111 protein-coding genes and 3 tRNA genes (2 of these 114 only partly in view) are annotated in these 115343 nt (G+C 33.8%); 72 read left to right on the plus strand and 42 right to left on the minus strand.

Going from position 1 to position 115343, the window contains the following annotated elements; genetic code table 11:
* The 6 genes from FJR48_RS03010 to FJR48_RS03035 form a co-directional block, all read left to right on the plus strand.
* On the plus strand, positions 1-279 hold the final stretch of the coding sequence (locus tag FJR48_RS03010) for a zinc ribbon domain-containing protein (protein ID WP_152306687.1). It extends 435 nt beyond the left edge of the window; the window shows 279 of its 714 coding nt (coding positions 436-714); its start codon lies beyond the left edge, outside the window; it ends in the stop codon at positions 277-279.
* A complete protein-coding gene (gene waaA, locus FJR48_RS03015) occupies positions 257-1444 on the plus strand; it encodes a lipid IV(A) 3-deoxy-D-manno-octulosonic acid transferase (RefSeq protein ID WP_152306688.1) in 1188 nt (395 codons plus the stop codon). The genes FJR48_RS03010 and waaA overlap by 23 nt, the downstream gene beginning before the upstream one ends.
* Positions 1445-1532: 88 nt before the next feature.
* Positions 1533-2264, plus strand: coding sequence for a pseudouridine synthase family protein (locus FJR48_RS03020; protein ID WP_241856103.1), 732 nt, complete (start codon positions 1533-1535; stop codon positions 2262-2264).
* Positions 2257-3213 carry a DUF429 domain-containing protein gene (locus tag FJR48_RS12265; RefSeq protein WP_152306689.1) on the plus strand — a complete coding sequence of 319 codons (957 nt, stop codon included), beginning with the start codon at positions 2257-2259 and terminating at the stop codon, positions 3211-3213. Before FJR48_RS03020 ends, FJR48_RS12265 begins: the two co-directional genes overlap by 8 nt.
* The gene (locus FJR48_RS03030) at positions 3206-3658 is read left to right on the plus strand and encodes a YaiI/YqxD family protein (RefSeq protein ID WP_152306690.1); all 453 of its coding nucleotides are present in this window, start codon (positions 3206-3208) and stop codon (positions 3656-3658) included. Before FJR48_RS12265 ends, FJR48_RS03030 begins: the two co-directional genes overlap by 8 nt.
* Entirely contained in the window at positions 3655-4170 is a 516-nt protein-coding gene (locus tag FJR48_RS03035) for a YgjP-like metallopeptidase domain-containing protein (RefSeq protein WP_152306691.1), read from the plus strand. Before FJR48_RS03030 ends, FJR48_RS03035 begins: the two co-directional genes overlap by 4 nt.
* Before the next feature lies 1 nt (position 4171).
* Here FJR48_RS03035 and FJR48_RS03040 read toward each other — a convergent pair whose 3' ends face one another.
* Positions 4172-4429 (minus strand): hypothetical protein, encoded by a 258-nt coding sequence (locus tag FJR48_RS03040; protein WP_152306692.1) that lies wholly within the window; start codon positions 4427-4429, stop codon positions 4172-4174.
* A gap of 151 nt (positions 4430-4580) precedes the next feature.
* Between FJR48_RS03040 and ffh the strand changes: the two genes are divergently transcribed.
* From ffh to FJR48_RS03065, 5 genes are all read left to right on the plus strand, one after another.
* Positions 4581-5948: a signal recognition particle protein gene (ffh, locus tag FJR48_RS03045; protein WP_152306693.1), complete on the plus strand. Its 1368-nt coding sequence runs from the start codon at positions 4581-4583 to the stop codon at positions 5946-5948.
* Between the two features lie 63 nt (positions 5949-6011).
* Positions 6012-7379: an oxygen-independent coproporphyrinogen III oxidase gene (hemN, locus tag FJR48_RS03050; RefSeq protein WP_152306694.1), complete on the plus strand. Its 1368-nt coding sequence runs from the start codon at positions 6012-6014 to the stop codon at positions 7377-7379.
* A gap of 1 nt (position 7380) precedes the next feature.
* The gene (locus tag FJR48_RS03055) at positions 7381-8667 is read left to right on the plus strand and encodes a (Fe-S)-binding protein (RefSeq protein WP_152306695.1); all 1287 of its coding nucleotides are present in this window, start codon (positions 7381-7383) and stop codon (positions 8665-8667) included.
* Positions 8667-9491, plus strand: a complete 825-nt coding sequence (gene lgt / locus FJR48_RS03060) for a prolipoprotein diacylglyceryl transferase (RefSeq protein ID WP_152306696.1) — start codon at positions 8667-8669, stop codon at positions 9489-9491. The genes FJR48_RS03055 and lgt overlap by 1 nt, the downstream gene beginning before the upstream one ends.
* A 2-nt stretch (positions 9492-9493) precedes the next feature.
* Entirely contained in the window at positions 9494-10060 is a 567-nt protein-coding gene (locus FJR48_RS03065) for an HPP family protein (RefSeq protein WP_241856105.1), read from the plus strand.
* Here FJR48_RS03065 and FJR48_RS03070 read toward each other — a convergent pair.
* Complete coding sequence (locus FJR48_RS03070; protein ID WP_152306697.1) at positions 10057-10551, minus strand: DUF2062 domain-containing protein; 495 nt, start codon at positions 10549-10551, stop codon at positions 10057-10059. The two genes, FJR48_RS03065 and FJR48_RS03070, sit on opposite strands and share 4 nt — an antisense overlap.
* A gap of 115 nt (positions 10552-10666) precedes the next feature.
* Between FJR48_RS03070 and FJR48_RS03075 the strand changes: the two genes are divergently transcribed.
* A complete protein-coding gene (locus FJR48_RS03075; protein WP_152306698.1) occupies positions 10667-11926 on the plus strand; it encodes a DEAD/DEAH box helicase in 1260 nt (419 codons plus the stop codon).
* Here FJR48_RS03075 and FJR48_RS03080 read toward each other — a convergent pair.
* Complete coding sequence (locus tag FJR48_RS03080) at positions 11923-12663, minus strand: DUF4395 domain-containing protein (RefSeq protein WP_152306699.1); 741 nt, start codon at positions 12661-12663, stop codon at positions 11923-11925. The two genes, FJR48_RS03075 and FJR48_RS03080, sit on opposite strands and share 4 nt — an antisense overlap.
* A 78-nt stretch (positions 12664-12741) precedes the next feature.
* On the opposite strand from FJR48_RS03080, the gene truC reads away from it, so the two are divergent.
* The 3 genes from truC to FJR48_RS03095 all read left to right on the plus strand — a co-directional run bounded on the left by truC (position 12742) and on the right by FJR48_RS03095 (position 15541).
* Complete coding sequence (gene truC / locus FJR48_RS03085) at positions 12742-13467, plus strand: tRNA pseudouridine(65) synthase TruC (RefSeq protein ID WP_152306700.1); 726 nt, start codon at positions 12742-12744, stop codon at positions 13465-13467.
* A 99-nt stretch (positions 13468-13566) separates the two neighbouring features.
* The gene (locus FJR48_RS03090; RefSeq protein WP_152306701.1) at positions 13567-13884 is read left to right on the plus strand and encodes an Hpt domain-containing protein; all 318 of its coding nucleotides are present in this window, start codon (positions 13567-13569) and stop codon (positions 13882-13884) included.
* 34 nt (positions 13885-13918) lie between these two features.
* A complete protein-coding gene (locus FJR48_RS03095; RefSeq protein ID WP_152306702.1) occupies positions 13919-15541 on the plus strand; it encodes an EAL domain-containing response regulator in 1623 nt (540 codons plus the stop codon).
* On the opposite strand, the gene amrB is transcribed toward FJR48_RS03095, so the two are convergent.
* The 3 genes from amrB to FJR48_RS03110 form a co-directional block, all read right to left on the minus strand.
* On the minus strand, positions 15534-16310 hold the full coding sequence (gene amrB / locus FJR48_RS03100; RefSeq protein WP_152306703.1) for an AmmeMemoRadiSam system protein B: 777 nt from the start codon (positions 16308-16310) through the stop codon (positions 15534-15536). The two genes, FJR48_RS03095 and amrB, sit on opposite strands and share 8 nt — an antisense overlap.
* Before the next feature lie 17 nt (positions 16311-16327).
* Entirely contained in the window at positions 16328-18946 is a 2619-nt protein-coding gene (locus FJR48_RS03105; protein ID WP_152306704.1) for an ABC transporter substrate-binding protein, read from the minus strand.
* Positions 18947-19185: 239 nt separating this feature from the next.
* Positions 19186-22218, minus strand: a complete 3033-nt coding sequence (locus FJR48_RS03110; protein ID WP_152306705.1) for an AAA family ATPase — start codon at positions 22216-22218, stop codon at positions 19186-19188.
* A 277-nt stretch (positions 22219-22495) separates the two neighbouring features.
* Here FJR48_RS03110 and FJR48_RS03115 point away from each other — a divergent pair, with 277 nt between their 5' ends.
* The gene (locus FJR48_RS03115; RefSeq protein ID WP_188108610.1) at positions 22496-22750 is read left to right on the plus strand and encodes a tyrosine-type recombinase/integrase; all 255 of its coding nucleotides are present in this window, start codon (positions 22496-22498) and stop codon (positions 22748-22750) included.
* 92 nt (positions 22751-22842) lie between these two features.
* Here FJR48_RS03115 and FJR48_RS03120 read toward each other — a convergent pair.
* A tRNA-Met gene (locus FJR48_RS03120) sits at positions 22843-22919 on the minus strand.
* 206 nt (positions 22920-23125) lie between these two features.
* Here FJR48_RS03120 and groES point away from each other — a divergent pair.
* Both groES and groL read left to right on the plus strand, forming a co-directional pair.
* Positions 23126-23386, plus strand: a complete 261-nt coding sequence (gene groES / locus FJR48_RS03125; protein ID WP_152306707.1) for a co-chaperone GroES — start codon at positions 23126-23128, stop codon at positions 23384-23386.
* 11 nt (positions 23387-23397) lie between these two features.
* Complete coding sequence (gene groL, locus FJR48_RS03130; protein ID WP_152306708.1) at positions 23398-25038, plus strand: chaperonin GroEL; 1641 nt, start codon at positions 23398-23400, stop codon at positions 25036-25038.
* Positions 25039-25070: 32 nt separating this feature from the next.
* Here the strand turns inward: groL and FJR48_RS03135 are convergent, their stop codons facing one another.
* Both FJR48_RS03135 and FJR48_RS12540 read right to left on the minus strand, forming a co-directional pair.
* A complete protein-coding gene (locus FJR48_RS03135) occupies positions 25071-25748 on the minus strand; it encodes a class I SAM-dependent methyltransferase (RefSeq protein ID WP_152306709.1) in 678 nt (225 codons plus the stop codon).
* A gap of 44 nt (positions 25749-25792) precedes the next feature.
* Entirely contained in the window at positions 25793-27208 is a 1416-nt protein-coding gene (locus FJR48_RS12540; RefSeq protein WP_152306710.1) for an HD-GYP domain-containing protein, read from the minus strand.
* A gap of 77 nt (positions 27209-27285) precedes the next feature.
* Here FJR48_RS12540 and FJR48_RS03145 point away from each other — a divergent pair, with 77 nt between their 5' ends.
* Both FJR48_RS03145 and FJR48_RS03150 read left to right on the plus strand, forming a co-directional pair.
* A complete protein-coding gene (locus FJR48_RS03145) occupies positions 27286-27534 on the plus strand; it encodes a hypothetical protein (RefSeq protein WP_188108611.1) in 249 nt (82 codons plus the stop codon).
* A gap of 8 nt (positions 27535-27542) precedes the next feature.
* Positions 27543-28391: a patatin-like phospholipase family protein gene (locus FJR48_RS03150; protein ID WP_152306711.1), complete on the plus strand. Its 849-nt coding sequence runs from the start codon at positions 27543-27545 to the stop codon at positions 28389-28391.
* Here the strand turns inward: FJR48_RS03150 and exbD are convergent, their stop codons facing one another.
* From exbD to pyrC, 5 genes are read right to left on the minus strand one after another with little or no spacing between them, the layout of a single operon-like run.
* The gene (gene exbD, locus FJR48_RS03155) at positions 28392-28784 is read right to left on the minus strand and encodes a TonB system transport protein ExbD (RefSeq protein ID WP_152306712.1); all 393 of its coding nucleotides are present in this window, start codon (positions 28782-28784) and stop codon (positions 28392-28394) included.
* Positions 28771-29217, minus strand: a complete 447-nt coding sequence (exbB, locus tag FJR48_RS03160; protein ID WP_152306713.1) for a TonB-system energizer ExbB — start codon at positions 29215-29217, stop codon at positions 28771-28773. The genes exbD and exbB overlap by 14 nt, the downstream gene beginning before the upstream one ends.
* Positions 29218-29230: 13 nt before the next feature.
* Positions 29231-30055 carry a sensor histidine kinase gene (locus FJR48_RS03165; RefSeq protein WP_152306714.1) on the minus strand — a complete coding sequence of 275 codons (825 nt, stop codon included), beginning with the start codon at positions 30053-30055 and terminating at the stop codon, positions 29231-29233.
* Entirely contained in the window at positions 30045-30698 is a 654-nt protein-coding gene (locus FJR48_RS03170) for a response regulator transcription factor (protein ID WP_152306715.1), read from the minus strand. The genes FJR48_RS03165 and FJR48_RS03170 overlap by 11 nt, the downstream gene beginning before the upstream one ends.
* Positions 30691-31698, minus strand: a complete 1008-nt coding sequence (gene pyrC / locus FJR48_RS03175) for a dihydroorotase (protein ID WP_152306716.1) — start codon at positions 31696-31698, stop codon at positions 30691-30693. The genes FJR48_RS03170 and pyrC overlap by 8 nt, the downstream gene beginning before the upstream one ends.
* A gap of 98 nt (positions 31699-31796) precedes the next feature.
* On the opposite strand from pyrC, the gene FJR48_RS03180 reads away from it, so the two are divergent.
* The 6 genes from FJR48_RS03180 to FJR48_RS03200 all read left to right on the plus strand — a co-directional run bounded on the left by FJR48_RS03180 (position 31797) and on the right by FJR48_RS03200 (position 41169).
* Positions 31797-33566 (plus strand): sensor domain-containing diguanylate cyclase, encoded by a 1770-nt coding sequence (locus tag FJR48_RS03180; RefSeq protein ID WP_152306717.1) that lies wholly within the window; start codon positions 31797-31799, stop codon positions 33564-33566.
* A 38-nt stretch (positions 33567-33604) separates the two neighbouring features.
* Positions 33605-36166, plus strand: a complete 2562-nt coding sequence (gene pepN, locus FJR48_RS03185; RefSeq protein WP_152306718.1) for an aminopeptidase N — start codon at positions 33605-33607, stop codon at positions 36164-36166.
* Between the two features lie 155 nt (positions 36167-36321).
* Positions 36322-37791, plus strand: a complete 1470-nt coding sequence (locus FJR48_RS03190; RefSeq protein ID WP_152306719.1) for an NAD(P)/FAD-dependent oxidoreductase — start codon at positions 36322-36324, stop codon at positions 37789-37791.
* A gap of 39 nt (positions 37792-37830) precedes the next feature.
* The gene (locus FJR48_RS12155; protein ID WP_188108612.1) at positions 37831-38004 is read left to right on the plus strand and encodes a hypothetical protein; all 174 of its coding nucleotides are present in this window, start codon (positions 37831-37833) and stop codon (positions 38002-38004) included.
* 64 nt (positions 38005-38068) lie between these two features.
* Complete coding sequence (locus FJR48_RS03195) at positions 38069-38869, plus strand: peptide deformylase (protein WP_152306720.1); 801 nt, start codon at positions 38069-38071, stop codon at positions 38867-38869.
* 8 nt (positions 38870-38877) lie between these two features.
* The gene (locus FJR48_RS03200) at positions 38878-41169 is read left to right on the plus strand and encodes an ATP-binding protein (protein WP_152306721.1); all 2292 of its coding nucleotides are present in this window, start codon (positions 38878-38880) and stop codon (positions 41167-41169) included.
* Positions 41170-41171: 2 nt separating this feature from the next.
* Here FJR48_RS03200 and FJR48_RS03205 read toward each other — a convergent pair whose 3' ends face one another.
* Complete coding sequence (locus tag FJR48_RS03205) at positions 41172-41921, minus strand: response regulator transcription factor (protein WP_152306722.1); 750 nt, start codon at positions 41919-41921, stop codon at positions 41172-41174.
* Between the two features lie 299 nt (positions 41922-42220).
* Between FJR48_RS03205 and FJR48_RS03210 the strand changes: the two genes are divergently transcribed.
* The 13 genes from FJR48_RS03210 to FJR48_RS03270 all read left to right on the plus strand — a co-directional run bounded on the left by FJR48_RS03210 (position 42221) and on the right by FJR48_RS03270 (position 51426).
* The gene (locus FJR48_RS03210; RefSeq protein WP_152306723.1) at positions 42221-43525 is read left to right on the plus strand and encodes an ammonium transporter; all 1305 of its coding nucleotides are present in this window, start codon (positions 42221-42223) and stop codon (positions 43523-43525) included.
* A 44-nt stretch (positions 43526-43569) separates the two neighbouring features.
* Positions 43570-43908 carry a P-II family nitrogen regulator gene (locus FJR48_RS03215; RefSeq protein ID WP_152306724.1) on the plus strand — a complete coding sequence of 113 codons (339 nt, stop codon included), beginning with the start codon at positions 43570-43572 and terminating at the stop codon, positions 43906-43908.
* A gap of 100 nt (positions 43909-44008) precedes the next feature.
* Entirely contained in the window at positions 44009-45436 is a 1428-nt protein-coding gene (gene glnA / locus FJR48_RS03220; RefSeq protein ID WP_152306725.1) for a type I glutamate--ammonia ligase, read from the plus strand.
* 122 nt (positions 45437-45558) lie between these two features.
* The gene (nifN, locus tag FJR48_RS03225) at positions 45559-46836 is read left to right on the plus strand and encodes a nitrogenase iron-molybdenum cofactor biosynthesis protein NifN (protein ID WP_152306726.1); all 1278 of its coding nucleotides are present in this window, start codon (positions 45559-45561) and stop codon (positions 46834-46836) included.
* Positions 46833-47225, plus strand: a complete 393-nt coding sequence (locus FJR48_RS03230; RefSeq protein WP_152306727.1) for a bacteriohemerythrin — start codon at positions 46833-46835, stop codon at positions 47223-47225. Before nifN ends, FJR48_RS03230 begins: the two co-directional genes overlap by 4 nt.
* Positions 47226-47282: 57 nt before the next feature.
* Positions 47283-47678 (plus strand): nitrogen fixation protein NifX, encoded by a 396-nt coding sequence (nifX, locus tag FJR48_RS03235; RefSeq protein ID WP_152306728.1) that lies wholly within the window; start codon positions 47283-47285, stop codon positions 47676-47678.
* Positions 47679-47680: 2 nt separating this feature from the next.
* A complete protein-coding gene (locus FJR48_RS03240) occupies positions 47681-48103 on the plus strand; it encodes a NifX-associated nitrogen fixation protein (RefSeq protein ID WP_241856107.1) in 423 nt (140 codons plus the stop codon).
* Positions 48100-48624, plus strand: a complete 525-nt coding sequence (locus FJR48_RS03245; protein WP_152306730.1) for a flavodoxin domain-containing protein — start codon at positions 48100-48102, stop codon at positions 48622-48624. The genes FJR48_RS03240 and FJR48_RS03245 overlap by 4 nt, the downstream gene beginning before the upstream one ends.
* A gap of 1 nt (position 48625) precedes the next feature.
* Positions 48626-49027 (plus strand): P-II family nitrogen regulator, encoded by a 402-nt coding sequence (locus FJR48_RS03250; protein ID WP_152306731.1) that lies wholly within the window; start codon positions 48626-48628, stop codon positions 49025-49027.
* An 11-nt stretch (positions 49028-49038) separates the two neighbouring features.
* A complete protein-coding gene (locus FJR48_RS03255; protein ID WP_152306732.1) occupies positions 49039-49380 on the plus strand; it encodes a nitrogenase-stabilizing/protective protein NifW in 342 nt (113 codons plus the stop codon).
* Positions 49370-49789: a nitrogen fixation protein NifZ gene (locus FJR48_RS03260; RefSeq protein ID WP_241856109.1), complete on the plus strand. Its 420-nt coding sequence runs from the start codon at positions 49370-49372 to the stop codon at positions 49787-49789. Before FJR48_RS03255 ends, FJR48_RS03260 begins: the two co-directional genes overlap by 11 nt.
* A gap of 56 nt (positions 49790-49845) precedes the next feature.
* Complete coding sequence (locus FJR48_RS03265) at positions 49846-50142, plus strand: 2Fe-2S iron-sulfur cluster-binding protein (protein WP_152306733.1); 297 nt, start codon at positions 49846-49848, stop codon at positions 50140-50142.
* A 66-nt stretch (positions 50143-50208) separates the two neighbouring features.
* A complete protein-coding gene (locus tag FJR48_RS03270) occupies positions 50209-51426 on the plus strand; it encodes an RNA polymerase factor sigma-54 (protein WP_152306734.1) in 1218 nt (405 codons plus the stop codon).
* Here the strand turns inward: FJR48_RS03270 and FJR48_RS03275 are convergent.
* A complete protein-coding gene (locus tag FJR48_RS03275; protein WP_152306735.1) occupies positions 51423-51761 on the minus strand; it encodes a MerR family transcriptional regulator in 339 nt (112 codons plus the stop codon). The genes FJR48_RS03270 and FJR48_RS03275 overlap by 4 nt on opposite strands.
* 222 nt (positions 51762-51983) lie before the next feature.
* Here FJR48_RS03275 and FJR48_RS03280 point away from each other — a divergent pair, with 222 nt between their 5' ends.
* Genes FJR48_RS03280 through FJR48_RS03295 form a run of 4 tightly spaced genes read left to right on the plus strand, consistent with a single transcriptional unit; the run spans position 51984 to position 58665 of the window.
* Entirely contained in the window at positions 51984-55568 is a 3585-nt protein-coding gene (locus tag FJR48_RS03280; RefSeq protein WP_152306736.1) for a proline dehydrogenase family protein, read from the plus strand.
* Positions 55568-57037 carry a sodium/proline symporter PutP gene (gene putP, locus FJR48_RS03285; RefSeq protein ID WP_152306737.1) on the plus strand — a complete coding sequence of 490 codons (1470 nt, stop codon included), beginning with the start codon at positions 55568-55570 and terminating at the stop codon, positions 57035-57037. The genes FJR48_RS03280 and putP overlap by 1 nt, the downstream gene beginning before the upstream one ends.
* Positions 57038-57048: 11 nt before the next feature.
* The gene (proB, locus tag FJR48_RS03290) at positions 57049-57816 is read left to right on the plus strand and encodes a glutamate 5-kinase (protein ID WP_152306738.1); all 768 of its coding nucleotides are present in this window, start codon (positions 57049-57051) and stop codon (positions 57814-57816) included.
* A 12-nt stretch (positions 57817-57828) separates the two neighbouring features.
* Positions 57829-58665: a tetratricopeptide repeat protein gene (locus tag FJR48_RS03295; protein WP_152306739.1), complete on the plus strand. Its 837-nt coding sequence runs from the start codon at positions 57829-57831 to the stop codon at positions 58663-58665.
* Between the two features lie 5 nt (positions 58666-58670).
* Here the strand turns inward: FJR48_RS03295 and FJR48_RS03300 are convergent, their stop codons facing one another.
* Positions 58671-59546: an AraC family transcriptional regulator gene (locus FJR48_RS03300; RefSeq protein ID WP_152306740.1), complete on the minus strand. Its 876-nt coding sequence runs from the start codon at positions 59544-59546 to the stop codon at positions 58671-58673.
* A 152-nt stretch (positions 59547-59698) separates the two neighbouring features.
* Between FJR48_RS03300 and FJR48_RS03305 the strand changes: the two genes are divergently transcribed.
* Complete coding sequence (locus tag FJR48_RS03305; RefSeq protein WP_152306741.1) at positions 59699-61168, plus strand: acetyl-CoA carboxylase biotin carboxylase subunit; 1470 nt, start codon at positions 59699-59701, stop codon at positions 61166-61168.
* A 2-nt stretch (positions 61169-61170) separates the two neighbouring features.
* On the opposite strand, the gene nifE is transcribed toward FJR48_RS03305, so the two are convergent.
* Positions 61171-62511, minus strand: coding sequence for a nitrogenase iron-molybdenum cofactor biosynthesis protein NifE (nifE, locus tag FJR48_RS03310; RefSeq protein ID WP_152306742.1), 1341 nt, complete (start codon positions 62509-62511; stop codon positions 61171-61173).
* A 113-nt stretch (positions 62512-62624) separates the two neighbouring features.
* On the opposite strand from nifE, the gene cowN reads away from it, so the two are divergent.
* The 6 genes from cowN (at position 62625) to FJR48_RS03340 (ending at position 66717) form a co-directional block, all read left to right on the plus strand.
* Entirely contained in the window at positions 62625-62927 is a 303-nt protein-coding gene (gene cowN / locus FJR48_RS03315) for a N(2)-fixation sustaining protein CowN (protein WP_152306743.1), read from the plus strand.
* A gap of 21 nt (positions 62928-62948) precedes the next feature.
* Positions 62949-63686: a NifU family protein gene (locus FJR48_RS03320; protein WP_152306744.1), complete on the plus strand. Its 738-nt coding sequence runs from the start codon at positions 62949-62951 to the stop codon at positions 63684-63686.
* Positions 63683-64048 (plus strand): NifB/NifX family molybdenum-iron cluster-binding protein, encoded by a 366-nt coding sequence (locus FJR48_RS03325; RefSeq protein WP_241856111.1) that lies wholly within the window; start codon positions 63683-63685, stop codon positions 64046-64048. Before FJR48_RS03320 ends, FJR48_RS03325 begins: the two co-directional genes overlap by 4 nt.
* Entirely contained in the window at positions 64045-64362 is a 318-nt protein-coding gene (locus tag FJR48_RS03330; protein WP_152306745.1) for a nitrogen fixation protein NifQ, read from the plus strand. Before FJR48_RS03325 ends, FJR48_RS03330 begins: the two co-directional genes overlap by 4 nt.
* A 140-nt stretch (positions 64363-64502) precedes the next feature.
* Positions 64503-65699, plus strand: coding sequence for a NifS family cysteine desulfurase (locus tag FJR48_RS03335; protein WP_152306746.1), 1197 nt, complete (start codon positions 64503-64505; stop codon positions 65697-65699).
* Between the two features lie 37 nt (positions 65700-65736).
* Positions 65737-66717 carry an iron-sulfur cluster assembly scaffold protein gene (locus FJR48_RS03340; protein WP_152306747.1) on the plus strand — a complete coding sequence of 327 codons (981 nt, stop codon included), beginning with the start codon at positions 65737-65739 and terminating at the stop codon, positions 66715-66717.
* 3 nt (positions 66718-66720) lie between these two features.
* Here FJR48_RS03340 and FJR48_RS03345 read toward each other — a convergent pair whose 3' ends face one another.
* Positions 66721-67293, minus strand: a complete 573-nt coding sequence (locus FJR48_RS03345; protein WP_152306748.1) for a cytochrome b/b6 domain-containing protein — start codon at positions 67291-67293, stop codon at positions 66721-66723.
* A 147-nt stretch (positions 67294-67440) separates the two neighbouring features.
* Between FJR48_RS03345 and katG the strand changes: the two genes are divergently transcribed.
* The 5 genes from katG (at position 67441) to nifK (ending at position 74356) form a co-directional block, all read left to right on the plus strand.
* Positions 67441-69621: a catalase/peroxidase HPI gene (gene katG, locus FJR48_RS03350; RefSeq protein ID WP_152306749.1), complete on the plus strand. Its 2181-nt coding sequence runs from the start codon at positions 67441-67443 to the stop codon at positions 69619-69621.
* Between the two features lie 247 nt (positions 69622-69868).
* A complete protein-coding gene (gene nifH / locus FJR48_RS03355; protein WP_152306750.1) occupies positions 69869-70777 on the plus strand; it encodes a nitrogenase iron protein in 909 nt (302 codons plus the stop codon).
* 61 nt (positions 70778-70838) lie between these two features.
* The gene (locus FJR48_RS03360; RefSeq protein ID WP_152306751.1) at positions 70839-71192 is read left to right on the plus strand and encodes a hypothetical protein; all 354 of its coding nucleotides are present in this window, start codon (positions 70839-70841) and stop codon (positions 71190-71192) included.
* 148 nt (positions 71193-71340) lie between these two features.
* On the plus strand, positions 71341-72807 hold the full coding sequence (gene nifD, locus FJR48_RS03365) for a nitrogenase molybdenum-iron protein alpha chain (protein WP_152306752.1): 1467 nt from the start codon (positions 71341-71343) through the stop codon (positions 72805-72807).
* 1 nt (position 72808) lies between these two features.
* Complete coding sequence (gene nifK, locus FJR48_RS03370; protein WP_152306753.1) at positions 72809-74356, plus strand: nitrogenase molybdenum-iron protein subunit beta; 1548 nt, start codon at positions 72809-72811, stop codon at positions 74354-74356.
* 390 nt (positions 74357-74746) lie between these two features.
* Here the strand turns inward: nifK and FJR48_RS03375 are convergent, their stop codons facing one another.
* The 8 genes from FJR48_RS03375 to FJR48_RS03410 all read right to left on the minus strand — a co-directional run bounded on the left by FJR48_RS03375 (position 74747) and on the right by FJR48_RS03410 (position 85647).
* Positions 74747-75016: a hypothetical protein gene (locus tag FJR48_RS03375; protein ID WP_152306754.1), complete on the minus strand. Its 270-nt coding sequence runs from the start codon at positions 75014-75016 to the stop codon at positions 74747-74749.
* A complete protein-coding gene (locus tag FJR48_RS03380) occupies positions 75006-75593 on the minus strand; it encodes an RHS repeat domain-containing protein (protein WP_152306755.1) in 588 nt (195 codons plus the stop codon). Before FJR48_RS03380 ends, FJR48_RS03375 begins: the two co-directional genes overlap by 11 nt.
* 418 nt (positions 75594-76011) lie before the next feature.
* On the minus strand, positions 76012-76419 hold the full coding sequence (locus FJR48_RS03385; protein ID WP_152306756.1) for an RHS repeat-associated core domain-containing protein: 408 nt from the start codon (positions 76417-76419) through the stop codon (positions 76012-76014).
* Positions 76420-76441: 22 nt separating this feature from the next.
* Complete coding sequence (locus tag FJR48_RS03390; RefSeq protein ID WP_152306757.1) at positions 76442-76780, minus strand: hypothetical protein; 339 nt, start codon at positions 76778-76780, stop codon at positions 76442-76444.
* Positions 76780-77694, minus strand: coding sequence for an RHS repeat-associated core domain-containing protein (locus tag FJR48_RS03395; protein WP_152306758.1), 915 nt, complete (start codon positions 77692-77694; stop codon positions 76780-76782). The genes FJR48_RS03390 and FJR48_RS03395 overlap by 1 nt, the downstream gene beginning before the upstream one ends.
* A 315-nt stretch (positions 77695-78009) precedes the next feature.
* Entirely contained in the window at positions 78010-79158 is a 1149-nt protein-coding gene (locus FJR48_RS03400; RefSeq protein WP_188108613.1) for an RHS repeat-associated core domain-containing protein, read from the minus strand.
* A gap of 160 nt (positions 79159-79318) precedes the next feature.
* Entirely contained in the window at positions 79319-79708 is a 390-nt protein-coding gene (locus FJR48_RS03405; RefSeq protein ID WP_152306760.1) for a hypothetical protein, read from the minus strand.
* Positions 79699-85647 carry an RHS repeat-associated core domain-containing protein gene (locus FJR48_RS03410; protein WP_152306761.1) on the minus strand — a complete coding sequence of 1983 codons (5949 nt, stop codon included), beginning with the start codon at positions 85645-85647 and terminating at the stop codon, positions 79699-79701. The genes FJR48_RS03405 and FJR48_RS03410 overlap by 10 nt, the downstream gene beginning before the upstream one ends.
* A gap of 221 nt (positions 85648-85868) precedes the next feature.
* On the opposite strand from FJR48_RS03410, the gene FJR48_RS03415 reads away from it, so the two are divergent.
* The 8 genes from FJR48_RS03415 (at position 85869) to FJR48_RS03450 (ending at position 94275) form a co-directional block, all read left to right on the plus strand.
* Complete coding sequence (locus FJR48_RS03415; protein WP_152306762.1) at positions 85869-86651, plus strand: TOBE domain-containing protein; 783 nt, start codon at positions 85869-85871, stop codon at positions 86649-86651.
* A gap of 144 nt (positions 86652-86795) precedes the next feature.
* Entirely contained in the window at positions 86796-88253 is a 1458-nt protein-coding gene (locus FJR48_RS03420) for an OprD family outer membrane porin (RefSeq protein ID WP_152306763.1), read from the plus strand.
* Between the two features lie 13 nt (positions 88254-88266).
* Positions 88267-89013, plus strand: a complete 747-nt coding sequence (gene modA / locus FJR48_RS03425) for a molybdate ABC transporter substrate-binding protein (protein ID WP_152308371.1) — start codon at positions 88267-88269, stop codon at positions 89011-89013.
* A 162-nt stretch (positions 89014-89175) separates the two neighbouring features.
* A complete protein-coding gene (locus FJR48_RS03430; RefSeq protein ID WP_152306764.1) occupies positions 89176-90276 on the plus strand; it encodes an aldo/keto reductase in 1101 nt (366 codons plus the stop codon).
* A 3-nt stretch (positions 90277-90279) separates the two neighbouring features.
* Positions 90280-91923 carry an L-aspartate oxidase gene (locus tag FJR48_RS03435; protein ID WP_152306765.1) on the plus strand — a complete coding sequence of 548 codons (1644 nt, stop codon included), beginning with the start codon at positions 90280-90282 and terminating at the stop codon, positions 91921-91923.
* Between the two features lie 11 nt (positions 91924-91934).
* Complete coding sequence (gene nifT, locus FJR48_RS03440) at positions 91935-92144, plus strand: putative nitrogen fixation protein NifT (RefSeq protein WP_152306766.1); 210 nt, start codon at positions 91935-91937, stop codon at positions 92142-92144.
* Positions 92145-92222: 78 nt separating this feature from the next.
* A complete protein-coding gene (locus FJR48_RS12435; protein ID WP_152306767.1) occupies positions 92223-93746 on the plus strand; it encodes a sigma-54-dependent Fis family transcriptional regulator in 1524 nt (507 codons plus the stop codon).
* On the plus strand, positions 93736-94275 hold the full coding sequence (locus FJR48_RS03450) for a redoxin family protein (RefSeq protein ID WP_152306768.1): 540 nt from the start codon (positions 93736-93738) through the stop codon (positions 94273-94275). The genes FJR48_RS12435 and FJR48_RS03450 overlap by 11 nt, the downstream gene beginning before the upstream one ends.
* An 11-nt stretch (positions 94276-94286) precedes the next feature.
* Here the strand turns inward: FJR48_RS03450 and FJR48_RS03455 are convergent, their stop codons facing one another.
* Positions 94287-95069 carry an alpha/beta fold hydrolase gene (locus FJR48_RS03455; RefSeq protein WP_152306769.1) on the minus strand — a complete coding sequence of 261 codons (783 nt, stop codon included), beginning with the start codon at positions 95067-95069 and terminating at the stop codon, positions 94287-94289.
* 116 nt (positions 95070-95185) lie between these two features.
* Between FJR48_RS03455 and FJR48_RS03460 the strand changes: the two genes are divergently transcribed.
* The 3 genes from FJR48_RS03460 to FJR48_RS03470 are packed head-to-tail and all read left to right on the plus strand — an operon-like array spanning position 95186 to position 97583.
* Complete coding sequence (locus tag FJR48_RS03460; RefSeq protein WP_152306770.1) at positions 95186-96010, plus strand: SIR2 family protein; 825 nt, start codon at positions 95186-95188, stop codon at positions 96008-96010.
* On the plus strand, positions 96007-97230 hold the full coding sequence (gene clpX / locus FJR48_RS03465) for an ATP-dependent Clp protease ATP-binding subunit ClpX (RefSeq protein WP_152306771.1): 1224 nt from the start codon (positions 96007-96009) through the stop codon (positions 97228-97230). The genes FJR48_RS03460 and clpX overlap by 4 nt, the downstream gene beginning before the upstream one ends.
* A complete protein-coding gene (locus FJR48_RS03470) occupies positions 97230-97583 on the plus strand; it encodes a hypothetical protein (protein WP_152306772.1) in 354 nt (117 codons plus the stop codon). The genes clpX and FJR48_RS03470 overlap by 1 nt, the downstream gene beginning before the upstream one ends.
* On the opposite strand, the gene FJR48_RS03475 is transcribed toward FJR48_RS03470, so the two are convergent.
* Genes FJR48_RS03475 through nifB form a run of 7 tightly spaced genes read right to left on the minus strand, consistent with a single transcriptional unit; the run spans position 97580 to position 103249 of the window.
* Positions 97580-98368, minus strand: coding sequence for an ABC transporter ATP-binding protein (locus FJR48_RS03475; protein ID WP_152306773.1), 789 nt, complete (start codon positions 98366-98368; stop codon positions 97580-97582). The genes FJR48_RS03470 and FJR48_RS03475 overlap by 4 nt on opposite strands.
* A gap of 16 nt (positions 98369-98384) precedes the next feature.
* Positions 98385-99380, minus strand: coding sequence for a leucine-rich repeat domain-containing protein (locus FJR48_RS03480; protein WP_152306774.1), 996 nt, complete (start codon positions 99378-99380; stop codon positions 98385-98387).
* Positions 99381-99384: 4 nt separating this feature from the next.
* Positions 99385-99618 carry a hypothetical protein gene (locus FJR48_RS03485; protein ID WP_152306775.1) on the minus strand — a complete coding sequence of 78 codons (234 nt, stop codon included), beginning with the start codon at positions 99616-99618 and terminating at the stop codon, positions 99385-99387.
* Positions 99619-99630: 12 nt separating this feature from the next.
* Positions 99631-99837, minus strand: coding sequence for a CCE_0567 family metalloprotein (locus tag FJR48_RS03490; protein WP_152306776.1), 207 nt, complete (start codon positions 99835-99837; stop codon positions 99631-99633).
* 22 nt (positions 99838-99859) lie between these two features.
* Positions 99860-100675 carry a hypothetical protein gene (locus FJR48_RS03495; protein WP_152306777.1) on the minus strand — a complete coding sequence of 272 codons (816 nt, stop codon included), beginning with the start codon at positions 100673-100675 and terminating at the stop codon, positions 99860-99862.
* Positions 100666-101772 carry a homocitrate synthase gene (gene nifV / locus FJR48_RS03500; RefSeq protein ID WP_152306778.1) on the minus strand — a complete coding sequence of 369 codons (1107 nt, stop codon included), beginning with the start codon at positions 101770-101772 and terminating at the stop codon, positions 100666-100668. Before nifV ends, FJR48_RS03495 begins: the two co-directional genes overlap by 10 nt.
* A 19-nt stretch (positions 101773-101791) precedes the next feature.
* Positions 101792-103249, minus strand: a complete 1458-nt coding sequence (gene nifB / locus FJR48_RS03505; RefSeq protein ID WP_152306779.1) for a nitrogenase cofactor biosynthesis protein NifB — start codon at positions 103247-103249, stop codon at positions 101792-101794.
* A gap of 99 nt (positions 103250-103348) precedes the next feature.
* On the opposite strand from nifB, the gene FJR48_RS03510 reads away from it, so the two are divergent.
* Positions 103349-104236, plus strand: a complete 888-nt coding sequence (locus FJR48_RS03510) for a DMT family transporter (protein ID WP_152306780.1) — start codon at positions 103349-103351, stop codon at positions 104234-104236.
* Positions 104237-104245: 9 nt separating this feature from the next.
* Here the strand turns inward: FJR48_RS03510 and FJR48_RS03515 are convergent, their stop codons facing one another.
* Positions 104246-104626 (minus strand): 4Fe-4S dicluster domain-containing protein, encoded by a 381-nt coding sequence (locus FJR48_RS03515; RefSeq protein WP_152306781.1) that lies wholly within the window; start codon positions 104624-104626, stop codon positions 104246-104248.
* Positions 104627-104629: 3 nt separating this feature from the next.
* Positions 104630-105019 carry a 4Fe-4S dicluster domain-containing protein gene (locus FJR48_RS03520; protein ID WP_152306782.1) on the minus strand — a complete coding sequence of 130 codons (390 nt, stop codon included), beginning with the start codon at positions 105017-105019 and terminating at the stop codon, positions 104630-104632.
* A gap of 104 nt (positions 105020-105123) precedes the next feature.
* On the opposite strand from FJR48_RS03520, the gene FJR48_RS03525 reads away from it, so the two are divergent.
* Positions 105124-105558, plus strand: a complete 435-nt coding sequence (locus FJR48_RS03525) for a GNAT family N-acetyltransferase (protein WP_152306783.1) — start codon at positions 105124-105126, stop codon at positions 105556-105558.
* Between the two features lie 78 nt (positions 105559-105636).
* On the opposite strand, the gene FJR48_RS03530 is transcribed toward FJR48_RS03525, so the two are convergent.
* Complete coding sequence (locus FJR48_RS03530; protein ID WP_152306784.1) at positions 105637-106302, minus strand: hypothetical protein; 666 nt, start codon at positions 106300-106302, stop codon at positions 105637-105639.
* A gap of 177 nt (positions 106303-106479) precedes the next feature.
* On the opposite strand from FJR48_RS03530, the gene FJR48_RS03535 reads away from it, so the two are divergent.
* From FJR48_RS03535 to FJR48_RS03550, 4 genes are all read left to right on the plus strand, one after another.
* Positions 106480-106977: a rubrerythrin family protein gene (locus FJR48_RS03535; RefSeq protein ID WP_152306785.1), complete on the plus strand. Its 498-nt coding sequence runs from the start codon at positions 106480-106482 to the stop codon at positions 106975-106977.
* 120 nt (positions 106978-107097) lie between these two features.
* Entirely contained in the window at positions 107098-109122 is a 2025-nt protein-coding gene (locus tag FJR48_RS03540; protein WP_152306786.1) for a bifunctional diguanylate cyclase/phosphodiesterase, read from the plus strand.
* 41 nt (positions 109123-109163) lie between these two features.
* On the plus strand, positions 109164-109727 hold the full coding sequence (locus tag FJR48_RS03545) for a hypothetical protein (RefSeq protein ID WP_188108614.1): 564 nt from the start codon (positions 109164-109166) through the stop codon (positions 109725-109727).
* A 76-nt stretch (positions 109728-109803) separates the two neighbouring features.
* Positions 109804-111357 (plus strand): SulP family inorganic anion transporter, encoded by a 1554-nt coding sequence (locus tag FJR48_RS03550; protein ID WP_152306787.1) that lies wholly within the window; start codon positions 109804-109806, stop codon positions 111355-111357.
* On the opposite strand, the gene FJR48_RS03555 is transcribed toward FJR48_RS03550, so the two are convergent.
* From FJR48_RS03555 to FJR48_RS03570, 4 genes are all read right to left on the minus strand, one after another.
* Positions 111331-114195 carry a CHASE domain-containing protein gene (locus tag FJR48_RS03555; RefSeq protein WP_152306788.1) on the minus strand — a complete coding sequence of 955 codons (2865 nt, stop codon included), beginning with the start codon at positions 114193-114195 and terminating at the stop codon, positions 111331-111333. The genes FJR48_RS03550 and FJR48_RS03555 overlap by 27 nt on opposite strands.
* Before the next feature lie 119 nt (positions 114196-114314).
* A tRNA-Asn gene (locus FJR48_RS03560) sits at positions 114315-114389 on the minus strand.
* 23 nt (positions 114390-114412) lie between these two features.
* Positions 114413-114487 (minus strand) — tRNA-Asn (locus tag FJR48_RS03565).
* A gap of 55 nt (positions 114488-114542) precedes the next feature.
* On the minus strand, positions 114543-115343 hold the 3' portion of the coding sequence (locus FJR48_RS03570; RefSeq protein ID WP_347402087.1) for a radical SAM protein. It continues 144 nt past the right edge of the window; the window shows 801 of its 945 coding nt (coding positions 145-945); the start codon falls outside the window, past its right edge; the stop codon is at positions 114543-114545.

Genomic DNA, 115343 nt, shown 5'->3' on the forward strand with positions numbered 1-115343 from the left:
GTTGACGAAAAACTAAAAGTTATCAATGAAGAGAGACAAAAAGTATTTGTTGAAAAAGAGAAACTTTTAAGTACGGTAAATCAAAAAGGTTTAGCGTTCTACCAAAAAATTCGTCGCTGGGCTAAAAATACAACGGTTGTAAAGGTTGAAGAACAAGCTTGTATGGGTTGTAATATGTTAATCAGTGATAAAGTTTACGCTGATGTAATCAAAGGTGAAGATATCACTAACTGTCCACACTGTGGTCGTATCCTTTATGTGGAAACTGCAGAGCAATAAGGCATTGCCTTTCAGTGTTTTTTACTTTATCCTAAGTGTCGTGCTATATATTGTAGCACTTCCGCTTTTGATATTGTTATCCCTCAAACCAAAGTATAAACAATCAATTCCGGCAAGATTTTTTCTATATAAAAATAAAAGATTTTCAAGTGAAGATGGCATCTGGTTTCATGTATGTTCACTCGGTGAAGCAAGAGCATTAAAACCGATTATAGATTGCTTAGACGGTGAAGATATAAAAATAACTACCATAACTCATACAGGTCAGGCTGAAGCTAAAAAATATGATGCTGAAGTTAGATACCTGCCTTACGAGATGTTTCTACCTTTTTGGGCAAAGAAACAGCGAGTAGTAGTAGTTTTGGAAGCAGAATTTTGGTATATGCTTTTTGCAGTGGCTGCATCTATGGGAAGTCGTGTTATTTTACTAAATGCCCGTATATCTGAACGTAGTGCACAAAGATATCTGCAGTTTGCATGGTTTTATGAGAAACTACTCTCAAACGTTGAGATGATATATGCTCAAAGTGAAGCCGATAAAAACCGTTTTTTAGCTTTAGGTGCTAGAAATATTGAGGTGGTTGGAAACATAAAACTTGCAGCCGAGATTAAAAAAACAAAAGACTTCGATAAACCTCACGAAGAAGTTATCGTAGCGGGAAGTACGCATCTAGGTGAAGAACAGTCTATCTTGGATTCATATGTTAGCTATAAAGAAACAAATGACTCAAAGTTGATAGTCGTTCCAAGACATCCTGAGCGTTTTGAGAGTGTATATCTTTTGATGGAAGCTTATGCAAAAGAATATAATTTAAGTTTGTCTCGTTTTAGCGAGGAGAAGAACTTTTTTGCTGATATGATACTCGTAGATGCAATGGGTGAGTTAAATAACATTTACAATATAAGTGATGTAGTTATATTAGGTGGTGCATTTCGCGAAGACGTAGGGGGACATAATCCACTAGAGCCTGCTTTTTTTGGATGCAAGATAATTACGGGAAAACATTTCTTTCATCAAAAAGAGTTGTTTAAGTATGTACATCATGTCCAGTATGTTGATGCAGACGGGATAAAAGAAGCATTGGACAATGCGAAAGAGCTACCTCCTTCAATAGTAGAAGAGAAGATAGATTTAGACAGGGTTATTGATAAACTAAAAAAATAATAAAATATAAAGTTCTTCTCGCCGACAGGCGTAGCTTTAGTGAGAGGAATTTTACAAGGAATTTACTTCCTTGGAAAAGGAGATAAAAGTGAAAGAGAAAGCGTATAAACTTTTAGCGGCTCAAGAGGGTGTGTCTAACAGTGTCGCAAAGTCTATGATAGACCGCGGGCTTGTTTATGTCGGAAATAAAAAGGTTATGATAGCTCGCGGCGAGATAGATGACAAAACTATGTTTCGCGTGACAAAAGTCGAGAAACCGAATATCATCTTTGAAAATGACGATATCTTGGTAGTAGATAAACCACCGTATGTAAACTCTGACGAGATTGAACGCCAGTTTAAAGGTGTTCAGCTTTTACACAGACTCGATCGTGAAACGAGCGGTGTTTTGATGCTTGTAAAAAATGAAGAGTTTCGTCAAAAGGCTATTAAAGAGTTCAAAAAAGACAATGTTTACAAAGAGTATATTGCATGGGTTGAAGGAATCATGAGTGAGCCTATCGAAGTGGATAAGCCTATATTTACTACAAAGAAAAACAACCGTGCACAATCAAACGTATCGTCCAAAGGAAAACCGGCACGCAGTGAGTTCTTTCCTGACATTGTAAGTGCTAAAAAAACAAAGGTAAAATGTATAATTCATCACGGACGTACACACCAAATCCGTACACACCTTCGCTATGTTGACCATCCGATAATCGGTGATGAACAATACGGAGGAAGACGTTCAAAACGTGTGATGCTTCACGCTTATAAAGTAAGACTTTTGGGTATGGAATTTACCGCACCTGAGCCAAAGGCATTTGTGCATTTTGAGTAAAAAAAAAGATAGTCTCTATATAGGCATCGACTTAGCTTGGGGTGAGAAAAACCCAAGCGGATTTTGTGTTGCCAAACCCTCCAAGAACAAACTTAAAATACTAGATGTAAAACTCCTTAACTCCATAGATGAAATCTTAGACGAGATTTTAAAATACAAAGATTATAAAGTACATGTAGGCGTAGATGCACCTCTTGTAGTTCCCAATGATAGCGGAAACAGAGATATAGAAAAAGAGTTTAACAAAGACTTTGCAAAGTACAAGATATCAATGCTTCCCGCAAATAAAAAACTGCTTACAAAATATTCCCCGACAATTAGAAGCGTAGGCTTGTTTGATAAACTCAATGAACTTGGTTTTAAACGTGATTACAAGCACGATAAAGTGATTTTTGAGGTTTATACACACTCGACTGTTGCTATGCTTTGGAACAATCACGAGATACTCCCATACAAAAGAAAAAAAGGTCGAAATACTGAGTTTATAAAAACCCAGTTAGATATCTATAAAAAATACCTTTTAAAAGAGTTTTATTCTCATAAAATTCTAAAAGAGGACCTGAGTACCTTAAAGGGGAAAAAACTAAAAGATTATGAGGATATGTTAGATGCTCTGACATCTGCATATAGCATCTACTACTGTAAAAAGGGCGATGCAAAGTTCTATCAAGTAGATGGTTTAGATACTTTTGTAACGCCAATAAGCAAGTGGAAGGTATATGTACTAAAATGTGCCGATGATACTCTCTACACTGGTGTAGCTACAGATTTGGACAGACGTTTGGATGAGCATAACAGCTCCACTAAAGGTGCTAAATATACAAGAGTAAGACGTCCCGTAGAGCTTGTGTACTATGAGAACTGTGCCGACAGAGTCGATGCAAGTAGACGTGAGTATGAGATAAAACAGCTTAGTAGGAAAGAGAAGTTGGAGTTAATCAATGTTTAAAATGTATGTAGATGGTGATGCTTTTCCAAACCTACTTAAGCCTATACTTGTAAAACAGATAGAGCGTTTAAAAATAAAAACCATAGTAGTTTCAAATAAAAAGATAAATATAGGCAAATCTGACTTTGTTGAGTACATGATAGTAGATGCAGGTGCAGATGAGGCTGATAACAAAATAGTAGAGATGCTAGAAGAGGGTGACTTGGTAATCACTGCAGATATTCCGCTGGCTGATAGGACTATAACAAAAAATGCACACGCAATTGATCACAGGGGTGAGCTTTACAGTGTAGATAACATAAAACAGTATCTGGCAATGAGAAACTTGATGGAGAAGATACGTGAGAGCGGTGAGATAACAAAAGGTCCTAAACCATTTTCAAGTAAAGATGCAGAACTTTTTGCAAATCAGATAAACGCCTTTTTAACAAAACATACAAAATGAAAAAACTAAAATATTTAAGCCATTATCCCCCTTCTGTTCAAAAACAAGTACAAGCCCTTATAGATGCTGATAAACTTGAGAATTATCTACTGGGTAAGTATCCAAAGCCACATTCATATAAAAACGATAAAGCACTCTTTTCATATGTGCAGGATATAAAAAACGAGTATATGAAAAAAACAGCCCCTCTTAGCAAAGTTGTGTATGATGGAAAGATAAACGTTATACATAATGCTTTGGGGACTCACCATTTTGTCTCACGTGTTCAAGGCTCAAAACTAAAAGCAAAAAATGAGATAAGAGTTGCGCCTATGTTTAAAAATACACCAGAAGAATTTTTGCAGATGATAGTCGTACATGAACTTGCACACTTTAAAGAAAAAGAGCACAACAAGGCATTTTATAAGCTTTGTGAACATATGTTCTGTGATTATCATCAGGTAGAGTTTGACCTTCGTTTATATCTTACTCATATGGATATAAAAGTTAAAATACAAGTATGGAATAACTAGTCTATAAATTATCGGGAGTTAAGCCTACTTCTTCAAGGAAGTGACGAAGTTTAACGACTGCATCTTTAGATAATTCATTTCTATGTGAGAGAGCTATAGAGTGTTCCTTAGCTTCAAAATGCAAAAGCGCACGATGCTTTTTAGTCATATCTACTTCAATTCCATAATGCTCTAACGCATGTACAAGCCTGCTTGCATCAATATTTCCAGAGATTGGATGCTCAAAAATCTTTGCTATTTTGTCTTTGTGTTTACTCATATAATCTCCTGTCTTTTTAGCTATATATTAATTATCGTCTTATAAAGATTAAAAGAGTGTTAAAAACACGCAAAAAATTTGATTAAAAAGATATAAAGCACCACTTAGATATAATCCTCAAAAATTATACAGATATTTAGAAGGTATTTTTATGTTTGATACACTAACATCCTCGTTTACGACAGCGATGAAAAAAATCCGTACATTTGATGATGACAAGGCACTTAAAAAAGCACTTGATGAGCTTAAAAAGTCTTTACTAAAAGCAGATGTAAACCATAAAGTCGTAAAAGAGTTAATAACTAACGTTCAAACAAGGACAAAAGAAAAAGGTATAGGAAAAGACCAGTTTCTAGAAGCACTTAGAATCACGCTAAACGAGCTTTTAGAAGTAGGGGGGAACAAAGGTTTTGTATTTGCTCCAAATCCACCTACTGTTATACTTATGACAGGTCTTCAGGGTTCTGGTAAGACGACAACTACCGGTAAACTAGCGACTTATTTAAAAAACAAACAGAAAAAAGTTCTTATAGTTGCAGCCGACCTGCAACGTTTGGCAGCGGTTGAACAGCTTCGCCAAATAACTACACAGATAGAAGTTGAACTTTACGAAGATGAAGCTACTAAAAATCCTGTAGAGGTTGTAAAAGCGGCGCTAGAGTATGCAAACTCTAAAATCTACGACGTAGTTCTAATAGATACGGCGGGTCGTTTAGCAATAGATGATGAACTTATGCAAGAACTTCATGCTGTAAAAGACGTAGCAAAACCAAGCGAGATTTTTTATGTTGCAGATTCACTGACCGGTCAAGATGCAGTAAGAACGGCAACTACTTTTAAAGAAAAAATAGGAATAGACGGTGTAATCCTTTCAAAATACGACGGTGATGCAAAAGGCGGCGTAGCTCTTGGTTTATCTAGTCAAGTTGAAGTTCCATTACGTTTCATCGGTAGCGGTGAAAAGATGGAAGACTTGGAAATCTTTATGCCCGAACGCATCGTAAACCGTCTTATGGGCTTTGGAGACGTTGAAGGTTTAGCTGAAAAGACTGTCGGTGTTATTGATGAGAAACAAGCTAAAAAACTGACTCAGAAAATTAAAAAAGGTAAGTTCAACTTTAATGACTTTTTAGAGCAGATGGAATCTATGAAAAAGATGGGTTCTATGAAATCACTTCTAGGTATGATGCCAGGTATGGGTAACATGAGCAAAGCTTTAAAAGATTTTGATTTAGAAAACTCTGGAGAACTTAAAAATATAAAAGCTATGGTTTCATCTATGACGCAAAAAGAAAGAGAAGATCCGGATCTGCTTAACAACTCCCGTAAAGAGCGTATAGCAAGAGGATGTGGACTTACTCAGGTTGAGATTAACCGTATGATAAAGCAGTTTAAAAATGCAGGAAAAATGGCTAAAAAATTCTCAGGCAAAAACGGTATGAAACAACTCCAAGATATGATGGGTCAAATGGGTGGAGCAGGCGGTATGGGCGGTTTCCCTGGTGGACTTCCAAGATAAAGCTTTTATCCATTCGTTAATAAAGTTTGGAGATAATCGCGTAATTAATAAGAGGCAAATAAGATGTTAGACTTTTCAAAATTTTTAAAATATTCAAAACCGGGACCAAGATATACAAGTTATCCGACGGCACTAGAGTTTAGTGATTCGTATGCGTATGACGAGTATATAAAAAAGATAGAATCGCAAGATCCTTCACGTCCCTTAAGCCTTTATTTTCACCTTCCGTTTTGTAGAAACGCTTGTTATTTTTGTGGATGTAACGTTGTATTTACGTCTAAAGAAGATAAGATGATGCGTTACGTAGATTACCTAAAACGTGAACTTCAAATCTTAGCTAAGCATCTAGACACTTCTCGTGACGTGCTTCAGATGCACTTTGGCGGCGGTACTCCTACATTTTTTTCTGCGCCTCAGTTAAAAGAGGTGATAGATGAAATCAAAAAAGTATTTCCAAATTTTAGAAGTGATGCAGAGATAAGCTGTGAAATAGATCCACGTCATATTACGGAAGACCAGATGAAGGTTCTCTCAGATGCAGGTTTTAACCGTGTAAGTTTTGGTATTCAAGATTTTAACGAAAAAGTTCAAGTAGCAGTTCACCGTGTTCAGCCGTATGAGATAACAAAAAAAGCTATGGATTTGGCAAGAAAATATAATATGGTTTCAGTTAACGTTGACTTGATTTACGGACTTCCTTTTCAGTCACTGGAGACTTTTAAAGAGACTCTTCGTCTTTCACTAACACTTGACCCTGATAGATTTGCAGTATTTAACTACGCACACGTTCCTTGGATGAAAAAAACTATGCGTAAGATTGACGAGACTACACTTCCACGTCCGGATGAGAAGTTAGAGATTATGAAATATACTATCGATTATCTGACATCAAATGGTTATAAAATGGTTGGAATGGATCACTTTGCAAAACCTGAAGATGAGCTTTTTAAGGCTATCGAAAAAGGTGAGCTTCACAGAAATTTCCAAGGTTATACCACAAAAGGCGGAGCCGACTTGATAGGTGTAGGACTTACTTCTATCGGTGAAGGAGTTGATAGCTACAACCAAAACTTCAAAGATATGAAAGAGTACGAAGCGGCTATAGAAGAGGGCAAACTTCCGTTTGAACGCGGTATAGTTCTAAATGAAGATGACCTAATCCGCCAATACGTGATTATGGAGTTAATGAGTAATTTTAAACTAGATATAGACAGATTTAACAAAAAATTCGATGTTGATTTTAATACATATTTTGCAGATGCACTTGAAGCTTTAAAGCCGTTTCAAGAGGAAGATTTGTTAAGTATCAGTGAAAATAAAATAGAGTGTAGCCAAACGGGTACTTTACTAATTAGAAACATCTGTATGCCATTTGATGCATATATGAAAAAACACGCAGCTAATAAAAAGACTTTCTCAAAAACGGTATAAAATGGATAAAAAAACAGAAGATATTTTTAACTTTACCGCTGTCAGTGATGAGTGTGTAAAATGCGGTAAATGTATCCCGGTATGTACTATACATAACGTTAATGCCGACGAGGTTACAAGTCCTCGTGGTTTTATCGATTTGCTTGGTGCATATAAACGTGGTCAGTTAGAACTTGATAAAAATGCAAAAGATATCTTTGAGTCTTGTTTTTTATGTACAGCTTGTACGGAAGTATGTCCAAAATCACTCCCTACGGATATGGTAATTGAGCAAGCTCGTGCAGATATAGCACAAAAATTCGGTATAGCTTGGTATAAAAAACTTTTCTTTTTACTTCTTCGCCACCGCTGGTTAAACGACTTGGCTTTTAAACTGGGTTACGTTTTTCAAACTTGCGGATTTAAAATAAAAGCCGAAATAGACTCTATGAGTCCGCGCTCTTTTGTCCCTATGATAAAAGCAGATCGTTTGCTGCCGTCTTTAATGAAGACTTCGTTTTTAAACTCTCACGAAGAAAATATAGATAATGGCGGAAAAAGAAAAGTAGCAGTATTTATCGGTTGTTTGGGAAACTATAACTATAAAAAAGTCGGGGAGTCTCTTTTAGAGATTTTAGAGACTTTGGAGATAGATGCTTTCCTCGCAAAAGATCAAAAGTGTTGTGCGGCTCCTGCATATTTTACGGGTGATTTTGATACGGTTGATCATAATGCAAAGTTCAATATTGAATATTTTGAGAAATTTGGTGATGATATCGAAGCTATCATAGTTCCTGAAGCTACTTGTAGTGCTATGCTGAAGATTGATTATGAACACTTTTTTCATGACCAGCCTGAGTGGTTAGAGAGAGCAAAAAAAATAAAAGATAAAATATTTATGGCTACAGAGTGGCTTCAGCATCATACCCAGTTAGAACAACTGTTGGCATCTAAAAAAAGTATGCCAAACATCGTTACTTATCATGATCCTTGTCATGCTAAGAAGATGCAAGGCATCTACAATGAACCAAGAAACCTGATAAGACAAAACTATAAAATAGTCGAGATGAGTGATCCAAATCTTTGTTGTGGATTTGGCGGTGTAACTATGCAGACTGAGAAGTACCACTTTGCAGAAGCTGCAGGTAAACCTAAAGCTGCTATGATAGAAAAAAGCGGTGCGGAAATTGTAAGTGCTGAATGTTCAGCGTGTCGTATGCAGATAAACAACTCCATGAATGTAAGCGGCGTTGAGAATGTCGAGTTTAAAAACCCTATAGAACTTATAGCAGAGGCTTTAAGAAAATAATGCCAAATAGCAGTTGGAATCATATATACGATAACTTTGATCCAATAGCGTTTCATATTTTTTCTTTTCCTATTCACTGGTATGGGATGATGTATGTACTGGCTTTAGTTAGTGCTTTATATATCGGAAAATATTTTATAAAAAGAGATAACCTAGAGTTTAAAGAAGGACATTTGGATATCTATTTTATATATATTGAGATAGGTATAATCTTAGGTGCAAGGCTTGGTTTTATCCTTTTTTACGATTCTCATACATCTTATTATTTAACTCATCCTTGGCAGATATTTAACCCTTTTGATGCAAACGGTGATTTTGTAGGTATTCGAGGTATGAGTTATCACGGTGCTATTATAGGTTTTTTTATCGGCTCATACCTTTTTACCAAAAAGTACAAGTCTCCATTTGGAAAAATAATGGATTTGGTCGCAATATCCGTACCTCTTGCTTTTACGTTTGGTCGTATAGGAAACTTTTTAAATAAAGAACTTATTGGCAGGGAAACGGATGTAAGCTGGGGCATCTATGTCGATGGCGTACTTCGTCATCCATCACAACTGTATGAAGCCTTTTTAGAAGGAATTTTAGTTTTTTTAGTTGTTTACAGCTATAGAAAATACCAAAAATTCTCAGGAGAACTAATACTCGTATATGGGATGAGTTACGGGATATTTCGTGCAATCGCCGAGATTTGGCGTGCCCCTGATGCTCAAATAGGTTATATATGTTGTAATTTTATAACCCAAGGTCAAGTCATGAGCCTTGGAATGGCTAGTATTGGAGTTATATTTTGGATTTATTTTTATAAAAAAAGCAGAATTTAAAATTGAACAGACCAAATAAGCTAAAAAACTATATGTTAAAAATGAAAGGCTTTGAGAAGTGTCCTCCAAGAAAACCGTTTTCTAAAATACTTTGGTCGTGGTTGGGTGCTTTTTTAGGTATATATACAATATCTATATTAAATGAAAAAATACATCTAAATGCTACCGATACTTTGTTTTTAGTAGGCTCATTCGGTGCATCCGCAGTTTTAATATTTGCGGCTCCTCAGGCGGATTTTTCACAACCGAGAAATTTTTTAGGCGGTCATGTTATATCTGCACTCGTTGGCATAACGATTTATAAGTTTTTGCATTTTGATATAGAAGTTTTAAGTGCAATCGCCGTTTCCGTAGCAATTATAGTGATGCACTTTACACGGACAATTCATCCTCCCGGCGGAGCAACTGCTTTGGTAGCTATAGTGGGTAGTGAGCAAACGCATCAACTTGGTTATCTTTTTGCTTTTATGCCGATACTGTTAAACTCTTTTGTGATGTTTGTTATAGCTCTTGTAATTAACAACCTCTCAAATAATCCAAAAAGACATTATCCGCGTTACTGGTTTTAATTTTTTCTATCGTCTCGATGTAGTTTTCTGTCTCTATGCACCGAGCCTTTCCAAAAGTGATTTACTATCCAAAAAGCAAGTGATGAACCGACTATAGAATAAAAAGCAGTCCCTGTGTATAAGGGAATAAAAATATTGTCCAGATTATTGCTAAACCACTCCAGTGTCATCTCGACGGGTTCCGGTTTTATGCCTAGAAAAAAACTGCCTGTTAAATATTCCATGTAGTACATAGGCGGCATTGTAAAAGGGTTTGATAGCCAGCACATAGCAAGTCCTAGCGGGACGTTGAACTTAAAAAAAGGCATAAAAGCTAGTATGGCAGCCATCTGCATAGGCATAGGTATAAAAGCTATAAATATACCCAAAGTAACTCCGCGAGATACCATTTTTCTATTTGTAGAAAGGTATTCATGAGGGACTTTATATTTTTTTATAAACTCTTTTATCTTTTGGCTTTTTGATATTTTTTTTAAATTTTTTCTGACCATCTGATTTGCTTTGTTTAAAGTTGTGATTTTCTCATATATTAATTTTGGAAGATTATATCTTTAATATGCTAAAATTTCATATAAATTTACAAGTATAAAAGAAAAGAGAAAATATATGTCATTTGAAAAATTGGGTGTGATGAAGCCTTTACTCTCAGCTATAAAAGAGTTAGGGTATAAAAATCCTACAACTATACAAACAAGAGCTATTCCGCTTGTTTTAGCAAAAGAGGATGTATTTGCAACGGCTCAAACGGGTACGGGAAAAACAGCAGCTTTTGGTTTACCAATGCTTCAAAGACTGCGTAACACGAGTGCAGATGAAAACAGAACTCTGCGCGGTGTTATTTTATCTCCTACGCGTGAGCTTAGCATCCAGATATATGAAGATTTAAACAACTATGCAAAAAATATGAAATTAAATATAGCCGTACTTGTCGGCGGTAAAGATATAGAATCTCAGCAAAGAATTTTAAATAAGGGTGTAGATATAGTTATAGCTACACCAGGGCGTTTGATAGAACATGTGGATAAGGGTTTAAAACTTAACGATGTAGAGATATTTGTACTTGATGAAGCTGACAGGATGCTTGACATGGGTTTTGTAAAAGAGATAAAAAAAACTCATCCATTACTTCCAAAAAGACATCAAACACTTCTTTTTTCGGCTACATACTCCGATAAGGTCAGAAAACTCTCAAAACTCATCCTTACAAAACCGCAGTTTATAGAATCAGCTAAAAAGAACTCAACGGTAGATACTATAAATCAAGTTGCATATATGGTCGATACCGATAAAAAAGCAGCCTTGTGTGCATATCTTATAGGTTCACGCAACTTTAGACAGGTGCTTGTATTTACAAAAACTAAAGTAAGTGCGGATGAGCTTGTTGAAGAGCTTAAAAAAGACGGACTAAAAGCTGATGTGATTCACGGCGATAAGACGCAGGCAAAACGTCTTAAAACTCTTAATATGTTTAAAGAGGAAAAAATACGCGTACTTGTAGCTACGGATATTGCATCCAGAGGTTTGGATATAGAAGAGTTGCCATATGTAATAAACTATGAACTTCCAAGCGTACCTGAAGATTATGTGCATCGTGTAGGGCGTACGGGTCGTGCAGGGCGTGAGGGAGAAGCTATAACACTTTTAGATATATACGAGAAGTTTGATATAAAAGAAATTGAGCGTTTAATAGGTCAAAAAATACCAAAAGAGACGGTTGAGGGTTTTGAGCCAGATCCGACTATAAGACGTAAAGACGTTGAAGAGACTAAACTAAAGTCCGAGCATAAAAAAGAGATTAAAAAACCTCGTAAAAAACATTATAAAAAAACTACCAACAAACACAGAAAGGTGACGAAGAGAGGTTAATCTTCATCATCCCCAAACTCATTTTCTAGCTGTTTTTGGTATGCTTCATCTTTTTCTTTTTGAAGCTGTGCATCTGTTAAAATTGCTTCATGAAGAAATTCACCAAAGAATGTTTTAGGTTCTTGGGTTGCTAAAAACAGATACGTTCCCACAATTAGTCCAATCATAGATATTGCCGTTATTGTTTTTTGAATTGGGTTAAAGGTCTGTATAGGCTCTTTTTGACGTACCTCACATACACCTCCGGGGCAGTGTTTTGCTTCCTCTTTAGTTATAGCTTGGTAAATTATACAACCTATACATATTGAAAATGCACTCTCAAGAAAGGTAAGTAAAAGACAAAGTACGCAAAGTAGGACTTTATAAAAAGATATATCCCAATTTATTACAAACCACCACATAATCGGAATAAAAATAATCCAACCAAGCGTCCATGCAAATCTTTTTTGCAAAGCACCGACATATTCGGGTTTTTGATTTTGGACAAAGAATCTTCCCATAAGTAAAGAAGGAACGTAGTTTGTACTTATCATTCTCATAGTAAAATCAAAAAACATAAATGCAAGATATACTCTTGCAACTATTGTGTGATTGAAACCAATAGCGACAAACACGACAATCATCCCAAGTGTTCCAAGGATTCCTGCCGCCGCTCTTGCTTCTCTTTCATTGATAACTCTTATATCGTATCCCGGAACTTTTGCTCCGTATTCCCATAAAAAACTGTGTAAGCTCAAAAAAAATCCTTGAATTACTTTTTATTATATAGAATTATATCAAATTTATATCACAAAAATTAAATGATACAATTTCATATGAATGAAAATGAAGAATTAGAGATTTTATATAAAGACGAATATTATATAGCCATTAACAAACCAAGCGGTTTACTGGTGCATCGTTCGCCTATAGACAGGCATGAAACCCGCTTTGCGATCCAGATGCTACGTGATCAGATAGGTCGCTATGTATATCCACTGCATCGTTTAGACAAGCCTACTTCGGGAGTATTGTTTTTTGCACTTGATAAAGAGAGTGCGAACCTAGCATCCGAGCAATTTAAAAACCATAGCATTGAAAAAACTTACTTGGCAGTTGTACGCGGACATACCGAAGATGAAGGTATTATAGACTATGCTCTAAAAGAAAAACTTGACAAGATAGCCGATAAAGATTCCCGTAACGACAAAGAAGCTCAAGATGCAGTGACACATTACAAGACTTTGGCTAAAACAGAACTTGACTACGCAGTCGGGCGTTATGATAAAGTTAGATATTCCTTAGTTGAACTAAAACCAAAAACAGGTAGAAAACATCAAATACGCCGTCATATGAAACATATATCACACCATCTTTTAGGAGATACCAAATACGGAAGAGGGGAGCATAACAAACTGATACGTGCAGAGTTTGATTGTCATAGAATGCTTTTACATGCAAGTAAGTTAAAACTTTACCATCCATACCTGAAAAAAGAGATTTGTATAAAAGCAAAACTTGATAATACTTTCTCCTCGATATGCAAATTTTTTTTTGAGTAATTTACCTATAAGATAATTTTACTATAATATTCGTATAGAAATTATTTCATATAAAACAGTTTTAAATAAGATACTCACTTAAGTACAAGAGGATGGTAGATGGCTTACAGCATTGATTTAGAAGCAATAGCAAAAGAATTGGATTTTGATTTGGAAGATGTTGAGATGTTAGTTGATGTTTTTTTAGACAGTGCCGAGGAAGGTCTTGTTGAACTAAAAGATGCAATAGCTCAAAATGATTTAGAATCAATATTCGCTTCATCGCATGCTATCAAAGGAAGTGCCGCAAATATAAAACTTGACGAGATATCTTCTCTTGCAAGAAATATAGAAAATAGTGCAAGAAATAATAATACAATGGACTATGAAAAGGAATATAATAAATTAAAAGAATTGGTAGAATCAATAAGAGTATGATAAGATTTACAAAATAGCAGGAGGATTATGATAAGTGAGAGCTGAACTTAGTATCTTGATTGTAGATGACTTATTAGATAATCGACTTGCAATAAAAATTGCATTAAAAAAAGAGGGATATAAACTTTATGAAGCGGCCAACGGTGAAGAGGCTTTACAAAAGTGTATAGAGTTAACGCCTGATGTAATCTTAATGGATGGTATGATGCCTGTTATGGACGGGTATGAAGCTACAAAAGCAATTAGAAATTTAGAAGAATTTAAAAGAACACCGATTCTCATGATTACGGCATTAAGTGAGAAAGACGATAAAATAAAAGCTCTTAATTTTGGAGTTAACGATTTTATCTCCAAACCTTTTGATAAACATGAACTAATAGCCAGATGCAAATCTTATGCAAATCTCTCAAAAATAAATAAACAATATATACTTGCTTCTAAAAACCGCTTTACAAATCTTCCTAACAAATCTGCTTTGATGGATGATATTAATTTATGTCAAAATCCTGTGTTGGTATTATTTAAAATAAAAGACTATGAGCTTCTTGAAGAGTTTTATTCAGAAGAAGTCGTAAACAGAATCGAGTCAAAATTTGCCAAAATAATTCCGGATATCATACCTGCAAAATGTAAAAACTCAACTTTATATCATACCTCAGACGGCGAGTTTGCACTTCTAAACGATAAAAAAGATGAAGTAATCGTAGTGGATGATATGTATGAAACATGTACAGAATTTCAAAGTAATATCAGAGACGTCAAAATCCTTTTAGATAACTATGAGTATGAAGTAGCTGTTGACATAAGTTTTTCATATAATACAAAACAATTGTTTGAATATTCAAGAATAGGTTTAAGTCATGTAATGAAGGGAAAAAGAAATATTATTTTTTCCAATGAGATAGTAGAACATGTTCATAAAGAAGCGGAAAAAAATATAAAAATGATTAAAACGATTAAAAATGCATTGGATAATAAAAAAATCGTATCTTATTATCAGCCGCTTTTTAACAATAAAACAAAACAGATAGAAAAGTATGAGTCTCTTGTTCGAATTATTGACGAAGACTATAAAGTAGTATCTCCGTTTTTTTTCCTCGATATTGCAAAAAAAGGTAGATATTATACAAGTATCACGAAGTGTGTCTTAGATAATAGCTTTAAAGCATTAAAAATGACGCAAAACGAAATCTCTATAAATTTATCTGCTTTAGATATTGAAGACAGAGCTTTATCTTCAAGAATATTAGAGTTTTTAAAAAATAATAAAGATTGTGCAAAAAGGGTTATTTTTGAGCTTTTGGAAGATGAATTGTTTTATGATTTTGAGAGAGTTAAAAATTTTATTACAGAAGTTAAAAAATACGGTGTGAAAATCGCTATAGACGACTTTGGAGCAGGTTATTCAAACTTTGAAAGATTAATTGATTTTCAACCGGATATAATTAAAATAGACGGTAGCTTGATTAAAAATATACATGAAAATACTTTTAACAGAAACGTAGTGGAAACAATACAAAGTTTTGCTACCAAAATTAATGTTAAAACAGTTGCGGAGTTTGTATCAAACGAAGAGATATTTAATATAATAAACGAGATTGGAATCGACTTTTCCCAAGGTTATTATATAGATGAACCAAAAGAACTTTTTAGTTAAAACATGCGCTTAGATATCCTACTACGTTAGAGTTGTCACCGCTTGCATCTGCACTCGTTCTATAATCGAGTATTTTTGATTTTAAGTTTAACTCATTGGCACTTAAGAGCATCGCTTCTATACCTATAATACCGCAAGCCTCGCAACCTTTATGAAGAGAGTTTACATCCATATTTTTTACGGCATCTATACATATTGCATCTAGAGAATTTGCATCTTCTAAATTATAAAAGTGGCTTAAATCAGTCGATATAACTACGCCCCAGTCTTTTTTTTCATATATATATTTTATTAATTTTGAGAGTTCTTTTGGATCTTCTTTAGAATAGACTAATTCTATAATACTTGCGTCTTGTATATAGTGCTTTATAAATGGAAACTGTACCTCGGTAGAGTGCTCACGATGCGCTTCATAATATGAAGATATATTAAACTTTGATTTTAGTTCGTCAAATATATCGTTATCCCCTTTTATCTCTCCAAAAGGTGTATCATAAGCCTCAAAATTACATATACTGCTTCTTTGAAATCCAATCCTGTGAGAAGGACCTATGATTAAAAAGTTTTTAACCGAGCTGTTTTTTAAAACTTTATATGCAATGTTTGCCGTAAAGCCTGAATAGATATAACCTGCGTGTGGTACTATTATAGCTTTTGAAGACGGTAAGGAAATCTCTTCTATTAAGGAAGAAAAATGCTCAAAATATTTTAAAATCTCTTTTTCCTGACTCGGGTAAAAAGTTCCGGATACGCTCATATTTCTAGTCATATAATATCTCCTTTTGTTTAGTTAAGATATTCGCTTAAAACTTGTCGTAACATATTTTTATCTACCGGTTTTGTTAAATAATAATCCATCCCTGCAGATAAGAATTTTTTCTTATCGCCTTTTAAAGCATTTGCCGTTAGAGCTATAATAGGGGTATGTTTTAGTTTATTTTTCTTTTCTATCTCTATAATTTTAGAAGTTGTTTCAATCCCGCTCATATTAGGCATATTTTCATCCATAAGTATTACATCGTATTTATTGTTTTTAAAATATTCTATTGCTTCAAAACCGTCGTTTGCTATATCGTAAGTTACTTTTTCTTTTTTGAAGATGACTTTTATAAACATTTGATTTGCTTTATTGTCTTCTACCAACAAAATATTTCCTTCTAACTCTTTTTTTATGTCACTAAGTTTTGGTTTTTCATCCTCTTGCTCATCACTGGTTTCAAGAGGGATAGAAAAGTAAAATTCACTACCTTTGTTCAGTTCACTTTTTACATCAAGTTTACCTCCCATCATCTTAATAAGGTTATAAGAAATAGATAAACCTAAGCCTGTACCTCCATACTTTCTGGTGGTTGAATTGTCCTCTTGCGAAAATGGCTCAAAAATCCTTTTTTGATATTCTTTTGAAATACCGATACCCTCATCCTTTACTCTTACTCGCAGTTGAGATTTGTAGTACATGATATCTACAAAAATATTTTTACCTTCCGCCGTAAACTTAATGGCGTTTCCTATAAGGTTATTTAATACTTGCTTGATTCTTAATACATCTCCTTTTAAGATTTTCGGGAGTTCATTTATGGTCAAATACAGTATTATGTTTTTTTCGTTTGCTCTAGCTTCAAAAAGTTTTTTTGTTGTTAAAAACTCATTTTTTGGATTAAAATTTATCGAGTCTATAGTTATATTTCCACTCTCAATTTTGCTAAAATCAAGTATATCGTTGATTATATTCAACAAATCATTACTTGCACTATTTATTACGCCTAAATACTTTAAGCTTTCACTATCTCGTTCTTTTTCTTTTAAAAGGTCTATAAAACCCATTATGGCGTTTAGCGGCGTCCTTATTTCATGACTCATATTAGCTAAAAATTCCGATTTGGCTATGTTTGATTCCATAGCTTTTTTTGTTTGTTCTTTTAGCTCTTTTTCGTGAAGGATAGTTTTTGTTATATCATATATAGTACCTATACTTTTTACTAGATTGCCTTTAGCATTAAAACTGTGGATGATGTTTTCTTGTACATATCGTATATCGCCGTCGTCTCTTAGTATTTTGTACTCGATATTGCATTGCTGTTTGTCCGTCATACTTTTTTTACGGGCTTTTTGTACATGCTTAAAATCATCAGGGTGTACATAAGAAAGAAGAGTATTTTCATTTGGTTTAAATGATTGTGGTTGAAAGCCTATTATTCTAAAAATTTCATCGCTCCAATCCAGCTTTTTTTGTTTTACGTCATAGTTCCATGAACCTAGATGGGCAATACTTTGTACCTCTTTTAAAATATTGTTCTTTTCGTTAATCTCTTTTGTTCTTAAATCCACGGTATCTTTTAGTTTTTTACTAAATAATAAAAGTGAAAAAATTATAATTATGACTACTATTACAAAAATCAAAAGTATGTTTAAATATTTTTCATAATTCGGTTTATCCGTATTTGGATTCCAAACTAACTCTTTTAGAGCTTGTTTTAATGAATCTTTATCGGATTTGTCCATCTTTTCAAATGCTTGGGCGGCTTTATAAAATCTGTCTGAATTTGTATAACCTATATCTACCAACTTTCTAACCATAAGTTTTTCATACAGATTTGCTTCATATAAAAGGGCATCAAGAGTTGATTTGCTTCCGTATTCATCAATGAGGGTTTTTGCACTTAACTCTTTATTGTCCATAGCATAGTTCCATCCTTTTATAGATGCCGCAAGAAATTTTTTTGAACGTTCTGGATTGTTTTTCAGTTCTTTTTCTCTACTAAAGAGTATGCCGTCATATAAATCAACACCGTAGTTTACGGGATTAATTATATTAAAATCGACATCTTCATCCAGTAAGTCAAATATAATACGACCGGAATGTCCGGATATTACATCTATCTTTCCTTCTAAAAAATCTTTATAATCATTTTTAAAAGGTATGTATGTATAGTCTGATTTTTTAAGACCAGAAGAACTTAGCAATACACTTACTGCAGCATTATCCGTAGCTTCAGGGTAAGAAATGATTTTATTATTCATTTCCAAAGGACTGAAAATCATAGTATTTTCAGCTGATATGAGTACAAGTGGAGAGTGTTGAAATATAGATGCCATAACTTGTACGGGATGACCGTATGAGCGGTAAAGTAAAATGTTTGAATCCGAGATGCTATATGTAGCTTCGCCGTTTATAACTTGGTCTATATTATTTTTGTTAAAATTTCTCTCTAATATTTTTACATCAAGCCCCGCTTCTTTATAGTAGCCGTTCTTTAAAGCCATATAGTAACCTGCAAATTCAAATGTACTTAGACCGTTAAGTTGAAGAGATACTTTTTCTAAGTTATTATTGTTTGCATTTAAACAAGATACGTAAAATAGTAAAAATAATATGGTTTGAAGGAAATTTATTTTTAAAAACATAAGATGATTTTAGCATAAATATACTCTAGAAAGAAAAAAATTATAAATAGTTTTTTTGAAGATGGTGTCAAGAGAGAGATAGCCAAAATAGAAATATAAAAAGCTATAAATGCCTATGAATAGGCACTTTCTAATTTCATAAAACTTTAAAAATGGAACAATTGGAGTCATTTATGGAACAGTAATTTATGATTCAACAGTTCAAAAAATACTTTTTAATTATTAACAAATATTGTTTTTTAGTTTTCTTTTAAACTAAACTTACTAAAAATTTTATTAAATAGTTTGTTGTATTTTGTATTCTGCTTAGGCTTATTTTTATAGTAGTTATCAAGTTTTTTTCTAAAAGTTCCTTTTTTATCTTCATCTAATAATAACTCAAATGCTTCATATTGTTTTAATGCATGAATATATATATCAAGATAAGGAGCGTAACTAGAGCCATTAAATAAATTATTACTTAGACCTATGATATTTTTAAACTCATAACCTATTTGAATATATTTCCCAAAATGTTGATAGTAAATAATAGTTTCTACAGAATTAATTATATTAATCAATGCACTTTCTGAAAATAATAACCTTAATTCATCTAAATTATTCAATTTTAATGCAACATATATAGTAAAATAAAATTCATTAATATCTGCAGTATTATTAACTACGTTTCTAGAATTAATAATATTAGTAACTTTTTCTAAATCATCTTGTTTAAAAGTCTTCATAGAAATAAACATTATTTCTAAAATTAGATGTAATTTATATTGTGATCCAGAGGTAAGCGTCTGTATATTATTTAAAAGGTCATCAATTGAAAATTTTATTGGTATTTCGTGATTGATAATATTGTGTAATATATTTAAATTATTTGAAAGCTTTATAAAATACTTATTTAATAAATAAATAAAACTTTCATTATTAAAGTTCTTTGACATATAATCATTTATAATGTGAGAATCATTATTAGAAAACTTTTCTTGTTCAAATAATTTAAGGAGTTCAGCATCTAACTCTGAAAAATCAATTGACTTTTCCTTATCTATAAGTTTTGTTCTTCCTTTTTCAATGTCCAATGTTTCTTTTAAATCTTCTTTATTATTTGAGGACAACTTTATTTTCTCTTGATTACTTATATCTTCTTTTGCTTCTTTATTATCTTTGGATAACTTTATTTCATTTTTATTACTTATAGTTTTTTCTACTTTTTCTTTAGTCTCAATAGGTTCTTCTATAGTTTTTTTAGTATCTATGACTTGCTTCCTGCCTAAAGCTTTTGTACCTTCTTGTTTAACATCTATAGATGGTATATCACAACTGTCTAGTTCTAGTAATTCAACAATATCTAAAATCCATGATGGAATAAACTCTGAATTGTATTTAGAAACATAATAATTACAAATTTGTTGTTTTGTACTTGTTTTCTCTAAAAAGCTAATAACTTCTGAAAATTGATTAACATGTTCTATTAAACCATTAGCTTCATCAAATTTTAATAAAACAGCTTCTCCATTATTTGATGGTATTCTAGATATCTTACAATTATTATTTTGTTTATATGAGTTTAAAATTTGCTCAATATCAGTGCCAATAGCAATATGTTTTATTGTATCAAAATATTTTTTAGGTTCTAAACAATCTTCGACTTCAGTTTGGGAATATCTTTGTGTATTTTGAGCAATTTTATCTAATTTTATTATGTCTTTATGAATTTGAATTCTTCTAATGTAAATCGTATTATCTTTGTCAGATAGAATATTGTTATCCAAACCAAATTGTCTTAAATCAGTATCTACAAGACAAAGTATTTTTCCATGTATTTTAACTCTATCTTTCTGACTTAATGAAGCATAGAGTAAATGGTATAGCTTTTTTACATTACCACATCCACTTACTGGTATGATTCTAAGATTAGAATTTTTTTGATTAAATTTTAAATAATATTCTAAGTATTTTTTATCATCACTTCCTTCACATATTATCCATTTATTAAATCTTGTTGTTGATTTAATTGAAGTTATGATTGATGTAACTAATTCAAAAAAACTTTTCATTTCAATATCATCTGGAAATAAATCTTGTTGTTCAAAAAGATTATAAAAATCTAAGTTTTTAATTTTTATATCATTGTCTTCTAGTGCAATATGATTTAAGTTGCCATAATCACTAATAGGTAAAAAGCCATACCAATGTGTTGTACCTATAAATTGTACATTATGTTCTAAAACTAAACTTTCTAGTTGTTTAAACTGATCGAAAACATTTTTCATATGCATGGATGTTTCAGGTTCATCTACCGCTAATATAACTTCTTTTGCTCTTTTTGAACTTTGTTTTAAAAATGCTGTTGCTATATCAATAAGAGCTTTTCTTTTTTCACCAGAACTTAATTGAACAATATCTTTTCCATTTTTACTTAAACTTCTAATTGAAAAATATGCTTTAAAAATTTGTTCTCTAATATCTTTTGGAGTTAAATATTTTTTAAATTGTCTATCTGCTGTATAAGCGTAACTGTTATCTATATTAGAAATAATATCATTAACTTCATACATAAATATATCAAGCTTATTATTAATTGAATCTACAATTGATATTTTTTTACCATCTATTGAAGCTTTTGATGATAACATCTTTTCAGTATATTCTAAAATGTCCTCACTTAATAACATTTGCATTTCTGTTGTTTCCATTTTTAATATTTCGTCCACAGGTGTTTCAACAGGTACATATATGTATGAATATATATTTTTTATTTTTTCTATTAAGTTTTTAACATCTCCTATGTCAAATTCCATTTGATTAGTAATGAATTTTTCAAAAGAGAAAAAATAATCATTAACTTGCTTACTTACATGAAGAGGTGTTAATAAAAGATAATAGTCATTTAAATTATTCATTTCTTTTACTTCTTGTAAAAAGTAAAAAAAGTTTAGAACATGTTGATTTGATTTTAAATAGTTAGTATCATTGATATCCCAACTTAAAAATAAATCATTAATAGTGGAAATTATCTTTAATTCATTATTCGTTAAATTTAAAGATTCTTTTTTTATAAGGAAAACTGGACATATAAATGCGTCATGTTTTTTGGAATTTCTATTTATATTCCATTCTCTATTATTAAAAAAAATATCAAGTGCTTCTAAAATAGAACTTTTACCTACTCCATTTTCACCAATATAAAAAGTGAATGGCTTGTTATTTTTAACAGTAGGGATATAAAAAGTTTTTTCATAGCTTTTTATATTCCTTACAAATAGACCAATTAGCATATGTTATAACCCTTTTTTTTTAAAACTTTGTCAAAAAATCTGTATTACACATATTTATAAAATACATATTGATATTATTAGAAACAACTAAACAATTACAGATTAAAACTATATTAATAACCTATGTTTATAATTATTAATAAAGATTTTAGAAAATTGTATAGAGTTTATTATTTGTCTAAACTTAATGCAAATTAATTTATATAAATTTTTTAAATGATTTTTGTTAAAATCTAAATAGACCAATAATATAAATTAACTGGAACTAAAAACTCTTTTGTGTTTCTTATATAGTAATAAGGTAAGAGATTACTCTTGGAAAGACAGATTAAAAAGAGCAAATTTAGAATATAGAACAATCTACAACATTAGACACTCGTTTGCAAGTTTAATGATAAGTAAGGGTGAAGATATACTTTGGGTCTCTCATATGTTAGGTCACAGTTCAACTGAAATGACTTTACGAAAATATGTTAAATACATTAAAAATGAGAGAAAACAAAGAGCAGTTTTTTTACATAATGAAATCTAGTTTTGGCACACTAGAACAGAATTGGCACAATTTTGGCATAATTTAAAAATTTGATTCTCTGAAAGTTCGTATTTTAGGAGTTTAATTGAAGATGGTGTCAAGAGAGAGACTTGAACTCTCGACCTCCGGCTTATGAGACCAGCGCTCTAACCAGCTGAGCTACCTTGACATCCGTTTAAGAGGGTGGAATTATACTACCTAAAAACTTTAAAAAACCTTTTATTTATAGAAAAATAAATTATAATATAATAAACTCAATATACTTTAGCTTTAACTATATATAAATATTGAGTCTTATAGACTAAGAGTGTTGACTTTGTTACTAATTTTTAGTAATATTCGCATATTAATTTAGACTGTTTATAAGGAGTTAAAATGAATTTTACACCGTTAGGTAAAAGAGTATTAGTAAAAAGATTAGAAGAGGCAAGTACAACTGCTTCGGGAATCATTATTCCGGATAATGCTGCTGAAAAACCTTCACAAGGTGAAGTTGTGGCAATAAGCAGTGAGGTAAGCGAACTTAAAAACGGAAATAACGTTTTATTTGGTAAGTTTGCAGGCAATGAAGTTTCACTTGATGGTGAAAAGTATTTAGTTTTAGATGTTGAAGATATTTTTGGAATCATAGGTTAAGGAGAATTAAGATGGCAAAAGAGATAATTTTTTCAGATGATGCAAGAAATAAACTTGCACGTGGTGTAGCACAACTTTGTGATGCAGTTAAAGTTACTATGGGACCACGCGGTCGCAATGTTCTAATCCAAAAAAGCTATGGTGCTCCTATTATCACAAAAGACGGTGTGTCTGTTGCACGTGAGATAGAACTGAGCGATAAGCTAGAAGATATGGGTGCTCAACTTGTTAAAGAAGTAGCATCTAACACTGCAGATGAAGCAGGTGACGGTACTACTACTGCTACTGTTTTGGCTAATGCTATATTTAGTGAGGGTCTAAGAAACATAACAGCGGGTGCAAATCCTGTTGAAGTTAAACGTGGTATGGACAAAGCTTGTGAAGCTATTTTACAAAATCTAAAAGCTGCTTCAAAAACTATCAAAGATAAAAACGAGATAGCTCAAGTTGCTACTATCTCTGCAAACTCTGACAAAGAGATAGGTGATATGATAGCAGAAGCTATGGAGAAAGTTGGTCAAGACGGTGTTATCACAGTTGAAGAAGCTAAAGGTATCTCTGATGAGTTAGATGTAGTTGAGGGTATGCAGTTTGACCGCGGTTATTTAAGTCCGTATTTCATTACAAATACTGATAAAATGATAGCAGAGATTGAAAATCCTTACATTCTTTTAGCAGACAGTAAAATCAACTCGCTAAAAGATTTACTTCCTGTTTTAGAGCAAGTTCAAAAAACTAACCGTCCGCTTCTAATCATTGCGGAAGATGTAGAAGGTGAAGCACTTTCAACTTTAGTTGTGAATAAACTTCGCGGTGTGTTAAATATCTCTGCTGTTAAAGCTCCGGGTTTTGGTGACAGACGTAAAGCTATGCTTCAAGATATAGCTATTTTAACAGCAGGTACTGTAATCAGCGAAGAAACAGGACACACGCTAGAGGGTGCAAACATTCAGATGCTAGGTCAAGCTGCACGTGTTGTAATAGATAAAGACAACACTGTAATCGTTGATGGTGCAGGTGATGAAGCACAAGTTAAACAAAGAATCTCTGAAATTCGTACACAGATAGATGCAACTTCAAGCGAGTATGACAAAGAGAAACTTCAAGAGCGTCTTGCAAAATTATCAGGCGGTGTAGCGGTTATCAAAGTGGGTGCCGCAACCGAGACTGAGATGAAAGAGAAAAAAGACAGAGTTGACGATGCACTAAGTGCTACAAAAGCCGCTGTTGAAGAGGGTATAGTTATAGGTGGTGGAGCTGCACTTGTTCGTGCTGCTGCGAAAGTTAATTTAGAACTTGAAGAACACGACCAAAAAATCGGTTGTGAGATTATTTTACGTGCAGTAAAAGCTCCTATAAAACAAATAGCTCAAAATGCAGGTTACGATACAGGTGTTGTAGTAAATGCAATCGAAAATGCTGATAACGAGAACTTAGGTTTCAATGCTGCTACGGGTGAATATGTAGATATGTTTGAAGCAGGGATTATAGATCCTCTAAAAGTTGAGCGTGTAGCACTTACAAATGCTACTTCAGTTGCATCTTTACTCTTAACTACGGAAGCAGCTGTATTTGAAATCCCAAAAGATGAGCCGGCTGATATGGGTGGTGGCGGTATGCCTCCGCAAATGGGAATGCCTGGTATGATGTAAAAAAGCTTTTAGCTTTTTTACTTACAAAAGAATTATTTTATAATCCTTAACATCTCATCCGCACATTTTTGAAACTCATAATTGGTTTTTACTATCTTAAACTTATAACCTTTATTTTCTAAAACTTCTAATACATCTTTTAGATGGATAGATTTTTCATTTTTTAAATTTAAAATAGGAAAAATTCTAACTTCATTTTTTGAAACTCTTATCATTTCAAGTATAGAATCTATATGAAACTGTAGATTAAAATGCTCACTATATAGGAATAAAAAGTGTGAACACAAAACCAAATCAAAACTATTATCATTAAAAGATAATTTTGGTAATTCTTCAAAAATATATCTATTTTCTGATTTTCCGATTTCATAGTCTTTTAAAAAATTATTCATGGCGTTTAGTCTTATTTCTATTAGTTCATCTACACAAGAGATATTTCTCCAAACAAAATCATCTTTATTTTCCGTTAATTGATTGATAATTATTGATGATGTTTCATCTATCCTTTGTCTTATTTTTTTTTGCGAAAACTGATAAATAGGGTCAATTGATATAACATTTCCATTTTGTTTTGTTAGTTCATAGTTAAAACTTGACGGACCGTCTCCGCATCCTAAAATATTAGAGGTAATGTTTTCTTCATTTAGTAAAAACATCTCTTTATATTCTTTTAAATTTCTACCCCACGGTACCACTTGTTCTAAGTTCAAAATTATTCTCCGTTTGTTAATAGTTTTTTTGTTAATAATCAGTTTTATATACTATCTTTTAGACTATTTCTTATTTTTAAAATCTCATCTATATTTTCGAAAAACAATTTTACTAAACGTGGGTCAAAATGTTTTCCGCTTTCCTCTTTAAAAAGCTCAAAAATTTTATCATCATCCCAAGCTTTTTTATATACCCTATCAGAACCCAATGCATCAAATACATCTGCAACAGCCGTAATACGACCGTATATATGTATATCTTTACCGCTTAAGCCTCTTGGATATCCACTACCATCATACTTTTCATGATGTTCATATGCAACTATTGCAGCAGCTTTTAAAATCTCTCTACTAGAATTTTTTAGTATGTCATAACCAAGGTTTGCATGTGTCTTCATAATCTCAAACTCTTCTTTTGTGTGGCGTCCCGGTTTATTTAATATACTGTCGGGTATTCCTATTTTTCCAATATCGTGCATTGGGGATGCTTGTTTTAAAAGTTTTGCTTCATTTGCATCCATACCGTATTTTAAGGCTAAAAGCTCTGAGTAAAGTGCCACTCGTTTTACATGGTTTCCTGTCTCTTTGCTTCTCGTTTCTGCAATTTCCCCCATAGTATTTACAATTTCTGTTTGAGTTGAGACTATCTCTTGATTTAGGTTGCCAATCTCATGAGCCATAGATTCTATAGCTTGAGATATCTCACCTATCTCATCAGCCCTTGCAATATTATGGGTTATATTGTAGTTTGAGTGTTTTATCTCATGTATATTCTCAAGCACTTTTTTTGTGTCTTCTTTTAGCATCTTTCCAAAATAGTATGCACATATAATAGCTACCGATATAAACAAAACTATAACATAGGCTATCTCTTCTAGTATGTGAGAGCCTTGAAGCGTTTCATTTCTATAACGTGCAAGTATTAATATAATGGTTATGGAAGGGGCAGCACTCAGTATAAGAAAACTCTCAAAAATTCTGCGTGATATATTTTCGTTAAACTCTTTTATGTATAAAACATCAACTATCTGTTTATATCTTTGCTCAAATATTATATATTCAAGCTGGGCAAGAAGTCCTGCACCAAGCACCCAGTAACTGCTCAGAAGTTTTAAATGGCTTCCTATTGGAAAATAGGGATATAAATAGTTATGCAAAAGAAATGCTCCTATACCAGCAATCATCCAAGAGATAATAGATAGGTAGTACAGAAAACGAGGCAGAGTTAAACCTGATGGGGTTTTGTCGAAAAAATAGTATAGAAGTTCTCTGATCATAATATGAAAAATAAATATAATAAAAAGATTAAAGGTAAGGGTATTATAAGAAAGCTCATCAATAAATGGACATACGTTTATACAATAGTTTTGTGAAAAAATCATTGTTGAGAGTGAAGACAGATATAAAAAAAGACGTACTTTTGTAGAGATAATATTTGAGGGTTTAAGTCCACTTTTCATATGTTTTCTCAGTGTTAATATGATATTATTATTGCATTATATTATAAAATATAGATTAAGTTTAAAAAGGTTATATATTGAAAATCGAAAACCCGTTTGAGAGTGGACATATAAAAAATTATCTTTTAGCTTATGCATCCGTAGTTGTAATAATGGTATTGTTCTTTTTGGCTACATCACTCTTTCACGATGTAGAAGAGATTGAAAAAAAAGAATTTAGTACAAAAAAAGTTGTTCAAACATCAAAAGCAGATTTGAAAAAAGACACTAAAGAAGATAAATCTACGTGGAAAAGTGACTTAAAACTTATGGATAAGACTTATTAGGAAACGGTATGAAAAAAAGAGTTTCATTAGTTCTTGGGAGTGGTGGAGCAAGAGGTTTGGCACATATCGGTGTTATACGTTGGCTTGAAGAAAACGGTTATAAAATCGATTCTATTTCAGGATGCTCTATGGGAGCTTTAATAGGTGCTTTTTATGCCGTCGGTAAACTAGACGCTTATGTAGAATGGTTAGATGATATAGATACATTGGATATGCTTAAACTTTTAGATTTCAAAGGTGACGGCGGTTTGGTTTTAGGTGATAAACTCATGTCAAAACTTCAAGATATAGCCGGAGAGCATAACATAGAAGATTTGCCTATAAACTTTACAGCTGTTGCGACGGATATAAATGCAGAGAAAGAAATCTGGATAAAAAAAGGCTCGTTAATGGATGCGATAAGGGCATCTATTTCACTTCCGTTATTTTTTTCACCTTACCGTTATAAGGACAAGCTTTTGGTAGATGGAGGTGTTTTAAACCCCGTTCCGATAGCTCCTACGTTTAATGACGATACGGATATTACAATAGCTGTAAATTTAGGAGCCGAGCCAAGTTCTGATGTGATATCTGATGATAATAAAGAAGAACCTAAAGATATTAAATCCAAAATAAAAGAGTATATGAGTAAGATAACTATGCCTGACTCTGTCTTCTCGGAGAATGGAATGCATATGGTGGCTAACAAGTCTTTTGATACGATGCAGGGAAGTATTGCCAATATGAAACTTGCGGCTTATCCACCGGATATAGAGATAAAAATACCAAGAAATATATGTGGAATTTTTGATTTTAAGCTTTCAAGAAAGATTATTGATTATGGATATAACAAGTGTAAAGAGAGTTTTGAAAAATAGCTACTCTTTAGTAACTATATAAAGTTGTTCATGCTTCAATTCTTTTAAAATATCCATAACGCTTACAAAATCCTGAAAACGTGATTCTTTATCGCTTCTAAGTACTACCGTTTGCTCTTTGGAGATAGTCTCAAGTTTGGTTCTTAATTCTTTTAAATCGACCTTTTCTTTTTCAAAAAATAGCTCACCTTTAGCATTCACATAGATGTTGAGCTCTTTTTTTACATCTTGTTTGTCTGCTTTTTTGGCTTTTGGCAAATCTACGGGGATTACTCCCTGTTTTATAAAAGTGGCAGTAGTTAAAACCATAACTAAGAGTACAAGCATAATATCGATAAACGGTATGACGTTTATCTCATCAAATCTTTTTGGAGCTTTTTTACATTTTGCCATTTTGTACGTCAAACTTTGTAAGGATTCTTTCTATCTTTCTTAAAGATATAGTATAAAATATAATAGAGGGAATTGCTACTACAAGACCCATTGCCGTAGCTTTAAGTGCAAGTGCCAGACCTATCATAATTTTCTTTGCATCTACCGCCCCCGCATCTCCGAGGGTATAAAAGGTAATCATGATTCCAAGGACTGTTCCAAGAAGTCCTACATAGGGAGCGTTTGAACCTATAGCACTGATAACGCTAATGTTGTCCGTTAAATCCATTTCTAAATTGTCTCTATGGTCGTAATCATCTATGCGTACACTTTTGTAAAACATCATTCTCTCTATAAAAAGCCATAAAGTAACTATACTCATAAGAATAAGAACACCCATCACACCGTAGTCAACGGCTTGTTCGGCATATGCTAAAAAATTTATATCTTCCATATTGTTAAATCCCTTATTTAAACATTAGAGTTATTTTTGTACCATAATTCGGTTTTGAATCTATGGATAATTTTATATTTTGTTTATCGCAAAATCTTTTTACCAGACTAAGTCCGATACCAAAACCTTTTGCACCTGTATCGCCTTGATAGTATTTGTCAAAAACTTTTAGCAGTTCACTTTCATCCATACCCTGACCATAGTCTTGTATAGTTAAATATTTGTTTTTTAAATAAATATCTATAATATCACTGTTTTTACTGTATTTTATACCGTTATCGATTATATTATCAATAACTTTTCCAAGTCCAATTTTATCGTTAAATATGTTTACTCTCTCAAGTTTTAGTTTGAATGTTTTGTTGGGATAGATGCCTTGTAAAAAATCTATACGTTCTTTTACAAGTTCATCTAAAAAAAAATCTTCATTAATCTCTTTTGTAGTGTGGGTTTTAATCATATAATCTAGTTCGTTGTAACGTTGTTCAAGCATATTTGATGCACTAAGAATTCTTGAAATTCTTTTTAGATCTTTTTCATTATTCATATTTTTTGAAAGCATCTGTGTATTTGTTTTTATCGTAGCTATAGGAAGGTTTAACTCATGCAGTGTCTCTTTGGATAAATGTTCTATGTTGTTTAAGTGCTCTTGAAACGGTTCAATTGCCAATTTTGAGATAAATACACCGGAAAATATCGCAAGAGTTGCTAAAATGGCCAAAAGTAAGTAAACGTCGCCAAACTCTAAAACTTCTAAAAAGTAATACAAGACAAACAAAAAACCGAGTGTAGTGAAAAAGTAATATATAAAAATATTTAAACGTAAATTATGAAACAAGTTTATACCCTACGGCTCTTACGTTTTGAATATTTATTTCGGGAAGAAGATGTTTAAGACGGTTTATATAAACTCTTAATGCTCCATCGCTTCCACCTTCACTAAGATTCCATAACTCATCCAAAATAAGCTCTTTTGGTACGGTTGAATTCACGTGTCGCATAAGCAGTAGTAAAAGTTTATACTCTTTTTGAGATAAGTCCAGCTCATGAGATTTGTAAAGGATTCTTTTGTGGGTTGCATCGTGACATAACTCTCCGACACAATCTGAATTATTTGTTTTGGTTCTTTTAAAAATAGAAGCTATTCTAACAAGAAGTTCATCATTGTCAAAAGGTTTTTTTATAAAGTCGTCACATCCGTTGTTAAAGCCTTCAAGAAGTTTATCTTTTTCTTGATGGGAGGTAAGATATATGGCAGGTGTATTGTCACTTGCATCTCTTAACTCTTTTAGTAGAGTTAGACCGTCTATTTGAGGAACGTTTATATCCAAAAGATACAAATCAAACTTATTCTCAAATGTTGCATCCAAAGCATCTTGACCGTTTGGAAAATGAGATACGGCATAGCCTTCATCTTCAAGTAAATCTATCAGAGTTTCCCCAAGTAGTATATCGTCTTCTAAAAGTAGTATTTTATTCAACGCTTTGAATTGCCCAACCAATTTCTTTACCTGCATATAAAGGTACTACATCTGAGTAACTAGCCGGTACTTCAAAAGGGCGTTTTTCTAAAACGACTTCTTTAAATTCGGGACATATACCGTAGATGCTTTGTGCATTGTCGCTTACAAATGCTTGTAAGTTATCGAGTTTATCGTACTGTTCAAATATCTCACAAAGAAGCTGAAGAGCGATAGGTGCTGTAAATACACCGGCTGCACAGCCACATGATTCTTTTTTATTTTTGGGATGCGGAGCAGAGTCTGAACCGAACATAACTTTAGGATGAGCTTCTAGTGCAACACTCAGCAGTGCATCCAAATCCTCAGGACGTTTTGCTATTGGTTTGCAAAAGTGGTGTGGCATCATCATACCGCCCACTACGTCATCTAGTGTTAAAAGCAGGTGATGAACAGTTATAGTCGCATAAAGATTATCGTACTTGTCTAACATATCTACTGCGGCTTTAGTTGTGATATGTTCCATAATGATTTTTAGATTTGGAAAGTTTTTAGCTAAAAGCTCATAGATACTCATAAACTCGGCTTCTCTGTCCATAACAAAACCTGCTGTTTCGCCGTGTACACATAAAGGAATGTCAAGTTCACTCATCGCTTCTAAAGTTTCACGCATCTCTTCTATGTCAAAACTGCTAACTCCACCGTCCGAATTTGTAGTCGCACCGTCAGGGTATAGCTTTATTGCAGTTATATTATCAACAACACTCTCAAGAAATGCTTTATCGTAGTTTTTGTAAAAAAGTGTCATATACGGCTCAAAATAATCGTTTGGAACTGTTGCCATAATACGTTTTTTATATTTTTTTACATCATCTAGTGTAGTTACCGGCGGAACCAAGTTTGGCATAATTATAGCACCTGAAAAACTGTAAGCACTAAGAGGTGCAATGTTTTCAAGCATCACACCGTCACGAAGGTGTAAGTGCATATCTAGTGGCATCAAAAGTGTATGGGTTTTCATAAAAATCCTTAAAATATTTCTTATGTATTATAGCAAAATAAGTTATATGTAAGGTTAAGTTAAGAATAAATCATATATTACATAGATATAATATTGATATGAGCAGTAAAAAACAGCAAAATACAAATATTATAAACGAAAACAATATAGGTACTATTTTAACATTTGGACCTTTTATATTTATCCCTTTAACGGTATTGCTATTTAGTTTATTAATTATAAATACAAGCAATGAAAGCTTTAAGAAAAATGTAGAAAAAGTAGAACAAAATCTTCATCATACCCATAGAAAAACTATAAAAGCTCAAGTTGAATCTATGGTCAATCACATAGTTTACCATAAAAGCATCACAAAACAAGATATGAAAAAGCGTATAAAAAGCAGGGTAAACAATGCTATAAAAATCGCAAAAGCAATAGAGACAAAATATAGGGACACTAAATCAAAAAAAGAGATACAAGAGATAATTATAGAAGCACTTCGTCCGATGCTGTGGAACAATGGTGAGAGTTTTATATGGATATTGGATTTTAAAGGAGTTTTTTATTTGTCTCCAAAATATTTAAAGCATCTTGAGGGAAGTTCTATAATAGATTTTAAAGATGCCAACGGCAAGGAGATAATAAAAGATGAGATTAAACTTTGTAAAAATGAAGGGGAAGGTTTCTTATGGGATACTTTTACAAGACCCGGTTTTGATAAAACAAAACAGTTTAAACAACTTGCTTTTGTAAAAAGTGTAGGTTTTTACGACTGGTATATGGGAAGTTCGGAGTATCTTGATAGTGCTACTAAAAGTGCAGACAAAATTTTACTCACAAGTATATCAAAAATAGATGCTATGAACTCGAATTACTTTTATATTGTAAAAAGAGACGGGACTATGCTTTTGCATTCAGCCATGAATGAAATGGTCGGTAAAAATATTAAGTCGTATAAAGAGGGAATAGCAAAAAATATTTATAAAATGATATATGATATTTTTAGAGACAATAATTCAGGTTATATTACATATGATTGGGATAATCCAAAAACAAAAAAAGATGAGAAAAAATATACATATATACAAGCAGTGCCGAATTCTGACTGGATAGTTGCTACGGGTTATTACGAATCTACGGTAAAAGATGAAGTCGCAAAACAAAGCAGAGAATTGTATGAAGCTCATAACATGAAGCTTACAAACTTAGTTTTTGGAAGTATTATCCTTCTTATAGTGTCTTTATTTATATCATATTTTGTATCACGTTTTATAAAAAAATCGTTTGAAAATTATCAAGAAGAGATTACGGCAAAAGCCAAAGAGTTAAAAGTTTTAAATAATTCTCTTGAATCAAAAGTTAAGGAGAGAACTAAAGAGCTGATGCAAGCCACAAAAGATTTGGAAAAAATTGCAAAAACCGATTATTTGACAAAAGCTCACAGTCGGTACTCTATTATGGAAGTATTAAAGCATGAAATTCATCGTTGTAACCGTCATAAAACTATACTTAGTTTAGCAATGGTTGATATAGATTTTTTTAAAAGAATTAATGATATATACGGCCATGACAAGGGTGATTTTGTATTGGTTGAACTTGTTAAACTTTTAAAGTTAAATTTAAGAGATATAGACTATATTGGCAGATACGGCGGAGAAGAATTTTTGCTTCTGATGCCTGATACGAAAATAGCCGGTGCAAAGAGCACTATTGAGAGAATGATGAAAAGTATTTCTGAATATGACTTTGGGTTAGATAAACCTTTGACGATAAGTGTAGGTTTGGTGGAATATGAAGAAAATGAGTCTATAGATATATTTTTAAAAAGAGCAGATACTTTACTGTATGAGTCAAAAGAAAATGGTAGAAATTTAGTAACTATTTAAGTAAAATATAGAAATTTAAAAGGATAAGAGCAGATTTTATGAGTGAAATAAAAGAGATATATTTAAAAGATTATAAACAACCAGAATTTAAAGTAAGCAAATGTGATTTGTGTTTTGAACTTTATGATGATTATACGATAGTAACAAATACGATGAATATAGAGAGTTCAAAAAAAGATAATCAGCTATATACTCTTAAGTTAAACAGTATAGATTTAGAACTGATTGAATTATATTTAAATGACTTAAAACTCTCGGATGCAAGGTACAGCTATAAAGATGAGGTATTGAGTGTTTACAATACGCCAAACAAATTTTCTCTAAAGATAAAAAATAAAATATACCCCCAAAATAACACGGAATTAGAAGGCTTATATAAATCAGGTTCAATTTTTTGTACACAAAACGAACCTGAAGGTTTTCGTCGTATAACACCTTATATAGACAGACCCGACGTTATGGCTGTATATACTACTACAATAATTGCTGATAAAAAAAAGTATCCGGTATTACTCTCAAACGGAAATAAGCAAAGTGAAAATCAGTATGGTGACAAGCACAGTGTTACTTGGTTTGATCCGCATCCCAAACCCTCATACCTTTTTGCATTGGTAGCAGGTGATTTGGGTGTTATAAACGACAGCTTTAGAACAATGAGCGGTAATGATATCGAGTTAAATATCTATTGTGATTTAGGAAATGAATCTAAATGTTTTCATGCTATGAGGTCTTTAAAAGATGCAATGCTTTGGGATGAGGAAAAATACGGTCGAGAGTATGACTTGGATATTTACAACATAGTAGCCGTTGACAGCTTTAATATGGGTGCTATGGAGAATAAGGGCTTAAACATATTTAACTCACATTATGTGCTGGCAAACGAAGAGTTGGCAACCGACAGAGATTTTATGGGTATTCAAAGTGTAATAGCACATGAGTATTTTCATAACTGGACCGGGAATAGGATTACGTGTCGCGATTGGTTCCAGCTTACTTTAAAAGAGGGGCTTACCGTTTTTCGCGACCAGTGCTTTTCAGCCGATTTAAACTCTAAAGAGGTTGCTCGCATCGAAGATGTTAAAGCTTTAAGAGAGCGTCAGTTTGTAGAAGATGCATCTCCGACCTCACATCCTATTCAACCCGAATCGTACATATCTATGAATAACTTCTACACGGCGACCGTTTATGAAAAAGGTGCTGAAGTCATAAGAATGATACACACGCTTTTAGGGGAAGAAAAATACAGAAAAGCTACTGATCTGTACTTTGAGAGTTTTGACGGGCAAGCCGTGACTACAAAAGATTTTTTATGGGCTATGAGTGAAGCGGGTAAAGTTGATTTAACACAGTTTGAGAGATGGTATCATCAAAACGGTACACCTAGACTGCTTGTCAGTGAAAAATATGAGAATAATAAATATATACTTCGTCTTACTCAGGTTATTCCAAATACACTTGAAGGTCAGAGACAAAGAGTTTATTTCTTTCCGCTAAAAATAGCACTCTTAAATGAAGAAGGAAAAGAGATACTTGAAGAGACTCTAACAATCTCAAAAGAGTTTGAAGAGTTTTCATGGGAAACGGATTCAAAACCGATTCTCTCTATAAACCGTGATTTCTCGGCTCCTATTATTATTAAACAAGAACAAAATGATTATCAGTTTTTAAGCAGACACGATTCAAACTCTTTTGTAAGGTACGAGTCGATGCACTCATTCGGTGTCGATACACTTGAGAAGATAATACATAACGACGAGATTGATAGAGAGTTTGTAGATACATACGGATATATTCTGGATGCAGACCTAAATTTGTCGTTTAAAGCTCTTTTGCTTGAACTTCCTTCAGTCTCTACTCTGATGCAAAGACAGGAAGTAGTTGATTTTGAACCTATATATGAAGCCAACGAGAAGCTTCAAAAGCATCTGGCATCCGTATATAAAGACAAACTGTTATCGATTTATAAGAATAATCATTTACCTAAAGACGATTCTATAGAATCACTTAGTATGGATAGACGAGCTATTAAAAACAGGGTTTTAAAACTCTTAAGTATGCTTGGAGATGAGGACATTATTGATTTGGTAAAAAATCAATACGATAACTCATCTACTATGACGGATAAAATAGCAGCTTTGGATATCTTGGAAAATACGACTCAAAAAGAAGGTGCTGTTTCATTGAGCGATTTTTATCAAAGATATAAAAACGATACCTTGGTTATGAATAAATATTTTGCAATACTTGCCGCATCTGAGAGAGAAGGTACCTTAGATAGGGTAATGGCACTTCAAAATGATGATGTATATGATGAAAAAATTCCAAACCTTGTTCGCTCTTTGATAGGAGTGTTTGCACGTAACTATAAACATTTTCATTCAAAAGACGGACTCGGATATAAATTTGTAGCCGATAAAATAATTGAAATAGATAAAATCAATGCACAAATGGCATCAGCGCTGGCGGGGGCATTTAAAATTTACGAGAAAATGAATGAAACAAATAAAAAACTTATGAAAGCAGAATTAAAACGTGTAGTTTCTACACACTCACTTTCAAAAAATTGTTATGAAATTGTAAACAAAATTTTAACAAAATAGTTTAAAATAGAATTTAAAAATCTCTTTAAGCCCTATAACAAGAACTTATATATGTGGTTTATAATTTGTATATAATATGGTTATGTAAAATTGTGATATAAATTTGATAAAAATTTGATACAGTATTCTTTGAACAACAATTTTAAGGAAGATATATGGCAAGATTAGTTGTATTAGGTGGTGGTGTTTCAGGCCACACAGCTGCTACGTTTGCAGCAAAATGGTTAGGTTCAGCTCACGAAGTTGTAGTTGTAACTCCAAATAGTAAATGGAACTGGATTCCATCAAATATTTGGGTCGGTGTAGGTCAAATGACGGCAGAAGACGTTACGTTTGATTTAGCTCCGGTATATGCTAAAGCCGGTATTAATTACAAGCAGGCAAAAGCCGTTTCTATAAATCCAGAGGGAAAAGAATCAAGTGATAAACCTTTTGTTACTATTGAATATACTCAATCAGGTAAAGAGGGTGAGAGTGAAGAGGTAGAATATGATTATCTAATTAATGCTACTGGTCCAAAACTAAATTTCGGTGCTACGCCGGGTCTTGGTGAGGGAAGCCAGCTTGGTGAGCATACCGTGTCTGTTTGTACGGCAGATCATGCGGCTCATGCTAGTGATGAATTAGATAAATGTATTGAAAAAATGAAAGCCGGCGAGCGTCAAAAATTCTTAATCGGTACGGGTCACGGTATGTGTACGTGTCAAGGTGCTGCTTTTGAGTATATTTTTAATATTGAACATGAACTTAAAAAAGCCGGTGTGCGTGATATGGCTGACATCAAGTGGATATCAAACGAGTCTTTCTTAGGTGACTTCGGTGTTGGTGGACTACACATGAAAGCTATGGGCTTTGCCGTAAGTTCTAAAATCTTTGCAGAATCTTTATTTACAGAGCGTAATGTTGATTGGATTATAGGTGCACACGTATCTAAAGTTGAGTCAGGAAAAGTTGAGTATGAGTTACTCGACGGTTCTACGGGTGAGGAAGAATTTGATTTTTCAATGTTAATTCCGCCGTTTGCAGGTGTAGGTATAAAAGCTTTCGGTAAAGACGGCTCTGATATTACGGATACTATGTTTGCTCCAAACGGTTTCTTAAAAGTTGATGCTAACTACGCTGCAGGTGCATATGAGAACTGGAAAGCATCTGACTGGCCTCGTACTTATCAAAATCCTACATACGGTAATGTATTTGCTTGTGGTATTGCCTTTGCTCCTCCACATCCGATTTCAAAACCTATGAAATCTCCAAACGGGACTATGATTGGACCTACTCCTCCAAGAACAGGTATGCCTTCAGGTATTATGGGAAAAACTGTTGCTCATAGTATTTGTGATAGAATACTAAAAGGTGAAAACGCTCCATTACATGAAGCTTCTATGGCAGAGATGGGTGCGGCTTGTGTTGCATCTGCAGGTAAAGGTGTATTCAGCGGTACTGCTGCTGCTATGACTATTTATCCTGTTGTTCCTGATTTTGAAAAATATCCTGGAACAGGGCGTGATACGGATTATACATTCGGTGAGATAGGTCTTGCCGGACACTGGATTAAACATATATTACATCACTTGTTTATGTATAAAGCTAAGCTTAATCCGGGTTGGACTATGATTCCTGAATAGGGATTATTTATAAAAAAATAATATAAGGAGACTATAGATATGGCACACGAACATAAACACGGCGAAGAAAATATTAAAGCTTATGGAAACAACTTTACGACGATGACACCCGGACCGTTTGCAAAATGGTTACGTACATGTGTTATTTGGCAGTTTATAAGATTTGTAATCATAAATCTTAAAATGATAACAGTGGTTAAAAAAAGCCACTAACAATATCCCCATCTTTGGGGATAAAACTCATAATCCTATTTTTTAATAATTAAGGCAATTTATAATGGTAAAAGATATTATTACTTACCCTACACCTCCAAGTGTAAATTACTCCACTGATGTAAGAGTAGTAAATGAAGAGATAGAAAATTTGATACAGGATATTAAAGATACTATAGATGCAAACAATCTTGACGGATTAGCTGCTTTTCAGATAGGGAGTATGTATAATATAGTAGTTATTAAAAAAGAGGACGGTAGTTTTTTAGAGTTAATAAACCCAAGAGTTATAGGTGCTTCGGCGGAAAAAATTACAACGGTTGAAACAACCGCATATTTTCCTGGTTTAAGTGCAAAAGTTACAAGGGATGCAAACATATCTATAGTATATGAAGATAGAAATTTACAACAGCACTCTTTAAAAGCTGAGGGTGATGACGCTATTCTTTTACAAAGAAAGATTGACTACACTTTTGGTTCGTCTTTTATAAATAAACTAAGTTCTGACGAGAAAAAAAGGTTTGAGACTAAACTTGAATTTGGAAGTGATATAGCGATATCTGAGACTTGTCCAACAACTTTTAACAGGGATAAAATATTAAAAGTCATAAATATTGCTATGGTGGCAATGGTAATAATGTTAATATCTTCGTTTTTCTCGGATAACGATAAACTATGGGATTACCAACTATATACATCTTTTGGAGTACTTGGATTAAATATAGTATACTTCTTTTACGCACAGTATGAAGGGAAAAAATATACATCATGTACATCTTGTCAAATAGGAAATATTATAGGTACGACCATAATATCATTATCAAAACTCACTTTGATAATGATAGCTTCATATTTCTTAATGTAGATTAGTTTATGAATATAAGAGCTCCACAGTTAACTAAACATCAGCATCTGTTTATAAATTCAAAAAACAGTATATTAGCCAACTGGATATCTTATGATTTACCCAAAGAGATTCTACTGCAGCACTCTATTGAACCAAAGCTTTTTATAGATACATACGGTTCCGGTGTATTTGATTATTTTATGGGTGTTATCAGCGGAGAAACCGAAATAGGAAACTGTCCTGTTATGCAAGGGCTTTTAAGTTACCTCAAAGATCGAGAGATAAGTGCGGATGAACTGTTTGAGATATGCAGTCATTTTAGACGCTCAATGGTTGATTTTTCATATGATGCAAAAATTAATTCTAAAGAGATTTTTGATGAAATATCTTATATCTTTGATCAAAATTTTCGTGGAATTTTACGTTATTATACGGATACGATTTTTCAAAAACTGATAGATGCAAGAGCTAAGGCAGAAAAAGCTACATTGGCAAAAGACCACTTTTTATCAAATATGTCGCATGAGATACGTACACCCTTAAATGCTATTTTGGGCTTTGTTAATCTGCTTATTGATGAAGACTTGTCCGATAAACACAGAAACTATTTAGATATTATTCATACAAGCGGTGAAACACTGCTTAGTATAATTAACGATATATTGGACTTTTCAAAACTTAGAAGCGGTGAGTTTACCATAGAACCAAAACAGTTCTCAATACATGAAGAGTTAAGTCATACATTAGAGTTATTTGTTGCATCGGCAAGTAGTAAAAATATAACTATTATATCTTTTATCGACCCGCAGATACCCCAAGAGATATATGCAGACCCACTTAGAATAAAACAAATAGTATCAAATTTTTTAAGTAATGCAATTAAATTTACTCCAAATAACGGAAAGATAAGTTTAGAAGCAAAGTGTGTAAACAAGATATTAACCATAAGTGTAAAAGACAGCGGTGTTGGAATTGATGAGAAAGACCAAAAAAATATTTTTTCGGCTTTTACCCAAGCTTATGATAAAACGATTGATTCTATCAGCGGAACGGGACTTGGATTATCCATATCTAAGCAATTAGCGGAGTTAATGGATGGAAAAGTTTACGTAGAGTCAAAACTTGGACGAGGCAGTACATTTTATGTAGATGTACCTGTAAAAGTAGATAACAAGTCTTGTAATATTTTAGACAGTATGTCTGAGCTAACCGATAAAAAAATAGTCTTTTATTTTAATAATGAAGAGAGTAGATATAAATTAGATTCACTAATACGCTATCTGAATGTATTTAAAGTGTATGTTGATGTCGTAAATGATTTAAATACGGATTTTGATGTAGCTTTATATATAAATGAAGATATGAACGACACGGCTTTAAAAAATCATATACTTAATGATACAAATCAAAACTATATAGCACTTATGAGTAAAGAGACCGATGAATATAAAAATTATTCGCATATCTCTTCTATGACGTATCCTTTGTATTGTTCAAAGTTAAAAAACAAATTTTTAGAGATTTTACATCCAAATATAAAACATAAAATACATCAAAACAGTGCTAAAAGTTATATTGGAAATATATTGGTTGCAGAAGATAATGAAGCAAATCAAGAATTAATTAAAATTTTACTCCAAAAATACGGCTTAAACTTTGATATTGTTAACAACGGTTTAGAAGCGTATGATTTATACCGACAAAATAATAACTACGACCTTATTTTAATGGATGAGCAGATGCCTGTAATGGACGGGAATAAATCCGTAACCAAGATATTAAACTATGAAAAAAATATGGGTTTAAAACATACACCGGTCTCAGCCTTAACCGCAAATGTAATCAAAGGTGCGAAGGAAAGAGGATTAAAAAGCGGGTTTGATTCATTTTTGGGAAAACCGATAGTTTTAAAAGAGCTTGAAAAAGTTTTTAATCTTTATTTAAAACAAGGCAGTAAAAAACCGCTAGAACAAAATTATAAAACAGAAAATAAAACACTAAAAGGTTTAGAGATAGATAGATTAATGGAAGAGTTGCAGCTAAATAGAGATGAACTTAGTATGTTACTTGATTTGTATCTAAAGAAGATGTCTAAAATGTTGCCTGAATTAAAAGTTGCAATAAAAGATAAAAACTATAAAGATATCTCTCTTTTAGCACATAGCATAAAAGGTTCAAGTGCCAACTTTAGAATTGATTTTTTGCAGACTTTAGCATACGATATGGAAAAAAATGCAAAATCAGAAAAAGAAAATTATAATTACGATGAAGTTTTTGATGAAATATCTAAATATCTTCAAGAGATAGAGGTCGATTAGTTTTATTCTTCAATAAAATAACCGATTCCCGAAGCATTTTTAATAATGTCGGTCTCAAGCTTGTTTCTAAGTCTCCAAACCAATGTTCTAACACTATTCTCAGTAGCTCCGTTTTCGTCCCATACATAGTTTGTAGCTTGCTCGAAACTTACAACTTGACCGAGTTGTGCTACAAGCAGACGTAAAAAAGCATTCTCTTTTTTAGTCAGCTTTATTTTTTTACCCTTGTAAAATGTTTCGCAAATGGATATATCCAAGTGATAGTTGTCTCCAAAAGGTACAATAGGCTCATCTGAAGCTCTTTTGGAATATAGAAGTTTTTCAAGGTTTAGTTTATCGATTTTTAAAGAACTCAAATCATTTTTTCTGGAGTTTTCTACATTAAACTTAAATAAAGCCATCTGTATAGTAGCATGAAGTGAACTTGGATCAAAAGGTTTTACGATATAACCGTAGGGTTCGGTTACTTTGGCTAAAGATATTATGTCGTCATCACTATGTGAAGTTAAATAGATAAAAGGTATGTTGTATTGTTGTTTTATAAATTTAGCCAGTTCAATACCGTCTGAAGTATCTTGAAGTGAAATATCTACAATTACCAAATTTGGTATGTGTGAAGCTATTTTACTTTTTGCATCGATAACATTACTACAAATTTCAACTATATTGTAGTCGTGTTTTTGCAAAGACATACTTAAGTTTAGTGCAGTAATCTCATCGTCTTCTACTATAATAATATCTACTTTACTCATTTTCTTCCTTGAATCAAAAAAATGTAATTACTTTGTGATAAATTTGTCATCTATTATAATATAATTTTATGCATATTACAAAATATAAGCAAGAAATAAATATTATCTCGTAAAAGAAGTAACATTTTGAAATGCTTAAGTATATTATTTAAATTATATTTATAAAAAAAAATAAAAAATTAAATTTTTTATTTTTTTTAAATAATCATCAACTGTATAAAAAATAATCAATAATTTGTTCAATAAATATTTTTAGACTGTTATAATTCTGGTATATTAAAAATAATATAGGAGATAAGATGAAGAGATGGTTAAAGATAGCGGTGCTGCTGTTACCGAGTTTGGCATTAGCTGAGGAAGCACCGACACTAGATAGCGGTGATACGGCATGGATGATGATGAGTGCGGCATTAGTATTATTAATGACACCGGCAGGTTTAGCACTGTTTTATGCAGGTATGACAAGAAGTAAGAACGTACTAAATACATATGCGATGGTATTAGGTGCATTTGCAGTAGCATTTATAGCATGGATAGCAGCCGGATATTCAATGGCGTTTGGAGATGGAGGAAGCCTGCAGTCATATATAGGCGGATTTGGTAATATGTTTCTAAGTGGAATTAACTGGAACGACTTAAGCGGAACGTATCCAACATATGTATTTGTAGTATTCCAAGGTACATTTGCAGCTATCACGGTAGCTATTGCTTCAGGATCAGTAATTGAGCGTATCAAGTTCTCAACTTGGTTAGTATTTGTTGCAATCTGGACAATCGTAGTATATGCTCCAATCACACACATGGTATGGGGTGGTGATGGTGCACTACTATTTGACGCAGGTGCATTAGACTTTGCAGGTGGTACGGTTGTACACATGAACGGTGGTTTAGCAGGTTTAGTATTAGCATACTTAGTAGGTAAACGTAACGGTTATCCAAAAACAGCAATGAAACCAATGTCTGTAATGTTAACAGCTCTTGGTGCAGCACTGTTATGGTTTGGTTGGTACGGATTCAACGGTGGATCTGCATTTGGTGCAAACGCAATCGCTGGTTTAGCTTACCTTACAACAACTCTTGCAACGGCAGTAGCAGCTATCACTTGGATAGTAATAGAGTGGTTAGTATTTAAAAAACCTACACTACTAGGTGCAGCTTCAGGTGTAGTAGCAGGTCTGGTAGCAATTACTCCGGCAGCAGGGTTTGTAGATGTAACAGGAGCAATCATAGTCGGTTCAGTAGGTTCAATAGTAGCATTTTACGGTGTAGCTGTACTTAAAAAGAAACTTGGATACGATGATTCACTAGATGCATTCGGTATTCACTTTCTAGCAGGTCTATGGGGTGCATTGGCAACCGGACTACTAGCACTAAAAGATAATAACTTACTATGGGATGGACCACTAAAAGCAAGTGGAGACAGAATGGGTCAATTCCTAGTTCAATTAGAATCGGTAGTAGTAGTCGGTATCTTTACATTAGTAGGTACAGTAGTAGTTTACTATATAGCTTCAGCATTAACAGGCGGTGCTAGAGTAGATGAAGAGACAGAACAAGTTGGTCTTGATGAAGCTACGCATGGTGAAAAAAGTCTTAACCTTTAATGGTTTTGACTTCAAATAAATAATAAGATTATTGGAGTTATATGATGAAAAAAATAGAAGCGGTTGTTAAACCATTTAAATTAGAAGATGTAAAGGATGCACTGGCTGAGATTGGTATTACCGGAATTACGGTAACAGATGTAAAAGGTTACGGACGCCAGAAAGGTCACAGTGAGTTATATCGCGGGGCTGAGTATGTAGTAGATTTTTTACCGAAGATTAAGATGGAGATGATAGTAGAGGATAAAGATGTAGATCAGGTTACATCAACAATCGTTGAAGCTGCTCGTACAGGTAAGATTGGTGATGGTAAGATATTTGTTAGTGATGTAGATAAAATTATCCGTATCCGTACAGGTGAGACTGGTAGCGAAGCTATCTAATAATAAAAAATAAATTATTGATTAAAAAATAATCAATTGAATAAATTATTTCTCTTTTTTATTGGCTACAATACAAGCAGATTAAATCAGGAGATAATAAATGGGTAAATTTGTTAATAGTATAGATGAGTTTTTCTCTTTTTGTAAAGAGAATGAAGTTGAATTTGTAGATTTAAGATTTACGGATATAAAGGGTGCATGGCATCACTTAACTTACAGAATGAGTGCCGTAAATGCTGAAAATTTAGAAGCCGGTTTTCCGTTTGACGGTTCATCGATTGAAGCTTGGCAGCCTATCAATAAATCGGATATGCTGCTAAAACCTGATGTTCCGACTGCTTTTATGGATCCTTTTACAGCTGATCCTACTATAATCGTTTTTTGTGATATTTACGATATTTATAAAGGTGAACTATACGAAAAGTGTCCACGTTCAATCGCTAAAAAAGCTCTTGCTCATGCCGATGAAATCGGTATAGCTGATGCTGCATACTTTGGACCTGAAAATGAGTTCTTTATCTTTGATGACGTAAAATTTGTTGATAATATCAATGAAGCCGGTTACAAAGTAGATTCTTCTGAAGGCGAATGGAATTCAAATACTGATTTTGAAGACTTAAACACTGCACACCGTCCAGGTACTAAAGGTGGTTACTTCCCGGTTCAACCAACAGATAGCATGGTAGATATGCGTGCAGAGATGATGCAAGTACTAGAACAAGTTGGACTTGAAGTTGTACTTGGTCACCATGAAGTTGCACAAGCTCAAGGTGAAATCGGTATAGTTTTTAGCGATATCATCGGTGCAGCAGACAACGTTCAAAAATATAAATATGTCGTAAAAATGATAGCTCACCTTAACGGTAAAACTGCTACATTTATGCCAAAACCTCTTTATGGCGACAACGGTAACGGTATGCATACTCACCAATCTCTATGGAAAGACGGTAAAAACCTTTTTTACAAAGAGGGTGAGTACGGTAACCTAAGTGAAACGGCTTTACATTATATAGGCGGTATCTTTAAACACGCTCGTGCAGTTGCTGCATTTACAAATGCATCTACTAACTCTTACAAGCGTTTAATTCCTGGTTTTGAAGCTCCTTCAATTCTTACATATTCTTCTCAAAACCGCTCGGCATCTTGTCGTATCCCATATGGTGCGGGTGAGAAAGCTACTCGTATCGAAATGAGATTCCCGGATTCTACTGCATGTCCGTACTTGGCATTTGCTGCTATGATGATGGCTGGGCTTGACGGTATCAAAAACAAAGATATCCCAATCGGTCCAATGGATGAGGATCTGTTTGAATTAACTCTTGATGAGATTCGCGAGAAAAAAATACCGCAGATGCCACATACTTTACGTGGTTCGCTTGAAGCGCTTATCCGTGATAACGACTTCTTAAAACCTGTATTTTCTCAAGTATTTATTGATACTTACCAATCATATAAATTTGAACGTGATGTATGGCCGGATGAAGGTCGTCCGACTGCTTACGAGTTCAAAACAACTTACCAGTGCTAATAAATTTTTAGCATTGTTTATTCCCACTTTGTGGGGATATTAATACTTTTAAAATAAATCTTTCTTTTCAAAATTCCTAGGGAACAATATATGTAAGTACGTATATAAAATAGGAATAAATTATGAGCAAACCATTACAAATAAACCCAATAAAATTATCGCAGCCTATGGGAGCATTACTTTGTTTTTTAGGTATAAAAAACTGTATGCCTTTGATGCACGGGGCACAAGGATGTGCATCGTTTTCAAAAGTATTTTTTACACGTCATTTTAGTGATCCCATAGCTGTTCAGACAACTGCCATAAATGATATAACTGCCGTTATTGACGGGGGAGATTATTCTATTAGCGAAGCCATCAAAAATATAACAAAAAAAGTTCAGCCTAATCTAGTAGGCCTTTTTACGACAGGTATAACCGAAACTAAAGGTGATGATATAAAGGGTGCTGCATATCTGCTAAAAGATAAACAGCTTATAACCTATGTACATACCCCTGACTTTGAAGGTGGGTTAGAGAGTGGGTTTGCAAGAAGTGTTGAAGCTATTATAGAACAGTTGGTCGAACCTACAATAAAAATAGATACTCAAAAAGCACTTTTAATCCCAAACGTAAATCTAACTCCCATAGAGATTGAGAAGATAAAAGAGCAAATTTCGATGTTTGGTTTTGAGACTTACGCACTGCCAGATCTCAGTGAATCCCTAGATGGTCATTTAGGTTTAAAACAAGGTGCACTTAGCAGTGGAGGAATAAGTGTAGAGGATATTAAAAAACTCGGGGAGAGTGCTGTTGTTATTACAGTGGGTGATTCTGTAGAAAAAGCCGGTGAAAAACTGATAGAGAAAAACGCAAATGTTAAACACCTACATTTTAATACACTAAGCGGACTTTTAAATATAGATAGATTTTATAAAAAACTTATGGAGTTTAAAAATATCTCAAAACCAAATCCGAGTGTTATTAGATGGAGAAAAAGACTTCAAGATGCCTTGCTTGATACACATTTTGCAATAGGCGGTTCAAAAGTAGTTATAGCACTTGAAGCCGATCAGGCACTATCAGTTGTCAGTACGATAAAAGAAGCCGGAGCTGATATTAAAACAATAGTAATACCTACAAGAAGTGATGTTTTAGAAAGTGTTGATTGTGATAATGTAATTGTAGGTGACTTTGAAGATGTTGAGAATGCCTTGGAAGATGCAGATTTACTTATCAGCAATTTTCACGGTGAGAGGATTGCACATAAATATAAAAAAGCATTACTTCTTAGAGGTTTTCCAAACTACGAAATTGTAGGAAACCAACTTATAAACGACACTTTGTATGAAGGAAGTTGTTATTTACTTTTTGAGCTAGCAAATATACTAAATGTATATAATCACGGAGTCCACGAATGAAGTTTGATAAGCAAAAGCATCTTTTAAATTTTGAGGAGATGGACTCTTACCATAAGGATTTTGTGGAAATTTACAATTCTTTGGAAAATGACAGCTCAGAAGCTTACAAAAATGTCATGTTGAAAATTTTAGAACAAACAAGATTACATTTTTGTAATGAAGAGGAGCTTATGCAAAAATATAATTATCCTAGACTAAAAGAGCATTCCGATGAGCATAAAAAAGTACTATATGAGATGGAATACTTTATCAACGGCGCAAATACAAAAATAGGAAGAAATATATTAAAATCATATTTTCTTGAGGGTCTTCCAAACTGGTTCGATACGCATCTTCTAAGTATGGACAGTGATCTTTCAAGCTTTTTAAAAGAAAAAACAAACTTATAACCTTTCAAAGGAACACTTTATGTAACTACATATGTAAATAATATATGGAGAACATAAATGAGTTCAACTATACAAGTAACTTCAAATAACAATAACGACGGAATTATAAAAGTGGCATTTGCTACGAATGATAATGAAAATGTAGATGCACACTTCGGTAGTGCAAAGCAGTTCAATATTTACGATATCTCTAAAGAGGGATATGACATATCTACGATTATAAAAATTCAAACGAAAGATACGGATACGACGGTGGAGTTACTAAAAGGTAATGATATTGTTTATTTTGTAAATATAGGACCTACTGCTGCTGCGAAAATTATTAATAAAGGCATTTTTCCTATTAAATACAAAGAAGTTATTTCTATAGATGAAGAGTTAAACAAACTGGTAAAAATGTTAAATGATAATCCTCCTCCGTTTATTAAAAAAATCATAGAGAAAAAGGCTTAATGATGGAGAATTTATTTATAGATACTTTGATATCTCAAGTTAGAGCACTTGATCAGTTCGGTACATGGGCTAATAAAGCGGATGAAGATATTTTAAAAGAAAAATATGTAAAGAGTAAAGAGGATTTAAAAAATATCCCTGTAATTGCAGACATAGATGAGATGCAGATACAAGATATAAGACTTATATATCAGGCGATTGCACTGGCTTTTGAGAAAAAGACAGGAATTATGTGTTCTGTTGTTATGGAGATGAGTCACGAAGGTTTTGGTAGGGCTGTCGTAATAGCTGAGAAAATAGTAATAGTAAATAAGTTTTTTAAAGATGCACATAGATATTCATTTCGTACGTATGAGAAGTTATGTGAAGAGGGCGATAAAATGCTTGCAGATGCAATAAAAATTTATGAGGAGTATAAAAAATGAGTAAAATCGGTGTTTTCGTAGGAACAGCAGGCGGAACAAGTATGAAGGTGGCAAATGCCTTAATAGAGGCGTTTGAAATCGAAGAAGAAGATGTAATAAACATGGAAGAAGACTTTGATGATGTCGAAGATCAACTTTTAGAATATGATGTTTTATTTCTAGGAAGCTCAACTTGGGGGCAGGGTGATTTACACTTTAGCTGGGTTGATCCTGTACTGGAGATAGAAGATGAGACAATAGACTTTAGCGGAAAAACAATAGCAGTGTTTGGAGCGGGTGATTGTAAAAAACACGGTGAACATTTTTGTTCTGCACTTGGAAAACTTCATAAAACATTTACGTCAGCGGGAGCAAAGTCCGTTGGTTTTGTACCAAAAGATGATTATTCATATGAGTTTTCTTTAGCAGAGATAGACGATAAATTATGCGGTTTGGCAATAGATGAACATAATGAATCTGATAAAACACAAGAAAGGATAGAGAGATGGGTAGATATATTAAAATCAGAACTAGGAGACTAAAATGTACATGGTAATGGCAGTTGTAAATCAATACAACTTAAAAAATATTTTGGAAGATTTGTTTGCAAATAATATAGAGGGTATTACAGTAAGCGATGTAATCGGTAAGGGTTCATTCGGTTTAACAGAAGCCGATAATCAACCGACAGACCTTGTTTCAAAAGTGAAACTTGAAATTGTTGTCTCAGATGTAAAACACAGAGAAATAGTTATGGAATGTATAAGAACAAATGCTCATGATTTAGGTCGCGGTGCAGGTAAGATGTGGTGGCTAGAAGTCGGCGGAGTCGAGAGAATTCGTACGGGTGAGAAAGACATTGAAGCACTTACGACACAGATAAATAAAAAAATAGGAAATGTATCTACAGGTGTTACGACACATATCGATACTCCTTGTAGTTAAAGGAATAATTTATGAATACTAAAGCAAAGTCATTAGACGAGTTTTATGAACTAACTGATGCGGAAGATTATTTTACTTTTTTTGATTTGGATTATGATCCGAGTCTTGTAAATGTTAAAAGATTTCATATATTAAAAGAGTATGGAACTCTTATAAAAACCGGTATGAAAAACCTTATAGGCGAAGAGGAAAGATTACTTGATTTTTTAAAGTATTCACTTCTAAAAGTATATGGAGAATTTTCCAACGGATATGCACCTAGTGCAGCTGATGTTTGGGATATGTTTAAAGACGGGAAACTAAGTGGTTGTATGAGTTGTACGCCATCACCGGGGAATAGTTGTGGATGCTAACGCTATTTTTGATCCAAATGTAAAGCTGTATGACAGTGTAACGGCAAGTCGTTCGGGTAAAGACGAAGAGGAACCAAAGTATAAAGTAGGGCAAAAAGTAAAACTCTTAAGTGATGTTGTAAACGACGGAACTTACCCACATGCAAAAATAGGTACACTCATGATGCCAAAGGGCAGCATCGGATATATAAAACATATGGGTGAGTTTTTACAAGTTATCAGAGTTTACGAAGTACATTTTTTCGGTACAGACATGGACGTTGAGATTATTGGGTGTCGTGAACACGAACTAGAATCTATGGAAGATAATTTTGTTGATGAGGACGAACTTGAGCGTGAGGCTATGAGGCTTCATAGAGAAAAAATGAGTAAAATGGATAAACAGCAATCTAAACATAAGGAGAAATAGATAGCAAAATAGATTAGTTCAATCTAAAACAAAATCACAAAAATTAAGGAGAGATAATGACAACAAGAGTGGAAATCATAAATGATTTTTTAGCAATAAATGTAAAACAAGGTAGTACTATTCAGGATATTGTAGAAGCAAGTGGTTCAGCACTTCCTTTTGGATGTCGTGACGGTGAATGTGGGACATGTGTAGTTGAAGTTGAGTCCGGTATGGAGTTCCTGTCTGACAAGACTGATAAAGAGGTAAAAGTTCTTAAAGAGATTTGTTCTGGAACTTGTACGCCAAATTCACGTCTTTCATGTCAGATGAAAGTTTCTAAGCCAAACGGTTTAGTAAGATTAAAATATTAATTCAACTGCGTAAAATATACGCAGTTATGGGACTCAAGCCATCTTTGGTTTGAGTATAATTTAATCATGTCAAGTACATTTAATTTACACACAACACAAAAACAAGGTTTACAATTATCTTTAAGATTATGGTTGCCTTTATTACAAGCTCCTCTTCAGGATTTAGAGACAATATTTAAAGAACATAGTTTTGATAACCCTTTTTTGGAATATAAATCATCTTTTGAATCAAACTACTCAAGCGGGGGTTTTATTGAAGAGATAAACTTATATAAAGAGTCTTTATACGACGTTGTGTCAAATCAGATTGAAGCTCCTTTGTTTCCGACACCTACATCCCAAAAAGTAGCACATGAGATACTTATGAATATAGACAGTGAGGGATATTTTGAAGGTGATATAGAAAATATTGCAAATAACTGTAATACAACAAAAGAATTTGTAGAGAGTATAAGACAAAGATTTGCATACTTGGATCCTGCAGGGATAGGGGCAGTCGATTTGACCGAATCGTTTATGTTTCAACTCTCCCAAATTCCTCTTGATGAGGAGTTAAACCTTTTTACTCAAAAAGTTATACAAAATATAAAAAATATAGACAAATATCACAAGCATCACAGATTTGATGAGGCTACGGAACTTATTCAAAGGTTTAAGTCACCTCCTGCAGTTGATTATCAAGAGGAAAATTCGTATATAGTCCCTGATTTTTTTGTTGATATAAGTAATGATATTACCGTTACAATGAATAATAGTTATTATCCTGATATTACCATAACAGACCCGTTTAAAAGCAAAAATGAAGAGCTAAAAGAGAAACTAAAAGAAGCAAGAGACCTTGTAAACTTGCTAGAGCTTAGAAAGTCCACACTTTATAAACTCGTTCTTTTAATCGTTGAGAGACAGATGAGTTTTTTTATAGGTAGTGAACTTAAACCTATGACTATGGCTCAGGTTGCGGATGATATAGGTTTTGAAGAGTCAACGATAAGCAGGGCTGTATCAAATAAATATATAAAGTGTGACAGGGGTATATTTTCCCTAAAATCATTTTTTACAAATGCGGTCTCTAAAAATCTCTCATCATCTGAGATAAAAAACTATATACAAAACTTAATAGAGAACGAAAATCACGATGAACCTCTAACGGATCAGGATTTAGTCGATAATGTTATGAAAAGATACAACATGAAGATGGTAAGGCGTACAATTACCAAGTATAGAAAACTTCTTGATATTCCCTCTTCAAAAGAGAGAAAAAAAATATATAAAGTCAGAGACTAAATTTCCGTTACGTCTTTTACGTCAGTAGCGGATAGTTTTTCCATCTCTATCTCTACCAAATCTAAAAAATCATCTCTTGTTTTTTCATCCATATTGTTTTTTAGCATCTCTAAAATATACTTGATACCGTTGGCATTTATTTTTTTAGCACTGGCAAGATAGTGTACATATGCTATAGATTTAACATCATTTATAGAGTATAGTTTTTTAGTTTCTTTTTTTATCGGCAGTAAACCCTTCTCTTCATACATTTTTAAAGTTCTTGGTTTTGCGGAAAGAATTTCAGCGATGCTGCTAAGGGGTAAAACATTTTTTTCATTGTTTAGTAAAGCCATTTACACTCTTTTAAAATTTTAATTATATTTTTTTTAATTATACTAATCTATATATAAATAATTTTTTATAAATGTAGTATATACATTTGTAAATAAAAAAACAATCATTCAGTATTACATTTTTTTACAGTCATTATGTAAAATAATCACAAAAAAAGTTATAAAATTTGACATTTTAACCGTATTATACTACAGTAGAGTAGATTATGATTAGGAGAATTGATGAGTATATCTGAAGAAATAGTTCAAGAAGTAAAAACAGTTGCACACGATTGGCAAAAAAAGATACAAGTTTCTCGTAAAGCAAAAGAGCAGGATTTTCATGAGATGATGCTTAAAATGTTGAAAAATCCCGTAAATAAAATATTTCTAATTGAGTTGTTAGACCAGAGTTTTCGCTCGCATAATCCAGACAGAGTTGCAGACCAACTTGAACACATATTTAAAAAGTATGAAAGTACGGACTTTTTTTCCCAGTTTGAACAGATTTTAATATGGTTATTCCGTGATATAGGTGTATATGTAAGTTCAATCTCAATCCCTATGTTTATAAAATACTTAAGAGATGATATAAGTTCCATAGTTATTCAAGGTGAAGACCCCGTGCTTTCAAAACATATGAAAGCAAGAAAAGACGAGGGTACGCGTGTAAATATAAATGTAATCGGTGAGATAGTTTTAAGTGAAGAAGAAGCTGCTAAAAGAGTTTCAAAATATATAAAACTTCTTAAAAATCCGGATGTGGATTACCTCTCGATAAAAATCTCAAATTTATTTTCTCAGATAATTCCACACGCACATGACAATAATGTAAAACATATATCTGCCCAGCTTGAAAAGATATACAGTGCAGCTAAAGAAAATACGTATAAAGATACAGACTCTAAAGAGAATTACAAATTTGTAAATCTTGATATGGAAGAGTACAGAGATGTTGAAACTACTATAGATGCTTTTAAAGGTGTTCTATCACAAGATCAGTTTAAAGATTTAAAAGCGGGAATTGTTATTCAAACATATCTTCCTGATGCAATGATATATATAAAAGATTTGTATGAATGGGCTAAACAAAGAGTGGACAACGGCGGTGCACCTATAAAGATACGTATAGTAAAAGGTGCAAACCAAGAGATGGAGCTAACAGAGGCATCTTTAAGAGGCTGGCCTTGTGTAACATACTCCTCAAAAGCCGAATCAGATGCAAACTTCAAAGTAGCAATGGACTTTTTACTTGATCCAGAGGTAGCACCGTATGTTAATACGGGTGTAGCATCGCATAATCTTTTTGACCATGCACTTGCAATGCTTTTAGCTAAAGAGAGAGGTGTTGAGAGTTATGTAACGGCAGAGATGCTTGAAGGTATGAGTGAAGCTGCATATGAGCTTTTAAAAGAGGAAGGTTTAGATGTTATTTTATATGCACCTACTGCTACAAAAGACACCTTTACAAATGCTATAGCTTATCTTGTCAGAAGATTTGATGAAAATACGGCTGAGCAAAACTTTTTAAGACATAGTTTTGGACTTGAAGTCGATACTCCTGCCTGGGAGAGATTAATCAAGACATATGATGATGCTATTGAGATAATGCCTAGCATCTACCAAAAACCATACAGAGAGCAAAACAGAAATTTAGAGATTAAAAAACAAAAAGTAGATGTTAGAAGTTACCACTTTGAAAATGAAAGCGATACCGATTTTGTATTAAGAACAAATAGAAAATGGGCAGAAGAAATCAGAGACAAATGGCAAAATATAGGTGAAAGTGGAGGTTTTAATGCTTATCCCGTTATAGGTGGAGAAATTTTACAAAGGGATGAATCCGTACAAAAGATAGATAAAAGTCAATACCATGAAAATAAGACGGTAGGTTCTTATGTTGAAGCTACACCTGAAGATATGAAAAAAGCAATATCCGTTGCTAAAGACGATCCCGACGGATGGAGGGAGCTTAGTGCACAGCAAAGACAAGAGGCATTAATGGATGTAGCACATGAAATCAGAGTGGCACGTGCAGATTTAATAGGTATTGCCGCTGCCGAGGTCGGTAAAGTATTTACCGAAACAGACGTAGAAGTAAGTGAAGCTATAGACTTTCTAAACTTTTATCCATATAGCGTAGCAAAAATCTCAGGATTAACGGGTGTTGAGACAAGCGGTAAGGGTGTAGGTCTGGTAGTTAGTCCATGGAACTTCCCTGTAGCAATTCCCGCAGGCGGAGTAGCTGCATCTTTGGCTGCAGGAAATACAGTTATATTAAAACCTGCAAAAGATGCAATCCTCAGTGCATATAGACTGTGTCAGTGTTTTTGGGAAGCGGGTATTAGTAAAAATACCTTGCAGTTTGTTCCTGCAGCGGGTTCTCATGTCGGTGAACATATGATTCCAAGTAAAGATATAGATTTTACAATATTTACAGGCGGTGAAAAAACTGCTTACGAGATTATAAAGTCTCGCCCTGATATCCATATAAGTGCCGAAACGGGAGGTAAAGATGCAACTATAGTTACGGCACTCGCAGATCGTGATCAGGCTATTAAAAATGTTGTTATCTCTGCATTTCATAACTCCGGTCAAAAATGTTCGGCTACTTCATTGCTCGTTTTGGAAAAAGAGCTTTATGAAGACGATAACTTTAAACAGACTCTAAAAGAAGCAGTCGAATCACTTAAAACAGGATCGGTTTGGGATTTTTCAAACAGAATAGGTACACTTAGCAACCTGCCATCAGGTGAGCTTAAAAAAGCACTTTCATATCTTGATAAAGGTGAGGAGTGGCTTGTAAAACCGGGCTATGCCGATAAGGGAAATCCGTATATGCTTACACCTTCGGTTAGATGGGGTACTAAAAGAGATGACTTTTGTCATATGAATGAGCTGTTTGGTCCTGTTTTAAGCGTTATGTGTGCGGAAGATTTAGACGATGCAATAGATATCGTTAATGCTACGGGATATGGTCTTACATCGGGTATAGAAACACTTGACAAACGAGAACAAGATTATTGGAGAGAGAAAATAATAGCCGGAAATCTTTATATAAACCGTGGAACTACAGGGGCTATAGTTATACGTCAACCATTTGGCGGTATGAGAAAATCTGCAATCGGTAGCGGTAAAAAGGCAGGTGGTTTTAACTATGTTAGTCAGTTTATGAACATAGATTATCATGAAACAAACCTTTATGAGTCTTGTTCAAACAAGTTTATAGACCAGATGAGAATTCTTTTAACAAGAGATACCGTGTTTAACGAAGAGTGTGAGAGTGCACTTAGACATATATGTCACTTTTCTCACTGGCTCGAAGCTGAGTTTTTAAAAGAACATGATTATGCACACATAAGAGGCGAGAGTAATATTATACGCTATCTTCCTGTTAAGAGTGTACTTCTTAGAGTAGAAGAAAAAGATGAGTTGGATGAAATACTGACAACCATTATGGCTATAAAAATGGTTGGGGCAAAACTGAATATATCTATACCTAAAAAGTCTAAAAAAGCGGAACTTATTTGGCTGGAATCAAAACAAGCCGCTTTTATAGGTAAAGATGACAGTATAAGTCGTGATGACGAGGATGAGCTTATAGCCAAAATACCTCATTCCCAAAGGGTTAGATTTTTGCATCCGGATAACGTTACTCAAAATATTTATAACTCGATTGCAGACAAAGCTATATATATAGCCGGTGAAAACTTTGTATCTCACGGAAGGTTGGAACTGATGCACTATTTTGTCGAACAAAGTATTTCAAACTCTTATCATAGATACGGAAACTTAGGTATCCAAGGTCTAAGTATAGAGGAAATATAATGCAAACAGAAATTTTTATATCTTTCATGGGCTATATGCTTGTTATGTTGGCAATAGGGTTTTACTTTTATTTTAAAACAAGTGATTTGAGTGATTATGTACTTGGTGGTCGTGGACTTAACCCCAGTGTTACGGCTTTGAGTGCGGGTGCATCAGATATGAGCGGATGGCTTTTACTTGGGCTTCCCGGTATGATGTACAGCGATGGGATAGTCGGGTCTTGGATAGCATTGGGTCTTGTTGTAGGAGCTTATTTAAATTGGCACTATGTTGCAAAACCGTTAAGGGTATATACACACCATTTAGACGATTCTATAACTATACCAGATTATTTATCAAACCGTTTTGAGGATGATGGAAATACACTGAGAGTCGTTACCGCAATAGTTATTCTACTCTTTTATACACTCTATACATCCTCGGGACTTGTCGGTGGAGCAAAACTGTTTGAAGCTACATTTAACATAGCATACTCCGATGCACTGCTTATAGGTAGTTTTGTTATCGTATCATATACTTTTTTAGGTGGATATAATGCCGTAAGCTGGACAGATTTTATTCAAGGTATTTTGATGATGCTAGCCCTTATCGTAACTCCTGCGGTCGTAATATTTGATTTGGGCGGATTATCAAGTGCAATAGATGCAATAAAAGCTATAGAACCAACGCATCTAAATATACTAAGCGGAGCATCTATAGTATCGGTTATATCACTTTTGGCATGGGGTTTGGGTTATTTCGGTCAACCTCATATCTTGGTTAGATTTATGTCCATAAGAGATGAAAACGAGATGCACCATGCAAAATATATAGGTATGGGTTGGATGGGCATATCTATAATCGGTTCTTTGAGTGTCGGTTTTTTCGGGTTTGCCTATGTTGCAGCAAACGGAGTTGATTTGGCAGATAGTGAGAAGATATTTATTACACTATCACAACTTGTTTTTAACCCTTGGATAGCAGGGTTTTTACTGGCTGCAATTTTAGCAGCTATAATGAGTACGGTTGATTCTCAGTTACTTGTATCATCATCTGTGTTAACAAGAGATATATACCACTCTATTATACATAAAGATGCAAGTGATAAAGAGTTGGTATGGGTTGGTCGTGCTACGGTTATAGCAATCGCACTTATAGCTTGGTACATATCTGCGGATGAAAATTCAAGTGTTCTTAAACTGGTGTCTTATGCTTGGGCGGGCTTTGGTGCTGCTTTTGGACCTTTGATAATATTGAGTTTATATAACCGTAATATCACAAAGTTTGGAGCGGTAAGCGGGATGGTTGTAGGAGCTTTAACGGTTATAATCTATAAACAGTTAGAAGGCGGAATATTCGATATATTTGAAATATTACCTGGATTTATTTTATCGTGGGTAGCTATAGTAGTATTTAGTAAATATGGAAAACAAAACTCGGCTTCGATGCATAAAATGTTTGACGAAGTTCAAGACAGATTAGAAAAATAGGAAGATAAATAGTGAAAAGAATAGTTATAAAAGTAGGTAGTTCGGTTATAACCGAAACTACAGATATAGCAAAAGAGAGGATGTTAAACTTAGTAGGGCTAATAGCCGAGGCAAGAAAAAAATATGAGGTAATACTTGTATCTTCGGGTGCAGTTGCGGCAGGATATACGGCAGTGCAACTAAACAGAAAAGTACCTACGAGTAAAAAAGTCTTGGCTTCACTTGGTCAGCCTATACTTATGAGTGCATATAAAAATCTTTTTGATATATATGATGTGACGATATCTCAAATACTTTTAACAGAGGAAGATTTTGATTCGCGTGTTCATACGCAGATTGTTCAAGATATTATTGCAAGGACTCTAAGAAACGATATTTTACCTATAGTCAACGAGAACGATATCTCTACTACACCCGATCAGCTTTTTGGTGACAACGATCAACTCTCAGCCCATGTAGCTCATCATGCAGGTGCGGATATGTTGATTATTTTAAGTGATATAGACGGGTATTACGATTCAAATCCAAAAGATAATCCAAAAGCACAAATAAGAAAAGTTGTATCGAATATAAATGAAAATGAGCTTGAACAAAAACATACCCCAAATTCAGAGTTTGCATCCGGAGGAATAGTCACAAAATTAAAGGCTGCGAAGTATATGATGGAGAATAATCTGGAGATGTTTTTATGTAACGGTTATGATCTAACGAGTGCCAGAGAGTTTTTGATGAAAAATAAACATAATAAGGGTACTCTTTTTACAACAAAAAAGCTTTAAAGAGGGTGTACTATGAAAATTTTATTTAAGCTATTTGTATTTCATTTTTTATTTTTTAGCTTTCTTTATGGAGCAAGTAATGATACAAATATAAGTAAAGTGTTAAATAAACCTTTGATGGAAAGGTATATTTTTGATGAATTAAAAGAACTTAGAACAAATCATCTTAAACTAAAAGAAGAACTTACAAAACAAATAACTTCAAGTGAACTTAGTATAAGTGACAGGGCATTGAGATATACTACAGATACTGTAAACAACGTATTTTATATTATTGCGGTAGTGAGTTCTTTGCTTTTGATTATAGGTTTAAAATCATTCAAAGATTTAAAAGAGAGTAGTGAGTTAATAGTTGAGACAAAAATAGCCGAACTTACAAAAAACTATGAAAGCAGGCTTTCAGATATAGAAAGAAAAGCCAAACAAAGATTTGAATTAATAACAAAAACTCAAGAAGAGGTTGAAAAATCACAAAAAATTAATTCTCTTTGGAAAAGGGTAGAGATAGAAGATGACTTACAAGAAAAACTAAATTTATATGATGAGATTTTAAAAATAACGCCTCAGGACGTTGAAACTCTGGTTTATAAAGCAGATATACTTTTAGACCTTGATGAAACAAGGTGGGCATTGTCACTATGTAATCAAGCTATAAAGTTGGATGACAGTTATGCATTGTCACACTGGCAAAGGGCATGTGCAAATGCTAAACTTGGAAATGTAGAATCTTCATTAGAAGATATTAAAGAAGCATTGGAGTTAAACCCTAGATTACATGATGAGTTATATAACGAAGAATCTTTTAAAGTTTTACATAAAAATAAAGTCTTTAAAGAACTTTTGAAATAATTTAGTCAAAATTTAATTGATAGATAGTAACTTATATCAAAAAGGTTTTCTTCATTTAGATAGTTATTCTTATGATAAACGATAAATGAAGGTTTAGTCGTTGTCTCATACTCGCTGTCAACAAGCCAGTCGTGATAAACCCAGTGGATAAATCTTAGTATATCTTCACCGTATCCCTGCAAATCAAATTTTGCATATACTCCGTCGGATATTTTAAACTTAGGAAGTCTTTGTGTAAAAACTTCCTCTTTCTCATCCGTTATGATGCAGGCGATATATTGACAGTTATCCAACTCGGTTATGGTTGGGTTGTCATGTAGGAGTGCTACCATTTTGTATTTTTTTACTTTGTTGTTTAAAACCAAAGTGTAGAGTTTTTGCCAAGTCTCTTTTACATTGTTTATATATCCGCTGTTTCTGATGTAATAGCTTTTCATCTGCGGCATATCAACTATAGTAGCTGTAATGTTTGTAAAATCAATACTTGTCTTTGTAGATATATTTGAAGCTTTTAAGATTGAATTTGAGTATTTTTTATAAGCACCCTTTCTCCATTCTTTTGGAGAGACGTCAAACTTACCTCTAAAAGCTTTTATAAAAGAGGAGTGTGAGCTGTAACCGCATAATTTTGCAACTTCGGATATTGTAGAGTATTTATTTGTAAGAAGCAGACTTGCCGCTTTTTGTAAACGGATAGATTTTATACTCTCGTAAATATTCTTTTCAAATATATTTTTAAAAACCTTATGCATATGAAATTTGCTGATTTGTAAATCCCTGCTAAGCTCATCCAAGTCTATATTTACATCTATATGGGTGTAAATATAATACATAATAGAGTTTGCTATTTTAATATTTTTTTGCAGTATATTTTTATTCATAGAAAAATTATAACAAAATTAAAATATAAATATAGCAATTTTGAACAATTTTTATAAAATATATAAACAAAAAAATTGACAAAAAAGAAGAAGAATATTTGACTTTTAATCTATTAAAATAATGCAATTACTTTTTTTATGAAGGATGTATAATGGAAAAAATTTCTAAAATTTTAATAGCTAACAGGGGGGAGATAGCTCTTAGAATTATACGTGCGTGTAAAGAACTCGAAATAAAATCAGTTGTGATTTTTTCTGAGGAAGATGTAAACGGAGTATGGGTCGCAAAAGCCGATGAGTGTTATCCGATAGTCGGAAACAGTGTAGATGCATACCTAAAATACAACAAAATAATCGATATAGCAAAAAAAACAAAGTGTGATGCTATTCATCCGGGTTACGGTTTTTTATCCGAGAGTGCAGAGTTTGCACAAGAGTGTGAAGATAACTCTCTAATATTTATAGGACCTAAGCCGCAACATATAGAACTCTTTGGTGACAAAATGGCCTCTAAAGAAGCTATGAAAAAAGTAGGTGTCCCGGTTGTTGAGGGTATAAACACCCCTATAACAGATATGGATGAAGGTAAAAAAATAGCACAGAAAATAGGCTATCCTATAATTATAAAAGCGGCATTCGGAGGAGGTGGACGCGGTATGAGGATCGTTCACTTTGCTGATGATTTTGCAAATATGTTTGAATCTGCTACAAACGAATCTATCAAGTACTTTGGAAAAGGTGACGTGTTTATAGAAAAATATGTTCAAAATCCTAGACATATTGAGATTCAAGTTGTTGCAGATAAGTACGGGAATGTACTTCATTTAGGTGAAAGAGATTGTTCAATTCAGCGTCGTCATCAAAAAGTTATCGAGATAACGCCATCCCCGCTTTTAAATGATGAAGTTAGACAAAGACTTTGTAAAATCTCGGTAGATGCTATGAAAAAACTCGGATATGAGAGTGTAGGAACTGTTGAGTTCTTAGTAGATGAGAGAGATGAGGTCTATTTTATAGAGATGAATACCAGAGTTCAGGTTGAACATCCCGTTACAGAAATAGTTACGGGAGTTGACATAATCCAGAGAATGATAGAGATAGCTGCCGGAGATAAACTAAAATATACACAAGAGCAGATTCAGTTTAGAGGATATGCGATAGAGTTTAGAATCAACTCAGAAGATCCTCAAAACAACTTTTTCCCGACTACCGGAACCGTAAAAAAATATCTAACTCCGGGAGGTCCCGGCGTGAGGCTTGATACAAGTCTTTACAGCGGTTATACATTGCCAACTTGCTATGACTCTATGCTTGGAAAACTGATTGTTTGGGCATTAGACTGGAAGGGTGCAGTTGCAAAGGCAAGACGTGCACTTGATGAGTTCCATATAGAAGGTTTTAAAACAAATATACCTCTTCATAGAGAGATTGTAATAGATGAGAGTTTTAAAAATGGGGAATTCGATACAGGCTATTTAGATACGAATATGGATAGATTTAATATGGATGCACAAAGTTCAATTTCAAGCGAGGAGGAAAAAACACTTAAACTAGCAGAGATGGTTAAACAAATAAAAGAAAATAACTTAGTGTCACTCCAAAATAATTTCACTCTATACTAAGTTTATTCCCAAGGTGCAGCTTCACCTACAACCTTAAATACAGGGTTGTTAACGGCTGCACATACGTCTTTTGCAAGATTCTCAAGACCGTCATAAGCTCCGTAGCTAACTTTTTTCTCTTGGTTAACATCAACAAAGGCTACTTTTTTCTTAATAGCAGTATATAGACTTCTACCACCTGCCAATAAAATATCCACATTGTGCTCATCTATAAGCTGTGCCTGTTCGTTCGCAGGTACTTTCATTAAAATATCTACATAACTTTTTGCAATCTCTATATCTTCTAAGGTAGCTTTTCTAATGCTTGTAGCTACAACATCAATCCCGATGTCCTGAAGTGCAGATGCTATAGACCAAGACTTGTTTCCACCCGTATTTAAAATGGCTTTTTTACCATTTAGTATTTTTCTGTAAGGGATTAAAGCCTCTTCTAGTTTAGCTTCCTCCTCTGCTATTATCTTTTCAGCACGTTTGCTTAACTCTTCATCTCCAAAAGCGTTTACGATTGAGCGAATTGCATTTGTTGTGTCACGTTTTCCATAAAAAGATACAGAAATGTAAGGTATGTCGTAACGCTCTTGCATCTTTCTAGTCAATGTAACCAAAGATTTTGCACAAACTATTACGTTTAACTTAGCTCTATGTGCAGTTTGTATATCTTCTATGCGTCCATCACCCGCCAAAGTGGAAACTACTTTTATACCTATACGTTCTAAAATCGGAGTGTATTGCCACATATCGCCAGTTACGTTATATTCACCGATTAGGTTGATTCCATATGGGTGAATCTCTTTTGGTTCACGAGTACCGATCAACTGGTTTAAAACTGCTTCACCGCCAAGACGGCTTCCTAAGTTTTTACTGCCTACAAAACCGGGTGAGTGTACGACTACGACAGGCAGGTCATGACGCTCTTGCATACGTTTGCAAACATTGTCTATATCGTCACCTATCATGGCGGTTACACAGGTCTCGTACACAAATACAGCCTTAGGATTTTTGTGTGTAATAACATACTCTATGGAATCTTCTAGTTTTTGGTCTCCGCCGAATATTACATCGTTAGTCGTAACATCAGTGTAGTATCCCGTTACTGTATTGTTCTCGCCTTTATAACTTGTCGGTGTAGCCCTTGTTTCCCAAGAAGCCCCCTGACAAGTAGCAGGTGCATGTACCAGATGCACGGCATCTGCATATGGAAAAAGTGCGATTTGTGCACCCTCAAACGCACAACCACCGCTTGTAGCTCCCGGTTTTGGTTTATCACACGAGCTTTTCTTTTTATCATTGTGTGAACAAGCCGATTCATTAAGAAGTTCACGAATTAGTTTTTTATTTACCATGATATTTATCCATATTAATATTTATATCTATATTTATACATATTTTATTCCTTAGAATCTCAAGGAACAGTTAATGTATATTTATTATCAAAATTATATTTTAGAGGATACTAATGGAGTGTGTAAAAGACAGATATGTAACATTTAGCAATATTGATTGTTATGAAAATGCAGCACTTGTGTTAGATGCTATGAATGAGTTGTTTGAACTAGAACCTGATTCAAAAAACAGTTTATGGATTAACTTTATGAAAAAAATACCACAGAACTACAGAGAAGAGTTTAAAAAAGGTGATGAGTTTGATACGCTTTATTTAGTATGTGCAAACGTATTTTATATATATGACCTATTTGAAGATTTTGAATTTGAAAAAGGTCTTGAAGTATTAGAACAAGTCGAGTTAGAGTGTTGTTAGAGACAAAGAGGAGTTAGATTTATGGAACATCGCGAAGCATTAAAAGCATATAAAAACAAAGATTTTGAGAGAGCTATGAGTATTTGGGAAGAAGAAGTTAAACATAAAAACGATCAAGCCATGACAAATATAGGTTTGATGTACCTAAAAGGCGAGGGTGTAGCTAAAGACTTTACTAAAGCCAGAGAGTGGTTTGAAAAAGCAAGTGAATACGGAAATGACTCTGCAAACTATAACTTGGCACTTATGTATCAGACTAAACTCGGAGTTGATGAAGACCAAGATGCAGCGGTTGATTACTTTAGACGTGCAGTAGAGAAAAACCATCAGGGTGCAAACTTTAGACTGGGACTTTTACTTTTAAAAGACAGAACAGAACCTCAAAAAGTAAAAGAGGGTTTTGAGTGTATGTTAAATGCCGCAAAATCCGGTCACCCTATGGCACTTGCTCAGATGGGCGGTGTAGATCAAGAACCAAATACGGCTGTCGAACCTAATAATATGTTTCGTTCATATTCAAAAGAGAAACAGCTTGAAGTAATCGAAGATGCAATAGATAGATACATAAGACCGATTCTTATTAAAGATGGTGGAAATATAACTATACTAGATTATATAAATGAGCCTGAGATTGAGATTAGACTTGCTTATCAGGGTAACTGTGCAGGTTGTTCTATGGCATCTACGAGTACTTACGGAATCATTATGGATACTCTCTCACAAGTTATAGATGAGAACATCAGGTTGTACGTAATATGATTAAGATAGCTTTTGCATCTAAAGACGGTAAACATGTAAACGAGCACTTTGGATGGTGTGAGAAATTTTATATATACGGTGTAAATGAAGATAGTTATGACTTATTAAAAGAGGTTGACTCTTCACAAAAGCATGAAGCCGAAATTGATAAGCTGGAGTATAAAATAGAGTGCATAGACAACAGTGATATTTTATATGTAACACGTATTGGCCCTAAAGCTGCAAATATGGTTAAATATGCAGGCACATACCCTATGAAATCTGCAAGCGAAAATGAAAAAATAGAAGACGTACTTAAATCTATGCAAAAACTTATCAGTGATAATCCTCCGCTTTGGTTAAAAAGGATACTTTTAAAATGAGTGAAGATATAAAGGTGCTAGAAGCTAAGGTTGCAAACCTTTTACAGTTTTTTGCAAAAGATGATTACAGCAAAAACAAAGTAGCACCGCATATTGCAAAGGTCTCGTTAGAGATGAACCATCTCTATCAGGATTTGGGTTTTAAAAGTCGCGTTGAGATGGGAAAGTATATGAGTGAACATTTTCCAAAACTTAGCCGTATGAAACCAAAAGAGACATTATGGAAAAAGTATCTTTATGATTTGATTTTAGAGACTGCTCCTGCATGTGCCGAGTGCAGGGACCAAGATACATGTTTTGCATGTAGAGTATAAACTGCTTTTTATAAGCACCAAAGGTGCTGGGCTCACTGCCGAAGTGAACTTAGCGTTAGCGTAGTTGGCGGAATTACTTCCGACAACGTAATAAATGAAGAGGTTCCCTTCATTTTATGAAATAAAATTAAGGAGTATATATGCAGGTTTATTTAGATAATAACGCAACGACAAAAGTAGATGAAAAAGTTTTTGAAGAGATGAAACCGTTTTTTTGTGAGGTTTACGGAAACCCAAACTCACTTCATAGTTTTGGCTCAAGCACACATAAAAAGATGCTTGAAGCACTTGACTATTTGTATGAAGGTATAAATGCCGCAGATGAAGATGATATTATCATAACGGCTAACGCTACAGAGGCAAATAACTGGGTTATAAAAAGCGTCTGGCTGGATAAGATACTAGACGGCGAGAAAAACCATATAGTGACAAGCGAAGTTGAACATCCTGCAATAACGGCGGCTTGTAATTTTTTAGAGAAAAAAGGTGTAGAAGTAACTTACCTGAATGTAAATGAAGAGGGTATCTTGGATGCAGAAGCTGTAAAGAAGGCTATAAGAGAGGATACTGCTTTAGTATCTATTATGTGGGCAAACAATGAGACTGGAAAAATCTTCCCCGTAAAAGAGATAGGTGCCGTATGTAGAGAAAAAGGTGTGTTGTTTCACTCAGATGCTACGCAGGCTATAGGTAAAGTCGAAGTTGACGTTCAAGATGCAAACGTAGATATGATTAGTTTTTCGGCTCATAAATTTCACGGACCAAAAGGTGTCGGCGGGCTTTATATTAAAAAAGGTGTAGAGCTTAGTCCGTATATGCACGGTGGTGAACAGATGGACGGCAGGCGTGCGGGTACTGTAGATGTTGCGAGTATGATTGGTATGGGAAAGGCTATGCATCTGGCTACAAATACTATGGCAATAGCTTATGAGAAAAATCATGTCGGGATGTTAAGAGACAAGTTGGAAAATGCAATTTTGAAGATACCTGACACAATTGTAATAGGTGGACGTGAAAACCGTACCCCAAATACAACTCTAATCTCTATAAAAGGCGTAGAGGGTGAATCTATGCTTTGGGATCTGAACCAAAACGGAATCGCGGCATCTACGGGTTCGGCTTGTGCAAGTGAGGACTTGGAAGCAAACCCAGTTATGAATGCATTTGGAAGCGACAGTGAACTTGCACATACGGGAATAAGATTTTCACTTAGCCGTTTTAATAATGAAGAGCAGATAGATTATGCGATAGAACATATTAAAAAAGCGGTTGAGCGTCTGCGTAATATTTCAAGTTCGTATGCATATACGCCAAAAAGCCACGAAAGCGGATTATAAAATAAAAAATTTATGAAATAAAATTAAGGAGATTATGATGGCAAAAGGTAGTTTAGTAAGCGGATCGATTTGGGATGAGTACAGCAGTACAGTTGTAGATAGGATGAATAATCCCCAACACCAAGGACATATTACGGAAGAGGAAGCAGAAGCTATGAATGCAAAGCTTATAGTGGCTGACTTTGGAGCTGAGAGCTGTGGAGATGCAGTTCGTCTTTACTGGGCGGTTGAAAAAGATACTGACAAAATTATAGGTTCAAAATTTAAAAGTTTCGGCTGTGGTACTGCTATAGCATCTAGTGATATTATGACTGAATTATGTATGGGTAAGACGGTAGATGAAGCTGTGAAAATTACAAATATAGATGTGGAAAAAGCTATGCGTGATAATCCAAATACTCCTGCAGTACCGCCTCAAAAGATGCACTGTTCTGTTATGGCTTACGATGTTATAAAAAAAGCTGCAGCTACATACAAAGGTGTAGATATGGAAAGCTTTGAGAATGAGTTTATAGTTTGTGAGTGTGCAAGGGTTTCATACGATACTTTGGTTGAGGTTATTAAACTAAACGATTTAAAAAGTATAGAAGAGATAACGGATTATACAAAAGCGGGTGCATTTTGTAAATCGTGTATAGAGCCTGGTGGACACGAAGCTAAAGATATCTACTTAGTTGATATTTTAAGAGACACAATAGCCGAGATGGAAAAAGAGAAGTTAGTTGAAGCTGCAAATACAGCTCCTGATGAGAAACCAAACTTTGCATCTATGAGTCTTGTTCAAAAAACTCGTGCAGTAGATGCCGTAGTTGAAGAGTATGTACGTCCGATGCTTGTAATGGACGGTGGAGATATGGAAGTTGTAGATATAAAAGAAAATGATGCGTTCCATGATATCTATATAAAATACTTAGGAGCGTGTTCAACTTGTTCAACGGGCTCAACCGGTACCCTTTACGCTATAGAATCTACGCTAAAACAAAACCTTGATGATAACATCAGGGTAATGCCTATTTAATCTTTAACACTCTTTGCCGTTTATCATTGAAGATACCAAGCCTTTTTCTTCGGTATTATCGGCGATAATAACTCCCGCTATATGAATCGGTACAAAGTACATGATGATGTTAAACACAAACTCATGAATCTCTTTGATATCGTGTGCCGCTTCTTTTGAGAGTCCTAAATCCTGATAAAAATGAATCATAAAACCGGAGATACTCATAAAGATAAGGGTCGCATAAATAATATAGTATAAAATATGAACGGCTTTTTTGTGAGGAGTTAAAGAGCTAAAACTCTCCCTTATAGAAGAATCCTTAAAATATAAAACTATTCTGTAAACAATCAAAAAAACAAGAGCATAACCAAGTATGATATGCCACTCCCACATACCTGCACGAATAGCTTTTGCCAAAATTTTTGCCTGTTCGAGAGTTATCTCAATGTCCATATCGAAAAGTTTGTCCATAAGTATTTCGGAGTTTGTCCTCCAGCTTAAAAAAGTTTTGCGTAAAAATACTGTCCCGAGTAATCCTAAGACAACTATTGCGTTTAGCCAGTGCCAGATGCGAAAAGATATTGAGTACTTCATTTTAACTCCTTTATTATGTCATTATATCAAAAGTGATATGCGAAAATAATAATTAAATTTAGTGTAATATAATAATTTCTTATTAAGTATGTGTGTCTTATACTACATTTAGTATCTAAGGTTAAGAAGCCTTTTGAAGGAGATGCCATGTTTGATAATACGAAACTTACAAAACACACTTCAGCTAGCGGTACTTCAAATAAGGACTGGTGGCCAAATCAGTTAAATCTTGATATTTTATCTCAACACTCTACTAAAAATAATCCTATGGATGAAGATTTTAACTATGCCAAAGAGTTTGAATCACTAAATCTTGAAGAAGTAAAAAAAGACCTTGAAAAAGTAATGACGACTTCTCAAGATTGGTGGCCTGCTGATTTTGGTCATTATGGACCTTTATTTATTCGTATGGCTTGGCATAGTGCAGGTACATACCGTACAGCCGATGGTCGAGGCGGCGGTAGCAACGGAAACCAACGCTTTGCACCTCTAAACAGCTGGCCTGATAATATAAACCTTGATAAAGCACGCAGACTTATTTGGCCCGTAAAACAAAAGTACGGTCGTAAAATTTCATGGGCAGATTTGATGATATTGGCAGGGAACGTAGCATTAGAGTCTATGGGTTTTAAGACATTCGGTTTTGGCGGTGGACGTGAAGATATTTGGGAGAGTGAAAAAGATATCTACTGGGGTATGGAGAAAGACTGGTTAGATGACAAGCGGTATGCTAACGAACATGAAAATCTCGAAAACCCCCTTGCAGCTGTTCAGATGGGTTTAATATATGTAAACCCTGAAGGTCCTAACGGGAATCCCGACCCTTTAGAAGCAGCCAAAGATATCCGTGATACTTTTGCAAGAATGGCTATGAACGATGAAGAAACGGTAGCCCTGATAGCAGGTGGTCATAGCTTTGGTAAGACACATGGTGCAGGAGATGCATCTCATGTAGGTCCAGAACCCGAAGCTGCATCTATAGAGGAACAGGGCTTTGGCTGGAAAAGCAGTTACGGCAGCGGAAAAGGAGCTGATACCATATCAAGCGGATTAGAGGTTACTTGGACTTCCACACCTACAAAATGGAGCAATAACTTTTTTTGGAATCTGTTTGGTTATGATTGGGAGCTTACTAAAAGTCCTGCAGGTGCACATCAGTGGATACCAAAACACGGTGCAGGAAAAGATGCTATACCTGATGCATTTGATTCTGCAAAGCATCATGCCCCGTCTATGCTTACAACAGATTTGTCTCTGCGTTATGATCCGGAATATGAAAAAATTTCAAGACATTTTTATTTGCACCCTGAAGATTTTACAGAAGCATTTTCTCGTGCATGGTTTAAACTTACCCACCGTGATATGGGACCGCGTTGTCGTTACCTTGGAGATGAAGTGCCAAACGAAGAGCTTATTTGGCAAGACCCGATTCCTTCTTTAGACCATGAACTTGTAAATGAGCAAGATATATCTTTATTAAAATCTAAAATAATCTTATCTGGATTAAGTATAGGGGAACTTGTCTCAACTGCATGGGCTAGTGCATCTACCTATAGAGATTCCGATAAACGCGGTGGAGCAAACGGTGCTCGTATTCGTTTTGAACCACAAAGAGATTGGAAGGTAAACAAACCTGACCAACTCTTAAAAGTTTTGGATATATTAAAAGATATTAAAAAAGAGTTTGATGAATCTCAATCAGGAAATAAAAAAGTATCTTTGGCTGATATGATTGTGTTAGGCGGATGCGCGGGTATTGAAAAAGCAGCTGAAAATGCAGGATATAAAATTACAGTCCCTTTTTTGGCAGGTCGTATGGATGCCTTGGCCTCACAAACAGATGTAAAATCGTTTGAAGTTTTAGAACCCGTTTCTGATGGTTTTAGAAATTATCAAAAAACAAAATACTCAGTACCGACTGAAGAATTATTAGTTGACAAAGCTCAGCTTTTGTCATTGAGTGCTCCTGAGATGACAGTCCTTGTAGGTGGTATGCGTATGTTAAATACAAATGTGGATGACAACGGATATGGAGTATTTACGGATAGAACTGAGACATTGACAAACGATTTTTTTGTAAACCTACTTGATATGTCAACCGAGTGGAAAGTTAGTCCTGATAAAGATGATATATATGAAGGGCATGATCGTTCAAGTGGCGAGATAAAATATAAAGCTACAAGAATAGACTTGATATTTGGTTCAAACTCTCAACTCCGTGCTATAGCTGAAGTTTATGCAAGCTCAGATGCAAAAGAGAAATTTATAAAAGACTTTGTATCTGCATGGACAAAAGTTATGAATCTCGACAGATTTGATTTAAAATGAAATCTGAATTTACAATTTTTGTAGATAAAAAACATTTTTGTTTCTACTAAATCTGCAAAATTGTAATTTTATAAATTTAATAATTATCTTTTATAAAAAAAGAGAAAAAATCTCCTAATTTAAAATCAAACCCCTAAAATACGACTCTTCAGACAAATTTACAAATTCTTTCAATCAAATAACTCATCTAGGGAACACTATATGTACTTGTAATAAGCGAAACCAAATTATTCAAGGAGAAGACGATATGGCTGAATTAAGACAAATCGCATTTTACGGTAAAGGTGGGATTGGTAAATCTACTACATCTCAAAATACATTGGCGGCAATGTGTCACTACTATGGACAAAAGATTTTAATTGTTGGTTGTGACCCAAAAGCGGATTCAACAAGACTTATATTACACGAAAAAGCTCAATCTACTATTATGCAACTGGCATCTGAAGCCGGTACGGTTGAAGATTTAGAGTTAGAAGATGTATGTAAACCGGGTGCTGATGAATTTCACCCTGATAATGAAGAATTAACTGAAGGTTACATTATGTGTACAGAGTCTGGTGGTCCAGAGCCAGGTGTTGGTTGTGCAGGTCGTGGTGTTATTACAGCTATTAACTTCTTAGAAGAAGAAGGTGCTTACGATGATGAGCTAGATTTCGTATCTTATGACGTTCTTGGGGATGTTGTTTGTGGTGGATTCGCTATGCCGATTCGTGAAGGTAAAGCACAAGAGATTTACATCGTTATGTCTGGTGAGATGATGGCTATGTATGCTGCTAACAACATTTCAAAAGGTATTTTAAAATATGCTAACACCGGTGGTGTTCGTCTTGCAGGTTTAATTTGTAATGCACGTATGACTGACCGTGAGTATGATCTTGCTAAACACTTAGCACAACAAATCGGTACTCAAATGATTCACTTCGTACCACGTTCTAACCACGTTCAACGTGCTGAGCTTAGACGTATGACTGTTGTTGAATTTGCTCCGTCTTCTGACCAAGCTATGGAGTATAAAGAGTTAGCTAGAAAAATCATTGCAAATGACTTAAAAGTTATCCCAACTCCACTAGAGATGGATGATCTTGAAAACTTACTAATGGAATTCGGTCTTGAAGAAGAAGTAGAAGAAGATGCAATCGGTCAAAAAGAGGCGTAAGTCATTTTTGAAAATTTAATATAAAAATAAAAACTAAAAAAGAAAGATATAGGAGAAAAATATGTTTATATGTGGTTATCATTTTCCGGCAAGTGAAGGAAACGACGTAGCTTTTGATAAAGTAATCGAGAAAGTTAATGAAGGTATTGATGCATCTGGTAAAACAGTTACATTAACAAGTGAAACAAGAGAAGGTGTTCAGTTAGAAACTATCGAAGTTCCGGCTGGTACTTTCGCTCATACTGCATTTGTTGATTATTATGAAGGAACTGAAGTTGATGGTGAGTTTAAAATGGTTTATTACACTAATAAATATCAAATTAGTGAAATCTCAAAATCAGTTGACGGTGATGCGACAAAAGATTTATGTAAAAAATTAGATGATATGAATCTATATAGAGTAAAAGTAGCGTAAGCCACTAGAGTGATACTTTTTAACAATTTCTTTGTTGAAACCTGCGTCGTTTACTCATAGTAAACTTCCTTGGTTTCGCATTGAACTTGAAAAAAATTATCTACTCTTCTTAGAGGTGAGTAAAATAAAATTAGAGAGGAAGGTTTAAATGGGACCAGAAACATTAGAAGCTTTACAGAAAGAAGCTATTGAAGAAGTTTTAGAGGTATATCCTGCTAAAGCTGCAAAAAACAGAGTAAAACACTTGGGTGTGGACAGCCCTGAGGGTGTAAAAGGTGCTTGTGACAAAACAAGAAGTAATAAACAAACCGTACCTGGTGTAATGAGTCAACGTGGTTGTGCTTATGCAGGGAGTAAAGGGGTTGTTTGGGGACCGATCAAAGATATGATACACATCTCTCACGGACCGATAGGTTGTGGTCAGTATTCACGTGGTGGTCGTCGTAACTACTATATCGGTACTACAGGTGTAGATACGTTTGTAACTATGAACTTTACAACTGACTTTAGTGAAAAAGATATTGTCTTTGGTGGAGATAAAAAACTCAAAAAAGCTCTTGAAGAGATTGATGAGTTATTTCCTTTAAACAACGGTATCTCTATCCAGTCGGAATGTCCAATCGGTCTTATCGGTGATGATATTCAAGCTGTTGCAAAGGTACATAAGAAAGAGAGTGAAAAACCGACTATCGCAGTTTCTTGTGAAGGTTTCCGTGGGGTATCACAATCACTTGGTCACCACCTTGCAAATGATGCGATTCGTGATGAAGTTATGACTGATGCGTCTGCTAGAGATGAATTTAAATCTACTGATTATGACGTAGCTATCATCGGTGACTACAATATCGGTGGTGATGCATGGGCAACTAGAATTCTTTTAGAAGAAATCGGTTTAAGAGTTATCGCTCAATGGTCTGGTGATGCTACTTATAAAGAGATGGCAATCGCTCCAAAAGCAAAACTTAACTTATTGCACTGTTACCGTTCAATGAACTACATCTCTCGTCATATGGAACAAGAGTTCAATATTCCTTGGATGGAGTATAACTTCTTTGGACCAAGTAAAACTACAGAGAGTCTAAGAAAAATTGCTGAGTTCTTTGGTAAAGAGATTCAGGATAAAGCTGAAGCTGTTATCGCTAAATATACTGCAATGACTGATGCTGTAATTGAAAAGTACAAACCTGTACTTGAAGGTAAAAAAGTAATGTTATATGTTGGTGGACTGCGCCCTCGTCACGTTATCGGTGCATACGAAGATTTAGGTATGGAGATTATCGGTACCGGTTATGAGTTCGCTCACGGTGATGACTATAAACGTACTAAAGAAGACATTGAACGTTCAACTTTAATCTATGATGATGTTAATGAATATGAGCTTGAAAAATTCGTTCACAAACTAAAACCGGATTTAGTGGCAGCAGGTGTTAAAGAGAAATATGTATTCCAAAAAATGGGTCTGCCGTTTAGACAGATGCACTCATGGGATTACTCTGGACCGTACCACGGGTATGACGCATTTGCAGTATTTGCAAAAGATATGGATTTAGCTATGAATTCTCCGGTTTGGAATCATACTAAAGCACCATGGGAAAAAGAAGAGGTAGGAGCTTAAGATGCAAGACGTAGAAAAAATTGTTAATGGTCAGAAACTATTCCTAAAAGAGGAGTACCAAACTTCATTAGCTAATAAAAAACAGTTTGAAAGTAGCATGGGTTCAGTTAATCCTGCTAAAGTTGAGGAAATTGGGGAGTGGACGAAATCATGGGATTATAGAGAAAAAAATCTTGCTCGTGAAGCTATTACGGTTAACCCTGCAAAAGCTTGTCAACCGCTTGGTGCGATTATGGCTGGTCTTGGTTTTGAGAACACTATGCCATATGTACACGGTTCTCACGGTTGTGTTGCATACTTTAGATCTTATTTTACAAGACACTTTAAAGAGCCGACTCCATGTGTATCTGACTCAATGAGTGAGTCTGCAGCGGTATTTGGTGGGTTAGCAAATATGAAAGACGGTTTACGTAACTGTAACGCTATGTATAAACCAGAGCACATTGCTGTTTCTACTACTTGTATGGCTGAGGTTATCGGTGATGACTTAAATGCATTCGTTCAAGGTGCTCGTGAAGAAGCTGAGGGTGAATTAGATAATTTACCTATCACTTACGCTCACACTCCATCATTCGTAGGTAGCCATATTACCGGTTATGACAACATGATGAAAGCTATGCTTGAGCAACTTAACCCTTCTAAAGCTGACAAAGTTGTAGATGAAGGTCGTATCAACATTATCCCTGGTTTTGAGCCGTACCTAGGTTCTTTAGCTGAGGTTAAAGAGATCTGTGCCCAATTCAGTGACAAAATCGTAATGATAGGTGACCACGAAGCACAATGGAATACCGGTGCCGGTGAATACCAACTATACGCTGGTGGTACTCCGATGGAAGTTGCTAAAACTGCTATCAATGCTGAGACTACAGTTTCACTGCAAAAATATTCTACAGTACAAACTGCTAAGACTATTAAAAATAAATGGAAACAAGGATATGAGACTTGTAATCCAATCGGTTTAGCCGGTACTGATGAGTTCGTTATGAAATTAGCTGAATTAACAGGTAAAGAAGTTTCTGATAAACTAAAAACTGAGCGTGCTCAACTTGTAGATGCTATGCAAGATTCTTATCCGTATATGCACGGTAAAAAGTTTGCAATTTTCGGTGACCCTGATTTCTTACTTGGTCTTGTTTCATTTATCGTTGAAATGGGTGGAATACCTACTCACGTATTATGTCACAATGCTCCAAGAAAAGGTTGGGAAGCTGATATGCAAGCTATCCTTGATAAATCTCCATGGGCTAAAGATTGTCAAATCTGGGCTGGCAAAGATTTATGGCACTTAAGAAGTTTACTGTTCACTGAGCCTGTAGATTTTATGATCGGTAACGTATATGGTAAAGAGCTTTACCGTGATACCGGTACACCGTTAATTAGAATTGGTTTCCCTATCTTTGATAGACACCACTTACATAGATATTCTATAAGTGGTTATAAAGGTGCGCTAAACCTTTTAACTTGGATTACTAATGGAATATTAGACCAGTTAGATGAAGAAACTAAAGATATCGGAGAGACTGATTACTTCTTCGATGCTGTTAGATAATAGTTTCAAAATTTTCATTCATTCCCCTTGTTAAGCCGGAAGATGTTTCTTCCGGCTTTTTTTTTAAATTTTAACTAAAATCTTAATTTTTTGAATTCTTATCATTGTATTTTCCATCACCAAACTGATTTTTAGCTGCTACAAAAATAATTACTGGTATAACAATAAACATAAAAATAAAAACTATCAAGCCATTCATTTTAGTTTTCCTTAGTCTTGTAATGCATTTTGTCCCATAGAAACTCCTGTGTCAACATCAAGTAAAGTTGAACTATTAGCTTGCGTTTTCATATATAAAATTTAAGTTGGATTTGATATGGAATTTTACTTATATTTATTAATATACACTCCACATCTAAAAATATGGAACGAGTGATAGAACTTTAAAGTTTATTTTAAATTTTCTTCATTTTTATTATTAGGTTTATGTTTAAAATTTAACTCTTCAATAATAATATCAAATAAATTTTCTTTTTTATAAAGCCTGTATATAATTAAAATTAAAATTAAAAACCACATATTAAAAACAATATCAAAAAAAGTTATGTTTCTTGAAGATTTTAATAAAATATATAAATCATTTAATTCTATTAACAATAACATCCATAATAAAATCATATCCATATTTTTTATTAAACTATTATGCATCTTATTTTCCATTAGTTTTTTGCATTTCATTTATCATACCGAAACCAGGACCTACAATTCCACCAGGAGGTCCTGCAACTCTCATACCTAGTCTAAACCCTTTATATGCACCTTTTAACATTTTATATAGAGGACTATTTTTAAATTTATCCCAAGGTTTATTGTCTGGATCTCCAAAAGCACGTTTATTTATAGGATCATTTTCACAATATAATCCTAACGGATCCACAAAGTTAACAGGGTCATTAAGAACATACCCATAAAGGTTAGTATCACCACCGCTAAAGTCTATTGGGTCTTTTGTAGTCCACTTAGCAGTAAATGGGTCATATTCTCTATAACCAAAGTGAACTAGGTTAGTATCTCTATCATGTAATCCACCTGCAAATCCAAACGGTACAGTGAAGTTTGGATTTGAATCATTTAGTATATTACCATAAGTATCGTATGTTATCTCTTTTACTACATTATGTTCTGCATCTACAACTACTCTTAGTGTTCTTGTTTGGTCGGTAACGCTGTTTATGTTTCCTTTTGCATCGTAAGTATAAATAAAAGGAGAAAATGGTTTTTGTGGTGGTTTACACATTTTTATTTCTCCTTTTTAGTTTATGTATGCATTCCACCTCTGGAGAGGTGGAACGAGTGAGACTCTTGATTATTTTCTAGTTTCTTTATATTTATAAAAGACATACAATAAAGAAAATAAACCAAATATTTCTATTAAGTAAAGTTCATATGGGTTTTTAGATATAAAATAAGCTTCATAAATTAAATATGAGTCACATGTAATAGCTATTAAAATCACAATACTATATACTTTCTGATATATTGTTTTTGCAGAAATAATAATTAAATATAATATACTGATTAATAATATGACACTATATAAATTATACTCATAACTATTCAATTCACTAAACCAAATTAGACTTAATAACTGAATTAAAAATATAAAGAAAAAAATAATTCTTATTACAAATTCAGCTGTAGAAATCAACTGCATTCTATTTTCCTTGAGCGTTATCATAGGCTTGCTTACCACCAAACATAACAGCCATACCGTAATATGGATTAGACATGAATAGATTTAAATCACATTCACGTTGAGATTTTGAACAATCAGAATAACATTCATCGTGTGCTTTACAAGCATCTGGAGAAATATCAGGAATCCAAGTAGCTGACTTACTTCCTTGTTCTCCACATATACCACCAAACGGACCAAATCCATAACCTGGTGCACTACCTTTACCATCCCCACCCATAGCAGCAGGAACACCTTTACCATTTAGTCTAGGATCTTGATATAGTCCTAACGGATCCACAAAGTTCACAGGGTCATTAAGAACATAGCCATAAAGGTTAGTATCACCACCGCTAAAGTCTATTGGGTCCTTAGTAGAGTAGTCCATTTAGGTGTGTACTTTCAAAATATTATTCATTTTCATAAAAGTTTCCAGTAATTAAGTTTTGGATTTGCATTTTGTTTATTGTAATATTATCATCAAGATTTTTATAATATACATATATATTCACATTATTTTTATTGCCATTTACTAAATACATTAACATACTATAATCATTATGATATAAACTTTTTTTCCAAGTTAAATTAAAAACATCACCTACAATATTTTTAACTTTTTTATTTTGCAAAATATATTTTTCAACTATCTTACGTTCACTAGAAAAAAAGTTTTGATAAAACTCATAACTTGATATTAAAATAAGAAAAAATATTATTATATAAAAAATTTTCATATGCTTGTTCATTAATAAAAACCTCCAACAACCCCTGCACTATATCCAATATTTAAGCCCCAACCACCCTGAGTATACGAAACTCCAGATTGATTTGAAATAAAATATTGTTGATTAGCAGTCATACCATATGTTCCGCTAACAGATAATGAAGAACCACCAAAATTAGCATTAGCACTACACTGAAGCCCTAAGTATGTACCATCCCCAGAAAGCCCAAGTCCATTATCTATTGGATTAAAGGATAAACCACCGCCTAAACCAATACCAAATCTATAATCCAAAAACCATCCATTAGTGCCATTACCAAAAGTGAGCCCACCACCTCTTCCAAAATAAACATCAAATGATAGTGACCATAACCCCTCAGGATCAACAAAGTTAACAGGGTCATTTAACACATACCCATAAAGATTTGTATCACCACCACTAAAGTCTATAGGGTCTTTAGTAGTCCATTTAGCAGTGTATGGGTCATATTCTCTATAACCAAAGTGAACTAAGTTAGTGTTTCTATCATGTAGCCCACCTGCAAATCCAAACGGTACTTTAAAGTTTGGATTTGTGTCTGAGAGTATATTACCATAAGTATCGTATGTTATCTCTTTTACTATGTTGTTGTTTGCATCTGTAACAAGTCTTAGAGTTCCTACTTGGTCATAGTGTAAGTAGTATGTTTGATTATCTTGTGTTAAAGATGTAGGTACACGCTCATCTGAGTAGTTGTATCTTTGTACTACATTATCATCTGCATCTAGTACAGCTAACAGTGTAGTTAGATTCTCCCAAAAGTATTTTTCAACTATAACTCCATTTACCTCTTTAGCTATTCTCTGGTTTAACGGGTTTAGGTGGTACTTTATAGTTGTACCGTCTTCATCGTAAGTGTAGTTAAAAGAAGAAATATTTTTTGGTGGTTTACACATTTATTTATCCTTTTAATTTGTATATATTCCAGATATTAAGAATAATGGTTACTTATTGTAAACAATTTATAAAAAAACTTATAAAAACCAATCCACTAACTAGAGATACAGCAATTTGATATTTCACAATTATATCTCTAAACTGACTTTCAATTCCTTCGTAAACATAAAATCCAAAACTATACACACATATTAAAATTACTGAAAAATAAAAGAAACATAAACTATTGTTAAATGTTTCATAGGATACAATGGAAATTATTGCCAAAATTGACAATGTCCAAGAGATATATTTATTATAAAAAATTTTTCTCATCATAATGGAGTCACCCATGAATAACATCCATCAATTCCGAATGAAGCACCAATTCCAAGACTAGATGCTGGTCCTCTAAAACCAGTTGAAAGACTTGCTCCAGAACTACTACCACTTAATGAAGCTCCACCACCTGATGTAGCAAACGCAACATCACCTCCAACTCCTCCACTAAATCCACTAGATTGGCAATCGTCTTCTACACCTGTACTAATTTCCAGTCCACCTCCTAAATATATACCCGGTCCTATCCTAGCACAAACTGTATGCACTTTATATAGTCTCCCATTAATTGTTTTTATAGCATAATGATAATGTGCACCTGCAATTAAAGCGTGTAATCCTGCTCCAAAACCACCAGAACCACTAACACCAACTTGTAACCCCTCAGGATCCACAAAGTTAACAGGATCATTAAGAACATAGCCATAAAGGTTAGTGTCGCCACCACTAAAGTCTATCGGGTCTTTTGTAGTCCATTTAGCCGCATATGGGTCATATTCACGGTGACCAAAGTGTACTAAGTTTGTATCTCTGTCTGACAATCCACCTGCAAATCCAAACAGTACTTTAAAGTTTGTATTTGAATCATTTAGTATATTACCATAAGTATCGTATGTTATCTCTTTTACTATGTTGTGGTTTGCATCTGTAACAAGTCTTAGTGTTCCTACTTGGTCATAGTGTAAGTAGTATGTTTGATTATCATGTGTTAGGCTTGTAGGTACACGCTCATCTGAGTAGTTGTATCTTTGTACTACATTATCATCTGCATCTAGTATAGCTAACAATGTAGTTAGATTCTCCCATAGGTATTTTTCAACTATAACTCCGTTTACCTCTTTAGCTATTCTTTGGTTTAACGGGTTTAGGTGGTACTTTATAGTAGTACCGTCTTCAAGTGTAACACCCGTTAGAGTTCCATAAGTGTTGTAAGTGTATGTTGTAGTGCCTAAGCTATTTTGTTTACTTACTAGTTGACCGTCTTCATCGTAAGTATAAGTATTATCTCCATATACTTCTGTTTGATCATCTAGTGTGTAGTAAGCCGATGTAGTTACACCGTTAACTGTTGCACTTACTCTGTTACCGTTTGCATCGTAAGTATAAATAAAAGGAGAAAACGGTTTTTGTGGTGGTTTACACATTTTTGGTTTCTCCTTTTTATCTAGTTTGAATTTATTCATTTCCACTTGTACAGAGTAAAGTGGATTTTCAACCTCAGGGGGTGTAATTAAAAATAAGTAATGTTACTGTGTTAAATATTATGATTTGTATTTTAATACCTATATAAAATGAATGGTGATATTAAGTATTTTTGAAAAATATAAACTTTAAAAACAAATATATAAGTGGAACTATGATAACTAAACTAAACACATTTAAATTTCCACTAAACAACTCATTATATACAGCCATTGTAATAATGCATAGAGCTACTATATTAAATACTATACCAACTTTCTGAAAAGTATCATATTCAATATTAGCACCTTGTTCAATAAGTTGTTTATAATACATCCAGTCTGAAAATAAACCATATAACAAAGTAAAAATAAGTATTGCAACACCTAAAGCTTGTATAGCTGTCCCTACGTTACCTTCTGGATCAGGAAGAAATTGCATAGAGATAAAATAAGCTACACCTACTGAATAAGTCATTAATATACGAACTCTTTTTATTTTGTCTATTGACAAGATTCTTCCTTTTTGCAAGATGGTGCAGATGCATAGTTTACTAAAGACGACAAGAATGAAGTTCCTAATCCACCAATAGCTCCTGCATATGTTAAGTTAGAAAAGCTTGCACCTATAGCTCCAAAAGCAGCACCACTTAAAGTATTTATAGCTAAATTTTTATAACCTTGAAATTTAACCTGCCCTGTACATGGATCAATAAATGATGAAATTAAACCTACAAATCCACCTGCAGCTGCTCCAGCAACACCAAACTCTCCTGTAGGATCAACAAGATTAACAGGGTCATTAAGAACATACCCATAAAGGTTAGTATCACCACCTGAGAAGTCTATCGGGTCTTTTGTAGTCCATTTAGCCGCATATGGGTCATATTCACGGTGACCAAAGTGTACTAAGTTTGTATCTCTGTCTGACAATCCACCTGCAAATCCAAACGGTATTTTAAAGTTTAGATTTGAATCATTTAGTATATTACCATAAGTATCGTATGTTATCTCTTTTACTACATTATGCTCTGCATCTGTAACTAGTTTTAGAGTTCCTACTTGGTCATAGTGTAAGTAGTATGTTTGATTATCTTGAGTTAGGCTTATAGGTACACGTTCATCTGAGTAGTTGTATCTTTGTACTAAATTGTCATTACCGTCATATATAGCTAACAGTGTAGTTAGATTCTCCCAAAGGTATTTTTCAACTATAACTCCGTTTACCTCTTTAGCTATTTTTTGGTTTAGTGGGTTTAGATGGTATTTTATAGCTGTACCGTCTTCAAGTGTAACACCCGTTAGAGTTCCGTAAGTGTTGTAAGTATAAGTTGTAGTACCTAAGCTTGATTGTTTACTTACAAGTTGACCGTCTTCATCGTAAGTATAAGTATTATCTCCATATACTTCTGTTTGGTCATCCAGTGTGTAGTAAGCGGTTGTAGTTACTCCGTTTATAGTTGCACTTACTCTATTGCCATTTTTATCGTAAGTGTAGTTTTCAACTGTTTGGTTGTCTTTGGTTACCGTAGTGAGTCTTCCCCTGCTGTCATACTCGTAGTCGTATGTTGCATCTACACCGTTTAAAGATTCTGTTTTTTGGCTAATCATACCTTTTGCATCTCTTTGAAGTTGGTATGTGAGAGTATTATCACTTTTAGATATTAACTCTCCATAGTCATTATACTCTTTGTTTATGTTTAGCACTCCATCACTTACTTTTGTGGCATAGCCGTTGTCTGCATCTCTTGTGATGTTAAATGCTCCGCTTGAAGTTAGTAAACCGTCATCATCGTAAGTGTAGTTTTCAGTTGCACCCGCGTATGTTGAGCTTGTTACTAAAAAGTCATTGTTGTATGTGTAGTTTATGCTTTGGTTTAGAACACCGCTTTGAGATACAGAAGTTAATAACTCTCCATCATATCCATATACTATTTTTGCATTTGCATCAGTTATGCTTCCTACCTTTTCATCAAAAAGGTATGTATAGTTTACAGTACCTTCAGATGTTGTAGTAGATGTAAGTCTATCGTTTACATAGGTGTTGCTTATGGTATTTCCACTTGGTCTTGTTGTAGAAGTAAGCTTACGGTTTTTGTTGTAGGTGTAAGATGTTTGGTAACCTAACGGTGAAGTTAAACTAGTACGTTTGTCTATACCATTGTATGTAAAGTTAAAGTTAGATGGCGTAGGAGTAGTTAACTTTGTCATGTTGGAGTTAAAATCGTACTCGTAGTTTTCTGTGGTTCCGTTTGGATAAGTAATCGTAGTGACTCTATCCATAATATCGTAGGCGTAATTTGTCGTCTCACCTTTAGCATTTGTAACGGTAGCTATATTTCCTTTTGAGTCGTAAGAGTATGATACTATTCTTGAACCTGTCATTTCTTTAACAACTCTACCTTTTGCATCGTACTCATAAGTGGTCGGTAAAAGTGTACCGCTTTGTACAGATGTAGTTAAGCGGTTCTCTTTGTTGTAGCTACTACTTAATGTTCTGCTCTCAGGGGTGGTTATAGTTTTAGTGGCGTTGTTATAATCTTCAACTATTTTAGTAACTTTAGAGTTTTTAGTGATGGTTTTTGTTTTGTAGTTAATATCTATTTGATTTCCATCATAATTACTATGATAGGTTGTTATATTCTTTAATCCGCTTGGCTGAGTTGTTGTATATGAGGAAAGTATTTTTTGCTGATTAAGAATATCTTTTATATATATCACATTTGTTTCAACTCCATTTTTTGTAGTAACGTAATTCATTTGATTTTCTGAAAATACAGAAGAAACAGTGTCCCCACTAGGAAGTGATATTTGCGAAAGTGTTGAACCATCACCTTGTTTCGTGTCTGTAGAGATTGTTTCATCTCCCTCAGGTTTTGTGATAATGTAGGTAGATTTATTTTCGTTATTTATTTTTGAGAAATCCCAGTTAGCACCTAGATGATCATTCTCCTGATAAATTCGACCATTTTCATCATAGTACATAGTAGCTTCATTTCCATTAGGGTCAATTTTTCTAGTCATAAGCGAATTATTATCATATTCAAAATTATATACTGAACCATCTTCGTATTCAACTGAATTTAAGTCCCCATTTTCACTTATGTTTAGATAAGTTTTTTGCCCATTTGGAGCTGTTATCAATGTTGGAACATCATTATAATCTCTTGTAACTGTAGTTATATTTGAAAAATTATCTGTTATTGATGATATCAAATTTTCTGTATTATGTGTATATTCTGAAATAATAATCTTATTATCATTATCAAAAACTTTTTCTAATATTCCTGTTTTTTTGTTAAATACATAACCTAATTTACCCTCAAACACTACTATGTTGTCACTTCTAATACCTATGTTTTGATATTCAGGTAAAGTACTTAAGTCTAATACTGTATCAATATTATATATTTGATTAAGTTTATCTAATAAAACTTTATCAGGTTGAAAGACAGTCCAATAGTTATCATCTCTATTTATATCTCCACCATTTGAATTTGTTACAATCATAAAAGGGGTGCTAGTATCCATTCTTGCTTTCAATTTCTTTTTAAGCTCAGGTATACTTTTTGATGGGTCTAAAAAATTCCTATCTGAAATTCCTTCATAAATGGTTCCTTTATGTAAAGCATATACATCATAGCCGTTTTCTGGACGATCTTCATATGAAAGTTTAAAATTAAAATTAGAATATGTTCCTAAAGTAGTTAGTTCTTTATTACTCTTTTTTCCATCAATAAAATTAAAAGAGATTAAAGATACTGTATTGCTTAAAGAACCTAAACTTGCGCTAGGGTATTTCAAATATAAAGCAAAGTATCTATCTTTTAAAATTTGAAAATAATTTAATCTGTTTTTTGGTTCATTTTCAACTGAAAATAAAAGACCGTTTTTTATTTCAATATATTTTCGACCTTTAATTCCTTGTAGTATGCCTCGTTCAAATAGACGTAAATATATATTATCTTCTATACTCCATCCATTTGAAATGGTATTTGAACTACTAGTGACATCAGTATTTATATTTATATCTTTTGTGGTTACCATATCCATCTGGCTTCGTCCTCTTACAGCTATACTTCCTGTCCCAGCTTGTGCCCAGGCTTGTGTAAATGCTGAAGAAGCTCTATAATATACTAAATTATATTCATAAGATACAATGATTTTGGCATTACTCTCACCTGAGAGTTTATTACCCAATATATCTTTTCCATCCCATATAAATTGTAAATTACTTAGTTCTCCTATAGTAGCTTCTTTGACAAAAGTATGTCCAGCTACTTTGAGTTTAACAGATACTTTTTGTACAGAACTTGGAATATTAGACGTATTAATGGATGTATCAATAATATGTTTATACCCATCAACTCTTTTAGAAGAATAGTGAAGTACTTTATCAGTTCCTGCAATAGGTATATCTTCATGAAATACTCTTGTTTTAGTTGTAATGTAAGAGTTAGTACTTATACCACAGTCATTAGGAGGATTTTGATCTGATACATCAGGTTCGTCTGGAGATTCTGCATCAGATGGTGGACCATATGGCCAGTTACAATCCCAAGGAGTAAAGTGATTAAATTTACTTCTCCAGTAAGTATTACCAGCTTGATAGTTTGGATTATCTTTTATACCTGTAACTTCATCCTCTGTTAATCCATCACCATCTATATCATTTGCCTGACCATCACCTGTACTGTCAAGTGCATCTATAACTCCATCACCGTCTGTGTCCAGTAGCTCTACTACGACACCGTTTTCAGAACCTATCCATTTACCTTTATTTCTATCATAGTAACCTACAGGAACTATTTCACCAACATTAAATCCTAAAAAGTTTTCAACATACATTACTACCGGTGCATTAAATGTTACATTCTCATCATCACTTACACCATCTACTTTTATATCTGTACAGTATGTATAAGCAGTCTCTATTGGTAAATCAGATGGCATAGATTTCGGTGTTTTAAATTCTGTCGCACGAACATCTATACTTGTAAGTTCTCTTGTTGTACCGTCTTTGGAAGTAACAGTTGCTTTAGTGATTCCATCAAACACTATAGTCGCACTTCTTTGTCCTCTATCATCTACGACAGGAGTTGAAATATGTAACTGTGGAGTTGTAGAGCTTAAGTCTATAGTAGTTACTTTAATATCTTCTTGAAGCATAGTTACATCATCCGCAATACTCCAGTCTTGCGGTTGTACATAAAGTTTTCTGTCTATAGTTGTAAAACCATTTTTTTGATAACGCATTGTCAGGTGTGCAGCACCTTCAGTTGCAAAGTAGTATTCACCCTTTGCATTTGTTATTTGTGAACCATACTCAGGATGATTATGTATAGTTACTTTTACTCCGCTTAGAGGTGTACTGTCTTCTGCAAGTATTTTACCTGTTACCATTGCAAAAAGTTCTTCGTCATATTTAGTTAATGTTGCATCTGCAGGTATATATTTAGTATATTGAGAACCAAAATGTGTAAAGTTAAAGTTACTTGTATCTATAGGAGCTTTTACTTCTATTTGAATTGTATTAGAAGTTATCCCATTTAGTGTAGCAGTTATTGTACTTGTACCTTCAGCTAAAGCATCCAGTGAATTTCCGTTGATACTTAAAATACTAGGATCTGACATATCATACATAGCGTCATAAACAATGTCTTCACTTGAGCCGTCACTATATGAAGCGATAAGTATTATGTTAGTAGATTGGTCAACTCTTAGTATATTTGTATTTGTACTTAAAGATAAAGATTCTAATACTACCGGAGGCTCAATAACTTCTACATATCTAGTTAAAGTAGATTTATTTCCTACACTATCTTGTGCAGTATATGTTACAGTGTAAGAACCGACTGTAGTTGTATCGACATTACTACTTATATTTACATCTACAACACCGTCTTCATCATCATAAGCAGTTGCACCCTCTTCAAAGTAGTTATCGTCTTTATATAGAGTTATTGTACTTTCACCATTTAGTGTAATAACGGGAGCATTAGAATCTACAGGCTTCTCGGAAACTTCAAAACTATAATGAATGTGCTTAAGTTTAAATTTTTTATGTTTATGTCCATCTTTTTGTATTTTTATTAGATTTTTAAATGCAACTCTATATTTTCCTTCTAATAGTTGTTTATTTGGAGTGAAACTTATAGTTTTTGTATTTTCATTATAAGAAAGTTCACCATGAACTCTTTTTCTTTTACCGGATATTTTTTTTACGATAATATTGTTTTTTCTTACACATAATGGATCAATATCATCATCAAAGGTTGCTGTAATAATAATATCCGGAGATACATTTTTTTCATTAGCTTTTGGAGTAAAAGTTATATGTTCCAAAGTATTGGTTTCTTTTTTATGATGAAAATTAAAAAAGTCAAACCATCCAGCGGATAGCGGTTGTGTTAAGACAAACAATAATGTAAATACAAACAATAAACTTCTCATTATACTTCCTCTATTTTATGAAATAAATATAACAACTAATACAAAATAATATATTTAGTTGAAAAATAACCTTAAAAAATCCTAACTATTTTTTGCTTACCTGTGTCTTAATTTTTAATTAATTTTAATAAAATTTAATTATTTGTGAAAAATATACTTTTAATTCATTATATATTAAGATATATAACGCTACTATTTTCTAAATTTAAAGGTTTTAAAAAATGGAATTTACTTCATCGTTAACACTGTTTAACTCAGATGTACCTTTTTTACTTGAGAAAAGGATAGCACTGCTTCAAGCTATTGAAGCATCGGGCTCGATCTCAAAGGCTGCAAAAATGGTACCTATGAGTTATAAGGCTGCATGGGATGCCATAGATGCTATAAACAATCTTTGTCCTCATGCAGTAGTTAGCAGAGAAACAGGCGGAAAAGGCGGAGGCGGAACTAAGATAACGCCATATGGGCACAACCTTATTAAAACCTATCTGCTTTTACAAAAAGAACATAAAAAATTTTTAGACTCTCTTTCAAAAAATACAGACTTTGACAAAGGGACTATAAAATCACTGCAAAGGTTTTCAATGAATATAAGTGCGAGAAACAAAATACACGGAAAAATAGAGCTTATAGAATCAGGCAAGGTTAATGCACAAGTATATGTAAAGTTAAAAAGCGGTTATACGATAGTATCGGTTATAACAAATTCTGCGGTTAAAGAGTTAGAGTTGAAGCTCGGCGATGAAGTTAGTGCCATCTTTAAATCAAGCTCGGTTATATTAAGTACGGACAATGCACTCTCAATTAGTGCCAGAAATAAATTCAAAGGTATTATAGATGCCGTCTCTTTTGGAGAGGTAAACAGTGAAGTTGTTGTGGATATTGGAAATGATGACAAGCTCGTAGCCGTAATAACAAGTTCATCGGTAGATGCACTGGATTTAAAAAAAGATAAGGAGGTTAGTTTGATTATCAAATCTTCAGATGTTATGATAGGAAAATAATATAGTGAAGATATTTTTTTATATAAGGCGTTATATATTCAAGTATATAATGAAACAATGGGAACCCTGCAGCGGCAACTGCAGAGTAAATGCTTTGGTATAAGCAGCTAAAAGTATAACAAATAAAATAATAAAGGAAACTAAATGAATAAAAGTATTAAGTTTATAACTTTTATTGCATCCGCCGTATGTTTTGCATCTACGGTATATGCAGATGATGACGTGTCAAAATACACTTTAAAAACAAACTATCAATTAGTGTTCAACAAAACACCTAAATCGGTAGATAATTTTTCGGATATGTTTAAAAACGGAATGTTCTACGGCAGGCTCCGTTCAAACACTTTTTATTTTAAATGGGATAAGGAAAACAGCTCCCAAGATTCACATACAATAAGTGGACTCGGAGGCTCACTGTTGTATAAAAGTGCAAATTTTTCAGGTTTTGATTTTCATACGGGTTTGTATTTCTCAAAAGCATTTTTTGATCAGAACAGCAGCCCTGTAAATAGACTAAAAGCAGGGAAAGACGTTTTTAGCAGATATGATTATACAAATACGGGAAATAAGTCTATGGCTGTGTTGGGAGAAGCATATGTAAGTTATAAAGGTTTTGCAAAAACAGATATTAAACTCGGAAGACAATTGGTTGAGACATTTTATACAAAATCAAACGATACAAAGATGATACCAAATACCTTTGATGCAATAGTTCTTGAGAGTAAAGCCATCAGTGATACAAACATAAAACTTGCATATCTTGCAAAACAAAAACTGCGTGATCATACCCAGTCGCATTCTGTACTAATGTATGCAGATGCAAATGCATTTAGCTCGTTAAATCCCTCATGGAACGGCAATGATGATTCGGCTATGCACAAAGGACTTACATACACGGCACTTAAAGCAGCTGGTAAAGATACAGACAGCCCTCTGATAGTCTTTGATTTTCAAAACAAGTCTATAGATAACTTAAAAGTAGATGCTGCGTTTTACACCGTGCCTGAGTTGTTATCAGAGGCTATGCTTGAGTTAAACTACAAAGTAAAGCTGGCAGGCTTTAGCATAAGCCCCGGTGTGCGTTATATAAAACAGTTTGACGATGACGCGGGAAAGATAGGTGGTGCGGCGTATGACGGCACTACGGATGGATATAAAGATCCGTTTTCGCTAGATTCTCAAATGATTGCAGCAAGGATAGTTGGAACTTATGATATTTACAAATTAAATATAGGCTATTCAAAAGTTTTTGACGAAGCGGATTTGATAACACCTTGGAGAGGATTCCCGACTTCTGGATATACACGTTCAATGGCCCGTTATAACTGGATGGCAAATACAAAAAGTTATCGTATGGAACTAACTATGAATAGTAATAAAAAAGGTATATACAAAGATATGTTCATCCAAGCTTCGATTTTGCATACGGATGCAGATGAGAATAAGGGAAAATATGATGAGAATTACTATTATCTTGGTTTTGTACAAAATCTTGAAGATATGCAGGATTTACAGTGGAGACTAAGACTTGGGTATGCAGATACGAAAAAGACAGATGCAGACAGTTTGGATGCACGTTTTGAGATTAACTATTTATTTTAAAGGATAAAAAATGATGAAAAAAATAATTATCGGAAGTTTAGTATGTGTTGCATCTTTATATGCCGGAAGTATAAATATAGCAGTAGCTGCAAATGTAAGTTATGCAATTGACACTCTAAAAGAAGAGTTTAAAAAGTCCAATCCAAATACAGAGGTAAGAGTTACACTTGGAAGCAGCGGAAAACTGACCGCTCAGATAAAACACGGCGCTCCGTATCAGCTTTTTATGTCGGCAAATATGAAATATCCGGAAGCTCTATACGCAGATAAGATAGCTGTTACAAAACCTGTGATTTATGCACAAGGGAGTCTTGCATACCTAAGTAATAAAAAACAAAATTTCAACAGTGGTATAAATATCGTTAAAAACCCAAATATAGAAAAAATAGCAGTAGCAAATCCAAAAACCGCACCCTATGGAAAAGCAGCTGTTGAAGCTATGAAAAACGGTGGTGTTTATAAAGATGTAAAATACAAATTAGTATATGCGGAGTCTATTTCACAAACAGTATCTTATGCAGTTACGGCTACCGATATAGGTTTTGTAGCAAAGTCATCACTTTACAGTCCTAAAATGAAACACTTTAAAGAGGGAATAAACTGGACAGATGTAGATGCAAAGCTTTATACGCCTATAAATCAGGGTATAGTAGTTTTAAAAGAGGGTAAAAAAAATCAAGAAGTGCTTGCTTTTTATGACTTTATTTTAAGTCAAAAGGCAAAAGAGATACTTAGAAAATTTGGATATTTAGTACCGTAGTCTATTTTAAATCTCTAAGGAACAATATATGTATAGGTTTATGCATATATTATTTTTTTGGAGATTAAATGGAAATTTATTTATTATTACCACTAGCATTATTAACATACTTAACAACTATTATAATCTATGTAAAAAAAGTTGAAAGCAAAAGAGCTTAAGATGGGATTTGCTACTTTTGAAAATACATACAATTTTGCTAAAAAATTCTCAAACTATAAAGATTTTTATATAAAACACAACGATCTTATTTTTTCAAAACTTGGTCTTGGTACTTTTAATAAAGAACCGTATAAAGAAGAAAACTACGTTTTTCATTATATTGAAGCTGTAAAAGAGGCTATTAGAAGCGGAATAAATTTAATAGATACTGCATCTAACTATAGATATGGTCAAAGTGAAAAAGAGATAGGAGAAGCTTTAGCTGAGTTAGGTGATGAGGTTAAACGTGAAGAGCTTATCATCTGTTCAAAAGGTGGATTTATCCAGCTTGATTATCCTTTTCCTGAAAATCCATACACATGGATAGATGAAAACGTCATAGATGCAGGTCTTGCAAGTAAAGATGATATTGAGCTGGATCAGCACTGTATGACACCTGATTTTTTAGAATGGAGCTGTAAACGCAGTTTAGAAAATCTTGGTGTAAATCAGCTTGATATTTATTATCTACACAACCCAGAGATGCAGATAATAAAACTTGGTAAAAAAGAATTTTACAAACAAATTGAAAAAGTGTTTGCAAGATTTGAAAAGTTGGCTGATGAAGGCTTATTTAAATCTTACGGTGTAGCTGTATGGAATGGTTTTACAGCTGAGAACGAAGAGATAATAAGTTTAGAAAAACTTGTGGAAATTGCCATAAAAGTTGGCGGAGAGAATCATAGGTTCAAGTATATTCAACTACCGTTTAATATGGGTAAAACAAACGCTTACACGAGTCTAACCCAAAAAGTGGACAATGAGGAGTGCAGCATCATAAATGCCGCTCATAAACTCGGCATCGGAGTTATAAGTTCATCTTCGCTTTTACAGATGAATCTGTTTAAAAAATCATTCTCAGCTGAAACCGGTGTAGTTTTAGATAGCACAATGACACTAAAGAGTGATATTCAACTAGCTCTTCAGTTTGTTCGCTCAACTCCGGGGATAGTAAGTTCACTATTTTGCTCAAAAGTTCCCCTGCATATTAAACAAAACTGTGAAATCTCAAAAGTAAAGTCGGTAAAAAGGGAAAAATACGACTTACTTTACAGGCTGTAAGTTTTGATATATGACGTAATAGTAGTAGGCGGCGGAATAGCCGGACTTATGGCGGCAATAGAAGCTAAAACAAGTTCAAACAAAGTTGCCGTGATTACAAAAGGCAATATTTTTAAGTCTAACTCTTCACTTGCCAGTGGCGGGATAAATGCGGTTTTAGATAAAAATAATACTCACGAGATAAAAAAACATATAGACGACACCATAAAAGGCGGTTATGGTTTAAGCGATAAAAAAAGTGTCTCATATATGTGTAATCGTGCTCCCAATATTATTAAAAAACTTCTCTCTTACGGAGTAGAGTTTGATAAAGATGAAAACGGTGAGATAGCCCAGAGAAGTTTTGGCGGCGGAGTTTCCAAAAGAACTTGTTATGTAGGTGACAAAACCGGTTCTGCAATCATGCAGGTTTTGATAAAACAAGCCAAAATTGTAGGTGTAGATTTTGTAGCTAACAATTTTGTAATGAATGTTACAAAACTAAAAAACAAGATAAGCGGTGTAGTAGCTATCAGAAGGATTGATTCATCACTTATGGTCTATCCTGCAAAGTCGGTGATTCTTGCCGGAGGCGGATATGCAGGTATATACAGAGGACACTCTACAAATGCACAGGATTATACCGGTGATATGCTGGCTATAGCCCTTAGAAGCGGACTAAACTTAAAAGATATGGAGTTTGTCCAGTTTCATCCGACAGGCATGGCAAAAAGCTCTTATCTTATCAGTGAAGCGGCACGCGGTGAGGGTGGATATCTGGTAAACAGCGACGGCGAGAGATTTGTAAATGAACTTGAAACCAGAGATATAGTCGCACGCGCTATTTTAACTCAGGTAAATAACGGCAAAAAAGTATATCTGGATCTTAGACATTTAGATAAAGAACACATTGAGACAAAACTGCCAAGTTTATACAAAGCTGCATATAATCAAGCGGGTATAGATGTTACTACTGAGTTACTCGAGGTCACTCCCGTCGCTCATTACAGTATGGGTGGAATAGAATCAAAAATGACAAAAACCGATATAAAAGGTTTGTTTGCTTGTGGAGAGTGTGCTGTAAACGGTATCCACGGTGCAAACAGACTTGGCGGTAACTCTTTACTTGAAGGTGCAGTTTTTGGTGAGTTGGCAGGGAAAAAAGCAAAGGAATATGCAAAACATAAAGAGTTCCTGCCGATTGATTACAACATCGTAGTTAAAGATCAAAAAGTGGTCGATAAGATATTTGATCGTGATACTTCTAAAAATTTTAATTCGATGCGTATAAGTATGGGTGAGACCATGTTTAAAAATGCCGGAATTCACAGAGATTACAACTCTTTGATAAGGGCATATGACTATATAAAGTATCTTCGTAAAGAGGCAGGTACGCTTCATTGTATCGATAAAGGAAGAAATAATAATGTAGAACTTATATCTATACTTGAACTTAAAAATGCATTGGAGGTAGCTGAAGTAGTAATTTTAAGTGCATTGGAGAGAGAAGAAAGCAGAGGTGCTCACAGCAGGGATGATTTTACAAAAACTTTAAAAGCTAATGAAAAATCGATTCTGGTAAATGAGCTTAAAAAAGGTTATTTCCAAATTTGGTATGAGCATAAAAGTGCCTTACTCAATTGCATAATCAAAAAAATCAAAAACTAAAAGGATATAAAATGGCAAAAGTGATGTTAAGAGAGAGTGGCGGAGAGATTTCTTTTTATGTTGCAAAAAAAGATATGGAAGAAACAATAGAGACTATTGAGTTTAACACCGATGAAAAATGGGGTGGAGAAGTAGAACTAAGTAACGGAGAGATTTGGTGGATTGAACCTGCTCCAAAAAATCTACCTAAAGAAACTGTTTGTAAAAAGATTTCTGATTAATTATTAATCATTAAAATGATTAAAATTAGTCTGTGGCGGAGTATAATGATATTTATAACAAAAAAAAAGATATAAATTATGATTACTCAATGCAACGAATGTTTAACACACAAAGAACTACTGGTTTTATATGATATTGCTTCACTTATTTCAGATTCAAGAGATATACAAAAATCTTTGGAAAAATCCCTATCGGCACTTAAGAATGCTTTGGATTTGGGGAATTGTGTTATTTATAAACTAGAGGATGAACAACTTAGCATATGTGCATCTATAGGCTTTAACAAACATCAAAAAAATATTTCGGAATATAAACTGGGAGAAGGTGCTACGGGGCTTGCCGCTAAGAGTATGGAACCCGTAGTTATAGCAAATATACATAACGATATTATATTTCTAAATAAATCAGGGAATAAAAATAATGAGACTATATCTTATATAGCAGTGCCTTTAATTGCCGAGAATAATGTTATCGGTGTAATCGGTGCAAACCTTACAAAATCTACAAAGATTGATTTTGAACAAACGGTTAGAATATTGACTATTGTCAGTTCATTATTTGCACAATATATAAATTCAAATATGTCAATAACAAAAGAAAAAGAGAGACTTGAAGAGTTGAAGCTTTATTATAAGATGGAGTGGGATTCAAAAGTACATAATTTTGGGGATATTATAGGCGACTCTGAAAAGATGCAAAACGTTTATAAAGTTATAGAAAGAATAGCACAAAGTGAAGTTACCGTCTTAGTTCGTGGGGAAACAGGTACGGGTAAAGAGTTGGTAGCATCTGCTATACACAAAAGAAGTAAAAGAAATGATGAACCATTTATAAAACTAAACTGTGCGGCAATTACGGATACTCTTTTAGAGAGTGAACTTTTTGGACACGAAAAAGGTGCATTTACCGATGCCAAAGAGACTAGAAAAGGTAGGTTTGAGTTGGCTGATGGCGGTACGCTGTTTTTAGATGAGATAGGTGATATATCTGCATCTGCACAGGTTAAACTGCTTCGAGTCTTACAAGAACGTGAGTTTGAGAGGGTAGGGGGAAGCAAAACTATTCGTGTAAATGTTAGACTTGTTGCCGCTACAAACCGTGATCTTGAACAGATGGTAAAAGACGGCGAGTTTAGAGAAGATCTATACTATAGGTTAAATGTTATTCCGATTGACTTGCCACCGCTTAGAAAAAGAGGGGAAGACATAAAACTTTTGGTTAACTTCTTTTTAGAGCGTTCAATGTTAAACCATAAAAAAAGAGTAAGTATTACAAATGAAGCTATGAGTAAACTTATGTCGTACCCATGGCCTGGGAATGTACGTGAACTTGAAAATACGATAGAGCGAATAGTGCTTATGGGTAACGAGGATGGAATAACTGCAGAGGATATGATGCTTTTGTTACCTGCTTTAAATAATGAAAAAGCATCTGAAAAACATATGCAAATACCATTTGAGAACAAAACCTTAGATGACTTGGAAAAAGAAGCAATTATAAATGCACTTGAAAATAGTGGAGGTAATCTCTCCGAAGCTGCAAAAGTTTTAGGGATTACGCAAAGACAAATCGGATATAAGGTAAAAAAATATGGAATCTAATATTAAGTATAAAGATGAATCTTTAGAGTTGTGTGAAGACTTTATTGACGTAGGCTATATGGCTGAAAATATTGAAGTTGTAGATGCATCCGGAGAAACTATGGAGATAAAGAGAAGTCATCCCGATAAATCTATGACACTTCTTGCATCTTTTCCACATGACAAAGATGAGTTTTTAGATGAGATATTAAAACTTGATGAGCTTTTAAGCAACATCCAAGTCCCACTAAATTGTTACTATATATTTGATAAAGATTATAAGATGCAGACCGTTTTAAAAAACAGACTTAAAAAATTTACGGTAGTTTTAGATGCAGAAGATGAATTTGGAAACATGTACGGTACGAAACTTGTAAGTGGTTCTTTAGAGGATAAGTTAACCAAGTCTTTGTTTTTGATAAGCAAAGACGGAGCTATCTTTTATCTTGATATGCCAAACGACTTGACTAAGCCGTTTGATTTGGAAAGGTTGAGAGTTGAGTTAAACAAAGCCTACGCCAGTTATACGGGAGTCGGATGTCATGGGTAAGTAGTTCTTTTTTAAAGACCTACTAAAAAGCTTCTCATTGCACTTTTAAATCCATTTGGGTTTTCGAGCATGCTCATGTGCCCACATTCACTTAGACTCACAAATGTTGAATTTTTTATTTTACTTGCCATAAGCTCCATTGTCTCTTTTGGTATGATTTTGTCATCTTCGCCGGTTATCAATAAGACGGGAATATCTGTCTCTTCTAAGCCTTTGGCAGTATCAGTTCTGCTAATCATAGCTAGGAGGGCAGCTTTAATACCTATTGGATTAAAGCTCATGATGTTTTCTTTTATACTCTTTATTTTTAGAGGTTCTTTCTTGATAAAGTCCTCACTAAAAGCAGCTGATAAAAATCCATTTACAAAAGGTTCAAGTCCTTTAGTGTCTATGTCTGAAATGCCGGTAGAGCGTTTTAATTTTGCTTTGTCATCATCACTGTTCGTTGCAGTGTTGGCAAGTATCAAAGCTTTATATTTTTCTCTTTCATTTGCTCTTAGTGTGATATAACCACCCATAGAAAACCCACAAAGAATAGGCTTACTCAATTTTAGACCTAAGATGATATTCTCTAAGTCTTGCACATAACTCTGCATTGTAAATTGAGCTGTATTTATCTCAGACTTACCAAAACCTCTAATATCATAGGAGATACAATAATAATCATCTTTAAACTCATCAATCACATCATCCCAAAGTGTATGGTCGTATGGAAAGCCATGTATAAAAACTATAGCCTGATTTGTGTCTTTACCTAAAGTCTTGACATATATGCCATTTATTGTCTTATCCATCTTAAATCCTTTCTTTTATATATACATACATTAACACAAGATAGTTAATTTATAAAAATCATTAAACGGAATACTTTATGTATAAATATAAGTATATAAAATGTATTGGATACTATATGGAAAATATCAAAGAAAAATTATTAAGTGGTGAATTAGTACCTTTTATTGGTATGGGTGTATTTGAAAATACAAAGGCAAATGACGGTTCTAACTTGCCATACGACAGTGACAGCATGATCTTAGCACTTAATAACGGTCGTGCTATGAGTGATAGACTTATGTATGAGTACAGCCGTGCTGCAATGAGTTTGGAGCAAAGAAAAGGTAGAGATTTTATAGTGCAAATGACAAATCATATTTATGCATCTAAAAAGTATGATCTGCCATTTACATATGAGTTTTTAAAAGATATCAAACCAAAGTATATGATAGATACAAACGTCGATGACAGCTCATGTAAGGTTTATGAAGATGTTGAGCATTTTATGATTACGGGTATATCAAGGATTACAGCCGACTATGACAGATTTGTGGTTTACAAATATGATCCCGATGCAAAAGAATACAGTGTAATAAGCAAAGAGGAGTTAAACGATACTTTGCCGATACTTTTTAAACCTATGGGTTGTATGCAACCGGATATGAACTTTATTATAAGCGATGCAGACTTTGTTGACTGGCTTACAGAAGCTATGGGCGGGTATGCGCTTCCACCGTTTTTAAAAGAGTACAAAAAAGACAAATCATATATGTTTTTAGGCGTTGATTTTTCGCGTGATACTTTTAGAATGGTAGCTCACGAGATAACACTTGGTTTAAAAGACGGTTTTGTTGTTACAAAAAAAGATGAGCTTACAAAAAAAGAGAACAAATTTGTAGATATGCATAATCTAGAAGTTATAAAAGACAACTCGGATGCATTTTTAAAGAGTATGCTATGAGTAAAGATATGATTTGTGACTTTTGCGGCAAAAGTGTTAAAGAGGTAGAGAAAATATTTAGTGCCGAAAATGCACATATATGTAATGAGTGTATAGGTACATGCTCAGATATTATCCACAAAGAACAGTTAAAAAAAGAGCGTGCAGAGTTTCAAAAAGGTCTTAGCATCCCAACCCAGATAAAAGAACATCTGGATAATTATGTCATAGGTCAAGAAGAAGCAAAAAAAGTCCTCTCAGTCGCACTCTATTCACACTACAAAAGAATTGATAAACCGATTTTTAAAAACGTAGAGATTGAAAAGAGTAACATTATGCTTATCGGTCCAACGGGTAGCGGTAAGACCCTTTTGGCAAAGTCGCTTGCTAAAATAATGGATGTGCCTTTTGCAGTGGCAGATGCAACTGCTTTAACAGAAGCGGGTTACGTAGGTGAAGATGTTGAGTCTATCCTTTCGCGTCTTTTGGCATCTGCGGATTTTGATGTTGAGCGTGCGCAAAAAGGTATCATCTACATAGATGAGATAGATAAAATCGCAAATAAAAGCGAGAGTGCCACAAGTGGCAGGGATGTCAGCGGTGAGGGTGTTCAGCAGGGACTTTTAAAAATTCTCGAAGGCGGAGAGGTATATGTACCCGTAAAGGGAAGCAGAAAAAGCTCATCCGCAGAGACTATACTTTTTGATACTACACATATTTTATTTATATGTGGGGGTGCATTTGTCGGACTTGTTAAAGATGCCAACGATTCAAAAGATAAAAAACCTAAAAAGATGGGCTTTTTAACAAGTACGGACGAAGAGTTTACTTCACAAGAGATAGAATCAAAAGATTTGATAAACTTCGGGCTTATACCTGAATTTATAGGTCGTATTCCCGTTATAGCTACACTAAACCAACTCTCGATAGAAGACTTGATAAAAGTACTGAGTGAACCAAAAAATGCCATTGTAAAACAGTATCAGGCACTTTTTGAGCTTGACGGTATAGAGTTGGAATTTTCTGATGATGCTTTGCAAGAGATAGCAAAAATGGCAGATGAAAAAGGTGTAGGTGCACGTGGTCTTCGAGGGATAATCGAGAAGATTATGTTACCGCTTCAGTATGAGCTTCCTGCTAAAAAAGATATAGAAGCCTGTGTTATTACAAAAAGTTTTATAAACGGTGAGAGTGAAGTAGAACTCATAAAAAGAAAAAAAACAAAAAAGGAGGCTAACTAATGGATGATTTATCAACAGCTTATGAATGGGCAAAGACTTATAACTTTAGTGAAGAGGAAATTCAATACGCTACTATTTTGGCTCTGAAGATTTTAGATGATGAGTGTAAAATGGACTATGATAACTATAACCTTTTTATGTCTGTGTATGATGGTATAAACGACAAAGCAAACAGCCCGTTTAACCTAAGCGTGCACAGCATCATAGATTTGGCACGTGCAAAAGACCCTATAAAAGCAGACCCAATCTACAAAGAGATGATAGGTGAGCTTAGAGTCACTATGATGAAAGATATGCAAAAGCCTATAATGAAGGCTTATAAAAATCTGGTTTGGGACGTGGTAAGTAGTTAGTTAATATCTTCTATATAATATCTGTTGTTTTTTTTGTTTATATTAATATCAAGTTCAAAAATTTCTGATAAATTTTGGGATGTTAAGATATTTTCTTTTTTTCCTTGTTTATATATTGTTTTTTTATAAATTAAAGCAACATGGGATATTTCTGGAAATATCTCTTCAATATGGTGAGTTACAAGTATTATAGATGCTTGTTTTGAAAGTTTACGGATAAGTTCTATAAAAGAGTTTTGTGCTTTTATATCGAGCCCTACGGTAGGCTCATCAAGTATAAAAACTTGTGGGTCATGTATCAAAGCGCGACCGATTATACAGCGTCTAAGTTGTCCAGTACTCATTTGCGATACTTTTTTCTCTTTTATATCCAATATATCAAGAAACTCTAAAACTTCTAAAGCTTTTTGGTATTGTTCTTGTGAGAAGTCCTGATGTTTAAAAACTCCTATAGAACTATAATACCCACTAAGTACAACCTCGTAAGCGCTTAAAAAACCTCCATGCATCTCAAAGTAGTTATGCAACTCGTTTGTAATAATTCCAAGCTTTTTTTTAAGCTCAAATATATCCCATCTCTCTTTATTAAAAATCTTTTTTGTATAACTGTATTTTTTACTTGGATGCAAATCGCTTGATATGAGTTTTATCAAACTTGACTTACCGCTTCCGTTTGAGCCTAAAATAGTCCAGTGCTCGCCTTCTTTTATTGTTAAGTTTATATTTTCAAGTACAGGTTTTAAATCATAATTTGTATATACGTTTTTAAAGTCAATAATATTCATGAAAATATTATATCTTTTAAATGTCACAAAACTCTAAAGATTCTAATTTAGGGTTTTTCAAACCTTTATTTTCGGCTATATAAAGATTTTTTAGTTTTTTTAGCTCATAAAAAGACTTCGGAAACTCTTTTATATCGTTCTCGTCAATATCAAGTTCTAAAAGATTTTGTAAATCTCCTATGCAAGAGGGTAACTCTTTTAAACTATTTGCACTCACACTTAAGCAGTTTAGTTTATCTAACTTACATATAGCATCGGGTAGGTGTTCTAAGTTGTTGTTATCAAAACTAAGCAGTTGCAAGTCTTCTAGTTTACTTATATCAAAGTCTATTTTACAAAGATTGTTGTCATTTAGATTTAGTTTTATGAGCATATCGTGCGATTCCAAAGAGGGCAGGTCTGTAATCTCGTTTCCTTCAAGCAAAAGAGTCTCTAACTCTTTTATCTTGCTTATAGATTCGGGAAGTTTTGTAAAGTTGTTATATGAGAGGTCTAAATAGTAAAGCGATGACATATCCTCAAACGCTTCTGGAAGCTCACTGAGATTGTTTGTATCGAGTGAGAAATATAGCAGGTTTTTAAGGTTTTTTAACTTCTCTGATAGTGATGTAAGATAGTTTGCAGCTATGGTAAGCCTTGTTAGTTTTGTAAGCTTGTAAAACTCATCCGGGAGTTTTGTAAGCCTGTTTCCGTTTAGGTTTAAAATAACCAGTGATTCAAGCTCGCCTATGCTTTTTGGAAGTTCATCTAAAAGGTTGTTCTCACATTGGAGATTTTTTAGTTTTTTTAGATTGCCAATGTTTTTTGGCAGTTTTGTCAGTCTATTTCCGGAGAGTTTTAAAACCGTCAAATTTGGAAGATGGCAGATTGATTCGGGTAGTTCTCTGAGTTTGTACTTTGTTAAATCGAGTACGGATAAGTTTTTTAATTTATCAACTTCTAGAGGTATTTTTGGATTTAGACCTTTGTTTCTAATCCATCTTGAAAAATCTTCTAAATTTTTATCTCTCATATTTTTACCTGTTATTCATTTGATCTATTAAAAAATCTATCTCTTCGTAATCTATCTCACCAAAATCCACCATATTAAAAAGTGCCATAAGCGGTCTTCTACAACATGTTTTATTACACTCGGTTACCAGTTTTTTGGCTTTTTTATATGGAAGATCCGTCTCTTTAAAAATTTCAACTGCTTGTTTAACTGTTTTTGTCCCGCAGTTGCAGATTATTTTATCTTGAGCATCTTCCATCTTATTTATCTACTATTTTAAAAAATCGTGTTTAGCTTTAAATGCATTTACGTCTTCCATAGCGAGTGAAACTTTTTCACTAAGCTCAGCTAGTTTTACATATTCGCTCCAAATAGTATCTTCGACTATATCGTGAATCTCACCCGCAAGCTCCGTAACGATGCGTTTGTACTTTGCATACTCTTTTTTAATCTCTTTTTGTTCTTCTGTAAGTGCCATGTATTTTGTCTCCTTTGTTAAATTAAAATGCGTATATCATCTCCAAATTGATTGGCGGTTTGGAGTTTTTGTAAAACAAAGTGTACTCCTCACTCATATCAAATTTGTAAGATTCATACAAATCCGTTATCTCTTTTACCTCACTTGGTACATATGCAAATATCTTCTTTAACCCGCGATGATAAATGATGCCCCTTATCATCTTCTCTGCATCGCTAAATGCTGCATCTCTCATAATCCAAGGGGAGATTTTTATAAGTGATTTGTTTATCGCGTATGAGTGTTGATACCCTGATTGTGTGGATAAAACAAGGGATGATTGTTTTAAAAGTATATTTTTAGTGTAAGGGGTTTTGTCTTCTTCAAACGCTACTTTGTCGATAGAAGTCATGATAGGCAGAAAGTTTTCGTTGCTTATACTTTTTGCAGTTGCGTTTGTAAAGTTAAAGGCAACACCGCCACCGCTGTAAATGGCACGTTTGAACTTTGAAAACTCTTTAAACTCTAAAGATGAAAAAAGTTCTCTCTCATCTTTTTTTGACATTATCAAAATCGGCTTTTTATCTTCGTTTATATTCTCTAAGAGAAGTTTAATAAGTCTTTTTTTTATATCGTCATCTATCTCATCAAGATAGTAAAAATTGTTTATCAAAAAACTTTTTTCAAGCTCATAGGCTGATATAAAAGCTACAAGGTTGTTTTCATCGTAGATGCCAAAACATAATGATGAGTTTTCCTCATATGTTTTTAAAATCAAAGATTTGTCTATAGTCATCTTTTCGTTTAAAGCTTCCAAATCAGTGCTAAAACTGTTTTTTCTAATCCAACCTATGAACATAAGTACAACTCTTTTAGCTCTTGTGGGTTAAGGACTTTTTTTCTGTTTGTGACTATCTCTCTGACAATCGGCAGCATATTTTGCACCTTTTGCGTTATGGGTTTTATGCCGCTTGCATTTAGGTGGTAAAGCAGGGTTGAAGTACCTGAGTGTTTACCTATTGGGAAGTATCTTTGCAACCCTACGCCTTCTGGTTCAAATGCTTCATATGAAGCGGAATTTTTTATCATTCCGTTTACATGGATGCCGGACTCATGTGAGAATATATTAGCTCCCACGATAGGGCGTGAAGAACTGATAGGTTTGTTTGCCGCACGTGATACACTGCGTACAAGTTCATGCAGTTTTGAAGCATCTATGTCACGATCTTCTTTAAACTGATGTTTTAGGCTCATTAACACTTGTTCAAACGAAGCATTTCCCGCTCTCTCGCCAAGTCCTATAACGGTAGTGTTTGCACTGACAGCCCCCGCTTCTATACCAGCTATGGAGTTTGCAGTAGCCATACCGAAGTCGTTGTGTGTATGCATCTCTATATCTAAAGTATTATCAGATGCAAGGTATGAAATATTTTCATATGTTTGATTTGGAGTTAGTATGCCTATAGTGTCGCAGTATCTGAATCTATCAGCTCCGAGTGAAGCCCCAAAACTCATAAGCTCTTTTAAAAACTCGTTGTCCGCACGGCTTGAATCCTCTCCACCGATGCAGACAAACAGACCCTCTTGTTTAGCTACTTTTACAACGTTTTCCAAGTTTTGGAAGAGTTTGTCTTTATCGCCACCGAATTTTACGTCTATAAGTGTTTTTGAAACTGGTACAGATAAGTCCACGGCTTTGATGCCAGTCTCTAAAGAAGCTTCGAGATCACTCATGGTAGTTCGGTTCCAGCTCATGATTCTTATTGGCAGGTTTAGTGCTAGTATCTCTTTTAGGTCATCTTGTTCTTTTTGACCCATAGCAGGGATGCCGACTTCAAGTTCATCTGCCCCTGATTCATAAAGAAGCTGGGCAATGTTTATCTTTTCTTGAGTGTTAAATGCGACATATGGAGCTTGTTCACCGTCACGGAGTGTAGTGTCGTTTATAATAGCCATAATAATCGCCTCCTTATTTTTAGCCTACTTCTTTTTCGCTCTCGTAGAAGTGTTTTTGAACTGCATCAAAAACAGATTTTTCAATAGGCTCGTTTGCATACGAATCATCACAAATAAGACCTATCTCATTTAAGTCGTTCATCGGACATTCACCGATTTTTGCAGTCAGAAGTACATCTACGTCTTTAAGTGTAGTTTTTATCTCATCTATCGGGTTATAGTCTTCTCCAAGTTCAGCACCTGAGTATGAACTCTCGATTTTTCTGTGCATTACAAATTTGATGGCTTTGTCACCGACTTCGTAGATTAAGAACTCTTGTGCAGAACCAAAGTGTACGTTTATCATACCTTCGCCCGCAGTAGTGATAGCTACAAGTTTAGTTTTACCGTCTGAGCTTAACTGCTCTTTTGAAGCTTGCTCAATTTTTATACGCTCGTTTGCAGCTTCTAAGTGTGAACGCCAGTTCTCTATGGCTTTGTGTTTTTGCTCTCTTGCTTGGATGTCGTACTTTTTCTCCAAGTCTTCAAAACTCATATCCACAAATGCATCAGGTGTAAACTCGTCACCTCTGTCTTCGCCTATAAGTCCTACTGCATCTGCACGACACTGACGACAGTGACTCATCAGTTTCATATCCATTCCACAAGCTTCCTGAGCAGCCATAGTCTCTTGGTCTGTCGCACTAGGAACACCGTCAAGTCCAAACTTAGTACCAAACTCAGGGGAGCTAAGAAGCGGCATGATGTTGTGTAAGAACACATTCATCTCTTTTAGTTTTTTTGCAACGTTTGGAAGGTCTTTGTCGTTTACACCAGGGATTAATACAGAGTTTGCTTTTACCAAGATGCCTCTCTGGGTTAAAAGTTTTATACCCTCTAGTTGTTTCTCAAGTAAGATTTTTGCACCCTCGGCACCCCATACTTTTTTATGGTTCCAGTGTACCCACGGATATATCTGGCTACCTATCTCACCGGTTGCATCTACGGTATTTATAGTTACCGTTACGTGGTCTATGTTGTATTTTTCTATCTCATCTATATAGTCGGCTATTTTTAAACCGTTTGTAGATAGACACAGTTTCAAGTCAGGGGCTTTTTCTTGTAACATTCTAAAAGTATCAAAAGTTTTCTCAGGGTTTGCAAGAGCATCTCCCGGACCTGCGATTCCGACAACCGATAACTGCTGAATCTCACCACCGACGTAAAGCACTTTTTTTACTGCATCTTCAGCAGATAGTTTAGCACTTGTAACACCCGGACGTGATTCGTTTGAACAGTCGTATTTTCTATTACAGTAGTTACATTGAATATTACATGCGGGAGCAACTGCTACGTGAATCCTTGCATAATGTTGGTGAGCACCCTCGCTATAACACGGGTGAGCGTTAATTTTTTCTTTTATAGCCATGGCTTCTGGATTGTTTGGATCAAATCCTGCATCGCTTGATGCAGAGCATCCACCTGATGAACAACTCATAAAAAATCCTTTAAATAATTTCTTAGGATTTATAATTCATAAAGTGTTCCGTTGGTAAATAAGATATATAATGCGTAAAAAAAATATCAGGATATAAAATTGCAAACCCATATTCAAAAAAATGTATATATATACTTGATAGCAGCTATGTTCTTTTGGGGTGTAGCATGGCCTTCATCAAAGGTACTGACCGAATATACGGACAGCTATACCCTTACGTTTTTAAAGTTTTTTCTTAGTTCTATATCTTTGATACCGATGCTCTATTTCTCAAAACAGAAGCTGATTTTTTCAAAAAAAATATTTAAGTATCTAGTTCTTTCGGTTATTGTTCTTATACTTTATAACGTACTGTTTTTTCTTGGACTTAAGGTTGGGTTTGCAGGTTTTGGCGGGATGCTCGTAACTGGTTCAAACCCTATATTTACATTTTTGATAGTAGCAATGCTCGAAAAGGTAGATATACCACGTGAGAAAAAGATTCCGCTTGGAATCGGAATACTCGGTACGGTGATAATGCTTGATTTGTATAACAACTCCATAGCCGACTTGATGCGTGAGGGAAATATATTATTTTTACTCTCATCTGTTGTGTGGAGCATCCTTACAATTTTGAATGCTACCTCAAGAAAGTATGTAGGAACTTTGGTTTTTACCTTTTATCTCTACATAGCATCTTCACTTGTTTCGTATGTGTTCTTTGTTCCAAATGAGAAAGTTATACAGATTTTCGAGTTTGATTATATTTTTTGGATAAATCTATTGTTTACGACGGTCGTATCTACGGGGATAGCTACGACATTTTACTTTAAAGCGAGTACTATCATCGGGGCAAATCAGGCATCTTCGTTTATATTTTTAGTCCCATTGGTCGCAATGGCAAGCTCAAACATAATATACTCCGAAGTGCCAAGTTTTTCTACACTCCTTGGTGGAGTGTTAATGATATACACGGTATGGAGATTAAATAAAAAAGTTACTAACTAAGCAAATTTTTTATATCTCTACTTCCATTCCGGCTTCTCTATCTGCTATAGAGATGCTTTCTCTGAAAGGTTTTGGTTTTTTCTCAGGAGAAAAAATACCTAGTTTTTTGTGGATACGTATGTTATATTTGCCATCTTCATGACCCTGTAAGAAGTAGTCATTATATTCTGCGGTATATGGCATATCCCATACTATCGCACCTTCTGTAGGACACACATAGGCACATTTTGGTACTGAAGCATCGACACACTCAATACATTTTTCAGGTTTAACGTAAACATATTGGGCATCTACGATGGGAGAATCATCAGCACTAACTATTGCCGTAGCCGGACACTCATCTATACAAGTGTCACAGTTTATACACGAATCTGTAATTATTACAGACATGACTTAAGCCCAGCGACCGATATTTGCATGAGCTTCACGATCACTCATAGCAATCTCAGCGATGAACGGTTGCTCTTTTTGTTCTGGTAACATAAGACCTTTTTTCTTATGTTCACGAATTTTGTAAGTTCCTTCTTCATTACCTCCTTTATAGTACTCGTTGAAGTCCATAGTATATGGCATATCCCATACTATAGCACCCTCGGTTGGACAAGCCTCAACACATCTTGGTTCATCTGCATGACCGACACACTCTACACAGCTCTCAGGTTTTACGTATAAAATTCCGTCCTTTGGATTTTTTTCATTATCTTCTTCTAAAATTGCCGCAACGGGACACTCAGATGCACAAGCATCACATGAGATACACTCATCTGTAATCATTACTGCCATATTAAACTCCTAAATATTGTTTGTAATTTCTATACATATAGTGTTCCTTTTAAAGGTACGCAACTTGTACATATAAATATCAATTACTTAAAGAGGTATATATTATGATTAGAAAAGCTACTCTTGAGGACATAGATGCTCTAAATGAGCTTTTAAAATCTTTATTTGAGCAAGAGAATGAATTTCAAGCAGATGCAAAACTACAAATCAAGGCTTTGAAAAAAATTATAAACTCAAAAAAGATAGGTGACATTTTTGTATATGAGAGAAATAAAAAAGTCATAGCTATGGTAAACGTGCTTTACTCTATCAGTACGGCACTTGGTAAAAAAGTGGCTATTTTAGAAGATATGGTTGTTTTGAAAAAATACCGACAAAAAGGTTACGGTACAAAATTGTTGTCTTATGTATTAAAACGGCTGGAAAAAGACGGTGTTAAAAGAATCACGCTTTTAAGTGATTTTGATAATGACAAAGCCCACGAGTTTTACAAAAAACAGGGTTTTAAAAAATCAACTATGGTTGTACTAAGGAAATAGTGATGGGAATTTTTGAAGATAAGATAAAAGCTGACTTGCTTCAAAGTGTATATGCAGACAGCATCAGCATCTATGAGTTTATAAGCATGAAAATTTATAGTTTGCTATTATAGAATTTTTAAATGTTTTGTTGATGGGCAGACTGACTTTTGATTTAGGTGCTGCATTTGCTCTTTCTAGTTTTACAAAGTTTTGTTCAGTAATAAAAGTATTATGATTTGAATGCAAATCAATAGATTCTATTTTACATGATTTAAAACTATTGTTAAGCTTTTGAACATATTTCTTTGCAAATTCAAAAGCCAAATTTTCTAACTCCTGAGTTTTTTGAATTTTTTCTTCTTTTGTTTGTATAAAGCGAATTTCATTTTGCAATATTTTAATATTATCTACTTTTTTAACTTTATCTAGTAAGTTTTCGTAAGCTTTTTTATCAATAAATTCACAATTATATATGATGTTGGAACTATAACCCAAATATACTTTAGTATTATTTTCCCATTTATAATTTGGACGGATTCTATATTCTCCTCCTTTACAAATATCAGCTTTTCGTACTATTTGTGAAATGCTTTGAATTTTGTGTTCTATAATATTTTGATTACTGTGTTCTATGATTACTTCAAAGGATGTTTTCTTGAATTTTGGTTTATGTTCCAAGGTAAATTCTTTTGATTTTGAGATGCTTAGTGCATTTAAACTTTGAAACAACATTAGAGTGATTATAAATAAGGTCTTTATCATTTTATATCCTTTATTATTTAACAATAATTATATATAGAGTATCTTCATACTAGCTAAATATTATACTGTAGGTATCTATGACAAATAATAATTATTTTCTCTTAAGATTTATGTTACTATAATGATAGCACCATGTTTATCTTTTAGATAAATATTAAATATATTAAGGGATGGGTAATGCCAACAACTCAAGAAAATCTAGAAACAGCGTTTAGTGGTGAAAGTCAAGCTTTCCAAAAATACAGTGCATTTGCAGATAAAGCAGAAAAAGACGGTTTTGCAAATATAGCTAAACTTTTTCGTACAACGGCAGAAGCTGAAAAAATTCATGCAACAGGGCATCTAAAAGCTATGGATAAAATCGGTTCTACTATTGAAAATCTTGAAGCTGCCATCGGTGGAGAGACGTATGAATTTGAAGATATGTATCCGCCTATGTATGAACAAGCCGTAGCTGAAAAGCATAAAGCTAAAAAAATGTTCGGATATGCCCTTGAAGCAGAAAAAGTTCACGCAGAACTTTATGAAAAAGCACTTCAAGCAGTTAAAGAGGGAAAAGATATAGACGAAGTAAATATTTATCTTTGTCCCGTCTGTGGGCACATTGAACTAGGGATGCCAACGGAAAACTGTCCTGTTTGTGGTGTAAAACCTTCTACATACATACAAATCTAACATTTTAAACAATGAAATTGCCTTTTTTTAGAGGCAGTTTTATTTTATAAATATAACGGAATATTTTATGTATAAATGATTTTATATTATAAGATATTGTTATAAAAAATAAGGTTGTAGATGCAAAATGAAGAATTTTTAAAGAACCAAGACGAACTTTTTAAAACCTTTTTGGAAAATACAAATGATTTAATTTTCATCTTACAAATAGATGATGATGTTAAATTTATCTATACAAACGATGCTGCTAAAAACAGGCTAGGGTACTCGTTAGATGAGATGAATGAAATAGGTATTGAAGGAATTAGAAAGCCTATAGATGAGACGAATCATTTTTTTAAACATATCGATAAATTAAAAAACAACGGTTACGGAATTGACAATGCGTATATCAGATGCAAAGACGGTAGTGAATTTCCCGTAGAAGTTAATGCAAAACTTGTAAAACACGATAATACTACCTACAATATAGCTATAGCCAGAGATATTACTGATAGGCTGAACTACAATAAAAAGCTCGAAGATGAAATAGAAGAAAAAACAAAAGAGCTAAATGAAAATATTCAAAAATTAAAAAGTTATAAAGAAGCTGTTGATATAAACTCTATTGTAACTATTTCCGATATCCAAGGTAAAATCAAATATGCAAATGATAAATTTTATGAAATATGCGGATATAAAAAGGATGAGGTAATAGGTAGAAACCATAATATTGTCAGGCATCCGGACGAACCAAGAGAAGTGTTTGCCGATATGTGGAATACGATACTAGATAAAAAAATATGGCGTGGAAAACTTAAAAACTTAACAAAAGACGGCGATACATATATAGTTCAGGCCGTAATAGTACCTGTTTTAGATAACAACGGCGATATACTGGAATTTATTGCTACCAGATACGAGATTACAGATATAGTTAAAAAACAAGAAGAGATAGAAAAACTGCTAAAGACCGATGCCCTTACAAATCTTTATAACAGGTTTTATTTAAACGAGAACCTAAATTCCGCAAGTGATACGGCTAGCGTAGCCCTTATAGATATAAATAGTTTTCATGAGATAAATGATTTTTACGGTGATCAAGTTGGGGATATGGTTATAGTAAAATTATCAAATATATTAAATAAAAGATTAGGGCATAATTACTTGTTGTTCCATCTATCGGGGGATGAGTTTATTGTTTTTAACAACGATATACCTAGGGATATTTTTATAGATGAGATGATAGAGACAAACAACTTTTTAAATACAAAAACGTTGATTATTAATGAAAAAACATTTTATTTAAATACTACTATAGCACTTTCATTTGAATCTAAAGAGAATTTGATGTCTTCTGTGCATCTTGCTAAAACGTATGCAAAACAAAACGGTTTGAATTTTAATATTTATAATGCTCAAAACCCATTGGAAAAAGAGTACAAATCAAACTTAACATGGGCATACAGGATTAAAGAAGCTATACAGGACAATAGGATAACCGTATTTTTCCAACCAATAGTCGAAGCCAAAACCAAAAAGATTTTAAAATATGAATCATTGGTAAGAATGATTTCTAAGGACGGTGAGGTTATATCCCCTTACTTTTTTTTGGATAAAGCAAAAAAATCTAACCAATATGTAAAAATTACGAAAATAGTTATAGATAAAACTTTTGAAGCTATACTAAAATATAATATAAAATCCTCGATAAATATAACTATAGAGGATATACAAAATACGGATACAAAAGAGTATATATACGAAAAGCTTGAAGATTTTGATAAAAGTGAAAATATAACTTTTGAACTTGTTGAATCAGAAGGGATTGAAAACTTTGATGAAGTGGATGAGTTTATAAAAACTATAAAATCTTACGGTTGTAAGTTGGCAATAGATGATTTTGGAACAGGATACAGCAACTTCGAGTATCTGCTAAAACTAAATGCGGATTTTATTAAAATAGACGGTTCTTTGATTAAAGAGATAGATAAAAATCAAGATTATTACGATATTGTAAAAACAATAGTAAGCTTTGCAAAAATAAAAGACTTAAAAGTCGTAGCTGAATTTGTAAGTTCAAAAGAGATATATGAGAAGATACTTGAACTAGAAATAGATCGTGCCCAAGGATATTTGTTTTGCGAACCTAAGCCTATGGAATAAGATATGTATAGACTTAAATAAATTATTATTTAAGGAATCCCATGTCTAAAGTTATGGAATATGTAAAAAACAATGAGTTGGATTGGCAACCGTCATTCAATGATGTGCTAAGTGATGGATTAAACGGCTATAGAGGTGCACTGATAGTAGAAGAGGGTAAACAACTATCACCTGACAGAAAACTGCCACCGAAAATTCAAGCTAAACAGGTTATTATGGTTAGTAATGATAAAGGTATTAAACTTTTGGCATGTGAGCTAGAGAGTTTTAATCACTTCAAACCTATGTTTGAAAAATACAAAGAGTTTTTTACGCCAGATAGTTTAAATATACTATACGTTACAGATCTTGACGGTAACGGTACATTTACGTACGAAGGCATTGAATTTACTGCAATTATGCTTGATGAGAGCTCAGTATGGAACGAATTACTAGAAGTAGCCGACCTTGAAAAAGGCGATATGAAAAAGCTTAGTCCTGCTGAAAAAATTGAAAAAATGTATGATGAACTTTTAGAAGCCGATGTTCAAGAAGCCCCTAAAACTTATGAAGAGATGTGTGAACTGATAGGTGAGAGTTCAAAACAATTAATGGGTGCAGTATAATAATCTTTTATAAAAAAATATTGTTTTTCGTGAAATAGGCGGTATAATATCAAAAAAATTTTCATATAGGAAAATTATGAATAATCTATTTGGTGGACTTACTGCTTCTATCGTTGCACTTCCGCTTGCCATTGCCTTTGGTATTTCAAGTGGACTCGGTGCAGGTGCGGGAATATTCGGTGCAATATTTTTAGGTTTTTTTGCTTCTTTATTTGGAGGTACAAAAACACAAATCTCAGGACCTACAGGACCTATGACGGTTATCTCTGCATCTGTCGTAGCAGTCCTTGGACCCAATCTAGCTTTAGTATTTACAACCTTTTTACTTGCCGGTTTTTTTCAAATTGTTTTTGGACTGTTAAAAATAGGTAAGTTTGTAAAATTTATACCGTATCCCGTAATATCGGGTTTTATGAATGGTATAGGATTGATTATTATTTTACTTCAAATAAATATAGCTTTTGGACTTCATGCAGATTCATCCGTTATAGGGGCGATATTAAATATTCCAAATAGCATCATAAACTTAAACCCGCAAGCTTTTTTCTTAAGTATGGCTACGCTTTTGGTTCTTTACTTTTCTCCAAAACAATTTACAAATAAAGTACCGGCTCCGCTTATTGCATTAATATTATTGTCTGTTGTTGCAAATATATTAAGTTTGGAAGTATTTTACGTAAGTGATATTCCAACAGGGCTTCCTAGTTTTGTAGAGTTCGATTTTGATATGAGCCATCTGTCTTTTATTTTGGTTTCGGCTTTGACTTTGGCGGTTTTGGGGACAATAGATTCTCTTCTTACATCACTTGTTGCAGATTCACTAACAAAAGATAAACACAATTCAAACAAAGAACTAATCGGGCAGGGTGTAGGAAATATGATCTCATCGTTATTTGGAGGGCTTCCCGGTGCAGGTGCGACAATGAGAACCGTGTCAAATATAAAAAGCGGCGCTACGTCCAAAGTATCTGGGATGATGCACTCTGTATTTTTACTTTTGATTTTACTTATGTTTGCTCCGCTTGCGAGTAAAATACCGATGCCTGTATTAGCCGGAATACTTATAAAAGTAGGCTTTGATATATTTGATTATAAGATGCTAAAACAGCTAAATATAATACCAAAATACGATGTATCCGTTATGATGATAGTATTTTTCTTAACGGTATTTGTTGATTTGATTGTAGCTGTTGGAGTTGGTGTTGTTTTATCGGCATTTTTGATTATTCACAGACTTGTAAAAGAGAGCGAAGTAAATGTTTACGGTGAAGAAGTAGAAGAAAATAAAGACGACAGAATCTTTAGAGACGGCTTGGTTAGAATAGTAAATATAAAGGGTCCTTTTTTCTTTGGTTCGACATCGTTTATCCTTGATAAAGTAGATAAAATTTATGATGTAAAAAATGTTGTAATAGATTGTTCTTTAGTATCTTTTATGGATCTCTCGGCTATATATGCTTTGAGTGAAACAATAGAAAAACTAAAAAGCAGCGGCAGCGAAGTTTACATTGTCGCAGACGAGAAAAGAAAAGAGAAACTGATTAAACTCGGTATAACTCAAAGCATAGATGCAAGTAAAATTATAGATTCTCAAATGAAGGCTTTAAGAGCTATAAATAAGGTATTTTGAAAGTTCCTCTCCTAAAAGTTCCACTTTTATAGGTTTTGGTACAAAAGAGTTCATACCCATTTCAAAATAGTACTCAATATCATCTTTCATGCTGTTTGCTGTTAATGCTATTATAGGTATGTCTGAGTACTCTCTAATAATTTTAGTAGCTTCTATACCGTCCATATTAGGCATTGTAATGTCCATCAATATAAGGTCGTATGTATCTTTATTAAATTCTTCTACCGCTTCTTTTCCATCTTCTACTATTTTACAAGTTAAGTTCATGTCTTTTAAAAGTATATCTATTAACAATTGGTTTGTTTTATTGTCTTCTGCAACTAAAATATGCCCTTTAAATTTATACTCTTTTTTTTGTTTTTTTTCTTTTGAAATATCATCTGCTTTAGGTGCGGATATATAAAAAGAAAAAGTACTCCCTTTATCAACCGTACTCTCCAAGCTAATTTCTCCGCCCATTAATTCGACAAGTTCTTTGGAAATAGCAAGACCGAGTCCTGTACCTCCAAAAGTTCTAGTAGTAGAGTTGTTTTCTTGTTCAAAAGGTTCAAATATACGTTTTTGTGCATCTTTTGGAATACCGATACCTAAATCGCTTACCGATACATACAGATATTCTTCTTTATATTTTACCGATACGGTAATACTGCTATTTTTTTTGGAGAATTTTATAGCATTAGATATTAGATTCGCTAAAACTTGTCTAAAACGTAAAGAATCGCTTTTTATAAAGTTTGGCGTATCATCATTCTTTACAAGTTTTAGTTTTATATTTTTATCTTTGGCATTATTTGCATATAGAGTTAATATATCATCAAGTTCTTGATATAGATTAAAAACGGTATGTTCAATAGATAATTTTCCATCTTCTATTTTACTAATATCTAATATGTCGTTTATTATATCTATAAGAGAATTGGAAGAGCGTCTTACCATGTTTATATAGCTTAATTTTTTTTCGTCTTTTTCAGCTTTCTTTAAAAGGTTTATAAACCCTACTATACCGTTAAGCGGAGTTCTTATTTCATGTGACATATTTGCCAAAAATTGACTTTTGATTCTGTTAGCTCTCTCGGCTTCCTCTTTAGCCTGTTTTAGAATTTTTTCATTTTGAATAAGTTCATATTCGACCTCTTTTTGCTTTGTAATATCGATTCCTACGGTGATTATATATTTCATTTGGCCATATTCATTATTTACAAGTGCGTTTGACCATTCAAATACTCTCTCTTCATTATATTTTGAAATCCAAGAATTTTGAAAACTTTCAACTATAACTCCGTTTCTGGCTTGTTCTATAATACCAAATACTTTATTTTTAATATTTTCATTTAAAAATCTTGACCAAAAATACGCTTTGGAAGCTACCTCTTGTTGAGTATAACCTACAAAGTTTTGCCCGTACTTGTTAAGTCTAATCATTACACCGTCTCTATCTATAACTGCAATAACTGCATTTGTATTTTCAAGTATGTTCGTAAGAAAATTCTTTTCAAAAAGTATATCTTCATCTGCAAGTTTTTTATTTGTAATATCGTTAAGAATAGCTATATATCTAATGACTTCGGTATTTTCAAATATAGGTGTTATAGATAACTGATTCCAAAATTTGCTACCGTCTTTTTTATAGTTTATGATTTCACATTCACATGACTCATTTAGCATTAGTTTATGCTTGATAAATTTCATAGTATCTATGTCGCTATCTATACCTTGAAGTATATTCGGTTTTTTACCGTATATCTCTTTTTTCGTGTAGCCCGTTAATTCCTCAAATGCATTGTTTACATATATAATTCTTTGATTTTCGTTTGTGACTATAACACCTTGAGATATATTGTGTAAGGCATCATCGTGCATCTCAAGAATATCTTCGTTTTGTTTTAATTTTGAAGAATATAAAAAGCTTAAAAGTATCCCTATAAAAGTAAATATAAACGGGTATATTTTATCTACTTTGTTTTCAAACGAATTAAGTGGATTTATTTTTAATGTCCAAACATGATTATCAATATTTAAGTTTGTAACATATTCCAATCTACTTAATGTTTTAGTAAGAGGTTGAGAATCAAAAAGTAGTTTTTCTTCATTCTTACCTTGTTTGTCGTAAAGTTTCAAACTTACTTGGTCTAAAGTATTCTCAACAATGCCAAGCATAAAATCTTTTGCACGAAAAGGGGAATATATAAACCCTTTAATAGCTTTGTAACGATTTTCTTTAGTATCTAAAGGCATATTGGCTTTATAGTGTGGAAGATATAATAAAAAACCTGCCTGCTCGTCTTTACCGTTTTCTTGTACAAGTCTTACTTTACCGGATAAAGACGGATTTCCTGTTTCAATAGCATACTGCATTGCAAATTTTCTAGTCTGTTCTGAGTACATATCATACCCGAAAGCTCTGACATTACGCCAGTCAAACGGTTCAAGATAGATTATAGAGGTGTATAAATCCCTTTTTCCTTCGGGATATATTTTATAGTTGCTAAAACCTTCGGAGCGTATTTGAGCTATGTTTTTATCTAGTTCATCCTCTTGTAGAACTATCGAGTAGCCGACACCTTGGATTCCGGGAAAGTTATCTTTTAGTTTTAATTGTTTTATATATATTGCCCATTGTTCTCTAGTGACATTTCCGTTATTTGCTTCAAATAAAGCCAAACCGCCGTATAAAATTTCTCTATATATTTTTACTCTGTCTTCTAGTTTAACAACAATTTTTTTTGCTACCTCATTAAATCTATACTGCTCTTCCTTAATATAGTAGCTATAAACAATAATACCAATTAAAAAACTTATCAATATACCTATAATAAGTACTATTTTATGCAGTTTCATAGTAAAAAATCTTCCCCTTGTAATATTTTATAATATCTAAGTTGTTAAAAAATGTCAATAATATTAACTAATTAAATTAAAATAAACAATAAATGAGAGATAACAAGTTTTTGTGGAAGTGGCTCCGAATACTGGATTCGAACCAGTGGCCAAGTGATTAACAGTCACCTACTCTACCGCTGAGCTAATTCGGAATGTGCTTTGAAGTTTATATATATGGCTCCGGATACTGGATTCGAACCAGTGGCCAAGTGATTAACAGTCACCTACTCTACCGCTGAGCTAATCCGGAATATATATGAGGCGAAATTATACTTTATGAGCTTTAAAAAGTCAAGGGTTTTTGGCTATTTTTGACGTTTTCTTTGAAAATTATTTTGAGGTATGAAAAAAACTAAATTTCCTACTATTTTTTTAACTATTTTTTCATCTTTTATAAGTGAATCTAGTCTTGTTTTTGTATCTTCATCAAATAACAAATTTATATCATCTATAGTTAAGGGTCTTTTATCTAAAGTATTAATAATCTCTTCATCACTATAGTATTTATTATTTGGTTCGGCATGGATGCGTGAAGCGATATGGATAGGCAGAGAACTATCAAACATCAAAGATATATCGTGAAGCTCTTTATAGCTTATACCGACAACAGGGTAGGCAGGCGGTCTATCGATGCTTCCCAAATCTACTCTTTGTATATTTTGAAGTTTTAAAAGTGTATCGTTTAATTTTTTTACTTCTTTGTTTGAATCGTTAAGCTCGTGAACAAAAAGTATCTCTATAAACAGTTTACCCTTAAACTCTTTGCTGAATTCAATGACTTTTTGTATCACTTCATCTACGTTTATATTTAGGTGAGGGCGGTCTATCTTTTTAAAGATATCACTGCTTATAGCATCTAAGGATAGTTTTACTTGGTCGAGTTTTAAAAGTGAATTGTATATTTTATCATCTACCAGATTTGCAGAGTTTGTCAGTATTAAAGTCTGAGTTGTGTTTTTAATCTCGTTAATTGCATCTATAAGCTCACCCAGTTTTGGATAAAGAGTGGGCTCACCGTTTGCAGTTAAAGTTATTACATCTATTTTATCGTCCAGATGCTTTTTAAGCTCACCTATAATTGTTTTTACTTCAAGTATATCTTTTTG

The organism is Sulfurimonas lithotrophica (assembly GCF_009258225.1).
Lineage (GTDB): Bacteria > Campylobacterota > Campylobacteria > Campylobacterales > Sulfurimonadaceae > Sulfurimonas > Sulfurimonas lithotrophica.

Excerpts from the sequence above, each read along its gene's own strand:
- waaA (WP_152306688.1), top strand. The coding sequence starts at position 257 with ATGTGGAAACTGCAGAGCAATAAGGCATTGCCTTTCAGTGTTTTTTAC.
- FJR48_RS03030 (WP_152306690.1), top strand. The coding sequence starts at position 3,206 with ATGTTTAAAATGTATGTAGATGGTGATGCTTTTCCAAACCTACTTAAG.
- FJR48_RS03035 (WP_152306691.1), top strand. The coding sequence starts at position 3,655 with ATGAAAAAACTAAAATATTTAAGCCATTATCCCCCTTCTGTTCAAAAA.
- FJR48_RS03040 (WP_152306692.1), bottom strand. The coding sequence starts at position 4,429 with ATGAGTAAACACAAAGACAAAATAGCAAAGATTTTTGAGCATCCAATC.
- ffh (WP_152306693.1), top strand. The coding sequence starts at position 4,581 with ATGTTTGATACACTAACATCCTCGTTTACGACAGCGATGAAAAAAATC.
- hemN (WP_152306694.1), top strand. The coding sequence starts at position 6,012 with ATGTTAGACTTTTCAAAATTTTTAAAATATTCAAAACCGGGACCAAGA.
- FJR48_RS03055 (WP_152306695.1), top strand. The coding sequence starts at position 7,381 with ATGGATAAAAAAACAGAAGATATTTTTAACTTTACCGCTGTCAGTGAT.
- lgt (WP_152306696.1), top strand. The coding sequence starts at position 8,667 with ATGCCAAATAGCAGTTGGAATCATATATACGATAACTTTGATCCAATA.
- FJR48_RS03070 (WP_152306697.1), bottom strand. The coding sequence starts at position 10,551 with ATGGTCAGAAAAAATTTAAAAAAAATATCAAAAAGCCAAAAGATAAAA.
- FJR48_RS03075 (WP_152306698.1), top strand. The coding sequence starts at position 10,667 with ATGTCATTTGAAAAATTGGGTGTGATGAAGCCTTTACTCTCAGCTATA.
- truC (WP_152306700.1), top strand. The coding sequence starts at position 12,742 with ATGAATGAAAATGAAGAATTAGAGATTTTATATAAAGACGAATATTAT.
- FJR48_RS03090 (WP_152306701.1), top strand. The coding sequence starts at position 13,567 with ATGGCTTACAGCATTGATTTAGAAGCAATAGCAAAAGAATTGGATTTT.
- amrB (WP_152306703.1), bottom strand. The coding sequence starts at position 16,310 with ATGACTAGAAATATGAGCGTATCCGGAACTTTTTACCCGAGTCAGGAA.
- FJR48_RS03105 (WP_152306704.1), bottom strand. The coding sequence starts at position 18,946 with ATGTTTTTAAAAATAAATTTCCTTCAAACCATATTATTTTTACTATTT.
- FJR48_RS03110 (WP_152306705.1), bottom strand. The coding sequence starts at position 22,218 with ATGCTAATTGGTCTATTTGTAAGGAATATAAAAAGCTATGAAAAAACT.
- groES (WP_152306707.1), top strand. The coding sequence starts at position 23,126 with ATGAATTTTACACCGTTAGGTAAAAGAGTATTAGTAAAAAGATTAGAA.
- groL (WP_152306708.1), top strand. The coding sequence starts at position 23,398 with ATGGCAAAAGAGATAATTTTTTCAGATGATGCAAGAAATAAACTTGCA.
- FJR48_RS12540 (WP_152306710.1), bottom strand. The coding sequence starts at position 27,208 with ATGAAAAGTGGACTTAAACCCTCAAATATTATCTCTACAAAAGTACGT.
- FJR48_RS03150 (WP_152306711.1), top strand. The coding sequence starts at position 27,543 with ATGAAAAAAAGAGTTTCATTAGTTCTTGGGAGTGGTGGAGCAAGAGGT.
- exbD (WP_152306712.1), bottom strand. The coding sequence starts at position 28,784 with ATGGCAAAATGTAAAAAAGCTCCAAAAAGATTTGATGAGATAAACGTC.
- exbB (WP_152306713.1), bottom strand. The coding sequence starts at position 29,217 with ATGGAAGATATAAATTTTTTAGCATATGCCGAACAAGCCGTTGACTAC.
- pyrC (WP_152306716.1), bottom strand. The coding sequence starts at position 31,698 with ATGAAAACCCATACACTTTTGATGCCACTAGATATGCACTTACACCTT.
- FJR48_RS03180 (WP_152306717.1), top strand. The coding sequence starts at position 31,797 with ATGAGCAGTAAAAAACAGCAAAATACAAATATTATAAACGAAAACAAT.
- pepN (WP_152306718.1), top strand. The coding sequence starts at position 33,605 with ATGAGTGAAATAAAAGAGATATATTTAAAAGATTATAAACAACCAGAA.
- FJR48_RS03190 (WP_152306719.1), top strand. The coding sequence starts at position 36,322 with ATGGCAAGATTAGTTGTATTAGGTGGTGGTGTTTCAGGCCACACAGCT.
- FJR48_RS12155 (WP_188108612.1), top strand. The coding sequence starts at position 37,831 with ATGGCACACGAACATAAACACGGCGAAGAAAATATTAAAGCTTATGGA.
- FJR48_RS03195 (WP_152306720.1), top strand. The coding sequence starts at position 38,069 with ATGGTAAAAGATATTATTACTTACCCTACACCTCCAAGTGTAAATTAC.
- FJR48_RS03200 (WP_152306721.1), top strand. The coding sequence starts at position 38,878 with ATGAATATAAGAGCTCCACAGTTAACTAAACATCAGCATCTGTTTATA.
- FJR48_RS03205 (WP_152306722.1), bottom strand. The coding sequence starts at position 41,921 with ATGAGTAAAGTAGATATTATTATAGTAGAAGACGATGAGATTACTGCA.
- FJR48_RS03210 (WP_152306723.1), top strand. The coding sequence starts at position 42,221 with ATGAAGAGATGGTTAAAGATAGCGGTGCTGCTGTTACCGAGTTTGGCA.
- FJR48_RS03215 (WP_152306724.1), top strand. The coding sequence starts at position 43,570 with ATGAAAAAAATAGAAGCGGTTGTTAAACCATTTAAATTAGAAGATGTA.
- glnA (WP_152306725.1), top strand. The coding sequence starts at position 44,009 with ATGGGTAAATTTGTTAATAGTATAGATGAGTTTTTCTCTTTTTGTAAA.
- nifN (WP_152306726.1), top strand. The coding sequence starts at position 45,559 with ATGAGCAAACCATTACAAATAAACCCAATAAAATTATCGCAGCCTATG.
- FJR48_RS03230 (WP_152306727.1), top strand. The coding sequence starts at position 46,833 with ATGAAGTTTGATAAGCAAAAGCATCTTTTAAATTTTGAGGAGATGGAC.
- nifX (WP_152306728.1), top strand. The coding sequence starts at position 47,283 with ATGAGTTCAACTATACAAGTAACTTCAAATAACAATAACGACGGAATT.
- FJR48_RS03240 (WP_241856107.1), top strand. The coding sequence starts at position 47,681 with ATGGAGAATTTATTTATAGATACTTTGATATCTCAAGTTAGAGCACTT.
- FJR48_RS03245 (WP_152306730.1), top strand. The coding sequence starts at position 48,100 with ATGAGTAAAATCGGTGTTTTCGTAGGAACAGCAGGCGGAACAAGTATG.
- FJR48_RS03250 (WP_152306731.1), top strand. The coding sequence starts at position 48,626 with ATGTACATGGTAATGGCAGTTGTAAATCAATACAACTTAAAAAATATT.
- FJR48_RS03255 (WP_152306732.1), top strand. The coding sequence starts at position 49,039 with ATGAATACTAAAGCAAAGTCATTAGACGAGTTTTATGAACTAACTGAT.
- FJR48_RS03265 (WP_152306733.1), top strand. The coding sequence starts at position 49,846 with ATGACAACAAGAGTGGAAATCATAAATGATTTTTTAGCAATAAATGTA.
- FJR48_RS03270 (WP_152306734.1), top strand. The coding sequence starts at position 50,209 with ATGTCAAGTACATTTAATTTACACACAACACAAAAACAAGGTTTACAA.
- FJR48_RS03275 (WP_152306735.1), bottom strand. The coding sequence starts at position 51,761 with ATGGCTTTACTAAACAATGAAAAAAATGTTTTACCCCTTAGCAGCATC.
- FJR48_RS03280 (WP_152306736.1), top strand. The coding sequence starts at position 51,984 with ATGAGTATATCTGAAGAAATAGTTCAAGAAGTAAAAACAGTTGCACAC.
- putP (WP_152306737.1), top strand. The coding sequence starts at position 55,568 with ATGCAAACAGAAATTTTTATATCTTTCATGGGCTATATGCTTGTTATG.
- FJR48_RS03295 (WP_152306739.1), top strand. The coding sequence starts at position 57,829 with ATGAAAATTTTATTTAAGCTATTTGTATTTCATTTTTTATTTTTTAGC.
- FJR48_RS03300 (WP_152306740.1), bottom strand. The coding sequence starts at position 59,546 with ATGAATAAAAATATACTGCAAAAAAATATTAAAATAGCAAACTCTATT.
- FJR48_RS03305 (WP_152306741.1), top strand. The coding sequence starts at position 59,699 with ATGGAAAAAATTTCTAAAATTTTAATAGCTAACAGGGGGGAGATAGCT.
- nifE (WP_152306742.1), bottom strand. The coding sequence starts at position 62,511 with ATGGTAAATAAAAAACTAATTCGTGAACTTCTTAATGAATCGGCTTGT.
- cowN (WP_152306743.1), top strand. The coding sequence starts at position 62,625 with ATGGAGTGTGTAAAAGACAGATATGTAACATTTAGCAATATTGATTGT.
- FJR48_RS03320 (WP_152306744.1), top strand. The coding sequence starts at position 62,949 with ATGGAACATCGCGAAGCATTAAAAGCATATAAAAACAAAGATTTTGAG.
- FJR48_RS03325 (WP_241856111.1), top strand. The coding sequence starts at position 63,683 with ATGATTAAGATAGCTTTTGCATCTAAAGACGGTAAACATGTAAACGAG.
- FJR48_RS03330 (WP_152306745.1), top strand. The coding sequence starts at position 64,045 with ATGAGTGAAGATATAAAGGTGCTAGAAGCTAAGGTTGCAAACCTTTTA.
- FJR48_RS03335 (WP_152306746.1), top strand. The coding sequence starts at position 64,503 with ATGCAGGTTTATTTAGATAATAACGCAACGACAAAAGTAGATGAAAAA.
- FJR48_RS03340 (WP_152306747.1), top strand. The coding sequence starts at position 65,737 with ATGGCAAAAGGTAGTTTAGTAAGCGGATCGATTTGGGATGAGTACAGC.
- FJR48_RS03345 (WP_152306748.1), bottom strand. The coding sequence starts at position 67,293 with ATGAAGTACTCAATATCTTTTCGCATCTGGCACTGGCTAAACGCAATA.
- katG (WP_152306749.1), top strand. The coding sequence starts at position 67,441 with ATGTTTGATAATACGAAACTTACAAAACACACTTCAGCTAGCGGTACT.
- nifH (WP_152306750.1), top strand. The coding sequence starts at position 69,869 with ATGGCTGAATTAAGACAAATCGCATTTTACGGTAAAGGTGGGATTGGT.
- FJR48_RS03360 (WP_152306751.1), top strand. The coding sequence starts at position 70,839 with ATGTTTATATGTGGTTATCATTTTCCGGCAAGTGAAGGAAACGACGTA.
- nifD (WP_152306752.1), top strand. The coding sequence starts at position 71,341 with ATGGGACCAGAAACATTAGAAGCTTTACAGAAAGAAGCTATTGAAGAA.
- nifK (WP_152306753.1), top strand. The coding sequence starts at position 72,809 with ATGCAAGACGTAGAAAAAATTGTTAATGGTCAGAAACTATTCCTAAAA.
- FJR48_RS03375 (WP_152306754.1), bottom strand. The coding sequence starts at position 75,016 with ATGGAAAATAAGATGCATAATAGTTTAATAAAAAATATGGATATGATT.
- FJR48_RS03380 (WP_152306755.1), bottom strand. The coding sequence starts at position 75,593 with ATGTGTAAACCACCACAAAAACCATTTTCTCCTTTTATTTATACTTAC.
- FJR48_RS03385 (WP_152306756.1), bottom strand. The coding sequence starts at position 76,419 with ATGGACTACTCTACTAAGGACCCAATAGACTTTAGCGGTGGTGATACT.
- FJR48_RS03390 (WP_152306757.1), bottom strand. The coding sequence starts at position 76,780 with ATGAACAAGCATATGAAAATTTTTTATATAATAATATTTTTTCTTATT.
- FJR48_RS03395 (WP_152306758.1), bottom strand. The coding sequence starts at position 77,694 with ATGTGTAAACCACCAAAAAATATTTCTTCTTTTAACTACACTTACGAT.
- FJR48_RS03400 (WP_188108613.1), bottom strand. The coding sequence starts at position 79,158 with ATGTGTAAACCACCACAAAAACCGTTTTCTCCTTTTATTTATACTTAC.
- FJR48_RS03410 (WP_152306761.1), bottom strand. The coding sequence starts at position 85,647 with ATGAGAAGTTTATTGTTTGTATTTACATTATTGTTTGTCTTAACACAA.
- FJR48_RS03415 (WP_152306762.1), top strand. The coding sequence starts at position 85,869 with ATGGAATTTACTTCATCGTTAACACTGTTTAACTCAGATGTACCTTTT.
- FJR48_RS03420 (WP_152306763.1), top strand. The coding sequence starts at position 86,796 with ATGAATAAAAGTATTAAGTTTATAACTTTTATTGCATCCGCCGTATGT.
- modA (WP_152308371.1), top strand. The coding sequence starts at position 88,267 with ATGAAAAAAATAATTATCGGAAGTTTAGTATGTGTTGCATCTTTATAT.
- FJR48_RS03430 (WP_152306764.1), top strand. The coding sequence starts at position 89,176 with ATGGGATTTGCTACTTTTGAAAATACATACAATTTTGCTAAAAAATTC.
- nifT (WP_152306766.1), top strand. The coding sequence starts at position 91,935 with ATGGCAAAAGTGATGTTAAGAGAGAGTGGCGGAGAGATTTCTTTTTAT.
- FJR48_RS12435 (WP_152306767.1), top strand. The coding sequence starts at position 92,223 with ATGATTACTCAATGCAACGAATGTTTAACACACAAAGAACTACTGGTT.
- FJR48_RS03450 (WP_152306768.1), top strand. The coding sequence starts at position 93,736 with ATGGAATCTAATATTAAGTATAAAGATGAATCTTTAGAGTTGTGTGAA.
- FJR48_RS03455 (WP_152306769.1), bottom strand. The coding sequence starts at position 95,069 with ATGGATAAGACAATAAATGGCATATATGTCAAGACTTTAGGTAAAGAC.
- FJR48_RS03460 (WP_152306770.1), top strand. The coding sequence starts at position 95,186 with ATGGAAAATATCAAAGAAAAATTATTAAGTGGTGAATTAGTACCTTTT.
- clpX (WP_152306771.1), top strand. The coding sequence starts at position 96,007 with ATGAGTAAAGATATGATTTGTGACTTTTGCGGCAAAAGTGTTAAAGAG.
- FJR48_RS03470 (WP_152306772.1), top strand. The coding sequence starts at position 97,230 with ATGGATGATTTATCAACAGCTTATGAATGGGCAAAGACTTATAACTTT.
- FJR48_RS03475 (WP_152306773.1), bottom strand. The coding sequence starts at position 98,368 with ATGAATATTATTGACTTTAAAAACGTATATACAAATTATGATTTAAAA.
- FJR48_RS03480 (WP_152306774.1), bottom strand. The coding sequence starts at position 99,380 with ATGAGAGATAAAAATTTAGAAGATTTTTCAAGATGGATTAGAAACAAA.
- FJR48_RS03485 (WP_152306775.1), bottom strand. The coding sequence starts at position 99,618 with ATGGAAGATGCTCAAGATAAAATAATCTGCAACTGCGGGACAAAAACA.
- FJR48_RS03490 (WP_152306776.1), bottom strand. The coding sequence starts at position 99,837 with ATGGCACTTACAGAAGAACAAAAAGAGATTAAAAAAGAGTATGCAAAG.
- FJR48_RS03495 (WP_152306777.1), bottom strand. The coding sequence starts at position 100,675 with ATGTTCATAGGTTGGATTAGAAAAAACAGTTTTAGCACTGATTTGGAA.
- nifV (WP_152306778.1), bottom strand. The coding sequence starts at position 101,772 with ATGGCTATTATAAACGACACTACACTCCGTGACGGTGAACAAGCTCCA.
- nifB (WP_152306779.1), bottom strand. The coding sequence starts at position 103,249 with ATGAGTTGTTCATCAGGTGGATGCTCTGCATCAAGCGATGCAGGATTT.
- FJR48_RS03515 (WP_152306781.1), bottom strand. The coding sequence starts at position 104,626 with ATGTCTGTAATAATTACAGATTCGTGTATAAACTGTGACACTTGTATA.
- FJR48_RS03520 (WP_152306782.1), bottom strand. The coding sequence starts at position 105,019 with ATGGCAGTAATGATTACAGATGAGTGTATCTCATGTGATGCTTGTGCA.
- FJR48_RS03525 (WP_152306783.1), top strand. The coding sequence starts at position 105,124 with ATGATTAGAAAAGCTACTCTTGAGGACATAGATGCTCTAAATGAGCTT.
- FJR48_RS03530 (WP_152306784.1), bottom strand. The coding sequence starts at position 106,302 with ATGATAAAGACCTTATTTATAATCACTCTAATGTTGTTTCAAAGTTTA.
- FJR48_RS03535 (WP_152306785.1), top strand. The coding sequence starts at position 106,480 with ATGCCAACAACTCAAGAAAATCTAGAAACAGCGTTTAGTGGTGAAAGT.
- FJR48_RS03540 (WP_152306786.1), top strand. The coding sequence starts at position 107,098 with ATGCAAAATGAAGAATTTTTAAAGAACCAAGACGAACTTTTTAAAACC.
- FJR48_RS03545 (WP_188108614.1), top strand. The coding sequence starts at position 109,164 with ATGTCTAAAGTTATGGAATATGTAAAAAACAATGAGTTGGATTGGCAA.
- FJR48_RS03550 (WP_152306787.1), top strand. The coding sequence starts at position 109,804 with ATGAATAATCTATTTGGTGGACTTACTGCTTCTATCGTTGCACTTCCG.
- FJR48_RS03555 (WP_152306788.1), bottom strand. The coding sequence starts at position 114,195 with ATGAAACTGCATAAAATAGTACTTATTATAGGTATATTGATAAGTTTT.